Below are 113,160 nucleotides of genomic sequence, written 5' to 3' on the forward strand. Positions count from 1 at the left end.
GAAGGGACGCTCCCCCCGATCCTTCGCGCCGGAGGTCACGGCGTCACCGGGGCCTAAAATCCATGAAGGAAGGTAAATTAATGCCACTCGAGTTCACCCACGAATCTCTTGGCCAGCGCGTACTGTTCGGATCAGGACGGGCTGCGGAAAACCTTGCCCAAGAGATTCATCGCATCGGCGGCCGCAAAGTGATGGTGATCGCTGCTGAATTCGAACAGCCGCTCGCCGAGATCCTCACCGTCGGCTTGGACATCACCCTGAACTACAGCGATGTTGTGGCGCATGTACCTCTTGAAAAGGCCGAAAAGGCCAGACAAGAGGCACAGGACTACGGGATCGACCTGATCGTCAGTATCGGCGGCGGATCAACAACCGGCCTCGCCAAAGCAATTGCACTGACTGCGGGCATACCGATCATAGCCATCCCGACCACATACGCCGGCTCCGAAGCGACCAACGTGTGGGGACTCACCGAAGCAGCGCGTAAAACAACCGGCGTTGACAACGCCGTCCTGCCACGGACGATTATTTACGATGCCGCCCTGACGATATCTCTTCCGGTGGAGTTGTCAATTGCTTCCGGACTCAACGGCATGGCCCACTGCATCGACTCCATGTGGGCGCCCAGGACCGATCCGATCAACCAGGCCCTCGCAGCGGAAGGCATCCGCGCACTGGCTGCCGGGTTGCCCGCCATCAAGGCAAACCCTGACAATCTCGAAGGTCGGGAACAGGCCCTCTACGGGGCGTATCTCGCCGCGGTTGCCTTCGCTTCGGCCGGGTCCGGGCTGCACCACAAAATCTGCCATGTCCTGGGCGGTACATACAACCTTCCCCACGCCCAGACGCATGCGGTTATCTTGCCCCGGGTCCTGGCCCTGAATGCACCCTCCGCGCCGGCGGCGATGCAGCGCATCGGTCAGGCCCTGGGCTCGACAGACCCCATTGGAGCACTCAACAGCCTGTACGAGCAGCTGGATGCCCCCCGGGCGTTGAAGGATTTCGGCTACGCGGAGAAATCCATCGAGGAATCCATTGGACTCATCTTGCCCTTTGTGCCAGCCTCAAATCCGAGACAGATAACAGCCGATCTCATGCGGGAACTGTTGGAGTCGGCATGGTCCGGGAAGTCGACCGCCGAATCCCACGCATCGTCCCGCTGACAGTGGAGGGGTGACAATGGGCTCTGTGGATGATGACACGCGTGGTGCGACCGGGATGCTGTGGTCAGTAAAGGGCAGCTTCCTGGACTACGTCGCTGCTCAACCTGACAGTGACATGACGCAACCACAAGCTACCTTCCTGGGAAGGCCCGCGTACTACTTCACCGTGGCGCCCCCGAACGGCCGGAGTGACGCACCCGAGGCAGGAAGCGTCTGCTTCCGTGGCTGTGCGCGATTCAAAGCTCATGACGGCGCCCTCCAGGCCACCGTCTCGAATCCTTCCATCAGTGCGGGGGAGGGCGAGGCTTCGCTCTTTATCGATGCTCCCGGAACAGCAACGGGCCGGATGGCACTGGCGCACCTCTCAGAGAAGGAAACAGGGACAGTGGACGGAGTTCCGGCAACTATATGGAACTCCGTCGTACTGACCATGGAAGGAACAGACCTGTTCGGCGGCTACTACAACCCGAGAACCCGGCTGGCCCCCCTGGCCGTTCTGCAGGATGATCGGCCCAAGCCGGCGGCCTAGGGCCAACGCACCGAACAATATGAATATCATGCCCGGCGAAGTGCCCGCGGCGAAGTTAGGAAAAGGAATGAACACAGTCATGGTCGACTCTCCGACACTGCCGGAAAACCGTAGTACGGTACTTCACCTCAAAGTCATCGGAAAGAAACCTGCCTCGTCATCGGTCACGGTGTTGGACCTTGCGCGAACTGACGGCGGGGATCTCCCTGTCTGGGAGCCGGGGGCTCACATCGACGTACTGCTCCCGGGGTCCCTGGTGCGTCACTACTCCTTGTGCGGAGAACCCCGTGACCGCACCAGATACCGCATCGGCGTGCTCCTAGATCCCAACAGCCGGGGCGGTTCAAAAGCCATCCACGAAACCGTCGCCCTCGGGGACGTGCTGGAGATCCGAGAACCCCGAAACAATTTCGCGCTCCAGCCCTCGCCCCGCTATCACTTCATCGCGGGCGGTATCGGAATCACCCCTCTGCTGCCTATGATCCGCCACGCGCAGAAAAATGGCGCAGACTGGCACCTGACATATCTGGGCAGGTCACTGACCACCATGGCATTCCTCGATGAAGTGAAGGACTTCGGTGATCGCGCCACCATCCTTCCCGAGGACGAGGTGGGGATGCAGGACATCACTGCCATCATCGGAAGCCCGGCCGAAGAACAACTGGTTTATGCCTGCGGCCCCGGCGGACTCCTGAACGCCATCGAATCCCACATGTCGTCCTGGCCGGCCGGAAGCCTCAAACTCGAAAGGTTCGTTCCCAAAGACGTGGCGATCCCCGCAAGTGGCGACCAGCCCTTCAAGGTCGACCTGACCGTGTCAAAGATTCAACTGACCGTCCCGGCCGACAAGTCGATTCTCGACGTCGTCGAGGCGGCCGGAGTCACCGCTCCCTATTCCTGCCGGGAAGGCACCTGCGGCACCTGCGAAACCCGCATCACCGCAGGACGCGCCGACCATCGCGATTCGCTGCTATCCAAGGAAGAACAGGAAGCGAACGAGTATGTCATGATATGCGTCTCACGGGCCGCCGGGACCACGCTGGGAATCGAACTTTAGAATGTTTCCCGGAAAGCGCCCTGCCAGCCATTTGTCAGATAGGCTGATAGTAACTGAAGGACAGGTTCATCATCTGGCGTGTGCCGGAAGTCAGGTCCCGCGGGCAGGAGGTAACGGCAGTGATTGAGAACTATACCGGCAGGCAGGTGACACGCCATGCCCCTATCCGGGAGCAGGTGGCCGCCATCTTGCGCGACGCCATTGTTAATATGGAGCTTCTTCCAGGCCAGCTGCTAATCGAACGAGAACTTTGCGACATGACGGCTGCCAGCCGCCCCTCCGTCAGGGAGGCACTGCGGCAGCTGGAGGCCGAGGGCCTGGTCGAGTCGCAGAACGGGCGGGGTACAGTCGTCGCCGTTGCCAGCCTGGAGCTTGCCCGGCACGTCTATGAAGTCAGAGCCGAACTTGAGGGCCTGGCTGCTCAGCGTTTCGTCGAACGGGCCAATGAAGAGCAGCTTGCCGAGCTGCGGGCCGCAGTGCTGGAAGTCAGCCGGGCAGCCGAAGAAGGCGACAACCCGTCCACCATTCTGGCGGCTAAGAACGCCGTATACGAGATCCTGTTCCGTGGCGCCGCCAACCCAATTCTGGACCAAATGCTTGGAACCCTCCAACGCCGGGTTACGCAGCTGAGATCATTGACACTGGCCCAGCCCGGCCGGTCGGAGAAAAGCGCTGCAGAGCTCCGCGCCATACTGTCAGCAGTCGAAGACCGTGATTCTGGCGCTGCGAGGGCCGCAGCGACCTTCCACGTCGAGCAGGCTGCAAAGATCGTACTGGGAGCCCTCAATCAGGGAAAGCCAGCCGAAGCCAGTTGGCTGCAGCCAGCTCGCGCATAGTCCTATGCCCCCGGGATCCAAAAAACACTGAGGCCCCCGGCGCCCCGGCTCGGCACGCTGGCCTTTCTCTACCCCAGGTGCACGTCCCGCCGGGTCCCGCTGCCTGTGCCTGACCTGAGCTGACCCAGGCACGAACCATCTTGCGCGGCTGATAGTACTGCCTCGCTAGATCGGCATCGGCACCAGGACTGGGAAGACCCGGGTGCCGCCGCCAATGCGACCGCCCCCGGGTGGAACCCGCTGGAATAGGTAGGTCAACAGCCATACAAACGAGCAGTGCCCGGCTCGGTCAGCTGCTGGGGCCATGAATGATGCAGAAGCTGTGGGTCGTATCTAGAGGGAGCAAAGGACTACGAATGCCGGTGATCCATCAGTGCCCTGGTGTGCTGTGTGCGAGCTCGTACATAGGTGGGCTGACTTCGGTGGTGGAGAGTGGACACGGAGGATGAGTAGCTGCATGGCCGCTGCTGAACCCGTTATGTCCCTGTCGGCGCCCACTGCAGGTGAGCCCACCGAACGGTTGGCTGGTCCCCGGTTCCACCGACGCGTCATCGTGGACCGCTTCGCGGGAAAGCTGTGACTGGCGCATCTGTCATGGCGCTGAATTTGGTGTTCGTTGCCACGGTCCTGCTGGGAGCACTGTTTGCGCTAGCGCAGTTCTTGTTTTTCATGGCTCTGATGGTTGTAGCGGTTGGCATCCGTGGTGTGGTCTTTTTGGCCGCTGCCGCGGTTGGACAGGTCCGGCACCGGCACGAGTGTCAGCACCCACTTGTCCCGCAGGACCAAACGCCGGCCGCACCGACGGGTTTATCGCAGCCTCCGGCCAGGCGCAGCACCGGAAGGGAGCCATCGGCCTGAGGCCGGTCCAGTGCCAGCACTCTCTTGCCCAAAAATGGCAGCCTTTCTCCATCCGAGGGCCACTGTCATGGCCTGTTCACGTGAGGCGTTGCCGAGCGTGGGATTGCTTCACTCCCTCTGTGATTTCGGTAGAGACCGTTTCTGCTTTCGTGGAACCATGAGGGCGGCCCCGTCACCGACGATGAGCGGCAGGAGGGAGATCGCCGGCATTCCTGGCTACTTGATCCCAACTGCCCGATTCGGTACGTGGAAGTCCGACCAGATCATGAGTGCCTTCAAACCGGCGCCCGCCCTCCGCAGCTCCCAGTGGGTGATTGTACTGCGTTTGTGTCACCAAGGCACTGTGGTGACGGGTTGTGGGAATGCGGTGTTGACTTAGGCGGAGTACTTTTCGAAGGAAGCCTTGGTGACCGCATTTCTTTCTGCGACCATGGGCCACCATTCCGGGTGTGTCAGAGCGAGGAAGTCATTGTTTCTTATGGCTCGGGTCACGATCCGTCCTGCCTCGCGGGGGTTGATCCACCGCAAGGAATCCGCCCCCTCTTCCGCGGTGAGGTCAACGTCCGCAAGCGCGCCGGTCTGGCCTTCTGGGCGGTGGCTCAAACTGTTTTTGATGTTGCTGCGGACCGGTCCGGGGGGCAGGACCGTGACTTTGACAGCGGAGCCTTGCTCCTCGAGTTCTTTGGAGAGCACCTCACTCAGGGCGGCAACTCCTGCCTTTGATGCCCCGTAGGCGCCTAAGCCGGAAAGGGGTGAAAAGATGGCCATTGAGGCCGTGTTGACGATATGGCCTCCATTAGGGTTGCCCAAGAGGTGGGGAAGGAAGGCATGAACTCCGTTGATCACCCCGAACAGATTCACATTGATGATCCAATGCCAGTCGTCCAGCGTCAGCGCAGAGATCGGGGCAGAGGGGCCGACGCCGGCGTTGTTAACGATTATGTCGACCTTTCCGTATTTTTCAACAGTTGCATCGGCCAAGGCTGATACCGCTGCGGCGTCAGTGACGTCCAGGGAGACTCCCCATGCACCGATTTCCGCAGCCACGGTCTCGACCGTGTCCTTGTTGATGTCGGCGATGACAACCTGGGCTCCTTCTTCAATCAGTTGCTCGGCGATGCCTCTGCCGATTCCTGACGCTCCACCGGTCACCACGGCCACTTTTCCTGTAATGTCCGTCATTTTCTGGTTCCTTCCTTGAAGATCATGATGCTGCTTCGGGTAGCCCTAGGTTCCATCCTCGGTGGAAAGCGTTCCTAACCCCCTGCTGGCGGGACTCGACCCGTTGCCACTGTTCGGGATGGCTGATGGCATACAGTTCATCCCTCCGAACGGCGTGGCATGCCACACGGGCTACGTCCCTTGGGTCATGCCAGGCGGTACTGGAGTCGGGGGCTTGCGACAGCTCGACGTCTTGGAGCGCTCCTGTATTGGCTGGCCGGTTTCGAAGGCTCTGCCCGATTCGCGTTCGAACCCCTCCCGGGATGAGTAGAGTGGCTTTGACCTGCGAGCCCTCGGCCTGGAGCTCGGCGGCGAGGACTTCCGTCAGGGCACTCACCCCGCATTTGGTTACCGCATATGCGCCCAGTCCGGGGACCGGATCCAATGCGGACATGGAAGAGGTGTTGATTATGTGGCCGCCAGCGGTGTTGGCCTTGAGGAGTGGAAGAAAGACGTGCACCCCATGGATGACCCCGTACAAGTTGACGTCGATCATCCATTTCCAGTCTGCCATGGTCAGATCCGCTATGTTGCCGAACGGTCCTATTCCGGCATTGTTGAACACAAGGTCTACTTTGCCGTGGGTGCGCAGCACTGCGGAGGCAAGATTTCGCATGCTTGCTTCACTGCTCACATCAACCTGGACGAACGGTACACCGAGTTCGGCGCCTGCTTCAGTCAAGGCCAGGGCCTCGATGTCTGCGAGGACGACGCTCGCCCCCTGGCTGATAAGTTCTTCCGCGATACCGCGCCCAATTCCCGACGCTGCGCCTGTTACGACGGCGACCTTTCCCTCAATCGCCGTCATGACGTTTCCCTGAACGTGTGCGGACTCGGGCCCACAGGCAAGTCTGATTCACTTCTTCTCGGCGCGTTTTTCAATGAACCTGGCAATCTCCGTGTGATCTGCATTCGCGGGCAGACTATGCCCAGCCTCATTCCAGAGATTGACCACTTCCTCTCCCAGACTGGTTGGCATGCCCAATTCAGACGCGAGGCCGGTGGCAATCCTTGCGTCCTTCAGCATGAGGCGGGCCTCAAATCCTGAGTCAAAAGTGCCCGGCAGTATGAATCGTGGCCACTTCTGCTCGCTCGATCCGCTCCGGCCACTGGAGGAGTTCAGGACAGCCAGCATCGTCTGGGCAGGGACGCCGAGCCGTTCCGCAATCACGACAGCTTCACTGGTCAGCCATAGGTGGGCTGCAGAAAGAAGATTATTGAGGGCCTTGACTCCGTGTCCGGCGCCAACGGGGCCAACATGAGTTACGTCGCCCAAGCATTCCAGGAGTGCTCGAACACTCTCGACTATGTGTGCCTCCCCGCCTGCCATGATGGTCAGCGTTCCGGCTTCGGCCCCGCGGACACCGCCTGAGACCGGCGCGTCGATGAATCTGATCCCGGATTCCCCAAGAGAGAGCGCCAGTCGCTGGGAACTGGTCGGTTCAGATGAACTCATGTCGATCACGGTCGAATCAGGGGCGAGGGATCCCGCGTCACACAGTTCCCCGATGACAGCCTCCACGATGGCTGAGTTAGGCAGCATCAGAACACAAAAGGATGCTTGAGACGCGGCGTCCGCCGCTGTCTGGTGAATTTGGCCTCCGGCACTGGCGAACTTTGCCCGCGCTTCCGGGTTTACATCGAATCCATGAACCGAATAGCCGGCCGCGATCCAGCGCGAGGCCATGGGGGTTCCCATGTTGCCGAGTCCGATTAGGGCGACGCTGGTCTTGTTTTCAGTCATTGACGTTCAATTCCTGAAAAACGGATTCGGCAATACGGAATGACTCAAGGGCTGCAGGAACGCCAACGTAGATCGCAGTCTGCAGGAAGACTTCCTGGATTTCCTCCCGGGAGACACCGTTATTTAGAGCACCCCGGACGTGCACTCCGAGTTCATGGGAGCGGTTGAGCGCGGTAAGCATGGCCAGGTTGATCAGACTGCGGGAGTGTAGCGGCAGACCTTCACGCGTCCAGATGGTACCCCAGCAGTACTCGGTAACCAGTTCCTGGATGGGACGGCCAAAGTCGGTGGTGTTGTCGAGTGAACGCTCGACATGGGCATCGCCGAGTACCTTTTTCCTTACGGCCAGGCCGGCTTCGAACGTTTCCTCGTGCGTGGCGGGTTTAGTCATTTTTCTTTCTCGCTTCCTTTGTTGCATGTTGGATGGGTTCGCTGGATGCGCCTATGGAGACGGCATGTTCTTCCAGACCCGCTGTACGGGGAAAACGACTCATCACCTCTGGCTCATGGCCGGCGACCATGATGGTGGCGGTCCCGTCAGCCAGAAGATCGTTGATGAGCTGGTAGGTGGCACCGGCTTCTTCGAGGTCACACATGTGTTTGAAGGGCATTGTCCTGCGTAGCTCTTCGTCGAAGTGCACAGCGTCTGATGTGAGCAGCAGGGGGCCTTCTGCTGTTTGAACCAAAACCATGATCTGTCCGGGGGTATGTCCTGATCCCATCAGCGCCCATACACCTGGCGCTATCTGTTCGGTTTTCTCCAAAAGGCGGAGCCGGTTCTCGTCGCGGACGGTGGAGAGGGCATCCAGATCTCGGTCATCTACCAGCGGATCGGTCCGGCGGCCGCCGGGCTGTCGCCCAAGCCAATAGTCAAATTCGGCTAGAGCCATCAGGACGTTTGCACGGTTAAAGTAGTCCAGATTGCCAATATGGTCATAGTGGGCGTGGGTGATTATGAGCGAGCATTCCGTGTCCCGGAAAATACCGAGCCGGGGGAGTGCCTCTCGGGGGTCGATGTGCAGGGTCCTGCCACGCGAGACTGCGCCTTCGACCGAGAATCCAGTGTCCACAACGACGGTGCGGTGCTGGTTGCGGAGGACCCAGAAGTAGTAGTCGAGCCTGAACTCGCCATCCGCTTCGTCGTACTGTTCATAGTCCAGGAACATCTCTGCGCGGGTGGTCAGCAGCTCGCCGCATCGGACGACCACAACTTCATATTCGCCATCGTCGTTGCTGTGGCTGATCGCTTGTTCGTGCACCATCCTCGTCACCTCCCAGGTTCGCTCGTGCTTCAAGGCCGCGGCTTTCTCACACCTCTCACGAGGCCAGAAGTCCGCCTTCGACGGCGAGCAGATGCCCATTGACGTAGCCTGCGTCCTTCGAAGCCAGGAAAGACACCGCGGCCGCGATGTCCTCGGCGTCGCCTAGCCGCCCCAGTGGGTTGGACTTACGGCGCAGCTCGTAACCATCCTCATCAACCACCGACCTGGCACCCTCCGTTGGAACGGCGCCCGGGATAATTCCGTTGACCCTCACCCCTTGCCTGCCCAGTTCCCCTGACGCCTGTCTCGTAAACGACGACACTGCCCCTTTAACCGCCGAATACACGGCGCTGCCCGGGACTCCACGGACTGAGGCCGGCGAGGACATATTGATAACAGTCCCGGTACCATCTTTGGGCATATGAGGGAATGCGGCCTGGGTGGTCCAGATCAGCGCCTTGAAGCCAACATCGACCATCCTGTCGACTGAATCCTCCGTGATCTCAAGAATCGGGTCATAACGGATCCACATGGCGTTGTTGACCAACACATCGATCCGGCCCAATCCGTCAGCGATTTCATTGAATATTCCGCGGACAGCATCCCGATCGGTAACGTCCAATGCGACAGCCGCTGCGCTGCCCCCGCTCGCCACGATCGCCTCAGCGACGCTCTGGGCGTTGGCATGGTCAAGGTCGGCGACCATAACATACAGGCCGTCCTGCGCCAGCCTGGCGCAGATTGCCGCGCCGATCCCGCGCCCGCCGCCCGTAACGACTGCGACCCGCTTCTGTGACTTCTGTTCCTGCACAGCGTCTCCTTTGACGATCGATAAGTTGAGAACAGCATACTGCTTGTAGCTATCCGACAGCTACAGAGGAACTATAGACATAGCAAAAATTCGTTATGTAAGCTGTCTGAAAGCACAACTCAAGGGCCGACGCTGCCATGTCCTCTTGGGATGCCCACAACAAGAGAGCAGGGAAGCCAGATGACACAGAGCCTTTCGGAACTGCCGTGGATTGCCGCGGACACCACCGATCTCTATGAGCTACAGCAGGCACGCGAGCAGAATTGGGTGGCCCAGAGCAGCCGCGGCCTTGAGGTCCTGACCTACGAACAGGGCTTCGAGGTACTGGAACACCCCGAGCTCGAGAAGGGTCCTTCCTTTCGCCGGCGACTGGACGACGTGGGCATAGTGGATGGTGAGATCCGCGATCTGTGGAACCTGATGCTCGTTAACAACGAAGGCGCGTACCGCAAAAAGCTCCGGGTACCCCTCGCGAGCCTTTTCCGGCCCGCCCAGGTTGCGAAGCTGCGGGTGCACGTGCGGACGATAGTTAATGAAATCCTCGACGAGATTGGCGACCCTGGATCGGTCGATCTCATGCAAGAACTGTGCTGGCGGGTTCCACCGATGATGTACTGCCACCTGGTGTCGGCGCCCGTTGAGCTGGCACCGACCGTCGCGAGGCTCTCGGACAGCATTCTTGCTCCGATCCTGACAGCCGACCCAACCCGCCGCCAGGAGTCGGTGGACGCGTTCCTGGAGGGGTGGGAGTTCGTCCGTGACCACATCGAGGCGCGCCGGCAGAATATCGGCAATGACTTCACTTCCGTAATGATCAAACAACAGATTGAGGGTTTGCTGACCGAGGATCAGCTCATGGCAGAAGGCATGAGTATCCTTCAGGCCAGCGTGGACAACACCGTCCATCAGATGGGGAACACCTTCGGGACGCTTCTGCAGGAGCCCTCGCGATGGCAGCAGCTGCTGGACAACCCGGACGCCTCCACACCCATCATCGAAGAAGTGATCAGGTTGCGTCCTCGCTTTGGCACGATCTTTAGGTACGCGCCTCATGAGATCACCGTGGATGATCAGGTCATCCCAGCCGACTCCTTTGTGTATGTCTCCGTGCGTTCGGCCCAACGCGATGCCCGGGTGTTCAGCGATCCCAACACATACAACATCGACCGGCCGGCCAAACGCCCGCTCATGTTCGGCGCTGGCCCGTACAACTGTTTAGGACAGAATCTGGCCCGGATGGAAATTGAGGAAGCGCTGAAGGCCGTCGCCGAGCGCTTCCCCAAGATTCGCCTCACTGAAGAGTGGACGTGCCACGACACCAATGCCGTTACCGAGACGGCGAATCTGAAGGTCAGCCTGGTCTGACTCTGAAACCCCTAGCCCGGCTCCCGGGAGCAGAACTGTGAACCTCCCGGAGGCCGGGCACGCCAACTTGCCTGGCCGAGAAAAAAGACCTTGGCGCTGTACTGAAGTCTTCCTTCTAGGCCAGCGGCATTTTCTTGTTCCTTCCGGTCCCGTCTCTGTTCGTGCAGGCCGGATGAAAACTCTCGGCCAGGATTTCCTCGGGCGGCCCTTTTAGCGGCTGGCTCAACTTTGAGTCAGCTGAGTGACCTTCGAGTGGCTTTATCCGTGATGGTCAGGAACAGTCAGCTGTTTGGAGGCCAAGTATGACCACCTAAAGGTGGCTTTTCTTTTTAGCCTGGAGAGACGGTTTGGACCATCACTGACATTTGTTCCGAATGCGCTATCGCTCAGCCGAAAGAACCCGGCCAAGGTGTGCGGCCCACAAGGGCAGAAACCTTCTGCAGGGGACTGAAAGTTCGTAGGTGCACGGGTGAGGGTCGTGGACAGCGCCCGCCACAGTTCACCCTGCAGCTGTTACCCCATCCCAAGCCTTCCCCCTCAGGGGTGGGTTCTGGCAGTAAAGCGCCGGCACGGACGTTACAAATCGTTGGTTCCGAAGTATGCGTCCTTGACCACCGTTGAGGATTCCAACTCGTCTCTGGTCCCTACGAATGCGACCCGACCGCGTTCAATGACGCACCCTCGAGTAAGGAGGGGGAACGCCTCGATAGCGTTCTGCTCCACCAGGATCATGGTCAGGTTCCCCTGCTGGTGGAGTTCAGCCAGCAAGTCGAAGATGCGCTGGACTACGACAGGGGCGAGCCCGAGTGAGGGTTCGTCAAGAAGCAACAGGCGCGGTTCGGACATGAGGGCCCGGCCGAAAGCCACCATCTGTTGCTGTCCGCCGCTCATACTGCCGGTGGGCTGGTTCAGGCGGGTTGCCAGTTCGGGGAACGTCTCCAATATCCGTGCAAGGTTACGTTGCTGCCAGGAATCGCCGCGTTTGTAGGCCCCCATTAGCAGGCTGTCCAGCACCGTGAGGCTCGAGAACATACGCCGGCCCTCCGGAACGACCGCAATTCCCAGACCCGTACGCGCGTGAGCGGGTTCGGTAAGCAGGTCCTTGCCCAGATAGGTGATCCGTCCGGTCACCGTCGGCGGATGTAAGCCGGCTATTGCCCGGATGATGGTGGATTTTCCGGCGCCGTTGGCCCCGAGAATCCCGAAGAAGTCACCCTCTTCAATGTTGAACGTAACCTCATCGAGAACGGAGCTGTCTCCGTATGAGGCGGAAAGATTTTCAATTTTGAGCATTTTCAGTTCCGATCTGTATTCGCGCGCCCCAGCCAGGCAGCGGCCACGTCGTCCCGGCTCAGGACATCTGAGGGCTGGCCCTCGGCGATGAGCTGTCCGTGGTGAAGAACGACCAGCCGGTCGCACAGGCTGCGTACGACGTGGAGTACATGTTCCACGAGCATTACAGACACGCCTTGGCCCGGAAGATCCCTAATGGACTCAATCAGGGCATTTGTCTCATCGATTGTGAGGCCGTTCATCATCTCATCAAGCAGGAGCAGCTTGGGCTGGGAGGCCAGTGCGCGGGCTATTTCGACGCGTTTGCGTCCCGCCAAGGCCAGAGTTGATACCGAAGCGTTGCGCTCGTCCGAGAAGCCGCTGAGATCCAGCGCGTCCTGCGCTATCCGGCGGGCCTGCGCAGGAGATCTCTCATGGGCGCTGGCTGCGACCATGACATTCTCTTCGGCCGTCATCGAACTGAATAACCGTACTTTCTGAAAGGTCCGGGCGACGCCCAGGCGGGACATCTCATGAGCCCGCCGGCCGCCGACTGACTGCCCGTTGAGCCGGATCGTTCCTTGCTTTAACGGAACGGCTCCGGCGATCGCGCCGAACATTGTGCTTTTGCCCGCACCGTTAGGTCCGACGAGGCCGACGATGTCCCCTTCGTCTACAGAAAAGGACACATCATTGACGGCAAGAACGCCGCCGAACGCCACCGTGGCGCCCTGTACATCAAGAAGCCTTTTTGAGGGCATTTGCCCGCGGACCCGAGATTCGTTCACGACCGGCTCCCTACAGGATCATCATTTTTGTTGGCTGTGATTTCTTCAGGTGAAGTTGGGGGTCGGTTACCCCGGGGCGGACGGAGCAGCTGCCAGATCCAAAAGCCCAGGCGTTTGAACAGGTGGATGAGCCCTCGCGGTTCAATCAGCATTACAGCCACGACGATGGCCGCGTAGACCATCCCCGAAAGGCCGGCAGGACCGGATGCAAAAGTGGAGGATAAGATCTGCTGCACCGGAATCAGCACTGCTGCGCCGATCACGGGCCCAAGAACAGTACCTCGGCCGCCTGTCAGCGCGACCAGTCCTATCATGAAGGCGGTACCCGCCCCGAACGCTGTCAAAGGGTCGATGAAACGAAGGTACTGGAGCATCAGGCTCCCGGCGACGCTCGTGATCGCGGCGCTGATCATCAGACCGAAGAGCCTCGTCCGGGTCACGTTGACCCCGGCAGCCCGAGCGGCGTCAGGATCGTCTCGGGAAGCCCGCAGAAACAGTCCCAGCCGGCTCCGGGCGACCAAGCTGACCACCAAGGTTGCCGCCGCCAAAAAAACGACCAAAACAAAAAACAGGGTTAGCCGGGAATCAAACTGGAACATACCAGGGGAATTCCTCAGGAACGGTATCGAAATGCCCTGGTCTCCTCCGGTGAACTCACGGTTGTGTGTGGTCAGATCGGCGAACAGTAACGCCAACACAAAGGTGGCGAGGGTGAAATAGACACCTTTGAGACGCAGGGCGGGAAAGGTCAGAATTGCGCCGGCAGCTGCGGCCACGGCCGCCCCGACAATCATGCCCACCCACGGGCTGATGCCGAAGTGAACGTTCAGCATCGCGGTGCTGTATGCCCCGATTCCGAAGAAAACGGAATGGCCGAAGGAGAGGAGACCACCATAGCCGCCGATGACATTCCACCCCTGACCGGCGACCGCCCAAATTATCGCAGCGATCGCCACTACCAGAACGTACTCCTGTTGTATCAGCCAGTACGGAAGGGAGATACCAACCACAAGTACGCCCAGTGAGGGAAGTGCGGTCTTCCCTGCAGTTCGAAGAAAACTCATACCACCACACGCTTTCCGAAGAGCCCATTGGGCCGCAGTAGCAGCACAACAAGGAAGAGGATCCAGATTGCCTGGTTCTGGACGTCCAGCGCGATGTACGTGCCGGTAGCCTGTTGAACAATGCCAACGCCGATACCGGCAATGAAGGCACCCTTGATGCTTCCAAGACCGCCCAACACGATGACGACAAAGGCCAGGGCTAGATAGTTGAACCCGCTGGTGGGGTTTATGGTCTGATAGGTGGCCAGAAGCCCGCCGGCCAGCCCCGCCAGGCCAATACCAATTCCCATGCTGACGGACAAGGATCGCGCACGATTCACTCCCACCATCACGGCAGCCTCGCCGTCGTCCACGATTGCCCGAAGTCCTCGCCCGAATTCAGTCTTATTCACGACAAAAGAAAGTATGCCGAAGGACGCAAGTGCCACCAGAAACGCTACGGACTGCGCTTTGGACACAGAGACGTTGAAAACGGACCACGTCCCGTCCAGCAGCGTGGATATGCTCCGGTCCGTTGACGTGAAGAGGGCCAGCAGGACGGACTGGATGAAGATACCGACAGCGGCTGTGATGACGATCTGCGGTAGATGGGCCTCATCCTCGGTCGCCGCATTGGTATGTGAGCGACGCAGCAGCAGGGTATAGACGAGAACCCCTAGCAGGCCCACGACAAGAGAGACTACGGGTATCAACAAGAGCCCCCACGACCCGAGCGCGGTAATGGAAACCAACGACAGGAACATGCCTATAGTGATGAAGTCGGCGTGCGCGAAGTTGGCGATCTTCGAGATTCCGAAACTCAGCGACAGGCCGCTGCTGATCACGCCATAGAGCCCGCCGACGAGTATTCCCGACACCAGTACCTGGATAAGGGTTTGCATAGATTTATCTTCTTCCTTCAATGCAAGAACAGCCGCGACAGGCAGCTGGACCCGGGACGTCCTAACCGAGCGAGAGCTTCGAGGAAGCGTAATTTTCAGGCCATACTGTCTTCGGAAGCCTGTCCTGCCATTGAGTCAGAAGGGGCACAGCGTGAGGATTCGTCCCATCCTTGCTGAAGGAAACCTGGCCGCCGGGCATCGCTGCGGCGGGTCCTTTGGTGACATTCAAGGAGCGAAGTGCTTCGGTGATCTTCTCTGGATCACACGACTTGGATGTCTCCAGCGCTTCGGCGACGAGGTGAACGTTGACCCACGACTCGCCTGCCTCCATGGGCATGAACGCTTCCGAGTAGGTTTCCCGATACGACTTCGTCGCCGCTTCAACCCCGTCAAGAGGCAGGTCGTCGTTCCAGGCTGTCACCGCGATGAGACCGTTGACAGTATCCCCGAGGTTCTTCGCGAAACTCGGAGCGACGAAGGCCCCGCCGAAGCCCATGATGGGGGCCGTGACGCCTCTTTCGCGGAGGCCCTTCACGATCAGTACGGCATCCGCCGGACTGCCGCTGGTCAAAATCAGGTCAGGGTTCTGGGCCGCGACCCGATTCACGATCGGGGAGGCGTCGGAAAGGCCGGCCTGATAGAAGTCAGGTTCCCCAGCCGCTGCTCCTGCGTCGGCGAAAGCTTTGACGGCAGCCGTAATCTGTCCGACGTTGGCTGTGTCATTTGGCCCCACGCCGACAACCTTTGTGAATTTGACGCCGATGGAGTTTGCGGCTGCGGTAAGGTAAGCGCTGCTGGCACCGCCCATCTGCGATGACTTGGGCGGCGGTTGGAAGTAGTACTGGTAGTCCCTCGCTGAAAGCTGATCGGACCACGACTGGGTGACCAGCGGGACACGGGCTCCTTCTGCCACCGTTGAAGCGGAATTCGTTTGTGGGCTGCCCCATGAGCCCACCAGTGCGATGGCGCCCCCATCGATGAGTTTGGTCGCAGCGCTGCTGGCTTGGGCAGGGTCAGCGCTGCCGGTGTCGCCCTTCGCCAGCTTGATCTTGGTCCCCCCCAAAGCCTTGATGCCGCCGGCATCGTTGATTTCCTTTGCTGCGATGTCCATGCCTTGGTATGCGTTGTTTCCGAACTCAGTGAATGGACCTGAGAAAGGATAGGGCGCTCCGATGGTTACGCTGTCCCCGCACGACGCAGCGGCGTCTGCGGAGGTAGTTCCACTTTGTGAGGCAAGACCTCCGCAGCCGCTCAAAACTAAGGCGCTCGCCCCGGCTACAGCAGCGGTCCGGGTTGCGCGTGACAGCCTGGAAGGCATCGACGTCATTGGGATTCCTCTCGAAGGTGAGGGCGTAACTGAGTTGTGACCTCGGGACATCCGCGTCCGTCAGGGTTCGCGCCCTCGCAAGTTTGTTTTCGAAGCGTAAGCCAAGAATGGCTGTCATACAATAGCCTTGCTTACAACATACAATAAAACACTGCGGGCCTCCGCCCCCGGCGACGTCCCGTAGGCCAGCAACCCGATGAAGAGTAGGAATTTGGCAACCATGGCTAAAGTGAAGACTCTCCCGCCCCGGCTGGACGCCATTCATCTGAAGGGGCTGGAGGAGAGTGATCCGGGGTCCCTCCGTGCCCATGAGCGCATCGACGGCGAACAGTTCATCGACGCCGATCTCACCGCTCTCGATTTGACCGGCAGCTTCTTCAGTGGATGCGAATTCCTCAATTGCACGGCGCACGCGACGGATTTCCGGACCGCTTCCTTCATCGAAACACGGTTTCATCGACTCAATGCCCCCGTCCTGCAGGCCCCACGGGCCCGCTTCCGGGCCGTCATCCTGGAGAACTCACGAATCGGTTCCGGCGAGCTCTACGAATCCCGGCTCGAATCGGTCCATTTCATCAACTGCAAAATCGGATACATCAACCTCCGGGCAGCGAAACTTACCGATGTGTTATTTACCAACTGCGATATCGATGAGCTCGATCTGGCAGCGGCCGAAGCCAGTCGTGTCGCCTTCTCCCATTCCAAGACCCGATCCCTGACGCTCGGCCGAGCTTCCCTGACTCACGTTGACCTGAGGGATCTGGAAATCGGCGAAGTCGCCGGCCTGGACGGACTCCGAGGCGCGACACTCAGCCCACTTCAGTCCATCGAACTGGCCCCGGCCATGGCTGCGGAGCTGGGCCTGAAGATCGAGTCCTGACCCAGTCACCTTTCCTCCGTAGTTTCCGGTTACTTCGACAACAGCCCACGGTGTCGCCAGCCAGTCGCAGCGGATGGTCCTTAAGCGGGTCTGCCGCCGGCCTTGGGGCATCCTCTCTTAAGCCTCGGATATCGATGCGCGGCATGCTTCAACACTCTTGACGACGTAGCTACCTGACAATATGCTGGCTAGCTAGTTGCCAATTTGCCAAAGATAGTTGTTATGAATCAGTTGCCGCGAGTGGCTGCTGCGAGAAGACGGCATTTCAGTATTTTCAACCGCCCGTGGCACGGGCCGCCATCCGGTCTGAGCCGGGGCACACAGACGTTGATTGACAAAGGAGTCACCCATGAATAACGCAATGACAATCCGCCCCACTCTCACCGAGGAGATACTCGGAGAATTCGTCGCTCTTCTCGGACCGGACGGAGTGATCACCGAACCTTCAGCCGTTGACGAATACAAAGACCCCTACTACATTCCTGACGATGACACATTTACGGCGTCCGCTGTTGTAGTACCGGACAATACCGAACAAGTCCAAGGCATCCTGCGGATTGCCACCCAGTACGGCATCCCTGTATGGCCTCATTCCCAAGGCCGTAACTATGGTTATGGCGGTCCTTCACCGCGCGTCCGAGGATCGATCCAGATCAGCTTCCGAAAGATGAACCGAGTCCTTGAAATCAACGAGGAACTTGCCTACGCAGTGGTAGAGCCGGGCGTCCGCTGGTTTGATCTATATGACGCCATTGAGGCCGGGGGATACGCTCTCCAGGTTTCAGTACCCGACTTAGGATGGGGGAGCGTTATTGGAAACTCCCTCGACAATGGCATGACCTACATGCCCTACGGTGCAGACTTCCAGATACTCAATGGGTTGGAGGTCGTCCTTGCCGACGGGACACTGCTCCGCACCGGGATGGGTGCCATTCCGGAGAACAAAGCATGGCACCTTTACAAGCGGGGATTGGGACCAGCGCTTGACCCCTTGTTTACCCAGTCCAACCTCGGGATCGTAGTGCGAGCCGGTGTCTGGCTAAAGCGCAAGCCCGAGGGCTACAGTTCGCTGTTCCTGACCCTTAAGACTGACAAGGATTTGGAAGCCGGGATCGATGCGATTCGCGAATTGCGTCTGGAAGGCATCCTTGAGGGCGTTCCAAGTATGTATACGACCCTGAGTGCCGCGCCGCAGTTGATGGACACGGACATTCAAGGTCCTGCACTTCTGAGCGAGGAGCAAATACAGGCAATTGCCGACGAAACTGGAGTTGGCCGGTGGGGTACACGTGCAGCGTTGTGGGGACCGCGGAAGATTGTTGAATACAAACTCGAGCGGATCAAAGAGGTCTGGGGGGCCATCCCGGGGGCGAAAGTCAATCATTCTCCGATTTACAGCCCGGAACAGTACAAGGATTTTACCAATTCAGCCGAGCAGATCCAGGCCGGCATTCCCACACTTCAGCTGATCGAAGCTACCCCGCCGAACATGGGACACATCGGTTTCTCTCCTATCGTCCCTATGGTCGGCACGGAAGTCCGGTACGTCGTCGACCAGATGCGTAAGCGTATCGAAGAGGCCGGACTGAATTTCCTCGGCGGAGTGATGTCGTTCAATGAACGATCCTGCTGCATCGTAGGAGGAATCCCCTTCGATGTGACAAACAAGGAGGAAGCCGAGCGCGCGTTCGGCGCCGTTCGCCGTCTGGTCAAGGAAATCGGTGAGTTGGGTTACGGGGAATACAGGGCCCACATCGACTACATGGACGAAGCCCAGGCAATCTACTCCTTCAACGACAACGCCTACCGACGGTTCGTGGAAAAGATCAAGAATGCCGTCGACCCCAATGGCATCATCATGCCAGGACGCCACGGGATCTGGCCGAGCAGCCACTACGCACAACCCGAGGACCAAGGTGGAGCGCGCACACCCTCGCCCAACTGACCTCGCGCATGACCGCAGAGTTCCTGCGGCGCGGACTCCGCAAATGCCTTACCGCATTTGAGGGGCCAAGAGCCCGCTGTGGCGACGGAAAATCCAATACATCTATGGCCGCTCACCGACGCTATCGGGTCGGCACCTCTCCACCACACTCGAAGGAGCATAATGCGTGAACTTGCCAACCAATGCGCGCTAATTACAGGAGCCGGATCGGGAATGGGCCGGGTGGCCGCGCAGGCACTGGCCGCGGAAGGAGCCACCGTGGCGGTGCTCGACATTTCCGATGTCGGCGGCCGTGAGACGGTACAACTGATCGAATCAGCAGGAGGATCGGCCACGTTCTACCGCTTGGACGTGGCCGATCCTGACGCCGTCGCTGAGGTCATCCCTCGGGTTGCCCGGGACCTTGGCGGCCTGCACGTCGCTGTCAATAACGCAGGCGTCGAGGGAGCGCACGTCAAGCTTGCAGATATCCCGGTGGATGACTACCAACGCGTCATGAACATCGACCTTGCTGGCGTCTTCTACTGTTTGAAAGCCGAAATTCCGCTGATGCTTGAACATGGGGGCAGCATCATCAACACAGCTTCTGCGTCAGGACTTATCGGCGGCTACAACCTCGCAGCTTACACAGCGGCCAAGCACGGCGTCATAGGTCTGACCAAGGCGGCCGCCATGGACTATGGCACCACCGATCTTCGGATCAATGCGCTCTGCCCGGGTCTGATTGACACGCCTTTCTTAGCTGAGCTCTCAGAGAACCAGTTGGCACACCTGCTATCGGGCACGCCAATGGGCCGCGTGGGCGAACCCTCCGAGATAGCCGATGCAATCGTGTGGCTGGCCTCGAAGCGCTCTTCATTCGTCCTCGGACATGCCCTATGCGTAGACGGTGGAGCCACACTGGGCGGTAACACCACAAACCTGGCAAACATCGATTGAAGGACACTTAAACTTTCGTTGTTCCTCGTCGCTGAGTCTCGGAGTTCTAACTGCAACTCCGCGCCTTGAACGCGCGAAGCGACCCCGGGCGCGTGCCGCGAAAAACCCCGTTCGGGCGTTATCCAGCAGCATGAGATAGCAGTCTGGTTTCCTTGGTCAATGTCGGGAAACGCTTTCGACTTTCTTCAGTGGCGGCCTAAACAAGACCGCAACCAACTTGCTGCAACTGGATGACACCTCAGGCCGGGCAACTTGAGGACCTCTGCTCCGGCCACGAAGGGCCCTTTCCATCCTCACAGGTTGACGTCGGCAACCCAATGCATGCATGCGAAGGACCCGACGCCACTTCATTACCGACCCAAATCAGGGAAGAACACATCATGGCAACGAATGTCGATATCGAAACCCTCACGGCCGAAGTGCTGCAAAGCTTCTCGAAGACGACGGATCAGCGACTAAAGCAGATCCTCGAAAGCCTGGTGACGCACCTTCATGACTTCGTGCAGGACGTCGCTCCCTCCATCGAGGAGTGGGAGCAAGCAATCGACTTCCTGACCAGGACCGGTATGGCATGCACCGACGTAAGACAAGAATTCATCCTCCTCTCAGATGTCCTTGGAGTATCCATGCTCGTCGAGACGATCAACGGCCATGACACTCCCGAAGCCACCGAATCAACGGTTCTGGGGCCTTTCCACATGGTCGAATCGCCCGTCCGGGCACTCGGCGACGATGTCTCGCCCGAAAGCGAAGGGCCGCGGTGCGTTGTCAGCGGGCGTATCGTCTCGGTTGACGGCACCCCTATCGGGAATGCAGTAATCGACATCTGGCAGGCCAACGCGAACGGCTTCTACGACGTTCAACAGCCTGGAGTCCAGAGCGTCGGAAACGGCCGCGCTCTGCTCCGACCTGAACCGGATGGTCACTTCAACTTTCGCACCGTAATCCCCACCTACTACCCCATCCCTACCGACGGTCCGGTCGGGGAACTGCTCCACGCGACCCACAGGCACCCATACCGTCCCGCCCACATCCATTTCCTTGTCACCGCGCCGGGATACAAGGAGCTGACCACCCACATCTTCGTAGGCGGCAGCGAATACCTCGAATCCGATGCGGTATTCGCGGTCAAAGACTCCTTAATTAAGGACTTCGCAGATATCTCGAACCTAGAAGACGCCGTACGGTTCGAGGTTCAAAGCCCGTTCCGGCACGGGCGTTTCGATATCGTCCTGCACCCAGAGTCCTAGGGGAATCTCGGTGCCCGCTTCCATTCTTTTTCGAGGCACTGCCGATGCGGGTTCGTCTCGGGTTCCGGAGCCCTTGAAGCCGAAAGGAACCATCGTGATTAGCAACCCCAAGCCGGAGGCCGCCCGGGCCCCGGTCGCCCGCCCCCTGGACGGGATCGTCATCGCCGACTTTTCCCGTGTCCTGGCCGGCCCCTACGCCACCATGCTGCTGGCCGATATGGGTGCCGAAGTCATCAAAGTCGAAAGCCCGGGTGGGGATGACACGCGCTCGTGGTTGCCCCCGGTGCGCCCTGACGGTGTCTCGACGTACTACTCGGCCATCAACCGCAACAAAAAGTCCGTGGTACTGAACCTGAAGGACGAGGACGACCTCGCTGCCGCCAAAGAGCTCGCCGCCCGCGCCGATGTCATGATCGAAAACTTCAAGCCCGGGGGACTGAAACGGTTCGGGCTGGACTACAGCTCGGTGCGAGAACGCAACGAGGCGGTCATCTACTGCTCCATCAGCGGATTCGGCACCGCCGAAGGCGCCGCGCTGCCCGGGTATGATCTCATCGTTCAGGCCATGTCCGGGCTGATGAGCCTCACCGGAGACCCCAATGGTGAACCCTACCGAGCCGGCATCAGCGTCTTCGACGTCATGGCCGGGCTGCACTCGACCATCGGCATCCTCGCCGCCCTGCACCACCGCGACCGCACCGGCGAAGGGCAGAACATTGAAACGAGCCTCATGGCATCGGCCATGAGCGGGCTCGTCAACCAGACCTCCGCCTATGTTGCCGGAAACGTCACACCCTTCAGGATGGGCAACGCCCACCCGAGCCTGTTCCCCTATGAAGCCTTGCCGACCAAGGACGATGACCTGATCATCACCGCCGGCAACAACGCCCAGTTCCGTAAACTCTGCGCCGTACTGGACGTTCCCGAACTCGCTGACGATGAACGGTTCGCCGACAACGCCGACCGGACCAGGCATCGCGAAAAACTCCGCCCCCTGCTGGTGGAACGCCTGAAGACCCGGACCGCCGAAGAATGGTTCGACAAGCTGAACAAAGCCGGCGTACCCAACGGGCCCATCAACACCATCAAACAGGGCGTCGAGTACGCCCAGAAACTTGGCCTGCAGCCCGTCGTTCAGGTTGGCGCCGGGGCCAAAACCGTCCCGGGCGTGCGCAACCCGATCACGTTCTCCGCCACCCCGGCACGATACGAACTGGCACCGCCGGAGCTGGGCGAACACACCGACGAAATCCGCGCCTGGCTTGCCGCCGCCGCCGTCCCGACCGCCTCAACCCCTGGAGCATCATGAACCCCACCCTCGAGCAGGAAAAGCTGCAGTTCCCAACCTCGCTGGGAACATCCACCGCCACCGAAATCCGCCTCCTGGGCCAGGACCTCGCCGCAGACCTGATGGGCAAAGTCAGCTTCGGCGAACTCGCCTTCTGGCTCGTCGCCATGCGGCGCCCCACAGCCAGCGAACTGCGCGTCTTCGAATCGGTGCTGGTGGCCCTTGCCGATCACGGCTTCACCCCCACGGCCATCGCCGCCCGGCTCACCTACCTCAGCGCCCCGGACTCCCTGCAGGGAGCCATGGCCGCCGGCCTGCTCGGCGGAGGCTCCCGCTTCCTCGGTGTCACCGAAGACTGCGGCCAATTCCTCGCCGCCACCCTCAAAGCCCATGAAGGGGGCCTCCCGGACACCGACGCCGAATGGGACGACCTGGCCCTGAACGCCATCACCACCCAACGCGCAGCCGGCAAATTCGTCCCCGGACTGGGCCACCCCAACCACAAGGACGGCGACCCGCGCACCCCGGTGCTGATCGGCATCGCCGAGGAAGAAGGCCTCCACGGACCGCACCTGCGGCTATTCGAAGCCATCGGCCGGATGAGCGAAAAGGCCCTCGGCCGCAAACTCCCGCTCAACGGCGCCGGTGTCTGCGGCGCCGCACTGGCCGACCTCGGACTGCCACCCGAGCTGCTCCGCGGATTCGCCCTCCTCGCCCGCGCCGCCGGGTTGCTCGGGCAGATCGCCGAGGAACGCCGCAGCCCCATCGCCAACGAGATCTACATGGCAGTGGACCGGAACGCCGTCTACGTCGACCCAAAGTCACCCACAGCGCCGGACGAAAACTAAAACCAGCAGGACCTGTGCGGGCCGCCACCACCCCCGGACGCTCCCGGAGCAGGCCGGCCGATTGAAGCCGGAAGCTGGGAACGCGGAACGCCCCCACCCTGCCGCTGTGTGTCACAAGCGGCATCCTGTTCGCTGGGTGGCTTCAGAATCTTGAGAAGTCTGATCACGCATCGCCGGTACCGTGCTCGTCGTCTGTATCGGGCTCATATTAAGGGGAGGCCGAGATTGAACACCGCACGGGCTGATGATGAGTCATTTTCCGCTTCTGGCTGGACTCGTGCGGGGTTTGACTGGCCGACAATGGACCTTTCGTTAAGTTGAGGCAGGGGAGTGGTTCACCGGCTGGGTGCTGCTCCCGCGGAATGACCGAAGCGAGGGCGGATTGAGCTACGGTCGGCAAGTGACAGGCGCGAACGAAAACTAACGTGGTGGGGCTTGCCACCGTACTTGGCGAAAGTGACAAGGTACGGCCGGGGACTCGTCGATCACGCGCCGCCGATGAGGCGCAGCACTGGACGCCGATCCGCCTCTCCGAGTAGGTCGCGCACATGACGTGGACTGATTTTCAGGGCTTCGGCCAAAGCAGTCATGCCAGCACCGTGGTCCGCGGCCAGATCGGCGGCCTTCTTCAAGAGCGTCGGCATCTCACCCGGATACGCGGTGGTCGGATCGGCGGCAACGTCATCGACCATGGTCAGGCGCTGGTACGCCCGCCGCGCTGACGACTCCGTGGTGCGGCCGCGCTCGACCATTCGACGGACGAGCGAATGGGGGGAGACACCCCAGGTCCTGCCGAGCCGGTCCAGGGCTGCCAAGTCGAGCCTCCGCGGAAGCGCCACGTCCATAGAGGCCGCAGGGGTCAGGAACGCAGCGGCGAATTCGTCTGCCTCCTTCTCGACGGCCACGCTGTGCTCGCCCGAGTCCGAATGCAGCAGCAGGTGCCCGATCTCGTGAGCGATCGAGAACCGGTGTCTGAAGACGTTTTCGCTCCGACGCGGCGTGGTGACGACAATGGGGCGGTCCACGATCACGACCGAGAAGGCGTCGACTGCGTCGATCTCGCCGAGCGGACGCACGGCGACAACTATGCCGTGGGACTCCGCGGTCGTAACCAAGTGCTTGACCGGGCCGTCGGGAAGTCCCCAATGCATCCTCAGGAGCGCGGCGGCATCCGACGGGGTCGTGCCCTCAGGCACGACGGGCAGATCCACCTCGGGGAGCCTGATGTACCGCTCGAGCGCGAACGTCAGCTCCCACACCAGAGTTGCATTGGCCAGCGCCCTCTGCCGGTCGCTCACGCGCGCCGACCTCAAGCTGCGGAAATGGGCGTTCACGGTGTCGATGCGCGCAAGCGGACGGCCGACGTCGAAGAAGCCAGGACGCACATCGAGCGACCTCGCCAAGCGGTCCAGCACGTCGACCCGGGGCGAGTTGACGCCAGCCTCGTACTGACCGATCGCGGCGGCGGACACCCCGACCTCGAAGGCCAGGTCGGTCTTGCTCACGCCAACGCGAACGCGAGCCTGGGTGAGCCGGGCGGGCTCGAAGCGGCCGTGCGTCTGCCCAGCTCCGGGCAGGTCGAACAGGCCAGGGGCGTCATCACGCATTCGGCTGCGTCCCCTCCTGCTCCTGAGGCTCGATCGTGGGTCCGGTCGGAGTGCCGCTGTCGAACGACTCGACATCGATCGCGGCGTCGTCGACGTTGAACTCCGGCTCCCAGATACTCTCCTGCCCGTGCAGCTTGACCTCTCCCGTCTGCTCGTCGAGCTCGGCCACGGCCCATTCGATCGACTGCAGCTGCCGCGGCGATGACTGGACCATGACGAGCACCAGCGGCATAACGTCCCCGGCCGCCCGCACCACGCGCTCGAGCTCGGCCTCTTCCGGCGAGCCAACAGTCGGCCCCGACCCGGGCTCGCCCGTGAATCCCGGCTCGAAGAGCATCGGATCGAGCGGCTGCGCACTGAAGCCGTTCAACCGCGTCGGGCTCGACGCGAACGACGAGACCGAGTCCACGGAATCAGGGACGCGCCAGACGTACACTAGGCAGTCATTAACGACGGGGAGCTTATAGCCGGCCGGGGCCAGCTTGTGCGTCCTGTATCCGCGGTCCCTTAGCGCTTCCTGGACATCGTCCAAGAGGTCGCGCCACTGACTGCCGAATCCCATCGTGTACCGCGAACCCGAGACCTGATGCGCCTCGGCGAAGCGGTCGTGCCGGGAGCGCACGGTTTCGACCACAAGGGGACGGACATCGCGAACGTGGGAGCCGAGAACGTCGGCCGGTGAGACTGGAACCATGATGGACCTCCTGAATTCGCGTCCGGAGCCGCGAATTCAGCCAAGGACACACTTCAGTATGCCACATGATTCACGCACTGGCGCTTCAATCGCGCGCATCAGCGTTTCGTGATTCGTAATCGCCTACCGGCTGCTCCGAACGAGAGTCAAAGCTGAATGCCACGCGAGATGCTGGGATATCTTCAGCGTGATTGAAACTCCGGAAGAAACCGCTACCGGCACGGCAACCCCGCGCCGGACCTCTTGGGCATTTGGGATGCAGCTGAAGTTGAATCCTGGTACCTAGACGAACTTTTCGAATGAAGAATTCGTTAGCCGAAAGGCAGCAATAGTCAGGGGCCGCGGCTGTTGATGCTTAGGCTCTTGGTATGAGGGTTGCAAAAACCGACACCATAGCCGGGCTGCCGGCCGAGTTGGCCCGCGCGATTGTCCGCAAATTCCGAGGCCGCGAGATGGTCGCCGAGGTCGTAGCGAACCTGATCGAAGACACCGGATTCGAACATGAGGCCGTCCTTGCCGGACTGGAGGCTGCCGGCTACATGGAGAAGGTCCGCGTCGACAACGACGGCGACGCCTGGTGGGACACGACCGTCAAGGGCAATGCCTTGGCGATGGCAAGCTTCGGGAAGCCGATCAGTAGAAAGACCGCAGAACGGCTCGTTTCCGGGTTGCTGGAACGTGCATACACCTACAATGCAGCCCCGGACAAGCCCCTGTTCGTCAACACACTCAGGGTTTTCGGGAGCTACCTCAGCCCGGACATTGACACCTTGGGTGACGTCGACATCGAGCTCACGTATGGCAGGCGGATCATCGACCGGAAGACGTTGTCGGACTACACCAGGGCCAGCGGGCGATCGTTCAACACGTACATGGACCAGCTTCTGTGGCCGCAGACCGAGCTCGTGCTGCACCTGAAGAAACGCTCAGCGTTCATTAACATCACGCTTGAGGACATCACCAGGATTACTGATAGCTTCGACACCCTCTACAGCATCTATTCAGACCCGCAGGCCGTCCCGGCGCCGGCTGACAGAGCCCTCATCGGCCGGTGAGGGAGGCCCTTCTGCGGGCACTCCCCTGCCCATTTACAACGCCGATAATGGATATTCGGTCAAGTAGCTATCGGCTAATGCCAGGAAGCCGGAGCCATGTGCGGGTTCCCCGCACGCCGTGCCCGTTAAAGGTTCTCTGAGGTCGCCTCGCCCTAGAGCAGCGTTAGACAGGGTGGCGGGGGAGCGCGGGCAACTTGCGGGCGCCGGTCTGGCGTCAGAATAGCGCGAAATTCCGCATTGTTGACGGTGGCTCATGATGTTCTCAGATCCCACCCTGACAGTTTGGGGGGCAGGAAACCGAGCTGCGGTAGCCCGAGAACTATCAAAATAGTCCGAAGAATCGGATCCTGATGGAAGTCGCTTAGCGAAGGGCGGGCGATGCACCTACTGCGGTTCGTCGGGCGTCTAAGAACCAGACCGGAGCTCCACCGACGGGCAAGTCTTCCCACGTCAGGCGCCGCGACGTCAGGTTGGGGTGTGCCCCAACCCGACGAATACGGAACGAACAAGAACTCGCTTTACGTCTCGCTTCACCTCAGCTTCAAAAAGGGCCGCCCAGCCTACCGGCGGCAGGGCGCATCCCAAAATCTGTATGAGCTGCACGTTATGCGTTGGTTTCCAGCAGTGCACCCGGCTACAGGAGTCATCACGGGTTCAACCAGATTCTGGTGAGGAATCGATGGACCGTGCGCTTCCGCACCGTCCTTGGATTTGCATTGCGGCGGGAAGGACCTAACTGTGGAAAAGTGTGGGCATGGCTGCACTCATCGAAGATTATGCGTTGCTGTCGGATCTCCAAACGGGCCCGCTCATATCCCGGAATGGCAGCGTGGACTGGCTCTCTTTCCCCCGCTTCGACTCGCCCTCGGTGTTCAGCCGAATCTTGGGCACCAAGGACCACGGACACTGGTTGTTGGCTCCCAGCGAATCAGGAGCTGACGTTGTCCATCGAGGCTATGTCGACTCGACATTCGTGCTCCAAACGACATGGAAGACCAGCGGTGGAAAGGTCCTCGTCACCGACTTCATGCCGCTGGGGGATAGCGGTTCGTCCCTTATCCGCCGGGTTACCGGGTTGGTAGGCAGCGTGGAAATGCATCAGGAACTTAGGATCCGTCCGGGATATTCGACGGCCTTGCCTTGGGTGAGCCGTGTCCGCGACAGCCCGCCATCGGCGGGGCCTGTTCTGTTGGCCATGGCCGGTCCGGATGCCCTCGCGCTGCGGGGACCGCATCTTCCGCACGCACATGCACACGGACACGAGGGAGAGTTTCTCATTTCGCAGGGTGAGACGGTGGATTTCGAGCTAGCGTGGTTCCCCTCGCACCGCCCCTTGCCAGAAGCAACTAACATTGATTTCGCGCTTGAAGACGCTACTGAGTATTGGAGCCGTTGGGGAAGCCACTGCCGGCAGGACGGTGCTTATGGGAGTGCGGTAAAGCGTTCACTGTTGGTACTGCGAGCCCTGACGCATCTTGAAACAGGCGGCATTGTCGCAGCTCCCACGACGTCCCTCCCTGAGGATTTCGGTGGGCAACGGAACTGGGACTACCGGTACTGCTGGTTGCGCGATGCCGCCTTGACGCTCGAGTCGATGCTGACGCACGGCTATGAAACAGAGGCACTGCAGTGGCGCAACTGGCTCCTTCGGGCCCTGGCCGGCGATCCGGAGCAAATGCAGATCATGTACGGGGTAGGGGGAGAACGGGAACTCCCCGAACGCGAGCTCAACCACCTCCCCGGTTACGCGGGCTCCAAACCGGTGCGTATTGGAAACGCGGCAGTCTCGCAGTTCCAGGCAGATGTTGTCGGCGAGGTGATGGTGGCCTTGGAAAGACTGCGGATAGCCGGCGGTAAAGAAGACCACTTCTCCTGGGCCCTTCAGCGGGCACTCCTGGGATTCGTCGAAAAACACTTCGATGACAAGGACTTCGGCCTGTGGGAGATGCGCGGCGATGCACAGTACTTCACCCACTCCCGGGTGATGATGTGGGCTGCTTTTAACAGCGGAATCCGGGCCGTACAGATCCACGGACTACCCGGAGATGCCAAGAAATGGGAGCACCTCCGCGACCGGCTGCGTGAAGAGATCATGCGCGAGGGATTCGACCGGACCATTGGCTCCTTCACCCAGGTCTATGGCGGAAGGCAAACCGATGCGGCACTGCTGGTCATGCCACAGGTCGGCTTTCTCCCCTACAACGACAAGCACGTACTCGGTACAGTTGCCCGGCTAGAACAGGAACTCCTTACCGACGACGGACTTCTGCTGCGATACCGAACGGAGAGCGGCGTAGATGGCCTGGAGCCTGGCGAACACCCGTTCCTCGCATGCTCATTCTGGCTCGTTGAGCAGTATGCGCGGACGGGTCGACAAGTCGAGGCGGAGACCTTGATGGACAAACTTGTGGGGCTCGCCAACGAGCTCGGCCTGCTGAGCGAAGAGTATGCAACGGACGAAAGACGGATGGCCGGCAACTATCCCCAGGCATTCTCCCACCTGACCCTGGTGAGGGCAGCTGACGCTATGCATGGGGTCGACCGCCTCGCGTCCGAACCAGAATCGGAGTAGGAACAAAACTAGGTACAGCGGGCATTCGTGGAGGCCAGGGCCAGGCAAGGAGCCAGCCCTTGGATGCCTGCTTAGGCCGCCTAAAAGTGCTCGATGACTTGGCCGCAACGGCACGCTCAACCCCGCCGGGCCATACTGTCTGTCTGCTCCGCAACTACCAGCTAGGTTAACCAGACGATCAGGTCAGTCCAAAGGGGAGTACTTTACAAAGCGCCGGCTGGTCGGGTTCCGCGTAGCGCCCGAGGTAAGCAGGTGAAAAAGGAGGGCTGCTCAACCGGTGCAAATGGAACGACAAGCCATTGGCCTCCGTAGAACTCAACGTACGAGTCCGAAGGGCAACCGGCATAGGCCTCTTCTCGTGTCATGCTAATCATTTCCTTCTAACTCGCATGGAGTTGACCACATGACCAAGTCTACTCCCGAGTCGGCCAAGTGATCAAGACTTTTTGTTTTCATTCGCTTGGCTGCGGGCACAAACGACGAGCCAGTAGGGCTAAAGCGTGCCTTTGGCTTTCGGATCACTTGGTCAGGTGATTCAGTGCACACTTGGTAAGGTGATTCAGTGCTCGGCCACCTCACCCTCCAACCTTGGCTCGCCATCTGGCGCTGCAGGACATTCAGTCCAACCTCTGTAGATTTCCTCAGACCCGTCGGACACGTTTGGGCGCTCTCCGGTTCCGGGTTTGCTACTGAGTTGTTTGAATTGCAGCGGAGGCTGTCCGCGCTGGCCCCTTGGGCTGTTGATTGAGAGCGCTCCAGATCTGGGTGGCCAAGTGGCCAAGTAAACTTGGAAAATCAGGACATCCCCGGGAGCCGCGCGCCTGAGAAGATCGTCGGCGAGGAGACAGCATGCCGCAGGATCACCAGCCTGTCATTTACCGCCGCCGGCAATTTGTGGACGCCGCCATCACAGTGATTAGCCGGGAAGGCGTGGCCAGGGCGACAACCCGTCGAATCGCTGAAGTCGCCCAACTTCCCACGGCGAGCCTCCACTATTGCTTCGCGACGAAGGAAGATCTCTTCCACGCAGTCTATGAAGCGATCACTGCCGCCGGCTTTGCTGAAGTCGGTTCAGGAATACAGCAAGAAGTAGGGCTTCACCAGGGCATTGCGGATATAGCGCGGTCATTTGCTAAATGGTTTCAGAACAGTCGCGACATGCAGCTCGCCACCTACGAACTCACGATCTGGTCTTTACGGAGTTCGGATTCCCAACATTTGGCCAGGAGGGTTTACCGCCGCTATGTGGACGGTTGCACCCAACTCCTTCGTGAAGTCAGAACTCGGGAGGAACTGGATGTCGATATCGAGACACTTTCTCGGATGCTGGTTGGGATCTTGGACGGCCTGATGCTGCAGTGGCTTTCGTTCGCCAGCCCCGCGGAGGACATGCTGACGGAACCATTCGTGAAGATGTTGCAGAGCGCGCCCCCCAACACAAAATACGAACCTGGAATGGCTCGCTAGGCGTCCTCATGCCCTTCGGGAGCTTCGGGTTAAGGGTGATCCCGGATTTACGGCCGTTTCCGCTCGCCGCCGGGTACTGACATACGGCCCGGAAGCCGAACCGACCGCGGGACTTCGCCGTAACGGGCACCGCCTTCGTACCACGCTCGGTGGCCGGATCCCCGTAGCCAGCGAAGTCCCGGACATATGGCCCCCGGGCCAAGACGCTGGCAGAGCTCCATGCCCGGGGTTAGCGCGACGGCCTCTGGCGTTCAGGCGTGGCTAACACTGCAGTGCCGGGCTAGGGACGAGCCTTTCGGAATTGGTAAAGCTCGGCCTGCTTGATGCGGACGACGCCAAGTCAAAAGAAGGGCCTGTCGCGGCCGCTCTATTGACATGAGCTCGATCACAGTCCAATATCTAACCAGAAGACTTGTTCAAGTGGTCAAGTCAGTGGGTTAGGTCAAGCGTTCATCGCGATGTGTCTCCTCTGCGAACAGAGAAAGACCAATCGCGATTCTGTACCGGCAGAACCCTTTCGATGACGTGATGGTTCATTGGGACCGGTAGTCCGAGGCGTGGCCGGTAAAAAACTCTTATGGAGGTTCAATTGAGCAAGGCAAATACAGCGGACTGGGCAGGCCTGCAGGAAGCAGCCGCCGCAGGCGCGATTCACACGGTCCGCGTTTCATTTGCGGACAGGCTTGGCCGGTGGCGTGGCAAGCGCGTACCTGTGGGGCAGTTTCTGCGGACCGGTGGTGCACTGGGATTTGGCAATGGGCTGATTGTTTCGGACGTCCAGTGTGACGTGATTGAAGAGACCCCGTTCACCAACATGTCGACCGGGTATCCGGACATGCACTTGCACCCGGAGCCCTCTGATGTTTTCCCTGTTGGGTGGGCGGCTGGAGAGGTGTACTGCTTCGCCACCCCGACTGACACCGATGGAACACCCCTTGCGGTTGCCGCCGCCGCCGTCTTGGACAATGTTGTCTGCCGCTTGGCGGCCGAAGGGATTTCTCCCCTTGTCCAACTGGATGTCTCCTGCCGGTTCATGGCCGACCAGGCAACGCTGATTGACCCGTCAGGGGAGGAGGCGCGTGCCCTCGTAGCGGACGCTGCTGATGCATTGGCCGCCTCTGGCATCGGGGTTGAGGGTACGGGAATCGATGTCGAAGCTGGCACCGCCTACATCCGGTTGGCGTCGCTTCCCCCCGCAGAAGCTGCTCGCGCGGCAGTTGTAGCGGGTGGCGCTCTTCGAGAACTTGCCGCGAGAAAAGGCCGCACGGCAACCTTCATGACGAAGATACCTGCCTGCATTTCAGCCGCGGAGCTTGGTCTCACCATTTCCGGCATGGGCGTCATGGACGTAGACGCAAGCAAGGTCACCGGGCTGTTGGCGGCAGCCCGGCCGCTTTTCCAGCCTTCGGTTAATGCATTCAAGGCAGAGTCACCTTCTGCGGAAGCAAATCCGTCGGTAGGTGTACGCGTTCGTCAGGTCTCAGCTGAAGCCGATCCTTACATTTCGATCGCAACCGCTCTGGCAGCGATCGGTCAGTCACTCAAGACTGCACAGGAATCCCCTGCGGGGGCTTTCGAATTGGGCGCAGCCGCGGCAGCAATGTCGCAGACTCCCTGGCTCAAAGACTGGCTGGGCAACGTCTACGTGGATAACACCATCCCGCTTCTTCTGCACGAAGCCAGACAGTTCCAAAACACCGTAACCAACTGGGAAATCAACCGATACTGGAGCCTCGCATGACCACCTGGACTGACATTGTCTGGATCGACATCCTGGGCCGCGCCCAAACCATCCGACGCCGCGAATATGTGCCCGGGGACCCAATCTGGATCCCACGTTCCCTCGCAGCGGCAGGGCACGGTGCGCCATCCACCGGAGGTCCCCTTCTGCGTGTAGTTCCGGACGTCAAGACACTCAGGGACAACGTGCTCGAGCCGGGAGCCCAGCTGGTCATGGCAGACCTGCAGGAAGCAGATGGGAGTCCGAGCGAACTGTGCAGCCGGACGGCTCTGCGCAAGGTGCTCGACTCAGCCGTTGAGCAGGATCTGGACGTTCAGGCCGCTGTAGAACTCGAGTGCTACCTTCTGGATCCGGAGACTCTTCGGCCCGTGTATGAGGTGACGGATTGCTACGGCATGGCCCGCAGCGACCAGTTCGAAGCCATCCTCGCCCCTCTGCGTAACGATCTTCCGCTCATGGGAATCGCCATTGAAGCGTCCAACCTTGAATACTCAGGCGGACAAATTGAAGTTAATCTCCGATACGGCCCCGCTCTTCAGGCCGCTGACAACGGTGCTCTCCTGCGGCTGCTGACCCGGCGTACCGTACAACAGGCAGGGCTTGAAGTCACGTTCATGGCCAAACCTTGGACCGAGCATGCCGGAAGCGGGATGCACATTCACCAGAGCCTGTGGCGGTATGGACAGAACCTTTTCGCCAACGGGGCCGGGCTCAGCGATGTCGGCCATCACTACGTCGCTGGATTGCTGGGGTACATGTCTGAATTCACGCTCTTGGGCTCTCCGACAGTCAATGCCTATCACCGCCGATCAGACGGGTCGTTCGCGCCCACGGTCATTAGCTGGGGTAGTGACAACCGGACCCTGGCTGTCCGCTGTGTCGTCGGAAACAGCGACAGTGCAACACGGGTGGAACAACGGGACGCCGCGGCGGACTGCAATATTCATATTGCCCTTGCCGGCCAAATTGCCGCTGGCCTCGAGGGGATCCGCCGCCAGGGGACACCGCCCAAGCCGATCACCGGGAACGCCTACGCACAGAACCTGGAGCGCCTTCCCCGGACCTTCCTCGAAGCTTACGAGGCCCTGCAGCAAAGCAGCTACGCCCGAGAAGCCCTCGGGCAGGGTTTCGTCGAATCATATCTTGACGCCCTGTCTCCTGAAATCGAACTGCTGCTCGGATCATGCGCAGAATGGGAACGCTCCCGCTACCTCGGTGTCCTCGTACCGGAGTCATCTTCATGAAAGCCGCCGTTCTGAGCTCAGCTCCCGGCAAGCTCGACTTCGAGGACCTCATTCTGGATGAGCCCGGACCCCACGAAGTGCTCCTGCGGACCGCGGCCGTGGGACTGTGCCACAGCGATCTTCACTACATCGATGGCACTTGGTCTACAGGGCTCCCGGAAGTGCTGGGCCATGAAGCAGCCGGCGTTGTCGAAGTCGTGGGCGCTGAGGTGACTTCGGTGCGGCCCGGAGACCACGTCGTGTCTTGCCTCACCGCTTACTGCGGCAATTGCGCTTATTGCCTCACCGGTCGCCTTGCCCTGTGCGAAAACAACGGTGAGCTTCGCAAACGGGAGCGCCCGGCCTTGTCCAGAGCAGACGGTTCTTCTGTTGGCAGGATGGGCGGGCTCGGAGCATTCGCTGAGCACATGCTCGTGCATCAGAACGCTGTGGTAGCGATTGACCCCGCCATGCCTTTGGACGTTGCCAGTGTTCTCGGCTGCGCTGTCATCACAGGTCTTGGTGCGGTGTTCCACGGGGCAAAAGTCCGTCCCGGCGCTACAGTCGCCGTCGTTGGCTGCGGGGGCGTGGGCATCGCCGCCATCCAGGGCGCGCGACTGGCCGGCGCAGCAAAGGTCATTGCAGTGGACATTCAAAAAAGTGCGTTGGACAAGGCTCTGGCCGTTGGTGCTACCCATGCTGTTGACGCCTACAGCGGTGACCCGGTGGAAGCAGTCAGGACAATCAGCGGTGGCGGTGTCGACTATGCGTTTGAGGTGATTGGTTCACGCCACACGGCCGAGCAGGCCTTTTCTATGCTTGGTCGCGGCGGGACAGCAACCATCCTGGGGATGGTCCCTGACCACACGCCCATACAAATCAAAGGTTCGGACCTTTTCTTCGATGAGAAGAAGATCCAAGGATCGTTTATCGGCTCCAACCGCTTCCCAGTAGACATCCCCTACTTCGTGGACCTGTACCTGCAGGGCCGTCTACACCTGGACGACATGATTTCCCTGCGGTTGCCCTTCTCGAAAATCAACGACGGTTTCGACACCCTGCGCGGCGGCGGCGTCACAAGAATCGTCCTCGACATGTCATTGGAGCAGTCATGAAGCCCCTCATCGGAATCTCCGGCCGGCGCTTTGCTGCCGCACGCATCAAGGGCATGGAGGTGCGCTACCAGCCGCGCAGCGTTGACATGTACTTCTCCGACTTCGCCCGTTGTGTCGCGGCCGCCGGCGGCGTTCCTGTTGAGCTTCCCTACGAAGCAGCCGGAGAGGTCGCGCCTCACCTGGACGGCCTCATCCTATCGGGAGGTCAGGACGTATCCCGGCAGCATGGGGGAGCTGCCCAGGATGTCACGCATGACACCGAACCGGACCGGGACCTCGCTGAAATCACACTGGCACGGTCGGCCATCAGACACCGGGTGCCCATCCTCGCAATCTGCCGTGGCCTCCAAATCCTCAACGTCGCCCGCGGTGGAACACTCGTCCCCGACCTGCCCTACTCCCCGACAGATCATCAGCAGATCGGTCACGGGGTTGCAGAGGAAACGCACGAGGTAATTTTTACTGCAGGGTCGCTGGCCTCCCGCGTCTACGGAGACACAACCCGGGTCAACTCCCTCCATCACCAGGCTGCCGCACGCGTAGGCGACGGACTGATCGTCTCCGGCATCTCCCCGTCGGACGGCGTCGTGGAAACCCTTGAGATGCAGGACCACGGGATCCTCGCGGTCCAATGGCACCCCGAATGGCGGGAGGACGACCCCGCGTTCCATTGGCTCGTAGAAAATGCACGCCTGGCCGGACGGGTGAGCCGTGGAACTGCATGAGTACGCAGTCATGGACGCCACAGAACTGCGATTCCACATCAGCGGCGGGAACGTCAACGCGCAGCAGGTTCAGGCACTGGCGCGCGACGCCATTGAAAAAGTCAACCCCTTCATCAACGCAACAGTCGGGCCCGTACTGAGCGAAGTACCTTACTACCTTGCCGACGGCCCTTTCGGTGGGGTGCCCTTCGCGTTGAAGGACTTGGGCTCTCCAATGAAAGGCCTTCGATCCGAATGCGGGAGCCGGCTGGCGTCAGGTTGGACCGCCCCTCATGATTCACATTTGGCAGGCCGCTGGCGGGCAGCCGGTCTCGCAGTCCTGGCCCGGACCACTACTCCCGAGTTCGGCGCCAACGTCACAACTGAACCCCTGACGACAGGCGCCACCCGCAATCCCTGGGATCTCTCACGAACTCCCGGCGGGTCCAGCGGAGGCTCCGCAGCACTGGTAGCCGCGGGCGCCCTTCCAATGGCACACGCGAACGACGCCGCCGGATCGATACGTATTCCGGCCGCCCTGTGCGGGCTCGTTGGGCTAAAGCCGTCACGGGGCAGAGTACCCGTCGGACCCGATGTTGATGAGCCGATGAACGGGCTGACCAGTGAATTCGCCATAACAAGGACTGTGCGGGACACCGCAGCGCTTCTTGATGCTGTCCACGGAGGCGTCAGGGGAGACCGCTACCGGCTTGATCGGAGACCAATCCCTTTCGCGGACAGGATCAACCTTGATAACCCGATAGCCTTCCGCATTGGAATCGAAACCCCGGCCACCTTCGACACTACAACGGATCCCCTGTGCCTCGCGGAAGTCGAGCGTGTGGCACAAGAGCTGCAAAACCTCGGTCATGTTGTTGAACCAGTGGGACCGGCCCTGGGTTCGGAGGAGATACTCGACCTGAACCTGAGATTCTGGTGCGCCTCAATTTCTGAAACGGTGTTCGAGTTCGGAGACTTGCCACTGCATGAGTTGAAAGACCGGCTTGAACGCTCAACCATCGCACTCGCCCGGGAGGGCAGAGAACTTTCCTGGCGTCAGATCGCAGAGGCTCGTGCTTGGCAGAACCAGATGACACGAAGGACGGCCGCAGCCTACCGTGACTTCGACTTCATTCTGACACCTACGGTGTCCCGTCCCGCTTGGAAGCTGGGGGAACTCAACGCCAATGCCGAGGTGGACAGCGCCCGCAGCTGGCTCGCGCGGGTCCTTGCCTTCGCCCCTCACACGTCAACATCCAACATCACCGGGCGCCCGGCCATCAGCCTCCCGACCGGGATGGCAGGACGGCTCCCTCTCGGAGTCCAATTCTCGGCACACCAGGGAGAAGAAGGCGACCTCCTGCATCTCGCGGCGCAGATCGAGCAAGCCCTTCCGTGGGCAGACCGCCGCCCCGACGTTCACGCGTCCAAACCAGTTCAACTGGCCCCTATCACTCACCCGGCAACAAAGGAGCAGGTCCTTGCATAAGACACGCGAGCAATGGGAGAACATGGCCCAGTCCACCACGCTTCCTGCGGCACTGTGGTCCGGGGGAGCGTGGTCCGACAGTCTCACCGGCCAACGCGAAGACGTTATATCGCCCCGGGACGGAAGGGTAATAACCTCCCTGCCCGCAGCCAACGGCCAGGACATCAATGAGGCGGTCACTGCCGCGCGGGCCGTGTTTGACAAGGGAGTATGGTCCCGCGCTTCAGCGCGTCAGCGCGGCAACGTGCTCCTGCGGTGGGCGGACCTCATCCATCAACACCGCGATGAACTCGCACTGCTCATCTCCTTGGAGATGGGTAAACCCATTAACGACGCCCTTCAGGTAGAGCTGAAGACTACCGAAATGACGTTCCGCTGGTACGGCGAAGTTTCGGACAAACTGATGGACGAGTCCCCCAGGGGCCTGGATGGCGCCGTCGCCCTGGTAACCCGTGAGCCCATCGGCGTCGTGGGAGTCATCACCCCCTGGAACTTTCCGCTGACGTTGAGCAGCTGGAAGGTGGCGGCAGGCCTCGTTGCCGGCAACAGCCTCGTGGTCAAACCGGCCCAAGAAGCCTCCCTGTCCCTTTTACGTCTCGCTCAACTCGGATCCGAGGCAGGACTTCCTGACGGCGTCCTACACATCGTCACAGGCGCCGGTTCAATCGCTGGTACTGCGCTGGCACGGCACCAGGACGTCGACTGCCTGGCTTTCACCGGCTCACCAGGCGTGGGAAAAAAACTCCTGCAATATTCAGCTGAATCGAACGCCAAACCCGTCTGGCTGGAACTGGGCGGCAAGAGCCCTCACGTTGTCTTTGCCGACGCTCCCGACCTGGAAAAAGCAGCCGACGCGGCCGCGTGGGCCATCACGTTCAATGCAGGACAAATGTGCACCGCAGGCTCCAGACTAATCGTCCAACGTGACATCGCCGACGATTTCACCGCCTCCGTGGCCAAACGAGTCTACGGCCGAAGGATCGGGGACCCTTTGGACCCGGCAACTGAAATGGGACCACTGGTCAGCAGCACACACCGCGTAAACGTTCTGCAGCACATCGCCAACGCCGAAGACGACGGAGCCACCCGCGCTTCGGGTCTGAACGCAGCACCGAATGGGCAGGGCTACTTTGTTGATCCGGTCATCTTCACAGATGTGCAACCCGGAATGCGGCTGTTCCAGGAAGAAGTCTTCGGGCCGGTCCTTGCCGTCACGACCTTCGACACCGAAGACGAGGCACTTAGCCTGGCCAACAATTCAGCCTTCGGACTGGGATCAGCCGTGTGGACCTCTGACCTTTCCCGCGCTCACCGCTTTTCACGATCCCTGGTGGCCGGAACCGTATGGGTCAACTGCTACGAAGAAGGAGGCCTCTCCGTCCCCTTCGGCGGCAGAAAACTCTCAGGACACGGATCTGACCGCAGCGTACATGGCCTGGACAAGTACACGGTCCTCAAAACGACCTGGATCAACCTGTGAACAACACCAAAAGCAGCGGTTCCTTGCAGAGCCAACCCGTCTTATCCAACATCGAGGTGCCCAAGGCCCTCCCCACCTCAGAAAGCCATGCGATGACCCATCCAACCGAACCCGAAACCAAGCAGACGGTCATCGTCGGCTCCGGATTCTCGGGCCTCTGTGCCGCCATCAACCTGAAGAAGGCCGGGTTCCACGACTTCGTCATACTCGAGAAAGCGACGGATGTCGGCGGGACATGGCGGGACAATTCCTACCCGGGGAGCGCCTGCGACGTGCCCAGCGTCCTGTACTCGTTCTCCTTTTTCCAGAATCCAGCCTGGACCCGGAAATTTCCGTCATGGAGCGAGCTTCACGCCTATCTCCGGCAGGTAGCCGAACATTTCGACCTCTGGAGTCACCTGCGTTTCGGCGTCGAAGTAGATGAGATCCGCTTTGATCAGCCCAGCGGGACCTGGACAGTGTCTACTGATGACGGCCAGACCTTCGAAGCGAAATATGTCATCAACGCCACCGGAGTTCTCAGCAAGCCGGCAATACCCAATATCCCAGGCCTGGAATCCTTCGAAGGAACGGCCTTCCACTCGGCTCGCTGGCGGCATGACCTCTCCCTCTCGGGCCGCCGCGTCGCGGTGATCGGGACCGGCGCAAGCGCCATCCAGTTCGTGCCGCAGATTGCCAAGGAGGTCAGCCAGCTGACCATCTTCCAGCGCTCCCCCCACTGGATCATGCCCCGCGGGGACCAGGAAATTCCCCTCAGCCGCCGCGTCCTGTACCGCCGCCTGCCATTCCTGCAGCGCCTGGAGCGCTGGAAAACCTACTGGGAATTTGAGTGGCTCGCCCGCGGATTCCTTGGCCACCCTAAAGTCGTCGAAGGCTACCGCCAGCTGGCACTTGGGTATCTGGAAGCATCAGTCAAGGATGACAGTCTTCGTGAAACCCTCACGCCGGACTACACCCCCGGATGCAAACGGCGCCTGGTCTCGGATGATTGGTTCCCTACCCTCCAACGTGAGAATGTTGAGCTCGTTACAACGGGCATCGACCGAATCACGCCGGACTCCGTGATCACAACGGACGGGGTAGAGCACGCGGTGGACACAATCGTCTTCGGGACCGGCTTCGCTGCCACTGACTTCATCGCCCCCATCAAAGTCACCGGGATCGGCGGCCAGGAACTCTCCACCGTCTGGACCGGTGGGGCGGCGACACTGCACGGAATTTCAACCGCCGGGTTCCCCAATTTCTTCACTATGCTGGGCCCGAACACCACCCTCGGGCACAACTCGATGGTATTCATGATTGAGGCGCAGGCCAGGTATATAACTTCGGCCATTGAGCGCACTCATGCGCTCGGCGACGCGGCCGCCAACCTCCACCCGGACGTCCAGGAAGCCGCATACACGCGCCTACAGAAAAAGATGAAGGGAACAGTGTGGATGTCGGGGTGCCACAGCTGGTACCAGTCAGCGGATGGACGCATCGACACACTCTGGCCAGGGACAACAATCGAGTACTGGGTGCGGACACGAAAATTCAGGCTGGAGGACCACGACGTTCTCCGCCCCCTTACACGGGCGCAGGAAAAGCAGCCCGGGCAGTACGTGGGATAACCTGTTATCATGCATCGACTCAGCGCAGACGTCCGCCGCGAAGCCTTCATGAGAGCCGCCGTGAAGGTGATTAAGCGCGACGGCGTCGCCAAGGCGACGACGCGGAACATCGCCCAAGAAGCCGAAATGCCGCACGCCACCCTGCACTACTGCTACCGGGGCAAGGAGGAGCTCTTCTTCGACATCCTTGACGCGGGCACTGTCCGCATCCGGGAACTTCTCTCGGACATCGAGCCGGGAGCAGGGCTGCCCAAAACCACCGAAACGTTGATGACCGAAATCTTCGAATGGTTTATCGACGAACCAGACTTTTTCGGGGCATTGTTTGAATTGATCATTTGGGCCTGGCACCTTCCGGACGACAAAAAGGCCGCGCGGGATGTGTACGACACGTGGATTGGCCTTTCAGGGGATGTTCTCCGCCGCGGACTACGGGAAAACTCCGAAGTGGACATTACACCCCTGGCCCAGTACGTCATCGGTTCCCTTGACGGGGTGTACTTCCAGTACGTCACCTATGGAGACGTAAACCGGGCCAGAGCAACGTACCGGCTCTTTATTGACAGCTCAATGCGCCTTGCCACCGAGTTGGAGAACGCCTCCTCAGTGGCCGCCTAACTTACCCCTAATCCCACCGCCCAATCGGGCAGACTTCTTCCGCGCCGCCCAAATGACGCGGAAGATCCCTTAGTGCTGCCCTGACCTCGGCGACCCCAAAGGAGCCACCCATGGTTCTCACCGAACCCCATAGGCCACCGGCCGAAGCTGCAGCAGTCCTCGAAGCCCTTGCTCACGTCCTGAGGGCGGCTCCCGGTGAGCAAAACGATGCCGAGATTCATGCCTCGTACCTTTTGGAATTAGCAGCGGAAGTCACTGCCCGCCTCAAGCCCGGGCAGTCTTCCCAGAGGTCCTCAACAGGGGATCCGGTGGCGGACTGGAAAGCAGTCCTCTCTCGGCTGTTCCCGGCGTCCGCCCAGCAGGACTGATAGGGCAACGCTTCCGCTGTCCTGCCTCGGCTCGGGCTATGTCGGCCGTAAAAGTAGTGAATATAAGTTAAATTCGCCTTTGCTATTGACAGATAGTGTGGCTCAAGTCACCATCTAAACAAGTGACTTGTCCAAATGGTCAGGTCAGGCGGCCGGATGTTTTTTCCCGCCGGTCTACTAGTTCCAGCCCAACCACGCCACACTTAATTTTGGGACTTCCGGATGCTTTGCCCGCCAGAATTCCCGCCACGTTAAGGAGCACCATGTCCGCACAGGCAACGCCCCCCTCATCGCTGCAACCAGTGGATGAAGACGCCGAGCAGCTCGCCAGACTCGGCTACACATATGACAAGCAGTTCAAGCGCGAGATGTCGTTCTGGGGGAACGTTTCGCTCGGTTTTACCTACCTGTCGCCGGTCGTCGGTGTCTACACTCTGTTCGCCACTTCGCTGGGCCTCGCCGGTCCTCCCATGCTGTGGTCATTTCTCATCGTCGGCGTCGGGCAACTCCTGGTCGCCTTGGTCTTTGGGGAAATCGTCTCTAACTATCCGGTATCAGGGGGTATCTACCCTTGGGCGCGGCGGCTTTGGGGACGCAAGTGGGGCTGGATGACCGGCTGGGCGTACTTGACTGCGCTGCTGGTGACGATAGCCAGCGTCGCGTACGGCGCCGGCGCTTTCCTCGGCGCCCTGATCGGTCTGGAAATGTCTCCGGATTCGATCATCCTCTGCGCGCTGGGGCTGATTGCCGTAGCCGCGGCCGTGAACTTCGCCGGCACCAAGGTCCTAAGTGCGGTTGCGATGCTGGGCTTGATCGCTGAACTCGGTGGCGCCCTGGTTGTCGGCGTCCTGTTGTTGCTGACAGCACGGCAGCATGATCTGAGTGTCTTGTTCCAGCACTTCGGCACAGGTGACGGCGGAAACTATTTTGCCGCCTTCGCCGCTGCGGGGCTGATTGGAATCTTTCAGTACTACGGCTTTGAAGCTTGCGGTGACGTCGCCGAGGAAGTTCCCAATCCAGGGCGGACCATTCCCCGGGCCATGCGCCTTACGATCTACATCGGCGGTTTCGCCGCAATGTTTGTCTGCCTTTCCCTCATTCTCGCTGTCCCCGACTTCGCCGCGGTAATCTCCGGGCAGGACCCTGACCCCGTCGCGTCCGTCCTTACCGGCGCTTTCGGTGTCGCCGGCTACAAGCTGGTCCTGGCAGTTGTTATGATCTCGTTTGTTTCATGCGTTATGAGCCTGCAGGCTGCAGCCAGCCGCCTCAGCTACTCACTGGCCAGGGACAAAATGCTGCCCGGAAGCACCTGGTTGGCCAGATTTGATGAAAAAAGGCACGTTCCGCCGGTTTCACTGGCCGTTGCCGCCATCGTCCCCGCAGCGGTCGTGCTGGTCTCACGACTCCAGGAAAATGCCCTGATCTACATCGTGTCGTTTGCAGCAATGGGCATCTACATTGGTTTCCAGATGGTCGTCCTCGCGGCCCTCCGCGCACGACTCAAGGGCTGGCAGCCAGCCGGACGCTACCGCCTTGGTGTCTGGGGCTTGCCTGTCACGGTTGGCGCCCTTGTATGGGGCATTCTGGGCATTACCAATATGGCCTGGCCTCGCACTCCGGAGAGTCCCTGGTACGAGAATTACATGGTCCTGCTATCCTCGATCGTTGTGTTGGGGATCGGCCTACTGTACATGGTGTGGAAGAAGCCGTACATCCATAGTGACGCTCCCGCAGCGGATGCCATACTGTCCCAGTCCTCCGCTCTTCGGGCTGATTCTGTGCGCTGAGCATCTCCACCCCGAGCGTGATGCTGAGGTCTTACTAAATATTGCTTGAGCATCGCCCGGTCTTGTCTCCATGATGACGAGGCCGGGCGATGCTGTCTCCCAGAGCGGGATTCCGGCGGAACATCCTTGCACCTCGTCCTTGATGCGGATGTACAAAGACTAAAAGGCCCGGTTCTGCCTAGGGCGAGTTCTAGCGGTCGTTGCAACACCCAGAATTTTTGGGAGTTGCAACAACCGTCGACGGGCTGCCGAGCCAGTGATTCCCCCAAGACACCGGCCTATCTGCCTGCGGACCGCGGACCGCGAATACGTCGGCCAGAAACTCAACGGCCACGCAAACGCTGGGCTGGATACCCAGCCGAGCGTTTGCGTGTTTTAGTCCTAACCACCTCACCTGCCCTGCAGGTGCGACGCCCTGAAAAGCGCCGCTTAACCAGGACCTGCCTGTTCCCTACTTCCGCAACGAGGCCGCGATCTGTTGCATGATCGTCGGGTCTGAGAGGGTGGTGGCGTCGCCGGGGTCACGGCCTTCTGCGAGGTCTTGGAGGAGGCGGCGCATGATCTTGCCGGAGCGGGTCTTGGGCAGTTCCGGGACCACCAGGATGGCCTTGGGCTTGGCGATGGGGCCGATCTCCTTGCCCACGTGGTTGCGGAGTTCCTGGACGGTGTCATCGCCGGAATCCACCGCGTCGCCGCGGAGGATGACGAATGCGACGACGGCCTGGCCGGTGGTCTCGTCCGCTGCACCCACAACGGCGGCTTCAGCCACGGCGGGGTGGGAGACCAGGGCGGATTCGATTTCCGTGGTGGAGAGCCGGTGACCGGAGACGTTCATGACGTCATCCACGCGGCCCAGGAGCCAGATGTCGCCGTCCTCGTCCTTCTTGGCGCCGTCCCCGGCGAAGTACATGTTTTCGAAGCGGGACCAGTAGGTGTCCTTGAACCGTTCCGGGTCGCCCCAGATGCCGCGCAGCATGGCCGGCCACGGTTCGCGGATCACCAGGAAGCCGCCGTGCCCGTCGGGCACGGATTCGCCCATCTCGTCCACCACGTCCACGGCGATGCCGGGCAGCGGGACCTGCGCGGAGCCGGGCTTGGTGGCGGTGACGCCGGGCAGCGGGGCGATCATCTGCGCACCGGTTTCGGTCTGCCACCAGGTGTCCACGATGGGGGTCCGGTCCCCGCCGATGACCTTTCGGTACCACATCCAGGCCTCGGGGTTGATGGGTTCGCCCACGGAACCGAGGACGCGGAGGGAGGACAGGTCGTACTTGTCCGGGATTTCCCGGCCCCACTTCATGAACGTCCGGATCGCTGTGGGGGCGGTGTAGAGGATGGAGACCTTGTACTTTTCGATGATCTCCCACCAGCGGCCCTGGTGCGGGGAATCCGGGGTGCCTTCGTACATCACTTGGGTGGCGCCGTTGATGAGCGGGGCGTAGGTGACGTAGGAGTGGCCGGTGACCCAGCCGACGTCGGCCGTGCACCAGTACACGTCCGTGTCCGGGTGCAGGTCGAACACTGCCTTGTGCGTGTACGCGGTCTGGGTGAGGTACCCGCCGGTGGTGTGCAGGATGCCCTTGGGCCTGCCGGTGGTGCCGGACGTGTAGAGGATGAACAGCGGGTGCTCCGAATCATGGCCCACCGCTGTGTGCTCGGCGGAGGCCGCCTCGACGGTGTCGGCCCACCAGTGGTCCCGGCCCTCCACCCATGTCACTGACTGCTGATTCCGTTGTACTACGACGACGTTCTCAACAGTGTGTCCAGGGCGGGCGAGAGCATCATCCACGGCGCTCTTCAAGGCGCTGGGCTTGCCGCGGCGGTAGGTGCCGTCCGCGGTTACCACGAGTTTGGCTTCGGCGTCCTCGATCCTGGAACGCAGCGCATCGGCGGAGAAGCCGCCGAACACCACGGAGTGCACGGCGCCGATGCGGGCGCAGGCCAGCAGCGTGATGACGGCCTCCGGGATCATCGGCAGGTACACGGCAACGCGGTCGCCCTTGACGACGCCGAGGGACTCGAAAGCGTTGGCGGCTTTCTTTACCTCTTCGGTCAGCTGCGCGTAGGTGTACGTGCGGGTGTCGCCGGGTTCGCCCTCGAAGTAGATGGCTACCCGGTCGCCGCGTCCCTTCTCCACATGCCGGTCCAGCGCGTTGTAGGCGGCGTTGACCTCCCCGCCCACGAACCACTTCGCGAACGGCGGATTGGACCAGTCCAAAGCCTGGTCAAAGTCCTTGCTCCACGTCAGCAGCTCACGCGCCTGCTTCGCCCAGAAAGCCGGCCGGTCGGCAGCGGCCTCTTCATATTCCGAGGCCTTAACCACGGCGTCAGCGGCGAACTCGGGAGTGGGCGGAAACACCCGGTCCTCCCGGAGCAGGTTTTCAAAGGCATCGCCTTGCTTGGCGTGAGTCATAGAGATGTTCATGGTGATGTGTTTACCTTCCATGTAGGGGAACCGCGGCAGGGTCCGCCTTCACTCGGAAGCGGAGGTACCGTCGGGCACGAAACCGGCGCCGCACGAAGGATGGTTTCCTGGTGCGGCGCCGGCCGTGAAGTGAGGTTTAGTGCTGGTTCTTTCGTTCCGGTTACTTAGGCGCGGCGATACCGACTGCGTCTGTAGCCTCGTGGTCACCCTGGAGGAGGGTGTGAGGATTGGTGAACTGGCCATCGATCTCGACGTACCCCATGTAGTTGTCTCCCGAGTCCCAACCAAGCAGGCGCTGGATCTCTTCCGGCAGTTCCTTCAGTGTCGCGAGGGGGAGTGAAAGGTACTGGTTTTCCTCTTGGCGCAGGTTTGCAAGGTCGTAGGCCATGGTGAGGCCTGTCCGCGGCGCCGTGGAGGAGTTATTTCCTCCGCCGTGGTACGTCGAGCCGATCCAGATCAGGGCGGAACCGGCTGTCATCTCCGTGGAAATGGCTTCTTCGTTTAGCGGCATACGCTCGTCGTCCCACTTGTGGCTTTCCGGAATGACCAGTGTGCCGCCGTTTTCCTTGGTGAAGTCAGAAACCGCTACCATGATCTGGACGCGGCCTTCCCGGTTGTAGTCCGGGTGGCGCCACAGGAACACCATGTCATCGCGGTGCAAAGGCTGGGCGCCCTGGCCGGGATGAATCTGGATGGCTTGTGTAACTCCGATCTGGATGTCCGGGACGATTGTCTGTCGTGTCTGTCCGATCCAGATATCGATGGTTTTCTGCAGGATGTTTTTGGCAATCCCGTAGTACAAGGGGTTGAGGGCGATATCGACCATGTGCTTGGACCGCGCGAAAAGCTTTCCTGCACGTCGGGTCTGGGCACCGAGGAACTCCGCCTCTTCGCCGAAAGAGACTTCCTTGTTGAACGTTCGATCCAGGTCTGCACGGAGGCCTGCGATGGTTTCGTCGTCAAAAAGACCCTCAATGATCACTCCGCCATCGCGGTAGATAACTTCGACGGCTTCTTCGACGGAGGCAGTGTTAGGCAGAGTGGTCAGTTTGACGTCCGCTGACACATTCGTTTCACTCATGGTTCAGTTTCCTTAGTTCTTAATTGGGCTATTGATGCGGGGGTTTGCGAAATTTGCGGGACCGTCACGGCCGCCCCTTGGGCACCTAGGGGAGTGGGCCGTCAGCAGGGTACTTCCATAGGGGCCTCGTCTTGTTCCTGGGTATTACTTTCACTACGGCAGCCGGTGGAAGTCTCCGCCGCAGGCTTGGGAAATGCAAGGGTGTCGGTGGGAAGGATGTTCCCTCTCGAGGCCGGACATTTGCCGCAGTTCCGGCAACTGGAAGAGAGAGGGAGGCGCCGAATGGCTGCTCTTGATTTCATTTTGGACCTGCCTTTTCTTATTAGATGGTTTCCCGTTTTTCGGCTGCTGAGGCGGCGCTGATGAGGGCGAAGATGATAACCAGCAACGTCATCGCCAGAGCTGATCCCAGCGGCCAGTTGAACGTTGCGCCGAACTGGCTCTGGATGAGATTGGCGATCATGATGTTTTCCGGTGCCCCGACGAGGCTTGGGGCGAGGAAATCCCCGCCGGCCAGTCCGAGGGTGAAGATGCTACCGGCAACGACACCTGGCAGCGCCAACGGCAGAACGACCCGTCGGAAGGTAGCCAGCGGTGTCTCTCCCAGGTCCTGGGATGCCTCTATCAGAGCTACGGGGATGCGTTCCAGCGTCGTGTAGATGGTCAGGATCATGAAGGGGGTAAAGATCGAGACGAGGGTGATGATGACTGCGGCAGGTGTGTACAGCAGCTCAAGGGGGCTTCTGATGATGCCGAGGCTGAGGAGGGCCTCGTTGACTACGCCATGTTCACCCAGAATGATTTTCCAGGCATAGGCCCGGACGAGGTAGCTTGACCACATGGGCACGATCACCAGCATGTACACGAGCATCTTGGCGGCCCGGAGCCTGAAGGTGATGAAGTAGGCGACGGGAAAGGCGATCGCCGTGGTTATCAGGGCGACAGTCAGGCCCACTCCGATTGATCGGAGCATTACCGGGAGGTACAGCGTACTGGTGAAGGCCGTGCTGAAGGCATCGAGGCTGAATCCGGGCGTGATGTTGAGGCCATCGGTGCTCCAGAAGGCCTGGACAAAGAGCATCACGTAGCCTCCGCCCATCCATAGAGCGACCCACCCGATGATGGGGACGGCGATCAGCAGCGTCCGTGCGCGTTGGCTCTCCCACCAGCGCTCAGAACGCAAATCGGGGGAGCGGGTCAGGGTGGTCATGCCGCTGCCTTCGGCAGGATGCGGACCCAGCGCTCGTCTGCTGTGATCGTCACGCGCGTACCGGGTCGGACCAGGTTGTTTCGACCAGCCTGGACCTTCAGCAGTTGGCCATCAAGTTGAACAACAACGGTGAAGTAGCTCCCCGACAGCACTACTTCCGTGACCACTCCATTGCCGGCAATATCCGCCTGCACATTGAGGTGTTCAGGTCTGAGGCTAACGGACGCGGTGGAACCCTGGACCGTGGTGCTGGGGGCTGTGCCGTTCAGCGTGCCGATCCCGGGAACGTGCACCTTCCCGGCATCCGCGCTGCCGCTGACAATTTTTCCTTCGAGGAGGTTGGTCGAGCCGACGAAGCCTGCGACGAACGCGGTGGATGGCCGGTCGTAAATCTCGTTGGGGGGTGCAATTTGTTCTATTTGACCGTTCCGCATGACGCAGATGCGGTCGCTCATGGTCATTGCCTCTTCTTGATCATGAGTTACGAATACGAAGGTCGTCCCGACTTCCCGGTGAATTCTCCTGAGTTCAAGCTGCATGGATTGACGCAGGCGGTAGTCCAGTGCCCCCAGCGGTTCATCCAGGAGGAGGACTTTTGGTCGCATGACAAGGGCCCGGGCGAGGGCTACACGCTGCTGCTGACCTCCTGAGAGCTGAGCAGGTCGTCGTTTTTCCAGCCCTTGAATGTCCATCAGTTCCAGCATGGACTGGACCTGATGGCGTTTCGCTGCGCCGCGGACCCCGCTGTGATGGAGGCCGTAGCCTATGTTTCCGGCGACATCCAGGTGAGGAAAGAGGGCATACTGCTGGAAAACGGTGTTCACAGGCCGGCGGAAAGGCGGAACCTTGGACACGTCCTGTCCGTCAATCACGATTGTCCCGGTATCTGGGTTCTCAAACCCCCCGATCATTCGCAACGTGGTCGTTTTCCCGCAACCGGAGGGACCGAGGAGCGTGAGGAATTCTCCTGCCTCTATGTGCAACGTGAGATTATCGACAGCCGCCCGGGCACCTCCGTAGCGTTTTGAAACGCCGAGGACGCCGACGGCTCCTTCCCGCGCCTCAGTTTTCGCGCCTCTGATCGATGTGGTTGTCATGCTCCCTGAACCTCGTTCAGCACATCAAGGTAGGCCTGGCGGTTGGGGACCCGTTCCCACCAGGACGCCCGATCAAAGAATGAGGGATCTTCAAGCCTGTACCCCTCGACGTACTCCTTGGACATGTTCGAAATCGCGGCCTGGGACGTAACACCGTATCCGGTGACATCGGCAATTTTTTTCTGCACGTCGGCTTCCAGGACATAGTCCATCCAGGCCATGGCAGTAGCGGGGTTGGTGGATGTTGCGGGGATCATCCAGGTATCCCAGTACCCGGTGAATCCCTCCTGCGGGAGAATCTCCTGAACGTTCAGTCCTCGAGCCTTGAGTTGAGCTGCGTGGAATCCTCCCCAGCAGCTTGCGACGTCAACTTCCCTGTTCGTGAAGAGTTCAGTCAGTTCGCCCGCCGATGACCAATACTTCTTCAGCAGGGGACGCTGGGCGAGGAGCTCCGTTTTGACTGCTGCCAGTTCGGCTTCGGAAAGGGAGAACACGTTCTCCTGACCAAGGTGGAAGGATGTATTCCAGATGGAAGAGATGTCATTCCAGACAGTGCTGCGCTTTGCGTACTTTTCATCCCACAGCAGCGACCAGTTCGGTGCAGGGTCCTTGAGGACATCTGCATTAACTAAGAGGGCAATGAAGCCAAACATCATTGGCGTGCCGTAGGTCAGACCGTCAATTACAACGTTCTCTGCAGTTCTGAACTTCGGAAACGCGTTGCCGAGCTGTGGCACCCGGTTCTGGTCAATGGGGCGCACGAGGCCAGCGTCAATTAGGGCGCCGGTTGAATCGCATGATGGGGACGCTAGATCGTAGGTCCCCTTGGCTGACCGGAGCTTTGTGATCATTTCATCGTTGCTGCCGACGTAGCTGGCGTTGACCTTCACGCCAGTTCGCGATTCAAATTCTGAGACAAATGAAGGGTCGGCATAGCCCTCCCAAGTTAGGAGATTCAGAGTTCCCCCGATGTCTCCGTCCACTTTGGTATCTGTGAGCCGGGTACTTCCCTTGGATGATCCGCAGGCGGCGAGCGCAGGGGCTGCAAAGATACCCGCAAGTCCAAGCCCTCCTGCCTTGAGGAGTGCTCGGCGGCGGAAGCCGCCCTGGGCAAAATGCGTCATGGAGTTTCCTTCGAAGAGGTGGTAGACGCGACGTCGACAGTACCTGGTGCGACAGCCGCTGTTTCACGGGTAAGACGGGTTGAAATAACAATCAAGATGACGCTGACGAGAATGACCAGAGTCGATACAGCATTGATTTCGGGCGTGAAGCCCTTCCGTAGCGCTGAGTAGATGTAGATCGGCAAAGTGTTTTCGGTGCCGATGATGAAGAAGGTCACGGGAATCTCGTCGAAAGATAAGGTGAACGAAAGCAGAGCGCTGGCCAGAATGGCGACGCGCAGTTGGGGAACAGTGGTGTGCCAAAAGGTTTTCCAACGTGACGCACCTAGATCCATGGACGCTTCCTCAACCGTGCCCCCCAGTCGTAGCAGCCGGGCGTAGCAGGTGGTGAGGACCGTCGATGTGAGTGCCGTTCCGTGGGCAATCATCACGCCCGTCAGGGTGAGCGGAATGCCCAGCGCTGAGTAGAACGTTAGAAATGCGACGCCTGTGATGACGCCCGGAAGGACCAGGGGCAACAGAACAAACCGCCGGAACAGGTCCTTCCCCGGAAACGGGTAGCGATGAATGAGAACGGCCGCCGGAACACCAAGACTGATCGCGATGACCACTGCCCCGCTGGCCACTACCACCGAATTCCACAACGCTGTGAGCATTTCGGAGTTGGAAAGAGCGGCTTCGTACCAGGCCCAGGTAAAGCCTTGGAGCGGTAATGATGAGCTCGAATTCTCCATGAACGAAAAGACACCGATCGTCAATATCGGGGCGTACAAGAAGCCGAATACCAGAACCGCCCACACCCCCAGCGTCGTCACCCGCGGCAACGTTCGAGTTGAATTCATCACCCCTCCAATCGATTCTGGGCAAGTGGATTGGTCATAAGAACTAACCGACTGACTTGACCAACTGAACAACTCCTGAGTAAATGTTGGACTGTGATCCACTTCATGTCAATAGGGGATTCAGACAGATCAGCTAGCTGGGGTCCTGCAATGGCCCACCTGACAAGGCACGGGAAGGTTGGCGAACCTGTTGGCAAGCCACCAGACCCGGGACCTCAGTTGCCAAAGACCGATGACAAAGTGTGTGCACCTGCACATTTCACATCCCTGCGTTCGAGTTCCACTCTGGACGCAGAACGAAGACTGGCGACAACGCCACGAAAAAGTAGGCCAGAGGCCGTAAAAATAGTCATCCGACCATGTATCAGGCGGGTACAACCGAAGGGGCATTCCGTGAACTCTTACCCAGACTCCGCTACACGTCACTATGACTGGGCCGCCCTAGACAACGGCGATTTCGTCCTGCTCTCGGCCCCGAACGGCCAGCGGATCGCGGGCACCGTAGAGGACCGTACGGAGGATTCCACCATCATTTGGGTGAGGAACCTTCACAATGAGCGCAAGCTTTTCCACATAGACGACGGCTACAAAGTCGTGCCCACCCGCCTGGAACACCACCTGCCCCAGGACGCGGCCCGCTAGGGAAGAAAGCCGAGGGCATGCCGCAACTCCTCCTCCCTGGAATGTGTCGTAGACAGGTTGGGCGGCACCTACAGCGACACGGTCTCATGTCGCTTGCTTCGAAGCCCTGCATTGAAACGACCTCGAAAAATCGACCCCGTAGGAGGGCAAATTGATTCGTAGTATCTTCCACGACCCTTTGGAAGCCCTCACACCAACAAGAAGCCGTGATGAGAGGCAACAGACCCCTGAAACACCAATTCGCCGCACACGGCGCCGTCAGATAGCTCCCTCCAAAGCAAGGGCTCAAGCAGTGGAATTGGTCGTCCAGGACCTCAAAAATCTAGCCGCAGACTCGGCAGTATCCTCTGGATATCTGGCCAAGAGGTAGCAAAGATATTTGAAACGGAGGCCAGTGGCAGGATCGAAAAGTCGTCACGAGTCATCCCTGACTACCCTTTCCATGCACCAAAACTGGTGCATATTCAATCTCCGGCGCCGGCACGCGGACCGCAACACGCAGCCCGAAGGACGGGCGTCGGCGCCGGACCCCTGTCCAGCGGCAACTCTGCATGTGCACTCCATCCCAGCCGCACGCCACGAAACACGCAAAAGTCCACATTCAAGCAGCTTCCAGCCTCCTGATGCCTGCAGCCCTCCATTCGAATGCCCACCACGCCCTCCGCAACAGCACCCGGAATCCTGGGAGCAGGGCCAAGCGACGGAAACCACCCATGGTTGGCGCTCCCAGGATCACCACACCTGGCACTCAAATGTCTCACCTAAGCCCTAAATAATTCACGAAGCAGCTCCAACCATGACGGTGATGCGGTACCAACACCTTCAGTGTTAAAGTCCGCGCACAAACCTGTGAAAGGGACAACATGACCAACTGGCGGATCAGGGATTTCCACTCGGCAGATTTGGACGGGATCCTGCATCTCTGGGAGACCTTGAAGGGGAGCAATGTTGAACCCGTCCCTGCCCTTTCCGAGGTGCTGGCGTCCTGTGAGAAAGACCATGCCGTGGTGGCCGTTCAGAGCGATCAGGTGGTGGCCGCCGCCGCGGACGTGCTGCTCACGATCAGGGCTGGATCGTTTTCCTGGCCACCCTGCCCGAATACCGCGGTCGCGGGATCGGCACCTCGCTGCTGGCCGCCGTCGAAAACCGCATAGCACCGCACGGGCTGAACGACGCATTCAACACAAGCCACGTCTCCACCGGCGCTGATGAGACGAAGCAAGTCTCAGCCTCTAGAGCGCTTGTGACTGCGCCGATAACCGTGATTCCGTTAACTTTCCTCTCTCGGCCAAGTCGGCCGTCTACGATGTCGCGCGGGCGTGTGCAGAGGCCTCTCCTCTTCCCGATTAATAGGGGAGGGTGAGGGGGAGGAACAGTACGGCTTTTTGGGGAATTCTTCCCATGTCCTGTACGTTGCAGGACCGGTAACCCACCCCAACAGAGAAGAGATGCACCGCTGTGGCAACCGATTACGACGAACTGCGCACCGACGTTAAGGAGTCCCAGGAAAATTCGCTGGAGGCCCTGAAGTCCGCCAAAGCGCCGGATGCGAAGTCTGTGGTTCAGGAACTCGACGAGGTTGACACCCTCGACGGCCTGACCCCGGGCGGCGAGTTCATTGCCGAAGAGCTCGTTGTGCAGGTCATTCCGCAGGCTGATGATGAGTTCACCTGTTACTCGTGTTTCCTGGTCCGCCACCGTTCGCAGAAGGCGCGCGAGAAGGACGGCCATGCCTACTGTGTCGAATGCGAGGGCTGAGGCCCCCCGCTATTGGCCGACTGCCCCGGAGCAGGTCTGGGACAGCATCCGCGAACGTGAGGCTCGACTCTCTTGTAGCGGAAAAGGAATATGGAAGCCTTCCAGTGCCTTGTTGCTGGTGGGGCCGCTGACTGTTGGCTGCCTCCTTGGAAAGGACCCTTTTGCCCACATTTTTCATTCCCTTCACCATGCGCGCGTCAGCCCGCAAAGACCACCGCGGCACCTTCCGCACTGACATTGAACGACTGAGCGCCGGACACCGGCACTGGGCGCCCCTTGACGTGCTCAGGTCCACGAATACCCAGGCTGTTTTCCGCGGTGCCGTCCCGAAGGGCGCACACACCGCGACTGATGCGAGCCTTGCACGCTTCCTCCAGGATCGTCTCGCCACTGCTGAAATCCACGTGGACCTTAGCGTCGCAATCGAGCGATAGCCCGCTCCAAAGCCCCGGACGGCGGTTTCTTGTGCCCGCCTTAATCACGAGTCCGGTCAGGCCAAAGGAGCAGCGATCGGCGTGGCGTCAGAATAGGGCGGGATTCTCGTTTTATTGACAGTCGCTCATGTTGTTCTCAAACCCCACCCTGACAGTTGGAGGGGCAGGAAACTGAGCTGCTGTGGCCCGAGAACTGTCAAAATGGTGCGAAGAATCGGGTCTTGATGGAAGTCGCTTAGCGAAGGGGCGGACGATGTCACCTCCTGCTGTTCGTCAGGTATCTGAGAACCAGACCGGAGCTCCACCGACGGGCAAGTCTTCCCATGTCACGCGCCCCTACGTCATGTTGGGGTGTAGCTCATCTGACTGGGAATCTAAGGGCGTTGAGCAAGAGCTGCAGCTGGGGTCCGAGGACTTCTGAGTCATAGAGACCGGCGGGCCACAATGGCAGGACGGATAGAGCCCGTGCATGAATTAGTTGAAGGACCCCAATCCGATAAGGACCTCTATGTCGTCCAGGGTGGGCTGAAAGCGGCTCGAAGCCGCCAGTAACACTTAGCCGTGTGTCCTACATGCTGAAGTTTCCATCCTCAAAAGGTCACGTCGCTACGAAAGAGGTGGACAGTATTAGGTCGGGAAGGAACTGCCATGGAACTGAATCGAAATGACCAAGATCATCCTCTAGGCAAATAGTCACCGCTCTTGTACATTGAACAAGAGCGGTGACTATTAGGAGTGGAAGATGAGGCTAACCTTCTTAGGGCCAGGAAATATCGGAAGCGGCATGGTCCACCGGCTCTTGGAGCGCGGCCACGATGTGAGACTCTGGGCCCGGAATCCAGATCGCGTGCAGGATCTTCTCGCGGAGGGAGCCGTGTGGGCCGGGACGCCGTTGGAGGCGACTGCTCACGCGGATATCGTGCTGAGCTGCTTGGGGTCACCGCAGGCTGTGCGTGAAGTCTTCATCACAAGTGGCGTCCTCGCCGCCGCCCACTCGGGTCAAACCTTTGTTGAACATGGCACATTCCCGCCCGAGTTTGCGGTGGAACTTTCTGCTTTGGCTTTATCCAGAGGCAGTGCATTCGTGGATGCCCCTGTCTCCGGCGGCCCGGAGGGCGCACGCAGCGGGACCCTAACCCTCATGATCGGCGGCGATGCCGGGGTGGTGGAGAAGATCGGCCCGGTGCTTGAAACGTACGGAAACCACCTCAATCACGTGGGGCCAGTCGGATCAGGTCAGAAGCTCAAAATGATTAACCAGGTTCTGGTGGCGATTCACGCGGCGGCGGCTGCCGAGGCCGCCGCCGCCATGCTGAGCGCCGGCCTCGATCCGTTACCTGCTGTGAATGCCCTTAAGGGCGGCTGGGCGCAGTCTGCCATGTTGGAGCGCAATCTTCCGCGGATATTCGCTGCTGACGTGGCGGACTCGGGTGCCACCATCGGGGGATTCGCCGACGTCCTCGACGAGGTCGCCGATTACGTCGACCAACTGCGAGTCCCAATGCCTTTGTTTGATCTGGCCAGGGAGGCATTTGCTGTTGCCGTCGCCCGAGGCCACGGGGCCGATGACCTGTCAGCCGTTGGCCGTCCGGACTCCCGTGTCTGACATGCGTACATTGAACCCGGAACCTTGGTCTGAGGACTTCACTGCCCATGCCTCTACCATGTCCGGTGACCTCCCGTACGGTGACAGGTTTGCTACCTTCGCTGCCGCAGGTTTCACCATGGTTGAGACGTGGTGGCCTTTCCCAAGGCCGGATCCGACCATCACTGAGGTTGATAAATTCCTTTCGCTCCTCCGGGAGAACAATCTGTCCCTGATGGGCCTGAACATCTACGAAGGAAACCTCGCGGCAGGGGACAGGGGCATCGCCTCACGACCTGAATTTGCGGAGGCACTCGAGGGCAGTTTAGCCGTGGCGGCGCGGATCGGCGCCGAAACAGGTTGCCGCAATTTCAACCTCCTCTATGGAAACCGCGACCCCGGAACCGGCCGGGAGGAACAGGATGGCCAGGCACGGGAGTCTTTTAATGTGGCGGTCGAGGTGTTGGCCCCCTGCGGCGGGATGGTTCTGTTGGAACCACTTTCAGCCGCAGCAAACCCGGACTATCCCCTGCGGACGCCGCAGGATGCGTTAGACCTGCTGGAGTCCCTTGGCGAAAGAACGAGGGCCCACACCGGACTGCTGCTCGATGCGTATCACCTGGCATCCGATGCCCTGCAGAGCGGTAAAACCGACACAGCTGATGAGGGCCAAACCGGGGTCCAAGTGGCGGAACAGTACGCCGGCCAGGCAGCCCACATTCAAATTGCTGACTGTCCCGGCCGCGGGATTCCCGGTTCCGGAAGTCTGGACCTGGGGAGGCTGCTCCGAACGGCACGCGATGCCGGATATTCTGGTGAGTTCGGCTGCGAACTCCTGTGCGACGCTTCTCAGACCGTTGGCATCCGTGATGTGCTCGCCGCCCTGCTTCACTTGCCGCCGGCGCCCTAGGCACAACACTTTCTTAGCCTTACCAGCGGAACGGACTACAAAGGAGTATCCACATGTCACAACGCGGTCTACAGCAGCGCGGCGGCGCCAATTTTGCCGATGACGGCCAGGATGGGCTGCTCCACCGGGCGTTCCTCCGTGGTGAGGGGTACACCGAGGAACAGGTCCGCCGGACCCCTGTGGTGGGCATCGCCAACAGCGCCAGTGATCTCAACCCATGCAACGCAGGCCTCACGGAACTGTCCAGGCACGTGAAGGCCGGAATCGAGGCCGCAGGCGGGCTGGCGCTGGAATTTCCGACGATATCCATTTCGGAACCCTTTACCCGGCCTACCAGCCTCTACCTGCGGAACTTGATGTCCATGGACATTGAGGAAATGGTCTCCACAGCACCGATCGACGGGGTCGTGTTGCTTGGCGGCTGCGATAAGACTGTCCCTGCCCAGCTCATGGGCGCGGTCAGTGCCAACAAGCCGGCGGTCATGCTCACGGCCGGACCCCGCCCGGTCTCCTGCTTCAAAAACAAGGCCATGACCATCGACGACGTCTGGCCGCTCTGCGAGTCCCGCCGCGTCGGCGGGGTGTCGGACGAGGACTGGCAAGAGCTGGAGGGCTGCCTGAACATCAACGTCGGCACCTGCAATGTGATGGGCACTGCCTCCACCATGGCAGCCATCGCCGAAGTGCTCGGTTTCGCCTTGCCCGGCTCCGCCTTCGCCGAGGCAGGGAGCACGTCCCGGCAACAGCTCGCATACCAGTCCGGACTACAGGTCGTCGAAACCATTAGCAATGGCCGCCGCGCCGCCGAACTTGTCACTATCGAATCGCTGGAGAACGCCTTCAGGGTGGTGTGCGCCCTGGGCGGGTCCACGAACGCGGTTATCCACCTTGAAGCGATCGCTGGCCGTAGAGGGCTCAGGATTGGAGCCGAACACTTCGAGAAGTGGGCCGCCACCACGCCCTACATCGCGAACATCCGACCGGGCGGGGAACTGCTGCTCTCGGACCTGGACACCGCAGGCGGCGTACCGGCGGTACTGGACCGGCTCGGCGCCATGATCCACACCGGTACTCGCACCGCCACCGGGAGGCCCTGGTCCGCTGTGCTTGAGGACAGCACTTTCGTCCGGCATCCAGCGATCACGTCCGTGGAAAAGCCGCTGTCCCCACGCGGCGGCCTGACCATGCTGAGCGGTAACCTGGCGCCCCGGGGCGCGGTGCTGAAGACTGCCGGAACCACAGATCCACGGCTGCTTCAGCACCGCGGCCGGGCCGTGGTGTTCGAGGGCGTCGAGGACCTCAACGCCCGGATCGATGATCCGGACCTCGACGTCGATCCCGACAGCATCCTCGTGCTGCGCGGCATGGGAGTGCTCGGCGCACCCGGCATGCCCGAAGTAGGGCACATCCCCATCCCCGCCAAGCTGGCGCGCGCCGGCGTCCACGATATGGTGCGCCTCTCGGATGCCCGGATGAGCGGAACCTCCACCGGCACCGTGGTGCTCCACATCGCCCCGGAAGCGGCCGCGGGCGGCCCGCTCGGGCTTCTCCAGACCGGGGATGAAGTGGAGCTTGACGTGTCGGCAGGAATTATCCGCCATCACGTCCCGGAGGAGGATCTGCTGACACGCGCCCCGTTTTCCGCCGGGGAACCGGCGCGCCGAGGTTACGCTTGGATCCACGGCAAGCACGCCCTGCAAGCGGATCTGGGCTGCGACTTCGACTTCCTCCGGGGTGACTTTGACGGCGGCGGATCCCATGGCGGCCGGCGGGCTGTAAGGCTATCAGCCGCCGGAGGCGACGACGTCACCACAGCGACGACAACGGATAGGGAATCATGACACCAGTTTCTGCGGAACAACGAGGTCGGGACATCGCCCCGGTAGTGTCGCTGTACCCGGTCGAACCCGCGTTCCTGGTGGACGCCATCCGGCAAGGGGGCTGCACCGTGGCGGCCCTGAACGGGACCTCCCGCGGACTAGTGGTCACCGATGGCGTTCCGCCCTATGAACTCGTGGAGCTGCTGTCAAGGCACCCCGGCCTGGAGTGGGTGCAGCTTCCCTCTGCCGGGGTGGAAAGTTTCCTGCCGGCAGTGCGGTCCGCGGCCGGAGCACGGCTGACCTGGACCAGCGCCAAAGGCGCTTACGCCCAGCCAGTGGCCGAACACGCTGTCGCCCTGAGCCTGGCCCTGCTGCGCATCCTGCACCGCCGTGCCCGGACAACCAGTTGGTCCACTGTGCCGGAGGGAACGACACTGGCGGGGCTGGACGTTGTTGTCGTCGGCGCCGGAGGAATCGGCGTCGAAATCGTCCGGTTGCTCAATGTTTTCGGCGCGGATATCACAGTGGTGCGTCGCAGGCCTGAGGCGGTGCCCGGTGCGAAGCTTACAGTCGGCACCGACCGGCTGATCGATGTGCTGGCCAGCGCGGACTTGGTGATCCTCGCAGCGGCCCTCACGGATTCGACGTCGGGGCTGTTGGGTGCCGCGGAGCTGGCAGCATTGAAACCGGGCGCGAACATTGTCAACATCGCCCGTGGCGGCCTGATCGACACGGACGCCCTGCTGGTCGCGCTGCGCCACGGGCAGGTGGCCGGTGCGGCGCTGGATGTGACCGAGCCCGAGCCCCTCCCGGACGGGCACGCCCTGTGGGACGAGCCCGGTGTGCTGATTACACCGCACTCGGCGGACACCCCGGAGATGACGAAGCCGTTACTGGCCGAACGTGTTCGGATCAACGCCGCTGCGCTACACAACCGTGGGGCCCTTACCGGCGTCGTTGATGCCGGAGCAGGTTACTGATGCCGTCCAACAGGTTGAAACGCAACGCGCCGACGGGCAAGCCGCCTATCAGCCGCGAGATGGTGGTGGACGCTGCCCTGAAAATAGTGGACAACGCCGGTGCGGACAAACTGACGATGCGCGGTGTCGCAGACCTGCTGGAGGTCTACCCCACCACCATCTACTGGCATGCAGGGACTAAGGCGGAGCTCCTCGCCGCTGTGTGCGAGCGGTTGCTGGACGCTCTTGAGCTCCCCTTGATCTCTGATGATTTGGGTTGGGACGAGTGGCTCGTCACCGTGGCGCACCTGATCCGGGAGGGGCTGCGCGAGCACCCCAATGTTGTGCCCTTGATGGCATCCCAGGTGCAGGTCTCGCCGTCGTCCTTTGCCCTGGCAGAAGGGTTCTTGGCGGCGCTGTCGGCGGCAGGATTTCGGGATGAGCAGCTCGTGGAGGTTTACAACGCGGTGGTGGGGTTCGTCTTTGGCTGGGTCTTCTCCGAGCTCGCTGCACCGCCTGTTAACGCCGAGGACGGCTGGGAGGAAAGATTTTCCGGCCAGCTGCACGCGGTGGACTCGGCCCAACATCCGCACCTGCACTCCAGCCTTCATCTCCTCGAAAACCGTTCATTCATGCTCCGGGCGGTTTCCGGGAGGCAGGCCCCGATGGGTGCCAGTTTCGACACGGCGCTGGCCGTCCTGGTGGGAGGGCTTCGAAGTATCGCCCCGAGTTAGCCAGGTCAGCTGGAACGGTGCGGCGGGCCACTGACAGCCTTCAGCTGCGCCGCGAGCCCTAGGGTCAGGGACCGCAGCATGAAGTCGAAGCTGCCGTTCATCGGAGCTGCGGGCCCGGAGCTCCAGCGCAGCATAAATGCCTGGTTGGCCACGAGCGGCAGGTTGCTGCGGATTGTTGGTACGAGGGTTGTGTCGGTGGCTGTGAGTTCCGCTTCAAAGTGCTCCCGCCACGTGGAATCGGCGTCCTGCGGGTCGGCCGCGAACTCGCCCGAAATCCAGCCGAAGATGCTGCCCAGGACGTTGTTGTAGGCGAACAGCAGCGTGTTGCCGTGGAATCCCGCAGCGCTCAGGACCGCGAGCGTCCGTTCTGCCAGCAGGAGCGAGGAAGTGCTGACCTGCAGTTGGCTGACGAAGTAGGCGGCAAGGTGTGGATGGGTTCCCAGTACCCGGCGGGCGTCGACTCCCATGGCTACGATCCAGTCCTGCCAGGCCGTGCCGTCCAGCGGCGGAAGCTCTATCTCTTCGAGCACCCGCTGGCATACCAGGGCCAGGAGTTGGGCTTTGTTCCCCGCGTGCCAGTACAGGGCTGTGGGATAAACGCCCATCTCTTTGGCAAGTCCGCGCATGCTCAGGGAATCGAAACCGTCCCGGTCCACCATGGCCAGGGCCGCGTCGACGACGTCATCCGGGCTGAGCGGGACCCGCGCCGGTGCGCGGGTCCCGTCCGGTCGAAGCCGCAGGCGGGAGGTCACCATCACTCCAACAGCCGTGCCGGGTTGCCGGTGATAATTTCCTTGAATTCCCCCTCGTCCAGGCCCGCCGCGAGGAGGGCGTCGCGGAAACCGCCGAGCACGAAGCCAAAGCCGTTGCCGCCGTAGGCGGACAGCTGGGACATGATGCAGACATCGTGTGCCAACAGGATCCGCTCCAAGTAGCCGGCCCTGACCAGCTCCATGACCTGCCCGACCCGATGGGCGACTTCGCGCGGATTCTTGGAATTGATGGTATCCAGGCCCACGAACACGCCTTCCTTCGCGAGTTGGAGGGCGTAGCCAGGCGTGGGCACCGTATCGGTGTGGCCGATGACGATCTTGGCTGGGTCCGCGCCCTCAGCGCGGAGGATCTCCAACTGCTCCAGCCCCACGTGCCAGCGGGCGGCGTGCGTGTAGACGGCGGCACCAGTTTTCAGGTGTGCCCGCGCGGAGGCCCTGAACACTTGGGCTTCAAGCTCCGAGACGTACCATCTATCGGCCCCGATTTCACCGATGATCCCTGCCCTGGCGGTTGTGCCCGGGATCCCTTCGGTGAGGTCACGGATCATTTCCTCGGCAATGCCGTCCGTGCCAACCTCTCTGATCAAGTCCGCGGGCAGGAACGGGTCGCGGTAGCGGCCGGCTCCGAGGACTACGTGCACGCCTGTGGCTTTGGAGATCCGCTGTATTCCTTCTACAGCTTTGGGGTTGCGGGTCTGTCCGTGGTGGTGGGCATCGAAACCGGGATCGGAGTCCGGCGTCGAGCCAGGCGTCAGTTCCGCGGTCGTCAGGTCGAATATGGTGCCTCCGCCTTGGCGGGCGAACACGTTGAGTTCATCGATGAGGAGGGCTTCGTCGTGGACGAGGCCGTCCCCGCGGCGTTCCTGCATCATGTTGATGAAGAGGTGCTCGTGGCTGAGGGTGGGGCCGAGGTCGTCGGTGCTGACCTCGCCGAGTGCTGTAGCGACGGTGCTCATGAGGCTGCGCCCACGAGGCCCAGTTCGGCCGAGACATCGGCCAGGGCTGCGTCGATCCGTTCGAGCAGCAGGTCTACTTCATCGGTGGTGATGGTTAGCGGCGGTGCCACTTGGACGGCGTCGTTGTATCCGCCGGTGCAGGCGTAAATCACCGCTCCGTGGCCCATTGCCGCCTTCGCGATCCGGGCGGCCAGGGCGCCCTGTGGCTGCGAGGTTGTCTTGGTCTCGCGGTCTTCGACGAATTCTAAAGCCAGTTGCATGCCCAGGCCCCTAACGTCACCAATGAGGGCGTGCTTTTCCTGCAGTGCCAAAAGTCCGGCGAGCAGGTGCCGTGATGTCTCGGCTCCTCGGGTAATGAGGTCCTCGCCGGTCAGGACGTCCAGAACGGCGGAGGCGGTGGCGATGGACAGCGGGTTCCCGGCGTAGGTGTGGCCGCCCAGGATGCGGCCGGATCCCTTCTCGATGGTGTCTATGACTTTGGCGCTAACCAGGGCTGCTGCGATGGGTGTATAGCCGGCGCCGAGGCCTTTGCCGACTGCGACGATGTCGGGTTTGACGCCCCAATGGTCCACAGCCAGTGGTTTGCCGGTGCGGCCGAGTCCGGTCATGACCTCGTCGGCGACCATGAGGACACCGAATTCATCGCACAGGGCACGGAGCCCGGCGAGGTAGCCGGCCGGGGGGACGTTTGCGCCGAGGGTTGCGCCCCCTACGGGCTCGACGACGATTCCTGCCAGCCGTTCGCCGTGTTCCTCGAAGAGGCTGCGGGCTTTGGCCAACAGGTCGGTGGCGTAGTCCTGTTCAGTGCGGCCGGCAGCTTCGCGATATGTGTAGGCGGCGGGCAGCGCGGGGAAGTCGTGGGCCAGCGCGCCTGCAACAACCCGGCGGGCATGGCCGGACAGGGACAGTCCGCCCAGGGTGTTGCCGTGGTACCCGCGGTCCATGCTGAGGAACCAGCTGCGGCCCGGCTGGCCGGTCTCGCGGTGGTACTGGAGCACAAACTGCATGGCCGCTTCCACGGCCTCGGATCCACTGTTGACAAACCATACGCCCTTGTAGCCGGTGAGTTCGGCGAGCCGGTTCGCCAGTTTGTCGGTGGCTTCGCTGGTGAACGCCCCGCGATGGGTGAAAGTTACCTTGGCGGCTTGCCGGGTGATGGCCTCAATGACGTGCGGGTGGGCGTGGCCGATGGTTGTCACTACCGCGCCGGAGCAGCCGTCGATGTAGCTCTTGCCGGTGGTGTCCCACAACCAAACGCCTTTGGCATGGTCGATTGCCGGTAGTTCGGCATTGAGGACGTTATTGATCAGAGAGGACTTCATGGATCAGAGCACCGCCTGAAGGAATTCGATGGTTCGGGGGTTGGTGGGGTGGTCAATGACCTGGGCGGGCGGTCCCTGCTCGACGATGACGCCGTCTGCCATGAAGATGACGCGGTCCGCCACCTGCCGGGCGAAGCCAATCTCGTGGGTCACCACCACCATGGTCATGCCGCTTTGGGCCAGATCCTTCATGACGGCGAGGACTTCGCCGACGAGCTCCGGGTCCAGGGCGCTGGTGGGTTCGTCAAAGAGCATCAGGTCCGGCTCCATGGCCAGCGCCCGGGCGATCGCGACGCGCTGCTTTTGGCCGCCGGACAGGCTGACAGGGTAGGCCGCGGCCTTGTCTTCCAGCCCAACGCGTTTGAGGAGCCGGAGGGCATTTTCGGTTGCGGCCTTGCGGGGCTGGCGGCGCACGCCCGTGGGCGCTTCGATGATGTTCTGCAGCACGGTCATGTGCGGGAACAGGTTGAAGTGCTGGAACACCATGCCGATCTTCTCCCGGCGGCGGCACACTTCCTTGGGGGCCAGCTCGTGGAGCCTGGTGCCGTCCTGGCGGTATCCCACCAGCTGGCCGGAGATCAGGATCAGCCCCGCATCGATGGTTTCAAGGTGGTTCAGTGTCCGCAGCATGGTGGTCTTGCCGGAACCTGAGGGCCCGATGAGGCAGACCACTTCTCCGGCTTTGACCGTAAGGTCCACGCCTTTCAGGACGTGGTTGCTGCCGAAGAGCTTGTGGACGCCCGTGGCTTCGACCACGAGGGTGTCCGTGATCTGTGGCGCGGCAGCGGCGTCCGGTGTGGCGGTGCTCATGCGCGGATTCCTTTCGAGACGGCCCGTTCCAGGAAGTACTGGCCCACTGTGGCAACGGAGACAAGGATGAGGTACCAGAACGCGGCCACGGCGAGCATTTCGATCACCCGGTAGCTGGTGGCGGCGATGTTCTGCACCTGGGTCAGGAGGTCGCCGCCGGCGATCACGGAGACCAGGCTGGTTGCCTTGATCAGTGTGACGAACTGGTTACCCATCGGGGGGATGATGAGGCGAAGGGCCTGCGGCAGCATGATCCGGCGGGTGGTGCGGCCCGGTGTCATGCCCAGGGCCGAGGCGGCTTCAAGCTGGCCGCGGTCCACGGAGAGGACGCCTGCCCGGACTACTTCTGCAATGTAGGCTGCTTCGGCAAGTGCGAGCCCCACGATGGCCGCTGTGAAGGGGCCTACCACCTCGTTGGTGGGAACAGAAAAAAAGGAGATGTCGGTGAACGGGATTCCGAGGCTGATATTGCGGACGATGAGCCCGATATTTCCCCAGATCAGGAGCTGCAGCAGCACCGGCACGCCGCGGAAGACCGTCACGTAGATGGCCGAGAGGGTGCGGAGGACCTTGTTGTGCGACATCCGTCCCAGGCCGATGCCCACGCCGAGAACGACTCCCAGCAGCATAGACAGCACCGAGAGCTGGATGGTCGTCCAGACACCTCGGATGATCTGCGGCGCGAAGAGGTAGTTCAGTGTCTGGTTCCAGTCCAGGGCGGGATTGGAGATCAGCAGCCATAGGAAGCCAACAGTCAGGGCTGCCGCGAGGACGGCCAGGACCCACGGAAAATAGGAACGGCGGCGGATGACTTTGTACTCACTGGAGACGGGCACTGGGGAGCCGTCCTTCCGACGGGACGTGAGCCCCGCATGTTTCATTGCTGTTGCCATGAGGGATGGCCGCCGCTACTCGGTCGGGAAGGCAGGGGTTCCGGCGCCGTTGACCAGAATCTGCTCGGGGTCGAGGGCTGCGTCGGCAGAGTTGTACTTGTCCAAAATGGCCTTGTACGTGCCGTTGTCAACCATGGCCTTCAGTGCTCCCTGGATGGCCTCGGCCATCTCCCCGCGGTTCTTCTGCATGCCGATAGCCCAAGGGTTGTCCGGATAGCGGCCCGTGCCAAGCTCGAAGATCTGGCCGTTGCCGGCAGTCCGTGCGGTGTGGTTCAGCAGCAGGTAGGGCGCAAAATAGGCTGCGATTCGGTTGGACTGGACCTGCGCCTGTGCATCGGGAGTGCCCGGGTATTCGTTGATGGTGATTGGATCCTTGCCGCCCGCGACACACGCATCACTGAATTTCTTGACCCTTGGTATCTGCAGGCTGCCGGCATTGACGCCAATGGTCTTGCCGCAGGCAGTTTCAAGGTCGGTAATCTTGTTGGGATTGCCCTTTTGAGTCAACAGCGTGGAGCTGTTGTCCATAAGATCCACGAAGTCCAGAAGCTCCTGTCGTGCCGGGGTGTCGCCAATGACCCCCATAGAGATGTCGAAGTTTCCGGCCTGCAGGCCCGACACCACGCCGGAGAAAGCGAGCTCCTGCCACTGGACCTCGACGCCGAGTACGTCGCCGAGGCCAGCCGCAACGTCATAGGCGATGCCCGTCGGCTGCCCGTTGGCATCCAGGTAGATGGACGGAGCCACACCGTAGGGCGATGCAATGGTGAGCGTTCCCTTGTCCCGGATTTCCTGCGGCAGTTTTGCCTGCAGGTCTTTGTTCACCGTGTTCGTCGGAACCGGAGAGCTCGACTCCGTGGGTGCGGTAGCAGCCGGCGAAGAACAGCCGGTCAGCACCAGCGCGCCAGCCATGAAAAGTGCTGCGCCGACAGACAGGTCTTTTCGCGTGTGGGTAAATCGCATGGAGTGCTCCTGGAGTGTGATGTGAATAACACAGTTTTAGCATTCTCTAGTACGTCGTACAAGACCTTGTACGTTGAACAAGAATAAAGCTCGGATGTTTCACACGAATTACAGTGGCGTGTCAGGTAAGTCCTCAGCGTCCCTCACTGCAGCGGACTAAGAATCCGGCCTACAGGCTGAGAGTCGGGAGCCGGTGCTGGCGACGGTCAGGACTCATCGCTTTTCCGCCCTTTGTAGGCGCCGCGCTGCTTGGCCTAGGGGGATGCCTTCTAACTGGCGTTCCCCGATGAGGGAGCGTTCGAATTCAGCGAAGGCCCCATGACCGAGAGCATGAGGTTGGCCATGGGGAGTACTCAGTGGAGACCAGGCTTTCTTTGAGGAACTCGACCCGCACGCCTTTACGTGTCAGACCTTGCACGAGGGCACGTAAGTCATCGAGGTTGCGTGATTTCGCCGGTCCATGCTGTGCTCAATTACGGGTCCCCCTCGCGGGCGAACTGCAGCAGCTCCGTGAGTTGGGGTCTGGCGGTGTCCCTACCGGAGGCCTTGTCCGTGAAGATCCGGTCCAGAACCTGGCCTCGGAGCTGGCGTTTCTCGTTCTGGTCCATGTTGCTCACGCGCACGTACCCGGTCCGCTGTCCATTCACCGGCGCCCCCAACCCTTGTCCTGTCAGGTTATGTTTAAGGCCCGTCCCAGAAGAAGGTTAAGACATAGGGCGCGTTCGTCAGGTTGTACGCCAATCAGAGGGGAGTCTTAGGAGACCGCCTCATCGCCGCCTTGGCTGGGTCCTTCGTCCCGTTGTCGCCTTTCCTGCACTGAGTTCGGCTAGGGATGACGTAAAGAGCGGAACGTCGTTCAACGCATACTTGTCGGGTTGTTTTGGTCTGACTATTTCTTGGGTACGGCCAGCTCGCCGGTGACGTACTGCGCACGGCCGAATCCGAACGACCAATCGCCGGGAGTGTTTTCGACGTAACCGATAAAAACGTTCTCTCCGCCAACTCCCAATTCGCCCAGGCGCGCTGCGACGGCAGCAAACAGGGCCTGTTTTGCTTCTTGGCTTCGGCCGCCCTGCGTGAAGATCTGAATCATCACTACGTCGCTGGTTCGTTCAAAGCCGAGACCTGCGTCCTGAGCGAAAATCTGACCGACCGTGTGCTCGGTCAGGATGTGGAAGTAGTCGCGCTCCGGAATGCCGTACTCGGCAAGGATGGCGTCGTGGATGCCTCGGCTGAGGGTTTGAAGCTGTTCGGCGTTGCGTCCTGCGTTGACGTCGATTCGTACGAGTGGCATAAACACTCCTTTGATATGTCTTTAGAACTGGGACGGCTGCTCCCGCTTAAGGGGTGGAGCGTGGGTCGTCCTGATGGGGGTGAAGTCGTAGTTGATTCTCAACGTTCTGGACAGGGATTCCGCGATGGAATTCTCACGAGGCCTGTGGCCGACTGGGAGACCCATTCTTCATAAAAGACACCCGGAGGGGCTTAGCCCGGTAGAGTACCGAACCCAGCCCCTCGGGGCCTGAAACTGTTGCACTTGCAGCTCCGTTGGGAACTCCCAGGAGCATTGCGGCTGCACTTATGCGGCCAGGAGGCGGCCAATCGCTACGCGTCGGCTGAGGCCTGATACTGGGCCACTTCGGCCTCGAGTTCGGCCATCGCTTCGCCGCCGGCCATCAGGTCGGTGATCTCTTCGCGCGTCCGTTCGCCTTTTTTGAAGTCATCCGCTTTGCTGCCGTGGATGAGGACGGCGAACCGGTCACCGACGGTCATCGCGTGAAGTACGTTGTGGGTGACAAAAATTACGGCGAGTCCCTGAGCTCGGGCCTGCATGATGATACGGAGTACGTGGGTGGCTTCCTTGACGCCAAGGGCCGCGGTGGGCTCGTCGAGGATGAGCACGTTTGCTCCGAAGTAGACGGCGCGGGCGATGGCAAGCGACTGGCGCTCACCGCCTGAGAGGCTGCCGACGAGCCGGTTGCCGTCTGTGACGCGGGTGATACCGAGGCTTCGCATTTCCCGTACAGCGATCTCGCCTGCTGTTTTCTTGTCGAAGTGTTTGAACGGACCCCATCCTTTGGTGGGTTCAGCGCCTACAAAGAATGACCGGCCGACCCCCATGAGTGGAAAGGTCCCGCCGAATTGGTGCACTGTCGAAATGCCGTAGTGGCTGGCGTCTCGTGGGCTGTTGAAGACGACTTTCTCGCCTTTCACCTCGACGGTTCCGGCGGTTGGGGTGTGAAAGCCGGAGAGGATTTTGATGAGCGTCGATTTGCCGGCGCCGTTGTCGCCTAGGAGGCAAAGTACCTGGCCGGCGTGAACTTCCAGCGAGATGTCCGTCAGGGCGTTGGTGCCGGCGAATGACTTGCTGACGTTGGTAAGTCTGAGCAGCGGTGCAGTCATGATCAACCCTTCAATTTCTTGGTGCCGAGGCCGGAGGACAGCGCGAGTTTGCGGAACGTATTGTTCATGAGGACGGCGGCCAGGAGCAGGATGCCGAGGATGAGGCTCGCCCAGTCGGAGTTCCAGCCGGTGTAGTAGATGCCTTGGCTGACGATGGCGAATGTCATGGTTCCGAGGATGATTCCCCATACGGAGCCGTAGCCGCCGGTGAGGAGGACGCCTCCGATGACAACGGCAATGATCGAGTTGAAGACGAAGGACTGACCGTTTGATACCTGTGCGCCGTTGTAGAGAATTGTCTGGATGACTCCGACCAGGGCCGCTCCGAAGCCGCTGGCCATGAACAGGCCGACCTTGACCTTTGTGACCGGGATGCCCGTGGCGCGGGCACTTTCGGCGTCTCCGCCAACGGCGAAGATCCAGTTCCCGTACTTTGTCATCTGCAGGATCCAGGCGATCACGGCCGCGATGGCCAGGCACCAGAAGATGGCTACCTCGAACTGTCCGGCGATCAGGGTGCCGAAGACACTTTTCGAGAAGGCGTCGGGGGCGATGGGCACGCTGGTGGTGCCGGTGACGACACGGGAGAAGCCCAGCGTCAGGCCGACGAGGCTGAAATTTGTCGCGAGAGTGACGACGAATGACGGGACTTTTGTTCGGGAGACGAGGATGCCATTGATGAATCCTGTGCCTACGCCGACCGCCAGTGCTGCGAGAATTCCGACGATCATGGGCAGGCCCCAAAAGCCCGATACCGTCGCCAGCGTCATCGAACTGGCAGCGAGCACGGAGCCCACGGACAGGTCGAGTTCCCCTGCAATCATGAGCAGGCCAACCGGGATTGCGATGATCCCAAGTTCGGCGGCAATGTTCAGCCAGCTCGCCGTGCCGCCACTTGCGAGGAATTGCTCTCCGCCGAAAATAGTGAAGAAGATAAAGACACCGAGGGTGCCGATAAGGGCGCCGGTTTCAGATCGGCGGGCGAGTTGAGCGAAGGAGCGCGGCCCCGCAGCCTGGGTTTTGGGGCTGGCAGGCGCATTGCCACGGCCCGCGGGGCGAGTGATTTCAACAGTCATGAGCGTCTTTGCTGCTTTCTGGTTATTTAGCAGCGCGGTGCGCTGCGCTAGCTTTGGGTGCGGGGCTCCGTCGGATCCCCGCACCCCTAAGTGCCGGGTCCTAACGGACCCCGACCTTCGCGCCTTCGATTGCCACGTCAACGTTCGTGGAGTCGATTACGAGGGGCCCTGTGAGGTTGGGATTCGACGGTGCCAGGAGGCCGTAGGCAACGTACTGATAGGCCGAGGACACCGTGAGGAACCCCTGGAGATACGGCTGAAGGTCGAGAGCGAAGTCCTGCTTCCCTGCCTTGATCCGGTCCAGCGTGCTCGTTGAAAGTCCGAAGGTACCGAGTTTGACCTTGTCAGTTGCGTTCGCCGATTCAATCGCCGCTGCAGCGCTGTCTGCGTCTGCAGCACCAATGGTCAGAATGCCGTCGATGCTGCTGTCCTGCAGCAGCTGGGCCTTGATCGCCTGGGTCACGGCGGACGGATTGCCGAACGTCGCCGATGGCAGGGACAGCACCGATGACTTTGCACCTGCTGCATCAGCAGCGTCCTTCATTCCTTTGCAGCGGGCCTCGGTATTGGCTGCTCCCGGGACCGTATTCACACAGACGAGGTTCTTGCCTCCGTTTTTCGTGAACGTTTCCCCTCCTGTCTTACCGGAGAGGTATTCGTCTGTGCCGATGTAGGTGAGGGCGCCGACGTTCGCGGCCGCAGACGAGCCACCGGAGTTGTAGAGAATGACTGGAATGCCCTTCGCGACGATGCGCTTGAACCCGTCGTTCTGGGATTCCTCGACCCAGTTTGGACTTACGACGATGCTCGGGTTCTGCGACAGGGCAGTCTCTTCGAGTTTGGCCACGTCCGGTCCAAGGTTGTTGTAGTTCTGGGGGCCGAGGAACGTGAACTGGACTTTCGAACCGTAGGCCTTCGCTGCATCCTCGGCGCCACGTTTGATCGACGAGAAAAACGCATCACTGGAGGTTCCGCCGATCATGACGATGGAGACGTTTTTACCTCCGGCGTTATCCGTTGAACTTCCGGCGGTAGCTGTATCCACTTTGCCGCTGGAGCAGCCCCCAAGGGCAACCACGGCAACGACGGCCGAGACGGCGGCCGAGACTTTGAACAGGGGTCCGCGCTTGGCGGGGCTATTACGAACGAGCTGTGGAACGACCATGTTCGCACTGCTCCCTTCAGGTAAGGGGTGGGGTTTTAGCCGCATTCCGGGTGCGGGCATGTGACCAACCCTAGTGATCCAAGTCACGATGTCAATACATTTTGGCCTTAAAATTGGCACGAGCCAGAAAATTTCTTGGCACGAGCCAAATGTGTCGCGTCCGGTGGGCTCCCCGCCCCGTTCGGGCGGCGTTTCCTGGGTCGAGTGGCTGGCTGCTAAGTCGCGGGAAAAGTGACAGCTGGCTTGCCGGTGGACCGCGCCCTCGGCATACGAGCGGGGGGTCTCCTCCGTCCCGGCTTCGGTCTCATGGATCCGTGGGGGGCTGTTTGGTTGCTTGAGGCCGGCGCCGCCGGCCGGTACGCCCACATTGCAGATCGGTGGTCTTCCCGTGGCCATGCTCTCTTCCCCGCGCAGGGTCTTCCTCCCGCTGGCTTGGGCCAGGGCACCGGTACGGCACCGCCCTCGTCCGGGCGAACGGCATGCAGTTAGCTCTTATAGGATCGAAGCAGAACATTTAGCAGCAAGGAAAAGGGTGGGTGGGCACGATCGGGTTAGAGCAACCAGCACCGCTCGATAAAGGCCGCCGCGCCACAATGGCCGACGTCGCGGCACACGTCGGTGTCTCCCGCCAGCTTGTCGGGCTTGCTTTCAGCAACGAACCTGGAGTAGCCGATAAAACGCGCATACGCATCCTGGATGCCGCCGCCGAGCTCGGTTACAGGCCGAACACGGCTGCGCGATCGCTGCGCAGTGCATCAACGAAGTCAATCGGCGTGATTTTCCACCCTAACGAATCAGCACCCCTGGAAATCGTTGAGTGGCTCTATGAGTACGGCCGCCGCGCCGGCTACCGGGTGATCGTGAGCACAGCAACCCCTTCTCGGGAAGAGCAGCGCGCCATTGATGAGCTGATCGGCTACAGGTGTGAGGCGCTGATTCTTATCTCACCACGGGAAGACCCTGCGGCTCTCCGGTCCGCCTCCGGCCACACGCCAGTTGTTGTGATCGGCCGCGACATGCCCAACACAGAATTCGACGTTGTCCGTTCGAAGGGTGACGAAGGCATCGAAAGCATCGTGCGCCACCTGGCTGACTTGGGGCACAAGGACATCACTTACGTGCATGGCTCCGACATGTTTGAGTCCGAGCTGCGCCTTGCCGGTTACCAAAGGGCAATATCAGCACTGGGACTTTGTGAACAGGTGCTTGAGATACGCGGTGATTATACCGAGGAATCCGGCGCCAGCGCCGCCCGGTTGCTGCTCGAAGGGGAAAGACTCCCGACAGCGATTGTCTGTAACAACGATCAGGCCGCCCTGGGTCTCTCACACGTGCTTCAGCAGGCCGGGGTCCTCATTCCCGAGCATGTCTCTGTCACCGGTTATGATGACAGCCGCGTCGCCGGTTTGTCTTTCCTGGACCTCACAACAGCCCGGCAGGACCCTGAAGAAATCGGGGCTGCGGCGATCAGTGCGGCGGTCACACGCATCACCGGGTCAACCTCCCAACCGACGCAGAACTGGACCAGCGCACCACTCGTAGTCCGGGGGAGCACCAAGCCGCCTTCAAGGTGACGGGCTACGCCGGACAGTGCTCGCCCGGAGCACGCCTCAGACGAAAATGGGAAGCGTCCGCGACCATGCGACGGCGGCATCATTAGGCAGTGATCCGTCAGCGGCATCGTGACGGCCGTATTCGCCCACGCGCTCGGCTCCGAGTTCGGTGAGCACCCGGTCCACATGTTCGCTGCCCTGGCTGTACGTTTCATACGTTGAGTCGCCCAGCCCGAACATGGCGTACTTTACGCCCGAGAGGTCCGGGTGCGCCGCAGAGAGAGCCTCGTGAAAGGGGCGGGCGCTGGTGGGCAGTTCACCGTCGCCATGCGTGGAGCAGATGATGATGTAGAAGTCTTCCGAAGACAGCTCTGCGACATCGAATTCCGACATGTCGGAAATAGCGACTGCGGCTCCGCCGTCGAGTTCCTCGCCGATGTCTTCGGCGACCAGTTCTGCGTTACCTGATTCCGTGCCGTAGAGAATTACTGTCCTGCTCATGCTGATTCCTCCGTGTGTGGGGTGCTGCTGAATGTGTGGGCCTTCAGGCCTGTAAGCCCTGGCTTCCCTGCAACCAATCGTGCCGTGTCGACGGCTTCGATGATTGCATCGGCGACCATTTTTGAGTCTGCGCGGTTTTCCGGGATGGTGCCGCGGGGTCCTCGACGGAGCCAACCCGCGCAGTACAGTCCAGGTGAGAGATAGCCTCTGTCCAGGTCGCTTTCCAGCGATTCATGGTGGTCGCGCTGGATCGGTGATGCGGTCAATTCCTCGAAGCCGATCGCCGTGAGGACTCCCTCGACGTCAAGCAACAGGCTCGCATCAGTATCTGCTGTTGAACGGAACGCGATGCTCTGGACCGCATCTTTTCCGTTGACCCGCTCAGGGGTCCACCCGAAGTGGAAGTGTACGCTGCGGTCCGCCCGGGCCGGTGAAGTCCGGGCAAGTTCGGCCACGGCTTCGCGCTTGTCGGCACCGTATTCACCGGCGCCTCCTTCATCACCAAGATCTTCGGCGACGAAGCGCACGTCCGGCAGCTTTGTCAGCTCCCGCAGCATCGCAAGGTCGAACTTCGCCTGACCCGCAGCGGACCGGCCAACAATGTCGATGCGCTTTACAGATGCCGGCTCGAGTGCACGGACAACCTCCTCGGCAACGTTCAGCTCCCGAAGTCGCTCCGCAGGAGTGAGCAACAGCCTGACCAAATCGATTGCGACATTGCCGTTGCCGACGATAGCGATGCGTTCGCCGATCCTGAGACCGTCAGCATGCTCATCCGGGTGCCCGTTGATCAGCCGTGTGACGCGTCCTGCACCGTATACGCCAGGCAACCTGTCGCCCGGAACCCCGAGCGCACGGTCCCCGTGCAGCCCGCTCGCGAGCACCACAACATCGAAGCAGTCGCGCAACTCGTCGAGCATGATGCTGCTGCCGATTTCCGTTCGGCCGATGAAGCGGACGCCTTCGCGTTCAAACAAACGATCGAACTGCCGGGCAACGGCTTTAGTGCCGAGGTGGTCGGGCGCTACTCCGAAGCGGACCAACCCATAGGGCACCGGCAGGCGATCGAAGATGACGATCTCTGCTTCCTTCCACCGCTTGCGCAGAGACTGGGCGAGATAACACCCTGACGGGCCACTTCCGACGATCGCGATCGTCGGGGACGGCGTCTTGATCTCGGTCATTTCGGCTGCTCCCTTGCAGATCTTGGCCTGTCACTCCTCTGGGGACGGCCTACTAGCACGTGCTAATTAGTGCTATGCCAGAACTTTAGCACGTGCTAGGGTCTTTGCAACACCTGACTTGGAGAGTGTTCCGGGTCTAGCAACCACATCGAAAGTGGGTTTACCAATGACGATAACTCGCCAGAGCTCAGAAGCTTCCGGCCCCCTGCTCAAATGCCCGGTCACCGGTGCGGAGCTACCGGCCGACTCGCCCTTGGCCGCCGCATTCGGGGCCGAACTCAGCACGGCCACACACACCGCTGAACAGGCATCTACTACCGCAGCCACCGCGCTCTCCGCCGAAAACGGGGGAAGCTGCGACGACCATGATCCGGAAAAGCGGACCGATGCCGGTGACGGCATCAGTGATGATGCCACGATCCGGAGCGGGGATCTGGCGGTGTATTACGACCCGTTGTCCTTTTCGGCATACGAGAATCCTTACGAGCTGTACAAGGTACTGCGGGACAAGGCGCCGGTCTATTACAACGAACGCCGCAGGCTTTGGGTGGTCTCGCGCTATAACGACGTACGGGAAATCCTGAAGAACCACCAGCAGTTCTCGAGCGCTCTGGGCAATGACATGGACGGGACACACGATTCATACGGCGCCGGAAATATCGTCGCCTCCGACCAGCCTGAGCACACGTCCCTCCGCACCGCCGTACGGCGGGTGTTCGCGGCCCGGGAAATCCTCGAAAAGGAAGACGGCCTCCGCGCTTTCGCCCGTGAGCTGCTCGCCAAGCTCCACGCATCAGGTGAAGGGGACTTCGCCGAGGATGTCGCACTGCCGCTCGCAATCGCCGGCGCAATCATGCTCGTCGGTCTGCCTAAAGACGATGGACCCTGGATCCATGATCACCTGCTGCAGTCGATGGAGCGCGTGGTCGGCCAGTACGGAATACCCGAAGCAGCAGCCGCCTCCAATATCGAGGCCGAGGAGCACATCGCCCAGTGGATGGAAGAACGCTACGAGCGTTTCCGGTCAGGTGAAGAGGATGCCAGCTCTTCAGAGGCAATCGCCCAGATCTACCAGGCCGTGGGAAAGGGCAAAGTCGAATCCCAATACCAGGCCGGTCTCGCGCACCTGCTCGAGTCCGCTGCCGTAGACGCACCGTCCGCCCTGGCGACCAACATCATCACTCACCTAGATAAATTCCCCGCCTTCCATGCGTATCTTGAAAGCAACCCGGACCGGATATCGGACTTTCTGGAGGAACTGCTGCGCTACGACGCACCTGCCCAGAACCTGTGCCGGCAAACGACCGAAGAAGTTTCGATCGCAAACGTGAGGATCCCCAAGGACTCACGGGTGATGGTGCTGCTCGCATCGGCCAACCGCGACGAGGACATCTTCGACCACGCCGACTTCTTCGATATCGACCGTGAAATCACACCAAAGAACAAGATCATGACATTTGGCGAGGGAATCCATGCCTGCATGGGTTCCCCGCTCGCCCGCCTGGTAGGCCGGGTCCTGCTCGAAGAACTCGTGCAGGGCCCGCCAATCCGTGTGGTCGGCGTACCCGAGCGGTGGGCGAAACAAATGGTGCGGGGCTTCTCCAAGCTTCCCGTCAAGGTCATGCCCGCCAACCAACCCTGAACAAATCCCGCAGCACAACCAAGCCCCAGCCCCTGGCAGAGACGACAAGGATCTACACCACATGCAATATCGCACATTTGGCCGCACGGAATGGAAAGTCAGCGAGATCGCCTTTGGCGGCTGGCAAATCGGCGGGACATGGGGGGAGGTCGACGACAATGAGTCCGTCCGCACCCTCTTGTACGCATACGAGCAAGGCATCAATTTTGTCGACACCGCCGAGCTCTATGGAGGCGGGCGCAGCGAACGCGTCATTGGAGAATCGCTGCGCCAGTGGAACGGCAGCGGCGACAAAATTTACGTCGCAACGAAAATCCAGCCCGTGCGTTGGCCGGACGCCGACGAAGATAACCCCGTCATGTCGGGCCGCTACCCCTCCTGGTACCTTCGCGAGGGGGTTGAGAAGGCGCTGCGGAACCTCGGAGTGGAACGCCTGGACCTGTTGCAGCTGCACTGCTGGCTGGACGAGGGCACGAGTTCACTTGACTGGCTGGAGACCCTCAACGCGCTGCGCCTCGAAGGCAAGATTGACCAGATTGGTGTCTCAATCCGCGACTACCGCCCGGACGAGGGCATAGCTCTGGCCGAGCTGGGTCTGGTCAGCTCCATCCAGGTCATTTTTAACATGTTCGAACAGCGGCCCGCAGATGCCCTTTTCAAAGCGGCGGCGAAATCCAACACGGCGATCATCGCACGCGTGCCGTTCGATTCCGGCTCGCTCTCAGGGACATGGACGGAGGACACTTATGCATCGTGGGAGCCCGGCTCGGTGCCCGCTGAATTGTTCAGGGGTGATCGCTTCGGCGAAACATTGAAGAAGGTCAACGAGCTCAAGCAGATCATTGAACCCCATTACCCTTCGCTCGCCGAGGCTGCAATGCGGTATTCCCTCAGCGCCCCCGAAGTGGCCACGGTGATCCCCGGGATGCGGAATCCACGAAACATCGACCGCAACGTTGCATACTCCGATGGACGGGAGTTCCCCGCCAGCCTGCTGGCGGAAATTGCACCGTATAACTGGCCCAGGAATTACTACAAGTGATCGAGTACGCGCACGTTCAGGCCGAGTTGCTCTCCGCGGCCGAACTTGCCCATACCGTCGCCCGCCGGCCGATTGCTTACGTTCCGCTCGGGGCGTATGAGTTTCACGGGCCCCATCTGCCCATGGGCCTCGACGCCCTGAACGCTCACGGCGTCTGCCGGGTTGCGGCAGCCCGGAGCGGTGGCATCGTTTTGCCCCCCCTGTTCTACGGCACGGGCGGTGGCCACAGGGAATACCCCTGGACCATCATGATGGCGTCGCCGGAGCCGGTCCTGTCGCTTCTGAACACGACGCTGGCTCGGCTGCAGGACTTCGGTGTCGGGCTCGTGGTGCTGTTCAGCGGGCATTTCGCCGACGAGCAGCTCGATATGATCCGGCGTATCGAGGAGGAGTGGAACGAAGCCGGAAGTACGATGCGCGTCATCGCCAGAGCGGTCAACATGCCTCTTGGCCCGGGGTTACCTGTTCCAGACCACGCCGGCGTGTTTGAGAGCGCGCTCCTGTCCAACTTCGCCCCTGAACTCGTGCATATCGACCGGTTGCCCCCCATTGAGGAGGCGCCGTCCCCAGACCCCGGGGGAGACGAGAGCGGGCCGCACCGGCACGACCCGCAGCATCCGCTGTGGGGGGTCTTCGGCGCTGACCCGCGTCGTCTTGACTCCGGTCAGAACCTTCGGCTTCTCGACGCCCTGGTGAATTCACTCGTTGCGGATGTGAACGAGGCCTTCCACTAAAACAGGGCAGCGCGTTAGCTGCACCGCCGAAGCGGGAACTCACCATCAGGGTTCCACTTCTGGATGCAATTCGCGTCACGGGGGAATTGTTGTTCCAATTTCCTGCGTCAGCCCTCCGGCGCGCCGGAGGGGTGCTCACTGCGCCTGGACTCCCAGGCTCCGGCCGGTGCAGGAGTTTGGGTCCTGCTGTCGCGACCCTTGGGCCTGGGAGATCCATGGCCGGACCCGCACGTGCCAGAAAATGTTCCCAAAACTATTGCGCTTGTGCGTCAGCAGGGGTAGAAATGTCCTGACAATAAGTCTTATCTGCCCGGACAACGCGCTAGGGCTTCCGGCAATTCCGGAACAAGCAGCGAAAGGGTAGCCGGACACCTCGCTTGTTTCCAGCGACACCCTCAGACCGATTTAAGACACGCCGTCACCACAGCCCAATGGCCTCCGCGCCACGTGGAACCCATCAGAAAGGTCCGTAAGCACCGTGACCCACGAACTTCTCACCATCGGGCGCATCAGCGTTGATATCTACCCGAACGACATCGGTGTGGATCTGGAGGACGTCAGCTCCTTCGGAAAATACCTGGGCGGTTCCCCGTCCAATGTCGCAGTCGCGGCTGCCCGGCACGGACGCCGGACCGGCGTGATCACGCGTACCGGCGATGACGCCTTCGGAAAGTACCTCCACCGGGAACTGCATAAGTTCAACGTGGACGACACGTTCGTTACCCCCGTGCAGGAGTGGCCTACCGCCGTGACGTTCTGCGCGATCAAGCCGCCGGAGGACTTCCCCCTTTACTTTTATGGCCGTTTCCCCACCGCCCCTGACCTGCAGATCCGCGCTGAGGAACTCGACCTTGACGCCATCCGGAAGGCCGGGATCTTCTGGTCCACCGTGACCGGCCTGTGCCAGGAGCCCAGCCGTGAAGCCCACATCAAAGCGCATGAGGCACGGAACCGAGACCAGCTCAGGATCGGACAGTTCACCGTCCTGGATCTCGACTACCGCCCCATGTTCTGGGCCTCGGAAGAGGAAGCCCGCGCCCAAATTGCAAAGGTCCTGCCACACGTCACCGTGGCCATCGGCAACGACAAGGAATGCGCCGTCGCTGTGGGGGAGGGGACCCCCGATGAACAGGCTGACCGGCTGCTGGATGCAGGCGTTGAGATTGCCGTCGTCAAGCTTGGCCCCGAAGGCGTCATGGCCAAGACCCGCACCGAACGCGTCGTCTCCGCCCCGGTCCCGGTTGAGACCGTCAACGGTCTCGGCGCCGGCGACTCCTTCGGGGGCGCCTTCTGCCACGGCCTGCTCTCCGGCTGGCCCCTGGCCCAGGTCCTGGACTATGCCAACGCTGCCGGCGCCATCGTGGCATCCCGCCTTTCCTGCGCTGATGCGATGCCGACGCCGGATGAGGTCACCTCGCTGCTGGCCGAACGCGGCCGCCCGGTTCCCGGCATCTCAATTCCTCAAGGAGCATCACTGTGACACTCACCCCCCTCGCCCCGAGCAACGCCCTAAACGATGACCCGCGCCGTTATGAGCACCTGAGCACCATCCGGCTCCAGGATCCGGGCGCCGTTGCACGTGCCGCAAAGGCACGCCGGCGCCACCCCGGCCCCAAATACGGGAAGCAGAATTTCATTGTGGCGGCCGACCATCCGGCACGGGGGGCCCTCGCTGTCGGTTCGGATCCTGTCGCGATGGCCGACCGGCGGCAGCTCCTGGACCGGTTGCAAATCGCATTGGCCAACCCCCACGTCGATGGTGTGCTCGCGTCCCCGGACATCATGGATGACTTGCTGCTGCTCGGGGCGCTGGAGGGCAAGCTGGTGTTTGGTTCGATGAACCGGGGCGGCCTCGCCGGGCTGGTCAACGAAATCGATGACCGGTTCACCGGCCACACCGCAGCAGCGCTGGAGGCACTTGGCGCCGACGGCGGCAAAATGCTTACCCGTATCTGCCTCGGTGACCCGGACACCGTCGCCACCCTCGAAGCCACGGCCCGGGCCATCGACTCCCTTGCCGAGCGCAAGCTCATCGCCATGGTGGAACCGTTCCTCTCGGTCCGCGAAAACGGCCGGGTCCGCAATGACCTCTCCACCGACGCCGTTATCAAGTCCATCGCCATCGCTGAAGGCCTGGGATCCACCAGCGCCTACACCTGGATGAAACTGCCCGTCGTAGCCGACATGGAACGCGTCATGGCCGCGACCACCATGCCCACAGTCCTGCTGGGCGGAGACCCGGCAGGCACCCAGGACGAAGTCTTCGCCACGTGGGAAGCGGCCCTCGCTCTGCCAGGCGTGCAGGGACTCACGGTAGGCCGCACGCTCCTCTACCCCCAGGATGGGGACGTTACTGGCGCCGTAGCCACCGCGGCCTCCCTTCTCGACCGCAGATCAGAAGCCACGGAGTAAGCGACCAATGGCAACGCGCAGAATGACGGTGGCCCAGGCCGTCGTCGAATACCTTTCCAAGCAGTACACGGTCGACACCGTCAACGGGATCGACTACCGCGAGCGGCTGATCCCGGGCACGTTCGGTATCTTCGGGCACGGCAACGTGGCTGGCGTGGGCCAGGCCCTGAAGCAGTACCAGCAGCTGGACCCCGCTATCATGCCGTACTACCAGGGCCGGAACGAGCAGGCCCAGGTCCACCAGGCCGTGGGCTATGCCCGGCACACCCGCCGCCTGCAAACGTTCGCGATCAGCACCTCGATCGGGCCGGGTTCGTCGAACCTGCTCACCGGTGCCGCGCTGGCGACGACCAACCGGCTGCCGGTGCTGCTGCTGCCCAGTGACACGTTCGCGACCCGCGCGGCGGACCCGGTACTGCAGCAGCTCGAACAGCCCTACGCATACGACATCACCGTCAACGACGCGTTCCGGCCGCTGTCCAAGTTCTTCGACCGCGTCTCCCGTCCGGAGCAGCTGTTCTCTGCGTTCCACCATGGCCTGCGTGTCCTGACGGATCCGGCCGAAACCGGGGCGGTGACCATCTCGCTGCCGCAGGATGTCCAGGCCGAGGCCTTCGACGTGCCCGAGGAGTTCCTGGCCGAGCGGGAGTGGCGGATCCGCCGCCCGGACGCGGACGACGACGACATTGCCCGCGCCGCAGCAGCAATCCGGGCCGCGAAGCGGCCGCTGATCATCGCCGGCGGCGGTGTCCTGTACGCCTACGCCAACGAGGAGCTCGCGAAGTTCGCCGAACTGACCGGCATTCCGGTGGGCAACACCCAGGCCGGGGTCGGCGTCCTGCCCTGGGACCACCAGTTCAGCCTCGGTGCCATCGGGTCAACTGGCACGACGGCGGCGAACGCGATCGCTGCGGAGGCGGACCTGATCATCGGCATCGGTACCCGGTACGAGGACTTCACCACCGCGTCCCGGACCGCATTCCAGGACCCGGACGTAAAGTTCATCAACATCAACGTCGCCGCCATCGATGCGTACAAGCACGGCACCACGCTGCCCATCGTTGCCGACGCCCGCAAAGCCTTAGTGAAGCTGAACCAGGCACTGGGCGGCTACCGGGTGGGCGCTGACCTCGAACAGCAGATCGGGGCCGAGAAGAAGCGCTGGGACGCCACCGTGGATGAGGCCTTTGATACCCGCTACACCCCTTTGCCGGCGCAGAACGAGATTATCGGCGCGACCTCGCGGGCGATGGACGCGGCCGACGTCGTAATCTGTGCCGCCGGTTCATTGCCCGGTGACCTGCACAAGATGTGGCGGGTCCGGGACCCGTTCGGCTACCACGTCGAATACGCGTACTCCTGCATGGGCTACGAAATCCCCGGCGGGATCGGCGTCAAACGCGCCGCCCTGGCCGAAGCAGCAAACGGTGGTGCCCAGCGTGATGTCGTGGTGATGGTGGGGGACGGTTCCTACCTGATGATGCACACCGAACTCGTCACCGCCGTCGCCGAACGCATCAAGCTGATCGTGGTCCTGATCCAGAACCACGGCTACGCCTCCATCGGGTCCCTCTCCGAGTCCCTCGGCTCCCAGCGGTTCGGTACCCAGTACCGGGTACTGGACGAGGCCCGGCACAGCTTCGACGAGGGCGAGACCCTGCCGGTGGACCTGGCTTTGAACGCCGAGTCCCTGGGCGTGAAGGTCATCCGGATCGAACCGGGGGAGAAGGTCATCGCCGAACTCGAACAGGCCATCCGGGATGCCAAAGCCGCACCGGAACGCGGCGGCCCGATCCTGATCCACGTCGAATCCGATCCGCTCCTGGACGCCCCCAGTTCCGAGTCGTGGTGGGACGTTCCCGTCTCCCAAGTCTCCGAGCTGGACTCCACGAAACAGGCGTTCCAAACCTATGTCGATTACAAGTCCCGCCAGCGCAAACTGCTCGGCTGAACCCCCTCCTGGCCCCCGCACGCCTTACTACTCAAGGAAGAGTCCCCATGACTGCCACCACCACTGAGACCACCACCATCAACCACTTCATCAACGGCGCCGAAACCGCCGGCGAAGGCGACCGCACCACGTCGGTCTACAACCCGGCCACCGGCCAGGTCAGCGCGGAACTTCGCCTGGCCAACCGGGCGGACCTGGACGCGACCGTCGCCGCCGCCCGCAAGGCCGCCGATACCTGGGGTGATATTTCGCTGGCCAAGCGCACCGCCGTGCTGTTCAAGTTCCGCGAACTCGTCGCAGCGCACGTGGACGACCTGGCCCAGCTGATCACGGCCGAGCACGGCAAGGTCCTCTCCGACGCCAAGGGTGAGATCGGCCGCGGCCTCGAGGTCATTGAGTTCGCCTGTGGCATCCCGTCCCTGGTCAAGGGTGATTACTCGGATCAGGTTTCCACCGGCATTGACGTCTTCTCCTTCCGCGAACCCCTGGGTGTTGTTGCCGGGATTACCCCGTTCAACTTCCCGGTCATGGTGCCTTTGTGGATGGCGCCGATGGCGATCGCTACCGGCAACGCGTTTATCCTTAAGCCCTCCGAACGCGACCCTTCGGCCTCCATGCTGCTGGCGAAGCTGTGGAAGCAGGCCGGCCTGCCCGACGGCGTGTTCCAGGTCCTGCACGGTGATAAGGAAACCGTTGACGGTCTGCTGACCCACCCGGACGTGGACGGGATCTCGTTCGTCGGGTCCACCCCGATCGCGCAGTACGTCCACGAGACCGCGACCAAGCACGGCAAAAGGGTTCAGGCCCTGGGCGGGGCGAAGAACCACGCCATCATCATGCCCGATGCGGACCTGGACAACGCCGCGGACCATCTGGCAGCTGCCGCGTTCGGCTCCGCCGGGGAACGCTGCATGGCGATCTCTGTCGCGGTCGCCGTCGGGGACGCCGCGGACCTGATCGTGAAGAAGGTCGAAGAGCGTGCCCTGGCCGTGAAGGTCAACAACGGCACCGCGCCCGACGCCGAAATGGGCCCGGTCATCACCCCGGCGTCCAAGGAACGCATCGTCAGGATCGTCACCGAAGCCGAAACCGCCGGTGCGGCGATGGTGGTGGACGGCCGCGACCTCGTCGTCCCCGGCCACGAAGACGGCTTCTGGGTCGGCCCCACCGTCATCGACCACGTCAAGACCGAAATGACCGCCTACACCGAGGAAATCTTCGGACCCGTCCTCGTGGTGGTTCGCGTTGACACCCTCGAAGACGGCATCACGCTGATCAACGCCAACCCCTACGGCAACGGCACCGCCATTTTCACCTCCTCCGGCGCCGCGGCCCGGAAGTTCCAGCGCTCCGTCACCGTCGGCATGATCGGCATCAACGTCCCCCTGCCCGTCCCGGTGGCCTACCACTCCTTCGGTGGCTGGAAAGCCTCCCTCTTCGGCGACAAGCACATCTACGGCCCCGAAGGCGTCTCCTTCTACACCCGTGGCAAGGTCATCACCTCCCGCTGGCCCGAAACCCACCACGCCTCCGGCGCCTCCTACAACTTCCCCTCCAACTGATCCCCACCGCCCAAGAAGAAGGACAACGCTGTCATGACTGAGAACAAGCTGATCATCGGCACCGCCCCCGATTCCTGGGGTGTCTGGTTCCCGGATGACCCCAAGCAGACGCCGTGGGAGCGGTTCCTCGATGAAGTGGTCGAATCCGGCTACAAGTGGATCGAGCTCGGCCCCTACGGCTACCTGCCCAACGATCCCAGCCGTCTGGCCGATGAACTGAAGCAGCGCGACCTCAAGATCTCGGCCGGTACCGTCTTCACTGCGTTCCATCGAGGTCTTGACCAGTGGCAGACCGCGTGGGAGCCTGCCCGCAAGGTAGCCGAGCTGACGGCAGCCATGGGCGGCGAGCACATTGTGGTGATCCCGGCCATGTGGCGTGACGACGTCACCGGCGAAGCCGTCGAAAGCGGCCAGCTCACCGAGAAGGCCTGGAGCGACCTGTTTACCGGCCACAACCGTTTGGGCAAGACCCTGCTGGAGGACTTTGGCCTGAAGCAGCAGTTCCACTCCCACGCCGATTCGCACGTCGGGGCCCAGGAGGACATCGAAACGCTGCTGGCAGCAACCGACCCCACGTACCTGAACCTGTGCCTGGACACCGGGCACGCCGAATACTGCGGCGCCTCCAGCCTCGAGCTGATCAAGAACTACCCGGACCGCATCGGCTACCTGCACCTGAAGCAGATCAACCCGGAGATCCTGAAGAAGGTCAACGAGGAAAACATGACCTGGGCCGCAGCGAACCTGGCCGGCGTCATGACCGAGCCGCCGAATGGCCTGCCGGACCTCCGCGCCGTCATCGAAGCCGTAGAGGCACTGAACCGCCCCATCTTCGGCATCGTGGAGCAGGACATGTACCCCGTAGCGTTCGATGTACCCATGCCCATCGCCAAGCGCACCCGCAACTACCTGCTGTCCTGCGGTTCCCGCACTACGGTCAGCTGAGACACCCTCCCTCACTTTCGCAAGCCTCACCCCAAAGGAATGAACCATGACTGAAACCCTTCGCGTCGCCGTCATCGGCGCCGGCCGCATGGGCGCGGACCACATCCAGCGCCTCCACCACCGCATCCATGGCGCCGAAGTGGCAGCCGTTGTCGATGTTGACCTGGCCCGCGCCCAGGCCGCCATCGAAGGCATCCCCGGTGCCGTTGCCCTGGCCGACGCCGAGGAAGCCCTCAACAACGGCGACGTCAACGCCGTCCTCATCGCCACGCCAGGCTTCCTGCACGAGGACATCCTCTACAAAGCCCTCGAGAAGGATTTCCCGATTCTCTGCGAAAAGCCGCTCACACCGGATGCAGAAAGCGCGTGGAAGATCGTCGAAGCCGAAACTGCGCTTGGCCACAAACTCATCCAAGTGGGCTTTATGCGCCGATTCGACGCCGAATACGCCGCCTTAGGTTCAGTGATCCGTGACCGTGAGCTTGGCGAGCTGCTGATGCTTCACCACCAGCACCGTAATCCAAGCACCCCCGAGGGTTTCACCGACGAGATGCTGATCAACGATTCGGTCGTGCACGAATTTGACGCCATCCGCTTCTTCACCGGCGAGGAAATCACGTCCGTGCAGGTCCGGCTGGGTAAGACCACGAAGAACGCTCCGTCCGGTCAGCACGACCCCCAGCAAGTCCTGCTGGAGACCGAATCAGGCGTTCTGGCCGACGTGGAAATCTACGTCAATGCCAAGTTCGGCTACGAAGTGGCCACCCAAGCCTCCTTCGAGGAGGGCATCGTCAGCATCGGCGGCGACAAGGGACCATATACCCGCAGCGCCGGCCGCTGGGGCGGCAACGTCACTCCCGGCTTCGAGGAGCGTTTCGGTGCGGCTTACGACGTCGAAATCCAGTCGTGGGTGGACGCCGCCCGCCGCGGCGAAATAGGCGGTCCGACCGCGTGGGACGGGTACGCCACCGCAGCCTGCTGCGAGGCCGGCGTCGAGGCACAGAAGAACGGCGAAAAGGTCGCCGTCAAGCTGAACTCCAAGCCTGCCCTCTACAGCTAGGAACCGGCGGGGAGGGGCTGCAGCCCCCTCCCCGGTCCTTCCACCGTACCTACAATTGACTCACCCACAATGGAGTGTCCCACGTGAAAATTGCACTTGACCCCACCCCTTTCCACCACTCGCACAGCCTGCTCGAGTTCCCCGGGGTGGTGGCGGACCTCGGCTACAAGTACATGCAGTTGACCCCGCACGCGGACTTCATCCCCTTCTACAACCATCCGAAGGCCGACGATGAGCTGGTGGGCCAGCTCAACAAAGCGTGCCTGGATGCGGGAATTGAAATCGCGTCCGTCCTGCCGGTCCTTCGCTGGTCCGGGCCGGACGAGGATGCCCGGGAAGCGGCTGTCCGCTATTGGAAGCGCGCCATCCAGATCACCGTGGACCTCGGAGTCAGCACTATGAACACCGAATTCAGCGGCCGGCCGGAAAAGGCCGAAGAATCAGAGCGGGCCTTTTACCGCTCCATGGAGGAACTGCTTCCGATCATCGAGCGCGAGGGCATTGACTTGCTGATCGATCCGCACCCGGACGACTTCGTCGAGGAAGGGCTGGCTGCCATCCGTGTGATCAGGGGACTGAACTCCAAGAACGTGGGCATCGTTTACGTCGCTTCCCACAGCTTCCACATGAAGAACGCGCCCCTGGACATCATGCGGGCAGCGGGCGACAAGCTCCGCCTCGTCCACGTCGCCGACACCATGGACCACCACGCGTCCCACGGACTCCGCTACATCACCAACCCGCCGGGCAATCCCGTCCGCGTCCACCAGCACCTCAAGATCGGTGACGGGGACGTCAACTGGGACGAGTTCTTCGGCGGTCTCAAGGAAATCGGCTTCCTGGACCGCGACAATACCGTGATGGTTTCCAGCGTCTTTGCTGAGGACGACAACGCCGCAGAGGTTTCCCGCTACCAGCTGGAGACCATGCAGCAGTACGTCCAGAAAAACAACAGCTGACGGCAAACTGGTCCCTCGTGGAACACACCGTTTTCCCGCCAGTGGACGCTGAACTGTCCATTGAGCTGCGAACCGCACCACCCGAATCTCCCTGAAACCCATTCCTAAATGCCAGTCGTCCCAAGCGACAACGCACGACTTGCCCAACCCGACAAAGGAGTCCCATGGCAACCCTCCAATCCCACCCGGGAGCATCCAATCCGACACCCCTTCCACCCCTGACCAACGGGCCCCACCGCAAGCGCCTTGGACTGGTGGCCCTCACGGCGACGTTCGGCGGCCTGCTCTTCGGTTACGACACAGGGGTCATCAACGGCGCGCTGCGCCCAATGACCTCTGAACTGGGTCTCACCCCCCTCACAGAAGGGATTGTGACCAGTTCTCTCCTGTTTGGCGCTGCTGCCGGTGCAATCGGCGGCGGCAAACTTTCCGATGTCTGGGGACGACGAAAGACCATCATCCTTCTCGCCGTCATGTTCCTCCTCGGTACCCTCGCGTGCGTTTTTGCGCCGACCTTCGAGGTAATGGTCCTCGGCCGCGTCATCCTAGGCCTCGCCGTCGGCGGCGCATCCACCGTTGTTCCTGTATACCTTGCAGAACTTGCCCCCTACGAGATCCGCGGCTCCCTCGCTGGCCGCAACGAGCTGATGATCGTCGTCGGCCAGTTGGCCGCATTCGTCATCAACGCAATCATCGGAAACGTCTGGGCAGAGTTCGGAGGTGTTTGGCGGTACATGCTCGCCGTCGCAGCCCTGCCTGCCCTCGCACTCTTCTTCGGCATGCTCCGGATGCCCGAATCGCCTCGCTGGCTCACCTCCCAAGGCCGCGCCCAGGAAGCCCTCGCAGTTCTCACCACGATCCGCTCTCCTGAACGCGCCGCCGCCGAACTGGCCGAAGTCAAGCACCTCGCCGACGAAGAACAGGAAATAAAGTGGTCTGGCTGGAGTGCTTTGCGCAACAGGTGGCTTCTTCGCATCCTGCTCGTAGGCATCGGCCTCGGCGTCGCCCAGCAGCTCACCGGCATCAACTCAATCATGTACTACGGCCAATCAGTGCTCGTCGAGGCAGGTTTCAGCTCAGATGGGGCACTTATCGCCAACATCGCTCCTGGCGTCATCGCAGTCGTCGGAGGCGTCATCGCCCTCCGGCTCATGCAGACCATGAACCGCCGCACCACCCTGCTGACAGGGTTCGCCCTGACCACCGTCTGCCACTTCCTCATCGGCATCGCCTCAATCGTCCTTCCAGTCGGGAACACCGCCCGGCCCTTCGTGATCCTCTTCCTGGTGGTCGCGTTCGTAGGATCCGTTCAGACGTTCCTCAACATCGCCGTGTGGGTCATGCTTTCGGAAATCTTCCCCCTGCACATCCGCGGGTTCGCAATTGGCCTCTCGGTCTTCTGCCTCTGGATCGCCAATGCCTTCTTGGGCCTGTACTTCCCCAGCCTCGTCGCGGCCGTCGGCATCACCGGATCGTTCTTCCTCTTCGGCATCGTGGGGATCTTCGCCCTTGCCTTCATCTACACCCAAGTTCCGGAGACACGCGGACGCACCCTCGAAGCACTTGAAGAGGATGTCACCACGGGCGCCATCTACGTTGTTCACAAGACAAAGCAGACCGCCAGTCGGAAGGTCTAGAGCGCAAGGAGGACTCAATCCGAGTTCCCTCAGCAGAGGGCTAAACCGCCCCTCCTTGAAAAGGAAGGCCGGGGCTTCCAAGGCGCCTCCCGAAGGTTCAAATTACCCATCACAGAAAGATCAGGCAGGAAGCGCTCGAGCATGAGGCATAGCTCTGAGGAGCGGGGCGCGCCGGGCTTGGCTGCCACTCTCGGGCAACCAAAAATGAGGCCCGGGCGCCCCTGTATCATCAAGCCAACGACAATGTTCTATCAACCGGACATATAGCGGACCGGGGCAATACCTGACGCAGAAGGTCAGGGCCACACAAGAGGAGCACTTATGGCTAACCAGCTTGAACTCAGCATTGATCGGTCTTCCCCGGTTCCTTTGTACCACCAGGTTGTTCAGGGAGTTGAGGCCGCAATTCACTCCGGAGCGCTGGCACCCGGCAGCCGTCTTGAGAATGAAATTCAATGGGCAGCCCGTTTAAACTTGTCCCGGCCCACCATGCGGAAAGCATTGGATGAGCTGGTTCGTTCTGGGCTCCTGGTCCGCAAACGCGGCGTCGGCACTCAGGTGGTGTCCAGTCAAGTACGCCGTCCGCTGGAACTTTCCAGCCTTTTTGACGATCTCAGCAATAGCGGCGGTAAGCCCACCTCCGAGGTGCTCTCCTTCAATTATGCTGCAGCCGACGAAGCCACCCGCGAAGCCCTCCACCTCCCGGCAGGTGCCACCGTCTACCACTTCACGCGTCTGCGGAAAATGGGAGGCAAGCCTTTGGCGCTGATGGAGAACTGGGTACGGGATGACATCACAGCCATCAGCGAAGAACTCCTCGCTGGCCAGGGCTTGTACCGCATCCTGCGCGAGGGGGGCGTGAACTTCCGCTTGGCTACCCAAAGAATCGGCGCCATGGTCGCCAACGACTACCAGGCCGGCCTGCTGGAGGCAGCACCCGGCTCGGCCTTGGTCACCATGGAACGTACCGCCGTCGACGACAAAGGCCGGAACGTCGAGACAGGCCGCCACGTCTATCGCGCTGATTCCTACAGCTTCGAGATGACTCTGGTGCAGCGATGAAACCGACCGCGAAAACCGCTCGAAACACCGAAAGGCAGAGCACATGACTGAATGGGTATATCCACTGGGTACCGCCTCCGAAGGCTGCTGGGACATTTCCCTGGGAACTTCCGATTCCGCAACGGAGGTGAATGGTTGGGTCCATACAGGGCTGAAAGTGGCTACGTTGGCTGCGGGCGCCGCCGTCGACCTTCCTGCAACAGAAGAGGAACGCATCGTCGTTCCGCTCGGCGGCGCCTTCACTGTCACCGTCCAGGGTAACGAGTTTCAGCTCGCAGGCCGGCGCGACGTCTTCAGCGGTCCCACCGATGTGCTGTATTCGGGCACAGGCCGCGCCATCACTATCAGTTCAGCCGATGGCGGCAGGGTAGCGATCGCCACGGCCCCGGCGAAGGTCCAGTATCCCACCCGGCTCATCACTGCTGCGGAAACGCCGGTCGAGCTTCGGGGCGCGGGCAACTGCTCCCGCCAGGTACACAACTTTGGGACCCCAGCCGCACTGGAAGCAGACCGCTTCATCGTGTGCGAGGTCATTACCCCTGCCGGAAACTGGTCCTCTTATCCACCGCATAAGCATGATGAGGACAAGGACGGCGAGACCAGTCTCGAGGAGATCTACTACTTCGAAACCCGGGTCGCAGAAGTACCCGGCGCACCAGCCAACGACGCAGACCCCGTCGGATACCAGCGTGTCTACGCCTCCGACGAGCGGCCCATCGACGTCTCCGCCGAGGTCCGCACCGGCGATGTAATCCTGGTTCCCTACGGCTGGCACGGCCCGGCAATGGCAGCCCCTGGCTACGACCTCTATTACCTCAACGTCATGGCCGGACCGGGTCGCGTCAGGGACTGGCTCATCAGCGATGATCCCCACCACGGCTGGATCCGGCAGACCTGGGAGAGTCAGGACATCGACCCACGCCTACCGTTCACAACTCCCGCCCAAGCGCCAATAGTCGGACAAACCGTTCATGGAACTGTCTGATATCAGCTTCCGTACCCGCAAATGGGTGCGGCCTGAAGACCTTAATGCAAACGGCACACTGTTCGGTGGAAGCCTGTTGAAATGGATCGACGAAGAAGCGGCGATATACGCCATCATCCAGCTGGGCAATGGGCGCGCCGTCACCAAGTACATCTCCGAAATAAACTTCGTCAGCTCCGCAGTCCAAGGGGATTTAGTTGAGATGGGGCTGACGGCTACGAGATTTGGCCGCACCTCCCTTACGATGCGCGCGGAGGTCCGGAACATGATCACCCGTCAAAGCATTCTGACCATCGAAGAGATTGTATTTGTTAACCTCGACGTTGAAGGAAAGCCCGAACCTCACGGATACGACAAAATCACGTACGACCGTGACAGAGTCCCCACGGACCACCTCCGCGAGCAGTAGAGCGTCGCCTTGCTGCCCACACCCATGAAAACCGTACATTTTTGGCTTCGTTAGTACTTCAAAGATCTTGGCTACGGGCTTTGGATCTAGTCCAGAGGAAACGGTCATCGACTGGCTGAGGAGCAGCGGTCTGTGAAACATCACTTGCGCACACTCCACAGCTTCGCACCTCCAAGCAGGGATTGCGTTTCAGCCTTACGGGTCTACGCAGGCGTTGCAGTTCCATCGTTGGCCCTGCTAATCCTTGGACGCCCAGATCTGACCATCTACGCCCTTTTTGGTGCGCTGACTGGAATGTATGGCAGGACCGAAGCCCACCACCCCTTCGGGGAGGAAACGCCACGGAATGATGGCAGGAAAGGGCGCCTTTGCAGGCACTCCCCTGCCTGATTTCAAACGCCGATCACGGATATTCCGTCAACCTGCCGGGGCTCGGAGAAGCTGCCTAGATGACTTTGTTCCGTCCACGCCTAGGGTTAATACGGGTTATCCACGGCTGGATATTGGGAGCCCCTCGACTAGCTCCCGGAGCAGCAGTAGCGGTGGATAACCCATGAGAATTGTCCCTGGGTGTAGGCGGCGGCGAGACTCAGCCTCTCAGTGGACTCGCACTGAAGTCCCCTAGTTCTTGGGATCAACAAGGGCCCGTGTCAGGTTGGGGTGTAGTCCACCCCGACGGATGGATCAGGGGCCAGGGGGAACTCAGAGCCCTACTCTACTTGTAGAGGCGGGCGAGGAATTCGGCCACGACGGCGGGGCGATCCTGGCCTTCGATTTCGATGGTGTTGGACCAGGAAGTCCTCGATGGGGCCACCGTCCTGGCCCTGAGCGTTCTCGACGCCGCCATGGACACTGCGCTGCGCACCGAGTTGGGACCTTAAGGATTCCCGGCATTCTTGTTTGAACCTGACGTGCATCCGGTTCGCCCCGATGCCGAATGGGACCCCGCCGTGCCGGTACTCAGTTGGTGCGCATGGTCTAAACGCCGTGTGTTCAGCCATGATGGACCTGTCGTTTCGCAATAGGTCCTCTGAACGCAGCGCGTGCGGAACCCAGCAACCAATCGACCGTGACGTCCTAGATGTACAGCCTGCCCGGTGCCGTCTGGAATTTACATGCTCATACGGAGGGCCGAACGGCCTCAGACGTGGGCCCAGCTCGCCGAGGACTCGGGGGCGAGGTGGAAAGCAGGACCGCGCTTCGCCCGTTCGTTCTCCATGGTCGGCTGCGCGCCTCGCATCGGTGTCAACGTCTGCAGGACCCGTATCAGCCAATCCGTCACGGCAGGGCCTCAGGGCGTGCGAAAACTGTGCGACGACTTGATGGACGCCGCGAGGTCGGTGCGGAAGAAGGCCAACACTTCCGCAGCACGACCCGCGTTGTTGGAGGAAGTCGCGACGGCACCCGCGAAGACCGTGCTGATCGCGCAGTCGGCCGGGAGGACGCCGAGGATGCGCACGCCAGGCTGACCGACCAGTTCGCTGAGCTGCTGCAGGCCGAGATCGACCTCGCCCGTGGCGAGCAGGCTCGCCACGGGCACGCCTGGAGGGGCCTGCATAAGTTGGTCGCCGACCTCATCGGTCATGCCCCAGTGGTCGATCATTCCCAAGAGTTCGGTGCCGCTCGGTCCGGTGGAGTATCCGATGCGGGACGCTGCGCGCAGGGCCCTGCGAAGCTCATCGGCATTTGCAAAGGCCGTGCCTTCGGAACATGTGGCTGGATCGGCGGTGCATGCGGGCACGCCTACGGCGACCTCCGACAATACGATCGGGGCGATAGATGCCGGATTGACGTGGCCCTCAGCTGCGAGGCGTTGGAGGGCGTCAGCAGCGAGGAATACAAGGTCGAACGGTTCGCCGGCGGTCACCCGGTGGGCGGCGTCCACTCCGCCGACGGATTCGAGCTGCAGAAGCGGTAGTCCCGCGGCGGCGGCAGCTTCAGCGAGGTCGGCGAGAACATGGCGGGTGGCCATCGACGAGATTGCCCTCATGCGGCATCCTCGAACATCTCGGCGTCTACTTCGGCGGCAGCTGCTGGTGCATATCGCGCGCCAGAGATGGTGGCCGTGCCAATCAGCTCGCCGGCCCGCGCCAGCAGCGCGCCGTCGACACTGATGTCGGCCGCCGCCATGTTCTCACGCAGGTGCGCGACTCTCGTTGTTCCCGGGATCGGCAGAACGTGATCGCCGCGGGAGAGCAGCCAGGCCAGTGCGAGCTGTGCTGGGGTGCAACTGGCCTCCGCAGCCAGCTCTCGCCAGGAGGCCAGCAACGCCGCATTCGCACCCCAGTGCTCGGGCTGGAAGCGCGGCATGCCGCGGCGGATGTCGTTCGGGGACAGCTCACTTGGGTCCTTGATTGCATCAGCGAGGAAGCCCCTTGCGACCGGCGAAAACGCCACCAGAGTCACGCCGTCCTCGAGAGTGGCGTTGAGCATGCCAAGCTCGGCATTGCGGCTCCACAGGGAGTACTCGTTCTGCACGGCCGCGATAGGGGTGATTGCCTGTGCCTCACGCAGTCGCGCCACCGACACCTCGGACAGGCCGATTGCGCCGATCTTGCCCGCGGCGACCATCTCGGCCAGCGCGCCGACGCTATCGCCGATCGGCACCTTCTTGTCCCACCGGTGAAGGTAGTACAGGTCGATGTGGTCGACGCCGAGGCGGCTCAGCGAAGCATCGACCTGTGCGTGCAGCGTATCGGGGCGTCCATCGATGACTTTCACGCCGTCGACGGACGCCATCCCGCACTTGCTCGCCAGGAAGACCTCGTCGCGGCGCCCCGCGATCGCAGCACCTACAAGCTCTTCGTTGCGGCCGCCGCCGTACAGTGTTGCCGTGTCGAGCATCCCGATGCCTTCATCGAGAGCGGCGCGCAGCATCGCCAGCCCCTCGTCACGCGACGGGGGGACGCCGTACGCGTGGCTCAGCGACATACAGCCCAGACCGGTAGGGGGTAGCCTCACGCCAGCTGCTTCTCAAGCGAACCGAGCACGCGGTAGCAGTCGATCACCTGGCGAAGCGACGAGTTCGGCTCGCGTCCCTCGCGGATAGCCGATATGAATTCACGATCCTGCAGCTCGATACCGTTCATGCTGACGGCAACACGCGACACGTCGATCGGCTCCTCACGGCCGTTGTAAAGATCGTCGTAGCGCGCGATGTAGGTCTCGGTGTCGCCGATGTAGCGGAAGAACGTGCCAAATGGCCCGTTGTTGTTGAACGACAGCGACAGCGTACAGATCGCGCCCGACTCGCTTTTGAGCTGGATCGACATGTCCATCGCGATGCCGAGTTCGGGGTGGATCGGGCCCTGGATCGCGTTCGCCTGCACGATCTTGCCTGCCTGGTAGGCGAACAAGTCGACAGTGTGCGCGGCATGATGCCACAGGAGGTGGTCGGTCCAGGACCGGGCCTCGCCCTTCGCGTTCGTGTTGGTGCGGCGGAAGAAGTACGTCTGCACGTCCATTTGCTGCACGTGGAACTCGCCCGAGGCGATCCGGCTATTTACCAACTGGTGCGACGGGTTGAAGCGGCGGGTGTGACCGACCATTGCGACGCAATTGGATGATTCAGCCGCCTCAAGTGCTGCCTCGGCGTCCACGAGCGAGTCGGCCAGCGGAATCTCGACCTGCACGTGCTTGCCGGCGGCAAGCACCGCCTGGGTCTGAGACGCGTGGAGCCCCGTGGGCGTCGCAAGGATCACCGCGTCGACGTCGTCGCGCTCGAGCACGGCGTCCAGTCCGACCACAGCGTTCGCGACGCCGTATTTCTCGGCGACCGCCTGGGTTGGTTCCAGCCGCGTGCCGCTGACGACGGTCACCTCGGCATCGGGGATATTCATCAAGCCGTCGAGATGTTTCATGCCGAAGGCGCCTGCAGCGCCGACGACGGCCACGCGGATCTTGTCAGTCATGGGGGCTCCTTTGTTGCGGATGCGGTCAGGTGGTCGGGTTCGTGAGAACAAGGTGGCCGACGGCGGTGTTCGACGCGGGCACGTGGTAGAAGCGGTGGTTCACCTCGGGGCTCTGGCCTCCGAACTGATCATCCATCGCACCGCGCGCGATGAGCCAGTCGACGAGCTCGATGCCCTCGGACCCGGCCTCGTCGACGTACTCCATGTGCTGCCATTCTGTCAGGCCCGTGGGGTCGGCTATGAGGTGGTCCAGGAATGCGTTGTCCCACTCCTCATTAATGAGGCCGGCGCGCGGGCCCTGCAGCTGGTGGCTCATGCCGCCGGTTCCCCAAATTTGCACGTTGAGCGGCTCACCGTCCCACTTGTCCAGCGCACGGCGGAGCGCGCGCCCGAGTTCGTAGCAACGACGTCCCGACGGCACCGGGTACTGCACAACGTTTACAGCGAGGGGGATGACCCTGACGGGCCATTCCTCCACATCGCCATACACGAGCGACAGCGGCACCGTAAGGCCGTGGTCTACGACCATCTCGTTGACGAGCGTGAGGTCGAAGTCATCCTGGATCACGGACTGGGCGATGTGTGCGGCCAGCTCGGGATAGCCTTTGACGTCGGGCACAGGGCGGGGGCCGTAGCCCTCGTCCGCGACCGGGTACTCCGCGCCGGTGCCCAGCACGAAGGTCGGGATAATGGAGGAGTCGAAGGCCGTGGCGTGGTCGTTATACACCAGGATGACGACGTCGGGCAGGTTCTCCTTGGCCCACTTTCGCGTCCACTCATACCCTGAGAACACCTTCTTCCAGTACGGCTCCTCGGTCTTGCCGTGGTCCATCGCCGCGCCGATCGCCGGCACGTGCGAGGTGAATAGTGCCGAGGTGTACTGCGCCGGAGCACCCTGCCGCATCGTCTCGGCCTTCTCGCCGGGCTCAGGAGGCGTCCATCCGTCGAGATCCTTGAGGCGGTTTCCCTCCGGGCGGCGCCCACCGCCGATCATCATGTCACGGTACGCGGCCTCAGACATGCCCGTCATCGAGCCGGCCATCTGCTGGAAGCTCAGGCCGTGAGTGGCGCCGATCTTGGCCAGGAAGTAGATGTTCCCGCCCTCGGCGATGCAGGTGTTGAGGTCGATATCGAGGACCGCCTGGCGCTGTACCGGGTTGAGAGGCCACTCGTCCAGGTACGCCTCGCGGTCTGCCAAGTACCGTTCGCGGTTCTCCGATTTCATCAGGGACATGCAGAACTGATTGAGGTTGTACCCCTTCCGGGCTTGCTCTGCATCAAAGATGGTGGTGCCGGGTACGTCTTTGTACGGCTTGTCGAGTGCCATGTCATACTCCTTCGGGCCAGTAGAGGCGGCGAGGATTGTCGACAAGCAGCTGCTGCTGCAGTTCCGACGTCGCCGCAATCTGGGGGATGTAGTCGACCAGAAGCCCGTCGTCGGGCATGTGGTCCTTGAGGTTGGGGTGCGGCCAGTCGGTGCCCCAGAGAACGCGGGAGGGGAACTCCTCGACCACACGGCGGGCAAACGGCACGACGTCGCGGTAGGCGTGCTGTTCGCCGTTGAGAGCGCGAGGGCCGGTGGCGGACAAACGCTCAGGGCAGGAAACCTTGGTCCACACGTTGGTGTTCTCACGCATGAACCGCAGGAACAGTTCGAACTCGGGACCGTCCGGATCCTTGGTCACGTCGGGCCGTCCCATGTGATCGACCACCAGGTCGGTCGGGATCGACGAGAAAAAGTCGTACAGCTCGGGCAGATCCTCGGCCTCGAAGTAGATCACAACGTGCCATCCAAGTGGCGCGATCTTGGCCACGATCTCCTCGAGCGAGTCGGTCGGCACGCGGTCGACCAAACGCTTAACGAAGTTGAAGCGCACCCCCCGGACGCCGGAGGCGTGCAACTCGGCGAGCTCCTCATCGGTCACGTCACGGCGAACCGTTGCGACACCGCGGGCACGCCCTCCGCTACGCTGCAATGCGTCGACCAGGGCCCGGTTGTCGGAACCGTGGCATGTCGCCTGCACGATGACGTTGCGGTCGAAGCCCAGCTGGTCACGCAAGGCGAACAACTGGTCCGCCGAGGCGTCGCACGGGGTGTACTTGCGCTGAGGTGCATACGGGAACTGCCCGCCCGGGCCGAACACGTGGCAGTGGGCGTCCACGGAGCCCTCTGGCAGCTCAAATGTCGGTGTGCTCGGCCCGTCGTACCAGTCGAGCCAGCCCTCCGACTTATCAAAATTGCCGGTGGTATCGCCGTGTGTCATCATCAGTTCTCCACGTATTCCAGGCCGGCGTTGGCGAGAGGCTCGCGCATGCCGTAGACATCCAGACCCAAGACGCCCTCACGGAACTTTACGCGCTTGGCTTCCTCGTTATCCTCGCGCTTCTGGCTGGCGTCTGCCACCGCTCCGACAAGCTCGCGCGGGACAACCACGACGCCGTCAACGTCGGCCACGACCACGTCGCCCGGGTTCACCACGGCGTTCGCGACCACTACGGGGATGTTCACCGACCCGAGGGTCGCCTTGACCGTGCCCTTCGAGTTGATCGCGCGAGAGAAGACCGGGAAGTCCTGCTTCTCGAGGTCAGCGACGTCGCGGACACCCCCGTCGATCACCAGGCCCTTGCAGCCGCGCGCGGTGAGCGAGGTCGCGAGCAGCTCACCGAAGAAGCCGTCCTCGCTTTCGGTGGTGCAGCCGGCGACGATGACATCGCCTTCCTGCACCTGCTCGGCGGCGACGTGGAACATCCAGTTGTCACCAGGCTGCAGCAGCACCGTCACTGCCGGCCCGCAGAGCTTGGCGCCGGTGTAGGCCGGCCTGATGTAGGGACGCAGGAGCCCGACTCGCCCCATCGCCTCGTGGATAGTGGCGACGCCGAACTGCGAAAGCCGTTTGACGTCGGTGGGATCCGGACGTTGGATGTTGGTGCGGACGATGCCGAGGTTGTTCAGTCGCATTTGATGGTCCTCTCAGAGTCCGCGCGCAGTAAGGGCGCGGTCAAGCCGTGGGTAGACACGGCGGGCGTTGGCTTCGAACACCTGCTCGCGCTGCGCGTCGTTCAGGTTCGTGGTGGCCTCGACGTACCGCTTGGTGTCGTCGAAGTAGTGTCCGCTGCGCGGGTCGACGTCGCGCACGGCGCCGATCATCTCGCTCGCGAAGAGGATGTTCTCGGTCGGGACGACCTTGGTGAGAAGGTCGATGCCCGGCTGGTGGTAAACGCAGGTGTCGAAGAACACGTTGTTCAGCAGGTGCTCCTCGATTTCGGGCTTGCCCAGCGCCATTGCGAGCCCACGGAAGCGCCCCCAGTGGTAGGGGACGGCGCCGCCGCCGTGAGGGACTACGAGCTTCAACTCAGGGAAGTCTCGGAACAGGTCGCCCTGGAGCAGTTGCATGAACGCGGTGGTGTCGGCGTTGAGGTAGTGCGCTCCGGTCGTGTGGAAGGCCGGGTTGCACGAAGTGCTGACGTGCACCATGGCCGGGATTTCGTACTCGACGAGCTTCTCGTAAATCGGATACCACGAGCGATCGGTTAGCGGCGGGGACGTCCAGTTGCCGCCGGACGGGTCGGGGTTGAGGTTCACCGTGACGGCGCCGAGTTCCTCGACGGCGCGAGTAAGCTCGGCAACGCTCGTAGCGGGATCCGTACCGGGGGACTGGGGGAGCATCGCCCCCGTCAGGAAGCGTTCGGGGTAGAGCTCGCTGACGCGGGCGCACAGGTCGTTGCAGATCCGGGCCCAGGTCTCGCTCACAGCGAGGTCTCCGATGTGGTGCGCCATGAATGAGGCACGAGGGCTGAATACGGTGACGTCGCTGCCGCGCTCGTTCATGAGCTTGAGCTGGTTGGCCTCGATGGTCTCACGGATGTCGTCATCGCTGATGCGCAGGGTCGCGGGGTCAGGAGCGACCGCGCGTCCTTCAGTGAATGCGACCTGCAAGTCACGCCAGGCGCCGAGCTGTGTTGGAGCTGTGGTGTAGTGGCCGTGGATGTCGATAATCACGCGTGTCGTCCTTGTCACTGAGTGTAAGCGGTGCGAGAGGAGCCGCACGTCGTTGAATCAGCGCTGGCCCCAACCTGACTTTAGGGGGTGTGTGCCACTGTGATCCAATAGATATGCAAAGAGAGAGCCATAGATAGAATCTATGACATGACGTTCACCGACCTCAACCAGCTCCGGACATTCGTCACGCTCTACGAGCTGCGCAGCGTCACGGGTGCCGCCAAGCGGCTGCACGTGACGCAGCCCACCGTCAGCCATTCCCTGAAGCGGCTCAGAGAGCGGTTCGGCGACGAGCTATTCCGGCGCGAAGGGAACGACATGGTGCCGACCGCGAAGGCGACGCAACTGTTTGGGCCCCTACACAACGCCTTGGCACAAATAGACGCGACCGTCATGGAATCGGACGTGTTCGAACCGACCGGATTCAGCGGCGAACTCGTCCTCGGACTCACCTCGATCGGCGAGCAGACGTTCCTCCCACCGATCATGATCGCCCTCGGGCGGGTGGGCGCCGATCCGCGGATTCAGGTAGAACGGCTCGATTCAGACGAGGTCGAGGGCGGGCTGATCCGCGGCACCATCGATCTGGCACTGACCGTATCGCGGATCACCACACCGCGGCTGTGGAGGACGCACGTGCGTTCAGTCGAATATGTCGCGCTGTCATCCGGGTCGCATCCGCTGCCCCGGACCGGGCCAGATATGTTCGAGGGGAGGCGCTTTGTGCGGGTCTCCGCCCGTGGCGGTCACGTCTATCCTGTTCAGGCGCTGACCGAACACGACCTGATGTCCCAGGTCGTGCTGACCATGGAGGAATACGGCACCGTGCCCGCCGTGCTCGAGGCGACAGATCTGGTCGTCCTGCTGCCTCGACATGTAGCGGGGGTGTTCTGCGGCTGGTTCCCCCGCCTTCGCATCGCCGAGCTGCCCTGGCCCGGGCAGAGCACACCGGTGGAGTTGTACACGCGGCGTGAGGCCAGCCTCTCGCAGGCGCAGCAATGGTTCCGCTCGCTGGTGCTTGATGCGGTTGCGGCCGATGAATACAAGTCGTAGTCATAAGCGTCTGCGGGGATCTCAAAATCCGACAGGCCGCTCACGCTGCATCAGCGCGACTGAAGCGGTTGGTGGGGACGGTGCGACCCGGTGCCGCCAGTCGACCTAGAGATTACGAGGTTCTTGTAATGAAGGCAGCCGTTATTCACGGCGCTGGCAGCATGACCTGGGAGAAGGCCCGACCATTGGCCACCTCATCGACGCGACACAGGCAGGGCAGTCAGGCTTCCCATCGCCGGCACGCCAAAGCGGAAGCGCTAGCGTTTCGCCCTGTTCCAGCTGGCCTTACCCGGTGCGAACGGGCTACGCACATGAATCGACCATGACGAGTGCGGGTGGATCGTCAGAATCGCTTGCTCCCACCAGGCTCGGGCTTCGTTTGAGAGCTCCGGTAGAACCGCATCCTTGTCGGCGTCGTCCTCAGGACGGGGACGCAGCGCCTTCCAGACCAGCTGCACCTCGGGCGCCCCGGTCGGGATGCCGTCGACGTCGATCACCGCACGATCCCACGGCAGTTGCAGTCGGGGATCTCGGCGATAAATCCAGACGCGATCCGTGCCGTCCTCGACGTCGACCTGCAGTACCCATGCGCCCGTCGCGTCGTCATGGATACGGATCGGCTGCAGATCGGCATCCATATCAGCCTCTGCCCAAGGGAGAACGCCGTCGCCTGACGGAGCCCACGCGCTAAACGGTGCCGGCAGGTCTTGCACCAATTGGGGCAGGTCGGCGATCGTCGTGCTGACATCGATATTGTCGTGCTCGCGAGTCTTAGTGCCGAGCCAGTGGTCAAGCGCCTCCCCTCCGGACAGCCACCAACGGCCCGAAGATGGCCCAAGCAGCTCCGCCACGACTCGTGGGGGCAGGGGTGCCCAGCGCGTCGCGAGGGTGGGTGCGGATGAGGCCATGGCTCAAGGCTACCCGTGGGCGGCGGTGGTTTGTCGAAATGGCCATGAGATCGAACCCACAGTGATGCGCATTGCACAGGGGATGGCGATCGGCGCCGGGAGTGGGTGTGAGCGATCAGAACAGATCAAGGGAGCCGGAAGATGCCCCCTATGCCTTGGGTGTCCAGCAGGCGGAGCAGGTCGTTCCCGGTCCCGCGCCAGTCCACGGCCCGTTCCGGTGGAAGCTGCTTAGTCAGTCCGAACTCTGCTGCGGAGAAAGCAGTGATTTTCCGGGAAGGACGCTCGTCCCCGAGCTCCCGGCCCCCCGACCAACTCTGGAGGCGTCGCTCCGGCCGCCGGCTTGAAGGGATTCAGCACGGGACCTCGGGGGAAAGTAGGTGAAAGTGGTGAAACTTCTGCCACCGTACGGCAGCTCTCGTACCCGGCAAGCTCGTGCACCGGCAGGGCCGAAGGGCAAAGCGGTAGCATCGGGGCCATGGCCGCGGAAGAGAACTATGTCGAGCACCCGGAGGATCCGAGGCAGGATCAGCGGAGCTCATGGCTTAACTCCAACACCTCCCAACGTCTTTCAGTTCGGAAGAACCATCAGAATGCTGACATAGGCCTGAACTCCTCGTTCAGGGACCAACTAACATTGATGAGAGACCATGAGCAACGACGCCACTGACGGAAGCCCAATAAAAAAGCCGGTGACGGTAGCAGGAGGGCAGCTTCCTTCCGGGGGGAGCCACGCTGACCGGATTGACGACGACGGGGGCCGTCCCGCCAAATGGCGCATCGTCGGGCCCGGCCTGGTGGTCGCAGCCACCGGGGTGGGCGCTGCTGACATGGTGGCCACTTTGGTGGCGGGCTCCCGGTACGGTTACGGCCTCTTCTGGGCTGTCATCGTTGGCGTGGTCCTGAAGATCATCCTCGTTGAAGGCGCGGGACGCTACACGCTGGCAACGGGAAAGACGACGTTCGAAAATGCTGTTTGCGCCTGTGTTCCAGCCTGCCCTTTCAACATCCCGCAAACTAAAGGACGGCGCCCGCCAGATATAGACCACGACCACGAGGCGCGCGTCCTGAAAACACTGAAGAAGAAGTCCGGAGAGTTCTGGGGGACGGGCCAGGCCCGACACCGCGAACAGCCCCTTTTGCAGGCACTTCCCCGCACGTTTTCGGGATCCGATAACGGATAATCCTTCAATCTGGCGAGGCTCGGACAAGCCGCGCTGGGTGACTCAGTTCCGTCCACAGTTGAAGTCAATTCGGGTTATCCACGGCTGAGATGGGGAGCCCCTGGATTGGCTCCCGGAGCAGCAGTAGTGGTGGATAACCGTTGAGAATTGTCCTTGGGTGTGGGCGGCGGCGGGACCCAGCCTCTCAGCGACTCGGATTGAAGTCCATTATTTTGGGGCCCACAAGGCCCTGAGTCAGGTTGGGGTGTGCCCCAACTGCACGACGTCCCGGCTGTGAGGAGGTTTCCCGGAGTCTGGGGCGAGTTTCAGCCTGGCTACCTAAGCAGGCGCGTTGGACCAACATCTAGGAGACCTGGTTCGATAGCTCAGTAGACACTCATCTGATGCGGTTTCGAGAAATCTTAGACGTCTGCTTCGACAAGTCGCCCTTGCCGAGACTCCGCATGATTTCCGGCTCTTATGAGGTCACTCTTGCCGGTGGGACGGGAGCATCATCACTCTAAGGGCTTTACGCGGGTTGGATAAGTGGTTGCCGTCCTAGGTCAGATGCCGCCCATGGCTGTGGTGCCGTCAAGCGTTATCCGCCGTTCTCAAGCGTCTGCAGCTCGCGGGCTTTCTCGAGCATGCGGCGCAGTAGGCTGTTGAGCTGGTCGACATCGCTATTCGAGAGATCGGCAAGGATGATCTCCTGCCCGCGCATCGAGATTGGCAGCATGGCGTTGTGCATCTCTGCTCCCGCCTTGGTTAGGTACATGGGTCTCGAGCCGCGAGGGCCATCGATCATCAGCAGAAGCGCGCGTTTGAGCAAGGTATTCACACTCTTGGAGACGACAGCCTTATTTAGCCCAAGGAACTCCGTCACCTCCGTTGCAGATGCGCCCGGGCGGCTCGCCAGGGCCGAGATGACCCGCCAATCGTTTGTGCCAAGCCCGAAGTTCCGGCGCATCTCCTGGGACTCCCGCCATACAAGGGAGTTAGAGAGCAGGTGAAGAAGCCGTGGTGTGAAGTTCTCCGGATCGATGGACACCTCAAGCGGATCCGTGACGGCCTCGGGTGGAGCGAGTGAACGTGGCCGTTCATCCTTTTCGCTGGTCACGACCCTCCTTCGGGCGAGTAAGGGCCGGTGGTGGATATTCTCACGCAGGGTTCCCCGTCCTAGATGCCTGCCAAACGATTATGTCGTGAATCCAGCATGCCGGAATCCACTGCCAAGCAACATAACAAGTTTACTGGTCCACTTGTTTACATGTAAACAGGTTGGTGTTAGTCTCGTCACATCGGAGCCTGAGATAAGGCTCGCTGACCACGATTGAGTCGATGAGGACGCCGTCTAAACGGCGGCAAATCGGCATCCGTGTCATTCAATGAGGAGGCATGAGATGGGCCAAATGACCCTGCGGCCGAGTGAGAGCCCGCATACTGTCAAGGAATTGGAGGATCTAGCTTTTGAGCTGAGGTCGAAGCTGTTGCATTTGTGCGGGACTTACGAGGGGGCCGTACATATTGGGGGTGACCTGTCCTCCGCGGATATTTTTACAGCGCTCTACCACTATGGGCTGCACGTTGACCCTTTGGACATCGCTAATCCTGAGCGGGACCGCTTTGTCCTGAGCAAGGGCCATGCGGCTGTCTGCATGTACATAGCAATGGCAATGCGGGGGTTCTTTTCCTATGAAGGGATCGTGGAGACGTACGGTCAACTTGATTCCGCGTATGGCATGCACCCGTGCAAAGTGCAGCTGCCGGGCGTGGAGTGTTCCACCGGGTCTCTCGGACACGGCCTGCCGCTGGCCGTCGGAATGGCTCTGAGTGCGCGGGGTCGCAGTGAGTCACACCGAGTCTTCTGCCTGCTCGGTGACGGGGAGACCGGTGAGGGATCCGTCTGGGAGGCAGCGATGGCTGCCCGTAGTAACAAACTTGGCAATCTCGTCGCGTTCGTCGATCGGAACCGTCAGCTGATGACGAGTTTCGCGGAGGAACGTGTGGTCTTTGAGCCCTACCCGGACAAGTGGGCAGCTTTCGGCTGGAACGTGGTCACCATCGACGGGCACAACATGGCCGAGCTGGTCGACGCGCTGGACGCACTGCCTGGGAGCGACAGCAACCGGCCTACCGTCGTCATTTGCGAGACCGTCAAAGGCAAAGGCGTTGATTTCATGGAGCGCAACCTTGCCTGGCACGCCGGGTCCCTTGGAGCAGCCGACCTGGACCGTGCCGTTGCAGCGCTTGAAGCATCCCGCGAAAAGGAGTCAGTCTGATGCCCGTCACATTCACCTTCGGAGAGATGCTCTCCGCACGATCCGTCATCGGATCGACCCTTGCCGAACTCGGCGACGACTACAACAACCTTTGGGTGCTAACGCCCGACATCGGAGCGACGCTGGTTGAATTCCGTGACAAATTCCCGGAACGCTTCATCGATGTGGGCCTCGCCGAACAGGCATGCGTTGGAATCGCCGCAGGCCTCGCGTATGACGGGAACATCCCGGTCGTTTCAGGCATGCTCCCCTTCCTCAGCATGCGCGCTCTTGAGCAAGTCCGTAGCGACGTCTGCTACCCCAACCTCCCGGTGAAGATCATTGGTACGCACGGCGGTCTGGTCGGCAACGGCGGCTCAACCCACTATGCCGTCGAGGACCTTGCACTCATGTGCGCCCTCACCAACATGACCGTCACATCCATAGGCGACCCGCTTATGGTCGGAGAAATAATCCGCCAGTCGATGACTATGCAGGGGCCGATTTACATCCGGCTTGCCGTGGGCAAGAAAGACAAGGTGCTCTACGAGCCCGGCCAGCACGATGTGCGTATCGGCAAGGGAATTGTCGCCCGCGAAGGCACAGAGGCCACAATCTTCACTCACGGGACCGTCGTGTCGCAGGCCCTGGATGCAGCGGAAGAGCTGGCAAAGGACGGCCGCTCAGTACGGGTCGTTGACATGTTTACGCTCAAGCCGATCGACGAGGAGCTTATCGTGCGGTGCGCCGCGGAAACCGGCGGCAGGTTCATCATAGTCGAGGACCACCTCTCGTACGGCGGTCTTGCCACGCGCGTAGCTGACGTTGTCGCCGACCGTAACATCCACCTTGCTGCCTTCGAGCGCCTCGGAATCCCACAGGTATATGCGGGCTTCGGGGACGACGAAGAGCTCCGCAACAAACACGGCTACGGACTTGAGGCGACGATTGCTGCCACCAGGCGCGTTATCGCCGCGCAGCCCTGATCCACCGAACCGGTTACGCGCTCAACGGAGAGACTAATGAAAACAGTAGCTGTCACCAAAATAGGGAGCCTCCGCGATCCCGACGAGCAGGCCCGCGGCCGAATCGGCCTTGTCGATTTCCCGGAGCCGCCACTGGGACCTGAAGATGTCCGGATCCGCGTCGCATATTCGGCCATCTGCGGGTCCGACCCCCACCTCGCGGAAGGTTTCTTCGGCACGGAAGTGCCGATCGGGCTCGGCCATGAGCTATCGGGGGTGGTCGAAGCACTGGGAGAGAAGGCGCATCGCAACGGACTCAACGTCGGCGACAGGGTCGCGGGCAACTTCCTGCGATTTTGCGGCACCTGCACACACTGCCGTGGCGGGCAACAGCAGTTCTGCGAGCACATTCAGGAGTACAACCGACCCGGCATGGCCGAGACGGTCACCTGGCATGAGTCGCAGGTCTACAAGCTTCCCGAGAGTTTGTCTCTACTAAAGGGCTGCTTGCTTGAACCCGCCTCAGTTGCAGTCCGGATTGCCGATAAGACCAATATCAAGGTTGGCGACCGCGTTGCCATCTGCGGCGGTGGTCCCATCGGACAGCTCGCGCTGCAAGTACTGAAGATGAGCGGCGCTACTTCTCTGACCCTCATTGAACCGATCGCGGAGCGCCGGAAGTCGGCACTCCTACGGGGTGCCGACTTCGTGATCGATCCGATCAGCGAAGACCAGTACCAATGCGCGGAGGAGATCACTGATGGCCGGGGGTTCGATGTGGTCATTGACGCATCCGGATCAACTCGCGCAGTGCGCGGCCTCCTCGACATCGCCGCCAAGGGAGCAACCGTGGTCTACGGCGCGATGTATCCGCACGACTTCGAGATGCCCCTCAACCTCTCGGATTACCTCTATCTCAAGGAACTCACCCTGACCGGCGTTTTCGTGTCCCCATATGCATTCCCGCGGGCGCTGCAGATCCTGCCGTATCTCGAGGTGGACGAGTTGACCCGGATGGTTTTCGACCTCGACGACGCAGAGGCTGCGTTCGCCATGCACGTGAGCGGGGAGCACGCGAAAGTCGTCATCCGGTGCAACCACATCGATGATGGAGGACAAGCGGCATGACCATCCTGAATCCGCCTCAGACCGAGACGGCCCTGCTGGAGCCGGCCGCTGCCCTGGAGGCGCGAAACATCGTCAAACGCTTCGACGGCGTGCACGCTCTCAATGGCGTCCGTCTCTCCGTCCGGCCGGGTGAGATTCACGCGTTACTTGGCGAAAATGGTGCGGGCAAATCGACACTCATCAAGATCCTGACAGGGCTGTACACGCCTGACTCCGGACATATCCTCCGCAACGGCGAAGAGCTCAGGTTCGGAAACGTCCGGGATGCCCACAAAGAAGGCGTCGTAGCCCTCTACCAGGAGCTCTCGATCGTACCCACGATCAGCGTGGCGGAGAACATCCTGCTAGGTGAACAAACACCAAGCCGTGGCGGCCTGGTTAACTGGCGTGCCCTGCGGAGCCGTGCGAAGGAGCAGCTCGACCGGTTGAATCAGAGCATTCCCCTCGGCAAGCTCGCAGGCAGCCTCTCACCGGTCCAGCAGACAATGGTGGCCGTCGCCCGTGCGCTGGCCACCGACGCCAGGGTGCTGATTCTGGACGAACCCACAGCGGCGCTCACCGACCTCGAAATCACCGACCTTTTCGCGGTGCTCCGGACCCTGCGTGACGAAGGAGTCGCAATCGTCTACGTTTCGCACCGCCTCGAGGAGGTCTTCGAACTGTGCGACCGACTCACCGTCATGCGCAACGGCGAGACCATCATTACCAAACCCGTCGCTGAGACCACCGTAAACGAGGTCATCTCCACAATGGTTGGCCGCCCGGCGGGCGAGCTCTTCCCGGAGCGCAGCACCGCGACCGACCAGGTGGTCCTCTCCGTCGAGGGCCTGAACGGGCGGCGGGTCAAGGACATTTCCTTCCATGCACGCGCCGGAGAAGTCCTCGGCATCGGAGGCTTGGCCGGCTCCGGCCGCAGCGAGCTGCTGCGGCTTCTCGCCGGCGCCCAAAAGCACTCCTCGGGGACGGTCGAAGTCGCCGGCCAACACCTGCCGCGCGCCTTCGGCGTCGGGCAAGCCCTTGAGGCCGGAATAGCCCTCGTCCCCGAGGAACGACGCAGCCAGGGCGTCATCCTGAGCGCTCCAATCCGGGACAACATCGCGATCGCCAACCTCAAGACCGTGAGCTCGCTGGGTTGGGTATCCGGCCGAAAGATCTCAAACCTCTCCCAACAGGGACTCACCGACCTGAGGATCAAGGCTCGCGGACCGGGCCAAGCCGTCGGTCAGCTCTCCGGCGGCAATCAGCAGAAAGTGGTGCTGGCCAAGATGCTCGCCCGCAAACCCAAGGTGCTATTGATGGACGAGCCAACCCGCGGCATCGATGTGGGCACCAAAGCCGAAATCTACCGCCTCATCCGCGAGTTGGTGGCCGGCGGCACCACCGTCGTCGCCGTCAGCTCAGAACTGCCCGAGCTCATCGGAATGTCCGACCGCATCATCATCATGCACGAGGGCCGAATCTCCGGCGAAGTGCAGGCCGCCAGCGCCGACGACGAACTACTCCTCTCCTACTGCTACGGAAGGGTCGACTGACATGACCAAAACCGACACGCTCTCGCCGGCGACAACTTTGCCCACACGCGAGCAAAAACCCCTCTTTCAGCTCTTCCGGCAGGGCGGCACCGTCGTCGCCCTGATCCTGCTCATCGCCTTCTTCACGATCATGCGGCCGGAAGTGTTCCTCAGCTTCGGTAACGTGCGGAACATCTTCGAGCAGATCGCCATCCTCACGATCATCGCCGTGGGACAAACCACCGTGATGGTGGTTGGCGACTTCGACCTCTCAGTGGGCACGAACGCCACTCTTTCAGGCGCAACAGCAGCAGCGTTGATGATCGGAGGAACCCCGGTTCCCCTGGCAATCATCGCGGGGCTGTGCGTCGGAATCCTCGTGGGAATGGTGAACGGTTTCCTCGTCGCCTTCTTGAAGCTCTCCGCATTCGTGGCCACCCTCGCAACGATGACGACGGTAGGCGGCCTGGCCTTCCTCGTCACCAGTGGCACCACGCTCTACGGAATGCCCGAAGACTTCTTCACCATCGGCCAAGGCCGACCACTTGGAATCCCACTGCCCATCTTCTTTGCCGTCGCTGTGGGCCTCATCCTGTGGCTGGTCCTGCGGTTCACCACCCTCGGCCGTCGGTGGTATGCCGTGGGCGGCAACGCTGAGGTTGCCAGGCTTTCCGGCGTGAACGTGCAGTGGACCCGTTTCCTCGCCTTCGTTATCGCCGGTCTGGCATCCGCGATCGGCGGCATCATCCTGGTCAGCCGACTGGGAAGCGCGAGTTCGGCAAGCGCAAACAATTACATGATGCTGGCCGTCGCGGCGGTCTTCCTGGGCATGACCATCCTGAAGTCCGGACAAGCGAACGTCGGCGGCACCCTCGTGGGCGTCGGCATCATCGGAGTCATGAGCAACGGCCTGAACATCATCGGCGTGAACACCTACATCCAGCAGGTGCTCACCGGGCTCATCATCATCGCCGCCGTCACCCTCTCAGCGCTCAAAGCCCGCGACGCGTAGCGCAGCAGCATCACATCAGCAGAACCAACGCACCGCCCCTAAATCCAACACACGCAATCAAACAAAGGAGTAGATGATGCGTAAGAAAATGACTGCACTCGCCGGACTGGCGATGGCTTCGGCGCTGGCACTCACCGGCTGTTCCGGTCCCGCCGCAGGAGATTCCGACACGTTCACCGTGGCCGCCTTCACCGCCGGCTACGGCACACCCGTTGGCAAGTCCACCGTCGACGCCTTCGTCCAAAAGGGCAAAGAGCGGGGCTGGGACGTAAGACTGTATACAAGCGAGTTTGACTACGACAAGATCAACACCGATGTCACCGGCGCAATCACCCAAGGCGTCGATGCAATTTTCGCCGGATTCCCGGACCCACGCCAGATAGCACCGCTGGCAAACGCCGCGAAAGCCGCAGACATTCCGATCTTTTCTATTGACGGTGGCGTAGAGCCCAACGACGACTTCGTAGTTGATGCGACGACGAATCAGCAACAAATTGCCGATCTCACCGTAGGTTCCCTCGAGAAAGCCATGGGAGGCCTGAAAGGCAAGAACGTCATGATCATCGGCCACGACCCGCACGTCGGAATCATGACCCGCAGCCACATAGCGGAAGACCTTCTGAAGTCTGCCGGCGCGAACATTGCCGGCGGCGAGATCAAGCAGATCCTGAACCCCGGGACGTCTCAGGAAGAAGCGCTTAAATTCGTCACTGACTACCTCCAGGCCAACCCAAACGGGCTTGACGGCGTATGGGTGGGTTTTGACCACGCCGCACTGGGTGCGGTGCAGGCCCTTAACGAGGCAGGCCATAAGGACACCCCTGTAACAGGCGTCGACGCGGTGGGCATCGCCCTCGCGGAGATCAAAAAGAACGGCCCCTTCTACGCGACGGTAGTGCAGGACTGGCCGATGGTTCTCAACCTGGTCATGGACGACATCACGGCCTATGAGAAGACGGGCGCCAAGCCGGCCAAGAACTTCATCGCGACCGACGTCACCCTGGTTGATCGCACCAACGTCAACGACATCAAGCCGACCGACTGACACGCCTGCCCGGGGCTGGTAAAAAGCCGGTCCTGGGCACTGCACAGGCAAACCACTAGCAATCAGAGAGAGAACAATCATGCGTTTGGAAGGCAAAGTCGCCATCATCACCGGCGGAGCCAGCGGAATCGGCCGGGCCACCGTACTAAAGTTCGTCCGCGAGGGAGCCCGGGTGTTGGTCGCGGACCTCAACCTGGAACAGGCAGAAAAGGTCGTCGCCGAAGCAACGGCAGCCGGCTTCGAAGGCGCCGCAGCCGCGGCACAAGTAGACGTGTCACGGTTCTCCGAAGTTGAAGCGACTGTGGCTCGTGCTGTGGAACTGTTCGGCGGACTCGACATCATCTTCAACAACGCGGGCATTGCAGGCGGCAAGCCCCTGCTCGACCACGACCCGGAGCGCGATTACGCGCCCATGATCCGCATCGACCAGGACGGCGTCTACCACGGCATCCTCGCCGCCGGCCGCCAGTTCCGCGACCAAGGCAGGGGCGGAGTTATCATCAACACCTCATCGATCTACGGCGAGCAGGCCGCTGAGCTGTCCTTCTCGTACAGCGCAGCGAAGGCTGCCGTCATCTCCTTCACCCGTTCGGCCGCATACGAGCTCGCCGAATACGGGGTACGTTCGGTGGCGATCACCCCTGGAAGGGTAGGAACCCCGATCATCAACCAGTTCAGCGATGAGTTGAGGCGTACGTTCGCAACCGAGCAGATGCGTGGCGTCCTGACCGAGCCCGATGAGATTGCCGACGTGGTCGCTTTCCTCGCCTCCGACGAAGCTAACGCGATCAACGGAACCGTGGTGCACGTCGATGACGGATACTCCAGCTTCAAACAGCGCCTCGATCTGCCCACGTTCTAGGGAGACGGATTATGAACGCCGATCTGGATGTGGCCTGCCACCTGAACATCTTCGCACCCGGCCTTTCCTCGAAGCAGCTGCCCGCGGCACTGGATGCAATTGCCGCCGCCGGCTACCGGCGGCTTGTACTGCCACCGCTGGATCCGGATGACGTTGACGTGCCAGCACTCCGTGCGCTCCTGGCGGCCCGCGGCTTGGCTCCGATCACCATGGCAGGTCAGAGCCCGGATGCGGACGTCTCCTCACCAAGTGAAGATGTACGGCAAGCCGGGGTCACCCTCCTACGGCGGACGCTGGATCTGACCGTCGCCCTCGGTGCAGACCAGATGAACGGCGTGCCCTACGGAATTTTCGGCCATCCGACCGGCCCCACCGGGCGTGATGCGTTTGAAAGGTCGGCGGCTGAGGTGGGGAGCATCGCCGACGAGTCTCACGATCGCGGTGTACTCATGACCTTCGAAGTCCTCAACCGCTACGAAACCTCCGTAGTTAACACTGCCGCTCAGGCAATGGAGTATGTCGCTGCGAGCGGCTCCGAGCACCTTGGGATCCATTTGGACACCTTTCACATGGCCATCGAAGAAGCCGACGCGTCGGCGGCAATCCGTACAGCATTGCCCCGGCTCCGCTACCTCGAGCTGGGGCAGTCCGGACGAGGTCCATTGTCATCAGGGGCGGTGGACATCGCCGGCATCGTACGGCAGGCCCTGGAAGACGGCTACGAGGGAAGGTGGGGCATCGAGGCGTTCTCGCGCTCCACCCTCGGCCGCCCGGCGTCAGACATGCTCTCCATCTGGCGGAGCCCCTATCAACACGCTGCAGCCCTCTCAGCTGACGCAGCGAACACCATCGACACCGGCTGGGCATCTAAGACCGCTGCCCGCGTTTGAGTAACCACGAAACAAATACACCGAAAGGCAGGAACATGACTACGACCATGGAAACCCGCGGCAACCTCATTGACGAGGCAACTTTTGCGGGGAAGATCTACATCGACGGCGAGTGGGTCACCGGCGCTGCAGGCGAAGTTGCATCGATAGAACCGGCCACCGGGAACACACTCGCCATGGTGGGCCTTGCCGGTCCGGAGGATGTGGCACTGGCCGCGGAGGGAGCCGCAAGGGCACAGAAGGAGTGGGCGGCCACACCTCATCCTGTCCGCGCCGCTGTGCTGCGGCGGGCCGGACAGTTATGGGAGGAACACGCCGAGGAGATCGCGGGTTGGAACATACGCGAGGTGGGGGCCATTCCCCCCCTGGCGGGCTTCGCCCTCCACGTCACGGCTGCGGAGTGCTACGAGGCATCTGCCCTTCCCTCCGCACCCCGGGGCGCGGTCCTTTCGAGCGAGCAGCCCCGCCTCTCCCTCGCCGAGCAGGTTCCAGTAGGCGTCGTGGGCGTGATCTCGCCCTTCAACGTTCCGCTGATCCTCGGCATCCGTGCCGTCGCGCCGGCACTCGCCCTGGGCAACGCCGTGTTGTTGAAGCCGGACCCCCGCACGATCATCACAGGCGGCGTATCCATGGTGCGGATCTTCGAGGAAGCTGGATTGCCTCCAGGCCTGCTCCAACTCGTCCCCGGCGGCGCCGACGTCGGTGAAGCCATGGTGACTGATCCCCGTGTTCGCGTCATCGCCTTCACAGGTTCCACGCGTGCCGGGCGTCTTGTCGGTGAGCTGGCCGGCCGGCACCTCACCCGCGCCCACCTCGAGCTCGGCGGCAATTCGGCGTTCGTCGTGCGCCATGATGCTGACGTGGACAAAGCCGTCAACCTCGCCACCTGGGGATCATTCCTGCACCAGGGACAGATCTGCATGACGGTGGGGCGCCACATTGTGCATGAGTCCCTGTTCGAGGAGTACGTTTCCAAGCTCGCGGCTAAAGCTGAGACCATGCACGTCGGAGATCCGGCGGCCGGACCCGCGCACCTGGGCCCCCTGATCGACGAAGTGCAGCGCGACCGCGTCCATACGTTGGTCCAGGATGCTGTTGCACAGGGCGCTGATCTTCGTGCAGGGGGCACATACGACGGACTGTTTTACCGGCCAACGGTTCTGGCTAACCCACCGCTTGAGGCCACCGCATACTGCGACGAAGTGTTCGGCCCGGTTGCCTCGGTAGTGCCGTTCTCCTCCGACGACGAAGCCGTCAAACTGGCCGCCGAGACCGACTTCGGGCTCTCCCTTGGCATCGTGACCGCAGACGTGATGGCGGCGCTCGAGATGGCACGGCTCATCCCGACGGGCATAGTGCACATCAACGACCAAACGGTTAACGACGAGGCGAACACACCCTTCGGAGGCGTCGGCGCTTCAGGCACGGGATCTCGCCACGGTGGCGCGCAGGCGAGCATCGATGCCTTCACCGAGACGCGCTGGATCACGATGCGGCGGGAACCCGGGGCATACCCCCTGTGACGAGCAGCTCCTCCTGAATCACACCAGCAGGTCCCAGGGGTGGACGGCGTAAATGTCCGGGGCGTTCTCCGGCTCGGTTTTGGCGGTGTACGGGTCCCTTCCACAGGGACGAAGTCATCAATCCACATCACTCTGGACTGAAAGGGATAAGACCATGACCGCGACCATGCCCATGTCCGGGCACATCATGGGGGGCAGCTTGGGAAAAGCAAAGGCGGAGAGGATCACTAGCAGCCGAACTGCGACCTCCCGCGACCATAACCAGCGCACTTTGGCTGCCCCCCGGGTCGTCACTCTTACCCCAGCACCCTCAATTGACAAGGTGTACTTCCTGAAACAAGTCCGGGCAGGCCAGGTCAACAGGGCCAAGAGCGTGACCACGTATTTAGCCGGGAACGGAGTCAACGTAGCCAGAAGCCTCCATCGAGCCGGCAACGCAGTTTCGGCTGTGCTCCCGATTGACCAGGATAGAACCGCCACCGCTGGGCCCGGTGACAACCTCAAAGAGGTAATCCATGGGGTGAAAGTGGGAAAGCCGCTTCGAACCAATGTAATTCTCGTCGATGATTCGGGCACGACGACCAATATCAATGCGCGCCCTGCTCCTCTGGACTCCGCCCAGTGGAACCGGGTATGCCAAGCGGTTACCGATGAAATTCAGAGAATCAGCGCCGACTGGTTCGTGCTCGGCGGTTCGTTGCCCATGAACACGGCTACCGGCGAATTGGTCGACTTACAGCCCCTTTTCCACGCAGTGCGTTCCCTCGGAGTATCCATCTGCCTGGATACACCTGCTGGCGAAGCCCGGGCGGGGCAGGCCAACGCATGCCAACCCAACCTGGTGAAACCTAACGCTGACGAACTGAGCGTCATGGCTGGCGTTACAGTGCGGTCGCTAAAGGACGCCGTAGACGCCGCCAACATAGTAAGAGCGCGGGGAGTCGATACGGTTCTGGCCAGCCTTGGCCCGGACGGCATCCTTGAAGTCAGCGACCGGGGAACCTTTTGGGCACACGGGCCGGCAGCGCGCGTGGTCAACACGACGGGCGCGGGAGACGCGGCGCTGGCAGGCTATCTCAGCGTCGCCCGTTGCGACAGTCAAATGCCGGAGGGGCCTCACGAGGCGCTACGGCGGGCCGTCACGTGGGGTGCCCTCGCCGTCCAGCAGGCAACGACCATACTCCCGCATATCATCACGAACCCCCGCGAGGTCCAGATATCGTCACCCGAGCTGGACCGTCAACTCACCTAGGGCGTGTCTCCTAAATTGAGGGATGGCTGGCTGGAATGCTTAAGGTGTGTCGCGAACTTCTGTCTTGAGTGATGATCAATGGTCCCGGATCGAGCCGTTGTTGCCGAGCTCTGACGGGAGGCGTGGGCGTCCGTTCCGGGGCAATCGCAAAGTCGTGGAAGGCATCATTTACCGGTACCGGTGTGGGATTGCCTGGCGGGACCT

The 113,160-nt window shown here is 61.5% G+C and carries 101 protein-coding genes and 4 pseudogenes (1 of these 105 cut by a window edge); 62 read left to right on the forward strand and 43 right to left on the reverse strand.

The window, feature by feature from the left end:
- The 6 genes from ACKAE7_RS00250 to ACKAE7_RS00275 all read left to right on the forward strand — a co-directional run.
- Positions 1-76, forward strand: partial view of an alpha/beta hydrolase gene (locus ACKAE7_RS00250; protein ID WP_408978174.1) — the end only. Its footprint begins 641 nt before the window's first position; 76 of the gene's 717 nt are visible here — the last part of the coding sequence; the start codon falls outside the window, past its left edge; its stop codon occupies positions 74-76.
- 4 nt (positions 77-80) lie between these two features.
- The gene (locus ACKAE7_RS00255; RefSeq protein WP_400584913.1) at positions 81-1,163 is read left to right on the forward strand and encodes a maleylacetate reductase; all 1,083 of its coding nucleotides are present in this window, start codon (positions 81-83) and stop codon (positions 1,161-1,163) included.
- 55 nt (positions 1,164-1,218) lie between these two features.
- Positions 1,219-1,692 (forward strand): HtaA domain-containing protein, encoded by a 474-nt coding sequence (locus tag ACKAE7_RS00260; protein ID WP_408978175.1) that lies wholly within the window; start codon positions 1,219-1,221, stop codon positions 1,690-1,692.
- A gap of 19 nt (positions 1,693-1,711) precedes the next feature.
- A complete protein-coding gene (locus tag ACKAE7_RS00265) occupies positions 1,712-2,749 on the forward strand; it encodes a PDR/VanB family oxidoreductase (RefSeq protein WP_400584907.1) in 1,038 nt (345 codons plus the stop codon).
- A gap of 176 nt (positions 2,750-2,925) precedes the next feature.
- Positions 2,926-3,585 carry a GntR family transcriptional regulator gene (locus ACKAE7_RS00270; RefSeq protein ID WP_408978176.1) on the forward strand — a complete coding sequence of 220 codons (660 nt, stop codon included), beginning with the start codon at positions 2,926-2,928 and terminating at the stop codon, positions 3,583-3,585.
- Between the two features lie 457 nt (positions 3,586-4,042).
- A complete protein-coding gene (locus tag ACKAE7_RS00275) occupies positions 4,043-4,165 on the forward strand; it encodes a hypothetical protein (RefSeq protein ID WP_408978177.1) in 123 nt (40 codons plus the stop codon).
- A gap of 653 nt (positions 4,166-4,818) precedes the next feature.
- Here ACKAE7_RS00275 and ACKAE7_RS00280 read toward each other — a convergent pair.
- The 6 genes from ACKAE7_RS00280 to ACKAE7_RS00305 are packed head-to-tail and all read right to left on the reverse strand — an operon-like array spanning position 4,819 to position 9,481.
- Entirely contained in the window at positions 4,819-5,625 is an 807-nt protein-coding gene (locus ACKAE7_RS00280) for an SDR family oxidoreductase (protein WP_408978178.1), read from the reverse strand.
- A gap of 22 nt (positions 5,626-5,647) precedes the next feature.
- A complete protein-coding gene (locus ACKAE7_RS00285; protein ID WP_124090117.1) occupies positions 5,648-6,472 on the reverse strand; it encodes an SDR family NAD(P)-dependent oxidoreductase in 825 nt (274 codons plus the stop codon).
- A 48-nt stretch (positions 6,473-6,520) separates the two neighbouring features.
- Positions 6,521-7,408 carry an NAD(P)-dependent oxidoreductase gene (locus ACKAE7_RS00290; protein ID WP_408978179.1) on the reverse strand — a complete coding sequence of 296 codons (888 nt, stop codon included), beginning with the start codon at positions 7,406-7,408 and terminating at the stop codon, positions 6,521-6,523.
- Entirely contained in the window at positions 7,401-7,799 is a 399-nt protein-coding gene (gene pcaC / locus ACKAE7_RS00295; protein ID WP_124090121.1) for a 4-carboxymuconolactone decarboxylase, read from the reverse strand. Before pcaC ends, ACKAE7_RS00290 begins: the two co-directional genes overlap by 8 nt.
- Positions 7,792-8,670, reverse strand: coding sequence for an N-acyl homoserine lactonase family protein (locus ACKAE7_RS00300; protein ID WP_408978180.1), 879 nt, complete (start codon positions 8,668-8,670; stop codon positions 7,792-7,794). Before ACKAE7_RS00300 ends, pcaC begins: the two co-directional genes overlap by 8 nt.
- Positions 8,671-8,725: 55 nt before the next feature.
- Positions 8,726-9,481, reverse strand: coding sequence for an SDR family NAD(P)-dependent oxidoreductase (locus ACKAE7_RS00305; RefSeq protein ID WP_408978181.1), 756 nt, complete (start codon positions 9,479-9,481; stop codon positions 8,726-8,728).
- 180 nt (positions 9,482-9,661) lie between these two features.
- On the opposite strand from ACKAE7_RS00305, the gene ACKAE7_RS00310 reads away from it, so the two are divergent.
- Positions 9,662-10,846, forward strand: coding sequence for a cytochrome P450 (locus ACKAE7_RS00310; protein ID WP_408978182.1), 1,185 nt, complete (start codon positions 9,662-9,664; stop codon positions 10,844-10,846).
- A 576-nt stretch (positions 10,847-11,422) separates the two neighbouring features.
- Here ACKAE7_RS00310 and ACKAE7_RS00315 read toward each other — a convergent pair.
- The 5 genes from ACKAE7_RS00315 to ACKAE7_RS00335 all read right to left on the reverse strand — a co-directional run bounded on the left by ACKAE7_RS00315 (position 11,423) and on the right by ACKAE7_RS00335 (position 16,229).
- Positions 11,423-12,139: an ABC transporter ATP-binding protein gene (locus ACKAE7_RS00315; protein ID WP_408978183.1), complete on the reverse strand. Its 717-nt coding sequence runs from the start codon at positions 12,137-12,139 to the stop codon at positions 11,423-11,425.
- Positions 12,140-12,141: 2 nt separating this feature from the next.
- Positions 12,142-12,906 carry an ABC transporter ATP-binding protein gene (locus ACKAE7_RS00320; protein ID WP_408978184.1) on the reverse strand — a complete coding sequence of 255 codons (765 nt, stop codon included), beginning with the start codon at positions 12,904-12,906 and terminating at the stop codon, positions 12,142-12,144.
- Positions 12,903-13,862 (reverse strand): branched-chain amino acid ABC transporter permease, encoded by a 960-nt coding sequence (locus tag ACKAE7_RS00325; RefSeq protein ID WP_408978185.1) that lies wholly within the window; start codon positions 13,860-13,862, stop codon positions 12,903-12,905. Before ACKAE7_RS00325 ends, ACKAE7_RS00320 begins: the two co-directional genes overlap by 4 nt.
- 104 nt (positions 13,863-13,966) lie before the next feature.
- Positions 13,967-14,851, reverse strand: coding sequence for a branched-chain amino acid ABC transporter permease (locus tag ACKAE7_RS00330; protein ID WP_124090136.1), 885 nt, complete (start codon positions 14,849-14,851; stop codon positions 13,967-13,969).
- A gap of 61 nt (positions 14,852-14,912) precedes the next feature.
- A complete protein-coding gene (locus tag ACKAE7_RS00335; RefSeq protein WP_408978186.1) occupies positions 14,913-16,229 on the reverse strand; it encodes an ABC transporter substrate-binding protein in 1,317 nt (438 codons plus the stop codon).
- Between the two features lie 169 nt (positions 16,230-16,398).
- Here ACKAE7_RS00335 and ACKAE7_RS00340 point away from each other — a divergent pair, with 169 nt between their 5' ends.
- From ACKAE7_RS00340 to ACKAE7_RS00365, 6 genes are all read left to right on the forward strand, one after another.
- Complete coding sequence (locus ACKAE7_RS00340; protein ID WP_408978187.1) at positions 16,399-17,058, forward strand: pentapeptide repeat-containing protein; 660 nt, start codon at positions 16,399-16,401, stop codon at positions 17,056-17,058.
- A gap of 349 nt (positions 17,059-17,407) precedes the next feature.
- Positions 17,408-19,003, forward strand: a complete 1,596-nt coding sequence (locus ACKAE7_RS00345) for an FAD-binding oxidoreductase (RefSeq protein ID WP_400584873.1) — start codon at positions 17,408-17,410, stop codon at positions 19,001-19,003.
- Positions 19,004-19,165: 162 nt separating this feature from the next.
- Complete coding sequence (locus tag ACKAE7_RS00350; RefSeq protein ID WP_400584870.1) at positions 19,166-19,942, forward strand: SDR family NAD(P)-dependent oxidoreductase; 777 nt, start codon at positions 19,166-19,168, stop codon at positions 19,940-19,942.
- 380 nt (positions 19,943-20,322) lie between these two features.
- Positions 20,323-21,192, forward strand: coding sequence for a dioxygenase (locus tag ACKAE7_RS00355; protein ID WP_408978188.1), 870 nt, complete (start codon positions 20,323-20,325; stop codon positions 21,190-21,192).
- A gap of 94 nt (positions 21,193-21,286) precedes the next feature.
- Complete coding sequence (locus tag ACKAE7_RS00360; protein WP_408978189.1) at positions 21,287-22,501, forward strand: CaiB/BaiF CoA transferase family protein; 1,215 nt, start codon at positions 21,287-21,289, stop codon at positions 22,499-22,501.
- Positions 22,498-23,328 carry a citryl-CoA lyase gene (locus tag ACKAE7_RS00365; protein WP_408978190.1) on the forward strand — a complete coding sequence of 277 codons (831 nt, stop codon included), beginning with the start codon at positions 22,498-22,500 and terminating at the stop codon, positions 23,326-23,328. The genes ACKAE7_RS00360 and ACKAE7_RS00365 overlap by 4 nt, the downstream gene beginning before the upstream one ends.
- A gap of 485 nt (positions 23,329-23,813) precedes the next feature.
- Here the strand turns inward: ACKAE7_RS00365 and ACKAE7_RS00370 are convergent, their stop codons facing one another.
- Together ACKAE7_RS00370 and ACKAE7_RS00375 are read right to left on the reverse strand one after the other, a co-directional pair.
- Complete coding sequence (locus ACKAE7_RS00370; RefSeq protein ID WP_408978191.1) at positions 23,814-24,935, reverse strand: helix-turn-helix domain-containing protein; 1,122 nt, start codon at positions 24,933-24,935, stop codon at positions 23,814-23,816.
- Entirely contained in the window at positions 24,928-25,629 is a 702-nt protein-coding gene (locus ACKAE7_RS00375; protein WP_408978192.1) for a hypothetical protein, read from the reverse strand. The genes ACKAE7_RS00370 and ACKAE7_RS00375 overlap by 8 nt, the downstream gene beginning before the upstream one ends.
- 368 nt (positions 25,630-25,997) lie before the next feature.
- Between ACKAE7_RS00375 and ACKAE7_RS00380 the strand changes: the two genes are divergently transcribed.
- The 13 genes from ACKAE7_RS00380 (at position 25,998) to ACKAE7_RS00440 (ending at position 42,858) form a co-directional block, all read left to right on the forward strand.
- A complete protein-coding gene (locus tag ACKAE7_RS00380; protein WP_408978193.1) occupies positions 25,998-26,684 on the forward strand; it encodes a hypothetical protein in 687 nt (228 codons plus the stop codon).
- A 754-nt stretch (positions 26,685-27,438) separates the two neighbouring features.
- Positions 27,439-29,256, forward strand: coding sequence for a glycoside hydrolase family 15 protein (locus ACKAE7_RS00385; RefSeq protein ID WP_408978194.1), 1,818 nt, complete (start codon positions 27,439-27,441; stop codon positions 29,254-29,256).
- Between the two features lie 849 nt (positions 29,257-30,105).
- Entirely contained in the window at positions 30,106-30,723 is a 618-nt protein-coding gene (locus ACKAE7_RS00390) for a TetR/AcrR family transcriptional regulator (protein ID WP_408978195.1), read from the forward strand.
- A 577-nt stretch (positions 30,724-31,300) separates the two neighbouring features.
- Positions 31,301-32,464 carry a hypothetical protein gene (locus tag ACKAE7_RS00395; protein WP_408978196.1) on the forward strand — a complete coding sequence of 388 codons (1,164 nt, stop codon included), beginning with the start codon at positions 31,301-31,303 and terminating at the stop codon, positions 32,462-32,464.
- Positions 32,461-33,708, forward strand: a complete 1,248-nt coding sequence (locus tag ACKAE7_RS00400; RefSeq protein ID WP_408978197.1) for a glutamine synthetase family protein — start codon at positions 32,461-32,463, stop codon at positions 33,706-33,708. Before ACKAE7_RS00395 ends, ACKAE7_RS00400 begins: the two co-directional genes overlap by 4 nt.
- Entirely contained in the window at positions 33,705-34,802 is a 1,098-nt protein-coding gene (locus ACKAE7_RS00405; protein ID WP_408978198.1) for a Zn-dependent alcohol dehydrogenase, read from the forward strand. The genes ACKAE7_RS00400 and ACKAE7_RS00405 overlap by 4 nt, the downstream gene beginning before the upstream one ends.
- Entirely contained in the window at positions 34,799-35,527 is a 729-nt protein-coding gene (locus ACKAE7_RS00410) for a gamma-glutamyl-gamma-aminobutyrate hydrolase family protein (protein WP_408978199.1), read from the forward strand. The genes ACKAE7_RS00405 and ACKAE7_RS00410 overlap by 4 nt, the downstream gene beginning before the upstream one ends.
- Positions 35,528-35,537: 10 nt before the next feature.
- Positions 35,538-36,995, forward strand: coding sequence for an amidase (locus ACKAE7_RS00415; RefSeq protein WP_408978200.1), 1,458 nt, complete (start codon positions 35,538-35,540; stop codon positions 36,993-36,995).
- Positions 36,988-38,475: an aldehyde dehydrogenase family protein gene (locus tag ACKAE7_RS00420; RefSeq protein WP_408978201.1), complete on the forward strand. Its 1,488-nt coding sequence runs from the start codon at positions 36,988-36,990 to the stop codon at positions 38,473-38,475. The genes ACKAE7_RS00415 and ACKAE7_RS00420 overlap by 8 nt, the downstream gene beginning before the upstream one ends.
- 92 nt (positions 38,476-38,567) lie before the next feature.
- Entirely contained in the window at positions 38,568-40,085 is a 1,518-nt protein-coding gene (locus ACKAE7_RS00425; protein WP_408978202.1) for a flavin-containing monooxygenase, read from the forward strand.
- Between the two features lie 9 nt (positions 40,086-40,094).
- Entirely contained in the window at positions 40,095-40,703 is a 609-nt protein-coding gene (locus ACKAE7_RS00430; protein WP_408978203.1) for a TetR/AcrR family transcriptional regulator, read from the forward strand.
- Positions 40,704-40,813: 110 nt separating this feature from the next.
- Positions 40,814-41,071 (forward strand): hypothetical protein, encoded by a 258-nt coding sequence (locus tag ACKAE7_RS00435; RefSeq protein WP_408978204.1) that lies wholly within the window; start codon positions 40,814-40,816, stop codon positions 41,069-41,071.
- Positions 41,072-41,334: 263 nt separating this feature from the next.
- Positions 41,335-42,858, forward strand: coding sequence for an APC family permease (locus ACKAE7_RS00440; RefSeq protein ID WP_408978205.1), 1,524 nt, complete (start codon positions 41,335-41,337; stop codon positions 42,856-42,858).
- A 451-nt stretch (positions 42,859-43,309) separates the two neighbouring features.
- Here the strand turns inward: ACKAE7_RS00440 and acs are convergent, their stop codons facing one another.
- The 6 genes from acs to ACKAE7_RS00470 form a co-directional block, all read right to left on the reverse strand.
- Positions 43,310-45,283 carry an acetate--CoA ligase gene (acs, locus tag ACKAE7_RS00445; protein WP_408978206.1) on the reverse strand — a complete coding sequence of 658 codons (1,974 nt, stop codon included), beginning with the start codon at positions 45,281-45,283 and terminating at the stop codon, positions 43,310-43,312.
- Positions 45,284-45,443: 160 nt separating this feature from the next.
- Entirely contained in the window at positions 45,444-46,364 is a 921-nt protein-coding gene (locus ACKAE7_RS00450; RefSeq protein WP_408978207.1) for a phytanoyl-CoA dioxygenase family protein, read from the reverse strand.
- A 322-nt stretch (positions 46,365-46,686) separates the two neighbouring features.
- Positions 46,687-47,574 carry an ABC transporter permease gene (locus ACKAE7_RS00455; protein WP_408978208.1) on the reverse strand — a complete coding sequence of 296 codons (888 nt, stop codon included), beginning with the start codon at positions 47,572-47,574 and terminating at the stop codon, positions 46,687-46,689.
- A complete protein-coding gene (locus tag ACKAE7_RS00460; RefSeq protein WP_408978209.1) occupies positions 47,571-48,671 on the reverse strand; it encodes an ABC transporter ATP-binding protein in 1,101 nt (366 codons plus the stop codon). Before ACKAE7_RS00460 ends, ACKAE7_RS00455 begins: the two co-directional genes overlap by 4 nt.
- Positions 48,668-49,795, reverse strand: coding sequence for a PotD/PotF family extracellular solute-binding protein (locus tag ACKAE7_RS00465; protein ID WP_408978210.1), 1,128 nt, complete (start codon positions 49,793-49,795; stop codon positions 48,668-48,670). The genes ACKAE7_RS00460 and ACKAE7_RS00465 overlap by 4 nt, the downstream gene beginning before the upstream one ends.
- On the reverse strand, positions 49,792-50,637 hold the full coding sequence (locus ACKAE7_RS00470) for an ABC transporter permease (RefSeq protein WP_408978264.1): 846 nt from the start codon (positions 50,635-50,637) through the stop codon (positions 49,792-49,794). Before ACKAE7_RS00470 ends, ACKAE7_RS00465 begins: the two co-directional genes overlap by 4 nt.
- Positions 50,638-51,030: 393 nt before the next feature.
- On the opposite strand from ACKAE7_RS00470, the gene ACKAE7_RS00475 reads away from it, so the two are divergent.
- The 3 genes and pseudogenes from ACKAE7_RS00475 (at position 51,031) to ACKAE7_RS00485 (ending at position 53,037) form a co-directional block, all read left to right on the forward strand.
- A complete protein-coding gene (locus tag ACKAE7_RS00475; protein WP_408978211.1) occupies positions 51,031-51,279 on the forward strand; it encodes a hypothetical protein in 249 nt (82 codons plus the stop codon).
- A gap of 863 nt (positions 51,280-52,142) precedes the next feature.
- Positions 52,143-52,450, forward strand: a pseudogene (locus ACKAE7_RS00480) (GNAT family N-acetyltransferase); the annotation flags it as partial.
- A 287-nt stretch (positions 52,451-52,737) separates the two neighbouring features.
- The gene (locus ACKAE7_RS00485; protein ID WP_408978212.1) at positions 52,738-53,037 is read left to right on the forward strand and encodes a DUF4193 domain-containing protein; all 300 of its coding nucleotides are present in this window, start codon (positions 52,738-52,740) and stop codon (positions 53,035-53,037) included.
- A 197-nt stretch (positions 53,038-53,234) separates the two neighbouring features.
- Here ACKAE7_RS00485 and ACKAE7_RS00490 read toward each other — a convergent pair whose 3' ends face one another.
- A complete protein-coding gene (locus ACKAE7_RS00490) occupies positions 53,235-53,441 on the reverse strand; it encodes a hypothetical protein (RefSeq protein ID WP_408978213.1) in 207 nt (68 codons plus the stop codon).
- 772 nt (positions 53,442-54,213) lie between these two features.
- On the opposite strand from ACKAE7_RS00490, the gene ACKAE7_RS00495 reads away from it, so the two are divergent.
- The 5 genes from ACKAE7_RS00495 to ACKAE7_RS00515 are packed head-to-tail and all read left to right on the forward strand — an operon-like array spanning position 54,214 to position 59,479.
- Positions 54,214-55,077, forward strand: a complete 864-nt coding sequence (locus ACKAE7_RS00495) for an NAD(P)-dependent oxidoreductase (RefSeq protein ID WP_408978214.1) — start codon at positions 54,214-54,216, stop codon at positions 55,075-55,077.
- 58 nt (positions 55,078-55,135) lie between these two features.
- Positions 55,136-55,966 (forward strand): TIM barrel protein, encoded by an 831-nt coding sequence (locus ACKAE7_RS00500; protein WP_408978265.1) that lies wholly within the window; start codon positions 55,136-55,138, stop codon positions 55,964-55,966.
- Positions 55,967-56,019: 53 nt separating this feature from the next.
- On the forward strand, positions 56,020-57,807 hold the full coding sequence (locus tag ACKAE7_RS00505; protein WP_408978215.1) for a dihydroxy-acid dehydratase: 1,788 nt from the start codon (positions 56,020-56,022) through the stop codon (positions 57,805-57,807).
- Positions 57,804-58,766: an NAD(P)-dependent oxidoreductase gene (locus ACKAE7_RS00510; protein WP_408978216.1), complete on the forward strand. Its 963-nt coding sequence runs from the start codon at positions 57,804-57,806 to the stop codon at positions 58,764-58,766. The genes ACKAE7_RS00505 and ACKAE7_RS00510 overlap by 4 nt, the downstream gene beginning before the upstream one ends.
- Positions 58,766-59,479 carry a TetR/AcrR family transcriptional regulator gene (locus ACKAE7_RS00515; protein WP_408978217.1) on the forward strand — a complete coding sequence of 238 codons (714 nt, stop codon included), beginning with the start codon at positions 58,766-58,768 and terminating at the stop codon, positions 59,477-59,479. Before ACKAE7_RS00510 ends, ACKAE7_RS00515 begins: the two co-directional genes overlap by 1 nt.
- A gap of 5 nt (positions 59,480-59,484) precedes the next feature.
- On the opposite strand, the gene ACKAE7_RS00520 is transcribed toward ACKAE7_RS00515, so the two are convergent.
- From ACKAE7_RS00520 to ACKAE7_RS00570, 11 genes and pseudogenes are all read right to left on the reverse strand, one after another.
- Positions 59,485-60,231, reverse strand: a complete 747-nt coding sequence (locus tag ACKAE7_RS00520) for a TetR family transcriptional regulator (RefSeq protein WP_408978218.1) — start codon at positions 60,229-60,231, stop codon at positions 59,485-59,487.
- A 2-nt stretch (positions 60,232-60,233) separates the two neighbouring features.
- Entirely contained in the window at positions 60,234-61,208 is a 975-nt protein-coding gene (locus ACKAE7_RS00525; protein WP_408978219.1) for a phosphotriesterase, read from the reverse strand.
- Positions 61,205-62,530, reverse strand: a complete 1,326-nt coding sequence (locus ACKAE7_RS00530; protein ID WP_408978220.1) for an aspartate aminotransferase family protein — start codon at positions 62,528-62,530, stop codon at positions 61,205-61,207. Before ACKAE7_RS00530 ends, ACKAE7_RS00525 begins: the two co-directional genes overlap by 4 nt.
- A 3-nt stretch (positions 62,531-62,533) precedes the next feature.
- On the reverse strand, positions 62,534-63,340 hold the full coding sequence (locus ACKAE7_RS00535) for an amino acid ABC transporter ATP-binding protein (protein ID WP_408978221.1): 807 nt from the start codon (positions 63,338-63,340) through the stop codon (positions 62,534-62,536).
- A complete protein-coding gene (locus tag ACKAE7_RS00540; protein WP_408978222.1) occupies positions 63,337-64,176 on the reverse strand; it encodes an amino acid ABC transporter permease in 840 nt (279 codons plus the stop codon). Before ACKAE7_RS00540 ends, ACKAE7_RS00535 begins: the two co-directional genes overlap by 4 nt.
- Before the next feature lie 72 nt (positions 64,177-64,248).
- Positions 64,249-65,196: an ABC transporter substrate-binding protein gene (locus ACKAE7_RS00545; protein ID WP_408978223.1), complete on the reverse strand. Its 948-nt coding sequence runs from the start codon at positions 65,194-65,196 to the stop codon at positions 64,249-64,251.
- Between the two features lie 212 nt (positions 65,197-65,408).
- A pseudogene (locus tag ACKAE7_RS00550) lies at positions 65,409-65,843 on the reverse strand (recombinase family protein); the annotation flags it as partial.
- Positions 65,844-66,085: 242 nt separating this feature from the next.
- A complete protein-coding gene (locus ACKAE7_RS00555) occupies positions 66,086-66,490 on the reverse strand; it encodes a tautomerase family protein (protein ID WP_408978224.1) in 405 nt (134 codons plus the stop codon).
- A gap of 311 nt (positions 66,491-66,801) precedes the next feature.
- Positions 66,802-67,599 (reverse strand): ATP-binding cassette domain-containing protein, encoded by a 798-nt coding sequence (locus ACKAE7_RS00560; RefSeq protein WP_408978225.1) that lies wholly within the window; start codon positions 67,597-67,599, stop codon positions 66,802-66,804.
- Positions 67,600-67,601: 2 nt separating this feature from the next.
- Entirely contained in the window at positions 67,602-68,675 is a 1,074-nt protein-coding gene (locus tag ACKAE7_RS00565; protein WP_408978226.1) for an ABC transporter permease, read from the reverse strand.
- A gap of 100 nt (positions 68,676-68,775) precedes the next feature.
- The gene (locus ACKAE7_RS00570) at positions 68,776-69,840 is read right to left on the reverse strand and encodes a substrate-binding domain-containing protein (protein ID WP_408978227.1); all 1,065 of its coding nucleotides are present in this window, start codon (positions 69,838-69,840) and stop codon (positions 68,776-68,778) included.
- 536 nt (positions 69,841-70,376) lie between these two features.
- Here ACKAE7_RS00570 and ACKAE7_RS00575 point away from each other — a divergent pair.
- Positions 70,377-71,414, forward strand: coding sequence for a LacI family DNA-binding transcriptional regulator (locus ACKAE7_RS00575; protein WP_408978228.1), 1,038 nt, complete (start codon positions 70,377-70,379; stop codon positions 71,412-71,414).
- 36 nt (positions 71,415-71,450) lie between these two features.
- Here the strand turns inward: ACKAE7_RS00575 and ACKAE7_RS00580 are convergent, their stop codons facing one another.
- The gene (locus tag ACKAE7_RS00580) at positions 71,451-71,894 is read right to left on the reverse strand and encodes a flavodoxin domain-containing protein (RefSeq protein WP_408978229.1); all 444 of its coding nucleotides are present in this window, start codon (positions 71,892-71,894) and stop codon (positions 71,451-71,453) included.
- Entirely contained in the window at positions 71,891-73,078 is a 1,188-nt protein-coding gene (locus tag ACKAE7_RS00585; protein WP_408978230.1) for an FAD-dependent oxidoreductase, read from the reverse strand. The genes ACKAE7_RS00580 and ACKAE7_RS00585 overlap by 4 nt, the downstream gene beginning before the upstream one ends.
- A 253-nt stretch (positions 73,079-73,331) precedes the next feature.
- On the opposite strand from ACKAE7_RS00585, the gene ACKAE7_RS00590 reads away from it, so the two are divergent.
- The 14 genes from ACKAE7_RS00590 (at position 73,332) to ACKAE7_RS00655 (ending at position 89,478) form a co-directional block, all read left to right on the forward strand.
- Positions 73,332-74,720 (forward strand): cytochrome P450, encoded by a 1,389-nt coding sequence (locus tag ACKAE7_RS00590; RefSeq protein ID WP_408978231.1) that lies wholly within the window; start codon positions 73,332-73,334, stop codon positions 74,718-74,720.
- Positions 74,721-74,781: 61 nt separating this feature from the next.
- Positions 74,782-75,762: an aldo/keto reductase gene (locus ACKAE7_RS00595; protein WP_408978232.1), complete on the forward strand. Its 981-nt coding sequence runs from the start codon at positions 74,782-74,784 to the stop codon at positions 75,760-75,762.
- On the forward strand, positions 75,759-76,496 hold the full coding sequence (locus ACKAE7_RS00600; RefSeq protein ID WP_408978233.1) for a creatininase family protein: 738 nt from the start codon (positions 75,759-75,761) through the stop codon (positions 76,494-76,496). Before ACKAE7_RS00595 ends, ACKAE7_RS00600 begins: the two co-directional genes overlap by 4 nt.
- A 478-nt stretch (positions 76,497-76,974) precedes the next feature.
- The gene (gene iolC, locus ACKAE7_RS00605; RefSeq protein ID WP_408978234.1) at positions 76,975-77,976 is read left to right on the forward strand and encodes a 5-dehydro-2-deoxygluconokinase; all 1,002 of its coding nucleotides are present in this window, start codon (positions 76,975-76,977) and stop codon (positions 77,974-77,976) included.
- Positions 77,973-78,908, forward strand: coding sequence for a deoxyribose-phosphate aldolase (locus ACKAE7_RS00610; protein ID WP_408978235.1), 936 nt, complete (start codon positions 77,973-77,975; stop codon positions 78,906-78,908). Before iolC ends, ACKAE7_RS00610 begins: the two co-directional genes overlap by 4 nt.
- Before the next feature lie 22 nt (positions 78,909-78,930).
- Positions 78,931-80,859, forward strand: a complete 1,929-nt coding sequence (iolD, locus tag ACKAE7_RS00615; RefSeq protein WP_408978266.1) for a 3D-(3,5/4)-trihydroxycyclohexane-1,2-dione acylhydrolase (decyclizing) — start codon at positions 78,931-78,933, stop codon at positions 80,857-80,859.
- Between the two features lie 47 nt (positions 80,860-80,906).
- A complete protein-coding gene (locus tag ACKAE7_RS00620; protein WP_408978236.1) occupies positions 80,907-82,421 on the forward strand; it encodes a CoA-acylating methylmalonate-semialdehyde dehydrogenase in 1,515 nt (504 codons plus the stop codon).
- Between the two features lie 33 nt (positions 82,422-82,454).
- Entirely contained in the window at positions 82,455-83,366 is a 912-nt protein-coding gene (locus tag ACKAE7_RS00625; RefSeq protein WP_408978237.1) for a sugar phosphate isomerase/epimerase family protein, read from the forward strand.
- Positions 83,367-83,412: 46 nt separating this feature from the next.
- Entirely contained in the window at positions 83,413-84,426 is a 1,014-nt protein-coding gene (locus tag ACKAE7_RS00630) for a Gfo/Idh/MocA family protein (RefSeq protein WP_408978238.1), read from the forward strand.
- An 83-nt stretch (positions 84,427-84,509) separates the two neighbouring features.
- Positions 84,510-85,385, forward strand: coding sequence for a sugar phosphate isomerase/epimerase family protein (locus ACKAE7_RS00635; RefSeq protein ID WP_408978239.1), 876 nt, complete (start codon positions 84,510-84,512; stop codon positions 85,383-85,385).
- A 164-nt stretch (positions 85,386-85,549) separates the two neighbouring features.
- Positions 85,550-87,022: a sugar porter family MFS transporter gene (locus tag ACKAE7_RS00640; protein WP_408978240.1), complete on the forward strand. Its 1,473-nt coding sequence runs from the start codon at positions 85,550-85,552 to the stop codon at positions 87,020-87,022.
- Positions 87,023-87,343: 321 nt separating this feature from the next.
- On the forward strand, positions 87,344-88,084 hold the full coding sequence (locus tag ACKAE7_RS00645) for a GntR family transcriptional regulator (RefSeq protein WP_408978241.1): 741 nt from the start codon (positions 87,344-87,346) through the stop codon (positions 88,082-88,084).
- Between the two features lie 43 nt (positions 88,085-88,127).
- Positions 88,128-89,069, forward strand: coding sequence for a 5-deoxy-glucuronate isomerase (gene iolB, locus ACKAE7_RS00650; RefSeq protein ID WP_408978242.1), 942 nt, complete (start codon positions 88,128-88,130; stop codon positions 89,067-89,069).
- Complete coding sequence (locus tag ACKAE7_RS00655; RefSeq protein WP_408978243.1) at positions 89,056-89,478, forward strand: acyl-CoA thioesterase; 423 nt, start codon at positions 89,056-89,058, stop codon at positions 89,476-89,478. Before iolB ends, ACKAE7_RS00655 begins: the two co-directional genes overlap by 14 nt.
- 715 nt (positions 89,479-90,193) lie before the next feature.
- Here the strand turns inward: ACKAE7_RS00655 and ACKAE7_RS00660 are convergent.
- The 8 genes and pseudogenes from ACKAE7_RS00660 to ACKAE7_RS00695 all read right to left on the reverse strand — a co-directional run.
- A pseudogene (locus ACKAE7_RS00660) lies at positions 90,194-90,271 on the reverse strand (MaoC family dehydratase); the annotation flags it as partial.
- Between the two features lie 498 nt (positions 90,272-90,769).
- Positions 90,770-91,468 carry a substrate-binding domain-containing protein gene (locus ACKAE7_RS00665; protein ID WP_408978244.1) on the reverse strand — a complete coding sequence of 233 codons (699 nt, stop codon included), beginning with the start codon at positions 91,466-91,468 and terminating at the stop codon, positions 90,770-90,772.
- Complete coding sequence (locus ACKAE7_RS00670) at positions 91,465-92,409, reverse strand: aldo/keto reductase (RefSeq protein ID WP_408978245.1); 945 nt, start codon at positions 92,407-92,409, stop codon at positions 91,465-91,467. The genes ACKAE7_RS00665 and ACKAE7_RS00670 overlap by 4 nt, the downstream gene beginning before the upstream one ends.
- Before the next feature lie 26 nt (positions 92,410-92,435).
- On the reverse strand, positions 92,436-93,389 hold the full coding sequence (locus ACKAE7_RS00675; protein WP_408978246.1) for a Gfo/Idh/MocA family oxidoreductase: 954 nt from the start codon (positions 93,387-93,389) through the stop codon (positions 92,436-92,438).
- A 25-nt stretch (positions 93,390-93,414) separates the two neighbouring features.
- Positions 93,415-94,716 carry a protocatechuate 4,5-dioxygenase subunit alpha/beta gene (locus ACKAE7_RS00680; protein ID WP_408978247.1) on the reverse strand — a complete coding sequence of 434 codons (1,302 nt, stop codon included), beginning with the start codon at positions 94,714-94,716 and terminating at the stop codon, positions 93,415-93,417.
- Between the two features lies 1 nt (position 94,717).
- Positions 94,718-95,656: an amidohydrolase family protein gene (locus tag ACKAE7_RS00685; protein WP_408978248.1), complete on the reverse strand. Its 939-nt coding sequence runs from the start codon at positions 95,654-95,656 to the stop codon at positions 94,718-94,720.
- Positions 95,656-96,348, reverse strand: a complete 693-nt coding sequence (gene ligK / locus ACKAE7_RS00690; RefSeq protein WP_408978249.1) for a 4-carboxy-4-hydroxy-2-oxoadipate aldolase/oxaloacetate decarboxylase — start codon at positions 96,346-96,348, stop codon at positions 95,656-95,658. Before ligK ends, ACKAE7_RS00685 begins: the two co-directional genes overlap by 1 nt.
- A 12-nt stretch (positions 96,349-96,360) precedes the next feature.
- Complete coding sequence (locus tag ACKAE7_RS00695) at positions 96,361-97,389, reverse strand: amidohydrolase family protein (protein WP_408978250.1); 1,029 nt, start codon at positions 97,387-97,389, stop codon at positions 96,361-96,363.
- A 147-nt stretch (positions 97,390-97,536) separates the two neighbouring features.
- On the opposite strand from ACKAE7_RS00695, the gene ACKAE7_RS00700 reads away from it, so the two are divergent.
- Positions 97,537-98,442, forward strand: coding sequence for a LysR family transcriptional regulator (locus ACKAE7_RS00700; RefSeq protein WP_408978251.1), 906 nt, complete (start codon positions 97,537-97,539; stop codon positions 98,440-98,442).
- A gap of 257 nt (positions 98,443-98,699) precedes the next feature.
- Here ACKAE7_RS00700 and ACKAE7_RS00705 read toward each other — a convergent pair whose 3' ends face one another.
- Positions 98,700-99,350 carry a nucleotidyltransferase domain-containing protein gene (locus ACKAE7_RS00705; RefSeq protein WP_408978252.1) on the reverse strand — a complete coding sequence of 217 codons (651 nt, stop codon included), beginning with the start codon at positions 99,348-99,350 and terminating at the stop codon, positions 98,700-98,702.
- A 740-nt stretch (positions 99,351-100,090) separates the two neighbouring features.
- Here ACKAE7_RS00705 and ACKAE7_RS00710 point away from each other — a divergent pair.
- Positions 100,091-100,315, forward strand: a pseudogene (locus tag ACKAE7_RS00710) (Nramp family divalent metal transporter); the annotation flags it as partial.
- Positions 100,316-101,108: 793 nt separating this feature from the next.
- Here the strand turns inward: ACKAE7_RS00710 and ACKAE7_RS00715 are convergent.
- Positions 101,109-101,627, reverse strand: coding sequence for a MarR family winged helix-turn-helix transcriptional regulator (locus ACKAE7_RS00715; RefSeq protein WP_408978253.1), 519 nt, complete (start codon positions 101,625-101,627; stop codon positions 101,109-101,111).
- A gap of 292 nt (positions 101,628-101,919) precedes the next feature.
- Here ACKAE7_RS00715 and ACKAE7_RS00720 point away from each other — a divergent pair, with 292 nt between their 5' ends.
- From ACKAE7_RS00720 to ACKAE7_RS00770, 11 genes are all read left to right on the forward strand, one after another.
- A complete protein-coding gene (locus ACKAE7_RS00720) occupies positions 101,920-102,789 on the forward strand; it encodes a transketolase (RefSeq protein WP_408978267.1) in 870 nt (289 codons plus the stop codon).
- The gene (locus tag ACKAE7_RS00725; RefSeq protein ID WP_408978254.1) at positions 102,789-103,754 is read left to right on the forward strand and encodes a transketolase family protein; all 966 of its coding nucleotides are present in this window, start codon (positions 102,789-102,791) and stop codon (positions 103,752-103,754) included. Before ACKAE7_RS00720 ends, ACKAE7_RS00725 begins: the two co-directional genes overlap by 1 nt.
- Before the next feature lie 36 nt (positions 103,755-103,790).
- Entirely contained in the window at positions 103,791-104,861 is a 1,071-nt protein-coding gene (locus tag ACKAE7_RS00730; RefSeq protein WP_408978255.1) for a zinc-binding dehydrogenase, read from the forward strand.
- Positions 104,858-106,393: a sugar ABC transporter ATP-binding protein gene (locus ACKAE7_RS00735; protein ID WP_408978256.1), complete on the forward strand. Its 1,536-nt coding sequence runs from the start codon at positions 104,858-104,860 to the stop codon at positions 106,391-106,393. Before ACKAE7_RS00730 ends, ACKAE7_RS00735 begins: the two co-directional genes overlap by 4 nt.
- A gap of 1 nt (position 106,394) precedes the next feature.
- On the forward strand, positions 106,395-107,384 hold the full coding sequence (locus ACKAE7_RS00740; protein WP_408978257.1) for an ABC transporter permease: 990 nt from the start codon (positions 106,395-106,397) through the stop codon (positions 107,382-107,384).
- A 76-nt stretch (positions 107,385-107,460) separates the two neighbouring features.
- Positions 107,461-108,429 (forward strand): sugar ABC transporter substrate-binding protein, encoded by a 969-nt coding sequence (locus ACKAE7_RS00745; protein WP_408978258.1) that lies wholly within the window; start codon positions 107,461-107,463, stop codon positions 108,427-108,429.
- Between the two features lie 79 nt (positions 108,430-108,508).
- Positions 108,509-109,291, forward strand: coding sequence for an SDR family NAD(P)-dependent oxidoreductase (locus ACKAE7_RS00750; protein ID WP_408978259.1), 783 nt, complete (start codon positions 108,509-108,511; stop codon positions 109,289-109,291).
- Positions 109,292-109,302: 11 nt separating this feature from the next.
- Complete coding sequence (locus ACKAE7_RS00755; RefSeq protein WP_408978260.1) at positions 109,303-110,181, forward strand: sugar phosphate isomerase/epimerase family protein; 879 nt, start codon at positions 109,303-109,305, stop codon at positions 110,179-110,181.
- 35 nt (positions 110,182-110,216) lie between these two features.
- Complete coding sequence (locus ACKAE7_RS00760) at positions 110,217-111,704, forward strand: benzaldehyde dehydrogenase (RefSeq protein WP_408978261.1); 1,488 nt, start codon at positions 110,217-110,219, stop codon at positions 111,702-111,704.
- 154 nt (positions 111,705-111,858) lie between these two features.
- Positions 111,859-112,956 (forward strand): 1-phosphofructokinase family hexose kinase, encoded by a 1,098-nt coding sequence (locus ACKAE7_RS00765; protein WP_408978262.1) that lies wholly within the window; start codon positions 111,859-111,861, stop codon positions 112,954-112,956.
- 46 nt (positions 112,957-113,002) lie between these two features.
- Positions 113,003-113,160: transposase (locus ACKAE7_RS00770; protein ID WP_408978268.1), on the forward strand; the 158-nt coding region annotated here is incomplete at its 3' end.

The sequence above is a fragment of the Pseudarthrobacter sp. NKDBFgelt genome, assembly GCF_046097905.1.
Classification (GTDB): domain Bacteria; phylum Actinomycetota; class Actinomycetes; order Actinomycetales; family Micrococcaceae; genus Arthrobacter; species Arthrobacter polychromogenes.

Bases quoted from the DNA above. Each gene is read 5' to 3' on its own strand.
- ACKAE7_RS00255 (WP_400584913.1), top strand. From the start codon at position 81: ATGCCACTCGAGTTCACCCACGAATCTCTTGGCCAGCGCGTACTGTTC.
- ACKAE7_RS00260 (WP_408978175.1), top strand. From the start codon at position 1,219: ATGCTGTGGTCAGTAAAGGGCAGCTTCCTGGACTACGTCGCTGCTCAA.
- ACKAE7_RS00265 (WP_400584907.1), top strand. From the start codon at position 1,712: ATGAATATCATGCCCGGCGAAGTGCCCGCGGCGAAGTTAGGAAAAGGA.
- ACKAE7_RS00275 (WP_408978177.1), top strand. From the start codon at position 4,043: ATGGCCGCTGCTGAACCCGTTATGTCCCTGTCGGCGCCCACTGCAGGT.
- ACKAE7_RS00280 (WP_408978178.1), bottom strand. From the start codon at position 5,625: ATGACGGACATTACAGGAAAAGTGGCCGTGGTGACCGGTGGAGCGTCA.
- ACKAE7_RS00285 (WP_124090117.1), bottom strand. From the start codon at position 6,472: ATGACGGCGATTGAGGGAAAGGTCGCCGTCGTAACAGGCGCAGCGTCG.
- ACKAE7_RS00290 (WP_408978179.1), bottom strand. From the start codon at position 7,408: ATGACTGAAAACAAGACCAGCGTCGCCCTAATCGGACTCGGCAACATG.
- pcaC (WP_124090121.1), bottom strand. From the start codon at position 7,799: ATGACTAAACCCGCCACGCACGAGGAAACGTTCGAAGCCGGCCTGGCC.
- ACKAE7_RS00300 (WP_408978180.1), bottom strand. From the start codon at position 8,670: ATGGTGCACGAACAAGCGATCAGCCACAGCAACGACGATGGCGAATAT.
- ACKAE7_RS00310 (WP_408978182.1), top strand. From the start codon at position 9,662: ATGACACAGAGCCTTTCGGAACTGCCGTGGATTGCCGCGGACACCACC.
- ACKAE7_RS00315 (WP_408978183.1), bottom strand. From the start codon at position 12,139: ATGCTCAAAATTGAAAATCTTTCCGCCTCATACGGAGACAGCTCCGTT.
- ACKAE7_RS00330 (WP_124090136.1), bottom strand. From the start codon at position 14,851: ATGCAAACCCTTATCCAGGTACTGGTGTCGGGAATACTCGTCGGCGGG.
- ACKAE7_RS00335 (WP_408978186.1), bottom strand. From the start codon at position 16,229: ATGTCCCGAGGTCACAACTCAGTTACGCCCTCACCTTCGAGAGGAATC.
- ACKAE7_RS00340 (WP_408978187.1), top strand. From the start codon at position 16,399: ATGGCTAAAGTGAAGACTCTCCCGCCCCGGCTGGACGCCATTCATCTG.
- ACKAE7_RS00345 (WP_400584873.1), top strand. From the start codon at position 17,408: ATGAATAACGCAATGACAATCCGCCCCACTCTCACCGAGGAGATACTC.
- ACKAE7_RS00350 (WP_400584870.1), top strand. From the start codon at position 19,166: ATGCGTGAACTTGCCAACCAATGCGCGCTAATTACAGGAGCCGGATCG.
- ACKAE7_RS00355 (WP_408978188.1), top strand. From the start codon at position 20,323: ATGGCAACGAATGTCGATATCGAAACCCTCACGGCCGAAGTGCTGCAA.
- ACKAE7_RS00365 (WP_408978190.1), top strand. From the start codon at position 22,498: ATGAACCCCACCCTCGAGCAGGAAAAGCTGCAGTTCCCAACCTCGCTG.
- ACKAE7_RS00370 (WP_408978191.1), bottom strand. From the start codon at position 24,935: ATGCGTGATGACGCCCCTGGCCTGTTCGACCTGCCCGGAGCTGGGCAG.
- ACKAE7_RS00375 (WP_408978192.1), bottom strand. From the start codon at position 25,629: ATGGTTCCAGTCTCACCGGCCGACGTTCTCGGCTCCCACGTTCGCGAT.
- ACKAE7_RS00380 (WP_408978193.1), top strand. From the start codon at position 25,998: ATGAGGGTTGCAAAAACCGACACCATAGCCGGGCTGCCGGCCGAGTTG.
- ACKAE7_RS00385 (WP_408978194.1), top strand. From the start codon at position 27,439: ATGGCTGCACTCATCGAAGATTATGCGTTGCTGTCGGATCTCCAAACG.
- ACKAE7_RS00390 (WP_408978195.1), top strand. From the start codon at position 30,106: ATGCCGCAGGATCACCAGCCTGTCATTTACCGCCGCCGGCAATTTGTG.
- ACKAE7_RS00395 (WP_408978196.1), top strand. From the start codon at position 31,301: ATGGAGGTTCAATTGAGCAAGGCAAATACAGCGGACTGGGCAGGCCTG.
- ACKAE7_RS00400 (WP_408978197.1), top strand. From the start codon at position 32,461: ATGACCACCTGGACTGACATTGTCTGGATCGACATCCTGGGCCGCGCC.
- ACKAE7_RS00405 (WP_408978198.1), top strand. From the start codon at position 33,705: ATGAAAGCCGCCGTTCTGAGCTCAGCTCCCGGCAAGCTCGACTTCGAG.
- ACKAE7_RS00410 (WP_408978199.1), top strand. From the start codon at position 34,799: ATGAAGCCCCTCATCGGAATCTCCGGCCGGCGCTTTGCTGCCGCACGC.
- ACKAE7_RS00415 (WP_408978200.1), top strand. From the start codon at position 35,538: ATGGACGCCACAGAACTGCGATTCCACATCAGCGGCGGGAACGTCAAC.
- ACKAE7_RS00425 (WP_408978202.1), top strand. From the start codon at position 38,568: ATGACCCATCCAACCGAACCCGAAACCAAGCAGACGGTCATCGTCGGC.
- ACKAE7_RS00430 (WP_408978203.1), top strand. From the start codon at position 40,095: ATGCATCGACTCAGCGCAGACGTCCGCCGCGAAGCCTTCATGAGAGCC.
- ACKAE7_RS00435 (WP_408978204.1), top strand. From the start codon at position 40,814: ATGGTTCTCACCGAACCCCATAGGCCACCGGCCGAAGCTGCAGCAGTC.
- ACKAE7_RS00440 (WP_408978205.1), top strand. From the start codon at position 41,335: ATGTCCGCACAGGCAACGCCCCCCTCATCGCTGCAACCAGTGGATGAA.
- acs (WP_408978206.1), bottom strand. From the start codon at position 45,283: ATGAACATCTCTATGACTCACGCCAAGCAAGGCGATGCCTTTGAAAAC.
- ACKAE7_RS00450 (WP_408978207.1), bottom strand. From the start codon at position 46,364: ATGAGTGAAACGAATGTGTCAGCGGACGTCAAACTGACCACTCTGCCT.
- ACKAE7_RS00455 (WP_408978208.1), bottom strand. From the start codon at position 47,574: ATGACCACCCTGACCCGCTCCCCCGATTTGCGTTCTGAGCGCTGGTGG.
- ACKAE7_RS00460 (WP_408978209.1), bottom strand. From the start codon at position 48,671: ATGACAACCACATCGATCAGAGGCGCGAAAACTGAGGCGCGGGAAGGA.
- ACKAE7_RS00465 (WP_408978210.1), bottom strand. From the start codon at position 49,795: ATGACGCATTTTGCCCAGGGCGGCTTCCGCCGCCGAGCACTCCTCAAG.
- ACKAE7_RS00470 (WP_408978264.1), bottom strand. From the start codon at position 50,637: ATGAATTCAACTCGAACGTTGCCGCGGGTGACGACGCTGGGGGTGTGG.
- ACKAE7_RS00495 (WP_408978214.1), top strand. From the start codon at position 54,214: ATGAGGCTAACCTTCTTAGGGCCAGGAAATATCGGAAGCGGCATGGTC.
- ACKAE7_RS00500 (WP_408978265.1), top strand. From the start codon at position 55,136: ATGTCCGGTGACCTCCCGTACGGTGACAGGTTTGCTACCTTCGCTGCC.
- ACKAE7_RS00505 (WP_408978215.1), top strand. From the start codon at position 56,020: ATGTCACAACGCGGTCTACAGCAGCGCGGCGGCGCCAATTTTGCCGAT.
- ACKAE7_RS00510 (WP_408978216.1), top strand. From the start codon at position 57,804: ATGACACCAGTTTCTGCGGAACAACGAGGTCGGGACATCGCCCCGGTA.
- ACKAE7_RS00515 (WP_408978217.1), top strand. From the start codon at position 58,766: ATGCCGTCCAACAGGTTGAAACGCAACGCGCCGACGGGCAAGCCGCCT.
- ACKAE7_RS00525 (WP_408978219.1), bottom strand. From the start codon at position 61,208: ATGAGCACCGTCGCTACAGCACTCGGCGAGGTCAGCACCGACGACCTC.
- ACKAE7_RS00530 (WP_408978220.1), bottom strand. From the start codon at position 62,530: ATGAAGTCCTCTCTGATCAATAACGTCCTCAATGCCGAACTACCGGCA.
- ACKAE7_RS00535 (WP_408978221.1), bottom strand. From the start codon at position 63,340: ATGAGCACCGCCACACCGGACGCCGCTGCCGCGCCACAGATCACGGAC.
- ACKAE7_RS00545 (WP_408978223.1), bottom strand. From the start codon at position 65,196: ATGCGATTTACCCACACGCGAAAAGACCTGTCTGTCGGCGCAGCACTT.
- ACKAE7_RS00555 (WP_408978224.1), bottom strand. From the start codon at position 66,490: ATGCCACTCGTACGAATCGACGTCAACGCAGGACGCAACGCCGAACAG.
- ACKAE7_RS00560 (WP_408978225.1), bottom strand. From the start codon at position 67,599: ATGACTGCACCGCTGCTCAGACTTACCAACGTCAGCAAGTCATTCGCC.
- ACKAE7_RS00565 (WP_408978226.1), bottom strand. From the start codon at position 68,675: ATGACTGTTGAAATCACTCGCCCCGCGGGCCGTGGCAATGCGCCTGCC.
- ACKAE7_RS00570 (WP_408978227.1), bottom strand. From the start codon at position 69,840: ATGGTCGTTCCACAGCTCGTTCGTAATAGCCCCGCCAAGCGCGGACCC.
- ACKAE7_RS00580 (WP_408978229.1), bottom strand. From the start codon at position 71,894: ATGAGCAGGACAGTAATTCTCTACGGCACGGAATCAGGTAACGCAGAA.
- ACKAE7_RS00585 (WP_408978230.1), bottom strand. From the start codon at position 73,078: ATGACCGAGATCAAGACGCCGTCCCCGACGATCGCGATCGTCGGAAGT.
- ACKAE7_RS00595 (WP_408978232.1), top strand. From the start codon at position 74,782: ATGCAATATCGCACATTTGGCCGCACGGAATGGAAAGTCAGCGAGATC.
- iolD (WP_408978266.1), top strand. From the start codon at position 78,931: ATGACGGTGGCCCAGGCCGTCGTCGAATACCTTTCCAAGCAGTACACG.
- ACKAE7_RS00620 (WP_408978236.1), top strand. From the start codon at position 80,907: ATGACTGCCACCACCACTGAGACCACCACCATCAACCACTTCATCAAC.
- ACKAE7_RS00625 (WP_408978237.1), top strand. From the start codon at position 82,455: ATGACTGAGAACAAGCTGATCATCGGCACCGCCCCCGATTCCTGGGGT.
- ACKAE7_RS00630 (WP_408978238.1), top strand. From the start codon at position 83,413: ATGACTGAAACCCTTCGCGTCGCCGTCATCGGCGCCGGCCGCATGGGC.
- ACKAE7_RS00640 (WP_408978240.1), top strand. From the start codon at position 85,550: ATGGCAACCCTCCAATCCCACCCGGGAGCATCCAATCCGACACCCCTT.
- ACKAE7_RS00645 (WP_408978241.1), top strand. From the start codon at position 87,344: ATGGCTAACCAGCTTGAACTCAGCATTGATCGGTCTTCCCCGGTTCCT.
- iolB (WP_408978242.1), top strand. From the start codon at position 88,128: ATGACTGAATGGGTATATCCACTGGGTACCGCCTCCGAAGGCTGCTGG.
- ACKAE7_RS00655 (WP_408978243.1), top strand. From the start codon at position 89,056: ATGGAACTGTCTGATATCAGCTTCCGTACCCGCAAATGGGTGCGGCCT.
- ACKAE7_RS00665 (WP_408978244.1), bottom strand. From the start codon at position 91,468: ATGAGGGCAATCTCGTCGATGGCCACCCGCCATGTTCTCGCCGACCTC.
- ACKAE7_RS00670 (WP_408978245.1), bottom strand. From the start codon at position 92,409: ATGTCGCTGAGCCACGCGTACGGCGTCCCCCCGTCGCGTGACGAGGGG.
- ACKAE7_RS00675 (WP_408978246.1), bottom strand. From the start codon at position 93,389: ATGACTGACAAGATCCGCGTGGCCGTCGTCGGCGCTGCAGGCGCCTTC.
- ACKAE7_RS00680 (WP_408978247.1), bottom strand. From the start codon at position 94,716: ATGGCACTCGACAAGCCGTACAAAGACGTACCCGGCACCACCATCTTT.
- ACKAE7_RS00685 (WP_408978248.1), bottom strand. From the start codon at position 95,656: ATGATGACACACGGCGATACCACCGGCAATTTTGATAAGTCGGAGGGC.
- ligK (WP_408978249.1), bottom strand. From the start codon at position 96,348: ATGCGACTGAACAACCTCGGCATCGTCCGCACCAACATCCAACGTCCG.
- ACKAE7_RS00700 (WP_408978251.1), top strand. From the start codon at position 97,537: ATGACGTTCACCGACCTCAACCAGCTCCGGACATTCGTCACGCTCTAC.
- ACKAE7_RS00705 (WP_408978252.1), bottom strand. From the start codon at position 99,350: ATGGCCTCATCCGCACCCACCCTCGCGACGCGCTGGGCACCCCTGCCC.
- ACKAE7_RS00720 (WP_408978267.1), top strand. From the start codon at position 101,920: ATGACCCTGCGGCCGAGTGAGAGCCCGCATACTGTCAAGGAATTGGAG.
- ACKAE7_RS00725 (WP_408978254.1), top strand. From the start codon at position 102,789: ATGCCCGTCACATTCACCTTCGGAGAGATGCTCTCCGCACGATCCGTC.
- ACKAE7_RS00730 (WP_408978255.1), top strand. From the start codon at position 103,791: ATGAAAACAGTAGCTGTCACCAAAATAGGGAGCCTCCGCGATCCCGAC.
- ACKAE7_RS00735 (WP_408978256.1), top strand. From the start codon at position 104,858: ATGACCATCCTGAATCCGCCTCAGACCGAGACGGCCCTGCTGGAGCCG.
- ACKAE7_RS00740 (WP_408978257.1), top strand. From the start codon at position 106,395: ATGACCAAAACCGACACGCTCTCGCCGGCGACAACTTTGCCCACACGC.
- ACKAE7_RS00745 (WP_408978258.1), top strand. From the start codon at position 107,461: ATGCGTAAGAAAATGACTGCACTCGCCGGACTGGCGATGGCTTCGGCG.
- ACKAE7_RS00750 (WP_408978259.1), top strand. From the start codon at position 108,509: ATGCGTTTGGAAGGCAAAGTCGCCATCATCACCGGCGGAGCCAGCGGA.
- ACKAE7_RS00755 (WP_408978260.1), top strand. From the start codon at position 109,303: ATGAACGCCGATCTGGATGTGGCCTGCCACCTGAACATCTTCGCACCC.
- ACKAE7_RS00760 (WP_408978261.1), top strand. From the start codon at position 110,217: ATGACTACGACCATGGAAACCCGCGGCAACCTCATTGACGAGGCAACT.
- ACKAE7_RS00765 (WP_408978262.1), top strand. From the start codon at position 111,859: ATGACCGCGACCATGCCCATGTCCGGGCACATCATGGGGGGCAGCTTG.